This window comes from Saprospiraceae bacterium, from assembly GCA_016716185.1.
Classification (GTDB): domain Bacteria; phylum Bacteroidota; class Bacteroidia; order Chitinophagales; family Saprospiraceae; genus Vicinibacter.
Genome location: JADJWV010000002.1, coordinates 2317989 through 2433331 on the forward strand (window position 1 = coordinate 2317989; position 115343 = coordinate 2433331).

General features: G+C 39.8%; 79 protein-coding genes, 2 tRNA genes and 4 pseudogenes (2 of these 85 cut by a window edge). 25 read left to right on the top strand and 60 right to left on the bottom strand.

Annotated elements, in window-relative coordinates; translation table 11 throughout:
- Together IPM34_10875 and IPM34_10880 are read right to left on the bottom strand one after the other, a co-directional pair.
- Positions 1-176, bottom strand: partial view of a hypothetical protein gene (locus tag IPM34_10875; GenBank protein MBK8956046.1) — the 5' portion only. It extends 34 nt beyond the left edge of the window; the window shows 176 of its 210 coding nt (coding positions 1-176); its start codon is at positions 174-176; its stop codon lies beyond the left edge, outside the window.
- The gene (locus tag IPM34_10880; GenBank protein MBK8956047.1) at positions 173-586 is read right to left on the bottom strand and encodes a CBS domain-containing protein; all 414 of its coding nucleotides are present in this window, start codon (positions 584-586) and stop codon (positions 173-175) included. Before IPM34_10880 ends, IPM34_10875 begins: the two co-directional genes overlap by 4 nt.
- Positions 587-658: 72 nt before the next feature.
- Between IPM34_10880 and IPM34_10885 the strand changes: the two genes are divergently transcribed.
- Genes IPM34_10885 through IPM34_10895 form a run of 3 tightly spaced genes read left to right on the top strand, consistent with a single transcriptional unit; the run spans position 659 to position 2995 of the window.
- Entirely contained in the window at positions 659-1960 is a 1302-nt protein-coding gene (locus IPM34_10885; GenBank protein ID MBK8956048.1) for a PAS domain-containing sensor histidine kinase, read from the top strand.
- Complete coding sequence (locus IPM34_10890; protein MBK8956049.1) at positions 1950-2315, top strand: response regulator; 366 nt, start codon at positions 1950-1952, stop codon at positions 2313-2315. The genes IPM34_10885 and IPM34_10890 overlap by 11 nt, the downstream gene beginning before the upstream one ends.
- Before the next feature lie 14 nt (positions 2316-2329).
- Entirely contained in the window at positions 2330-2995 is a 666-nt protein-coding gene (locus IPM34_10895) for a Crp/Fnr family transcriptional regulator (GenBank protein MBK8956050.1), read from the top strand.
- A gap of 251 nt (positions 2996-3246) precedes the next feature.
- Here the strand turns inward: IPM34_10895 and IPM34_10900 are convergent, their stop codons facing one another.
- From IPM34_10900 to IPM34_10920, 5 genes and pseudogenes are all read right to left on the bottom strand, one after another.
- The gene (locus IPM34_10900) at positions 3247-3432 is read right to left on the bottom strand and encodes a hypothetical protein (protein MBK8956051.1); all 186 of its coding nucleotides are present in this window, start codon (positions 3430-3432) and stop codon (positions 3247-3249) included.
- Positions 3433-4170: 738 nt separating this feature from the next.
- Positions 4171-6552 (bottom strand): gliding motility-associated C-terminal domain-containing protein, encoded by a 2382-nt coding sequence (locus tag IPM34_10905; GenBank protein ID MBK8956052.1) that lies wholly within the window; start codon positions 6550-6552, stop codon positions 4171-4173.
- The gene (locus IPM34_10910; protein MBK8956053.1) at positions 6552-7331 is read right to left on the bottom strand and encodes an IgGFc-binding protein; all 780 of its coding nucleotides are present in this window, start codon (positions 7329-7331) and stop codon (positions 6552-6554) included. The genes IPM34_10905 and IPM34_10910 overlap by 1 nt, the downstream gene beginning before the upstream one ends.
- A gap of 84 nt (positions 7332-7415) precedes the next feature.
- The gene (locus IPM34_10915) at positions 7416-8135 is read right to left on the bottom strand and encodes a DUF3307 domain-containing protein (protein MBK8956054.1); all 720 of its coding nucleotides are present in this window, start codon (positions 8133-8135) and stop codon (positions 7416-7418) included.
- Positions 8129-8731 (bottom strand): annotated as a pseudogene (locus IPM34_10920) (transcriptional regulator). The gene IPM34_10915 and the pseudogene IPM34_10920 overlap by 7 nt, the downstream one beginning before the upstream one ends.
- Before the next feature lie 830 nt (positions 8732-9561).
- Between IPM34_10920 and IPM34_10925 the strand changes: the two are divergent.
- Together IPM34_10925 and IPM34_10930 are read left to right on the top strand one after the other, a co-directional pair.
- Complete coding sequence (locus tag IPM34_10925; GenBank protein ID MBK8956055.1) at positions 9562-10074, top strand: thermonuclease family protein; 513 nt, start codon at positions 9562-9564, stop codon at positions 10072-10074.
- A 27-nt stretch (positions 10075-10101) separates the two neighbouring features.
- Positions 10102-10851 carry a hypothetical protein gene (locus IPM34_10930; GenBank protein MBK8956056.1) on the top strand — a complete coding sequence of 250 codons (750 nt, stop codon included), beginning with the start codon at positions 10102-10104 and terminating at the stop codon, positions 10849-10851.
- 77 nt (positions 10852-10928) lie between these two features.
- Here the strand turns inward: IPM34_10930 and IPM34_10935 are convergent, their stop codons facing one another.
- The 20 genes and pseudogenes from IPM34_10935 to IPM34_11030 all read right to left on the bottom strand — a co-directional run bounded on the left by IPM34_10935 (position 10929) and on the right by IPM34_11030 (position 34201).
- Entirely contained in the window at positions 10929-11162 is a 234-nt protein-coding gene (locus IPM34_10935) for a hypothetical protein (GenBank protein ID MBK8956057.1), read from the bottom strand.
- A gap of 213 nt (positions 11163-11375) precedes the next feature.
- Positions 11376-11798 (bottom strand): hypothetical protein, encoded by a 423-nt coding sequence (locus IPM34_10940; GenBank protein MBK8956058.1) that lies wholly within the window; start codon positions 11796-11798, stop codon positions 11376-11378.
- A 1298-nt stretch (positions 11799-13096) separates the two neighbouring features.
- Positions 13097-13825, bottom strand: coding sequence for a restriction endonuclease (locus IPM34_10945; GenBank protein MBK8956059.1), 729 nt, complete (start codon positions 13823-13825; stop codon positions 13097-13099).
- A complete protein-coding gene (locus IPM34_10950; protein ID MBK8956060.1) occupies positions 13818-14909 on the bottom strand; it encodes a hypothetical protein in 1092 nt (363 codons plus the stop codon). Before IPM34_10950 ends, IPM34_10945 begins: the two co-directional genes overlap by 8 nt.
- A 40-nt stretch (positions 14910-14949) precedes the next feature.
- Complete coding sequence (locus IPM34_10955) at positions 14950-17013, bottom strand: hypothetical protein (GenBank protein MBK8956061.1); 2064 nt, start codon at positions 17011-17013, stop codon at positions 14950-14952.
- A 26-nt stretch (positions 17014-17039) separates the two neighbouring features.
- The gene (locus tag IPM34_10960) at positions 17040-18566 is read right to left on the bottom strand and encodes a DndE family protein (GenBank protein MBK8956062.1); all 1527 of its coding nucleotides are present in this window, start codon (positions 18564-18566) and stop codon (positions 17040-17042) included.
- Positions 18567-18576: 10 nt separating this feature from the next.
- Positions 18577-20565, bottom strand: a complete 1989-nt coding sequence (gene dndD, locus IPM34_10965) for a DNA sulfur modification protein DndD (protein ID MBK8956063.1) — start codon at positions 20563-20565, stop codon at positions 18577-18579.
- Positions 20555-20740, bottom strand: a complete 186-nt coding sequence (locus IPM34_10970) for a hypothetical protein (GenBank protein ID MBK8956064.1) — start codon at positions 20738-20740, stop codon at positions 20555-20557. Before IPM34_10970 ends, dndD begins: the two co-directional genes overlap by 11 nt.
- Complete coding sequence (locus IPM34_10975) at positions 20724-21365, bottom strand: hypothetical protein (protein MBK8956065.1); 642 nt, start codon at positions 21363-21365, stop codon at positions 20724-20726. Before IPM34_10975 ends, IPM34_10970 begins: the two co-directional genes overlap by 17 nt.
- A 2-nt stretch (positions 21366-21367) precedes the next feature.
- The gene (locus IPM34_10980; protein MBK8956066.1) at positions 21368-22726 is read right to left on the bottom strand and encodes a restriction endonuclease subunit S; all 1359 of its coding nucleotides are present in this window, start codon (positions 22724-22726) and stop codon (positions 21368-21370) included.
- Between the two features lie 6 nt (positions 22727-22732).
- Positions 22733-25510, bottom strand: a complete 2778-nt coding sequence (locus IPM34_10985; protein ID MBK8956067.1) for an N-6 DNA methylase — start codon at positions 25508-25510, stop codon at positions 22733-22735.
- Positions 25511-25819, bottom strand: coding sequence for a helix-turn-helix transcriptional regulator (locus IPM34_10990; protein MBK8956068.1), 309 nt, complete (start codon positions 25817-25819; stop codon positions 25511-25513).
- 163 nt (positions 25820-25982) lie between these two features.
- On the bottom strand, positions 25983-28226 hold the full coding sequence (locus IPM34_10995) for a DUF3987 domain-containing protein (GenBank protein ID MBK8956069.1): 2244 nt from the start codon (positions 28224-28226) through the stop codon (positions 25983-25985).
- Between the two features lie 29 nt (positions 28227-28255).
- Positions 28256-28558, bottom strand: coding sequence for a helix-turn-helix domain-containing protein (locus tag IPM34_11000; GenBank protein MBK8956070.1), 303 nt, complete (start codon positions 28556-28558; stop codon positions 28256-28258).
- Between the two features lie 105 nt (positions 28559-28663).
- Complete coding sequence (locus IPM34_11005) at positions 28664-29332, bottom strand: hypothetical protein (GenBank protein ID MBK8956071.1); 669 nt, start codon at positions 29330-29332, stop codon at positions 28664-28666.
- A gap of 48 nt (positions 29333-29380) precedes the next feature.
- On the bottom strand, positions 29381-29710 hold the full coding sequence (locus IPM34_11010; GenBank protein ID MBK8956072.1) for a hypothetical protein: 330 nt from the start codon (positions 29708-29710) through the stop codon (positions 29381-29383).
- Entirely contained in the window at positions 29710-30816 is a 1107-nt protein-coding gene (locus IPM34_11015; protein ID MBK8956073.1) for a site-specific integrase, read from the bottom strand. Before IPM34_11015 ends, IPM34_11010 begins: the two co-directional genes overlap by 1 nt.
- 7 nt (positions 30817-30823) lie before the next feature.
- Positions 30824-31222 (bottom strand): helix-turn-helix domain-containing protein, encoded by a 399-nt coding sequence (locus IPM34_11020; GenBank protein MBK8956074.1) that lies wholly within the window; start codon positions 31220-31222, stop codon positions 30824-30826.
- A gap of 218 nt (positions 31223-31440) precedes the next feature.
- A pseudogene (gene mnmE / locus IPM34_11025) lies at positions 31441-32824 on the bottom strand (tRNA uridine-5-carboxymethylaminomethyl(34) synthesis GTPase MnmE).
- Positions 32825-33154: 330 nt separating this feature from the next.
- Entirely contained in the window at positions 33155-34201 is a 1047-nt protein-coding gene (locus tag IPM34_11030; GenBank protein MBK8956075.1) for an IS5 family transposase, read from the bottom strand.
- 306 nt (positions 34202-34507) lie between these two features.
- Between IPM34_11030 and IPM34_11035 the strand changes: the two genes are divergently transcribed.
- The gene (locus IPM34_11035) at positions 34508-34999 is read left to right on the top strand and encodes a hypothetical protein (GenBank protein MBK8956076.1); all 492 of its coding nucleotides are present in this window, start codon (positions 34508-34510) and stop codon (positions 34997-34999) included.
- On the opposite strand, the gene feoB is transcribed toward IPM34_11035, so the two are convergent.
- Positions 34996-37068 (bottom strand): ferrous iron transport protein B, encoded by a 2073-nt coding sequence (feoB, locus tag IPM34_11040; protein ID MBK8956077.1) that lies wholly within the window; start codon positions 37066-37068, stop codon positions 34996-34998. The two genes, IPM34_11035 and feoB, sit on opposite strands and share 4 nt — an antisense overlap.
- Positions 37061-37339, bottom strand: coding sequence for a ferrous iron transport protein A (locus tag IPM34_11045; GenBank protein ID MBK8956078.1), 279 nt, complete (start codon positions 37337-37339; stop codon positions 37061-37063). The genes feoB and IPM34_11045 overlap by 8 nt, the downstream gene beginning before the upstream one ends.
- A 393-nt stretch (positions 37340-37732) precedes the next feature.
- On the opposite strand from IPM34_11045, the pseudogene IPM34_11050 reads away from it, so the two are divergent.
- The 3 genes and pseudogenes from IPM34_11050 (at position 37733) to IPM34_11060 (ending at position 39795) form a co-directional block, all read left to right on the top strand.
- Positions 37733-38280: pseudogene (locus IPM34_11050) on the top strand (RNA polymerase sigma factor).
- A 35-nt stretch (positions 38281-38315) separates the two neighbouring features.
- Positions 38316-39395, top strand: coding sequence for a hypothetical protein (locus tag IPM34_11055; protein ID MBK8956079.1), 1080 nt, complete (start codon positions 38316-38318; stop codon positions 39393-39395).
- Positions 39367-39795: a hypothetical protein gene (locus tag IPM34_11060; GenBank protein ID MBK8956080.1), complete on the top strand. Its 429-nt coding sequence runs from the start codon at positions 39367-39369 to the stop codon at positions 39793-39795. Before IPM34_11055 ends, IPM34_11060 begins: the two co-directional genes overlap by 29 nt.
- Positions 39796-40832: 1037 nt before the next feature.
- On the opposite strand, the gene IPM34_11065 is transcribed toward IPM34_11060, so the two are convergent.
- The 11 genes from IPM34_11065 to IPM34_11115 form a co-directional block, all read right to left on the bottom strand.
- Positions 40833-42842 (bottom strand): hypothetical protein, encoded by a 2010-nt coding sequence (locus IPM34_11065; GenBank protein ID MBK8956081.1) that lies wholly within the window; start codon positions 42840-42842, stop codon positions 40833-40835.
- A complete protein-coding gene (locus tag IPM34_11070) occupies positions 42812-43276 on the bottom strand; it encodes a hypothetical protein (protein MBK8956082.1) in 465 nt (154 codons plus the stop codon). Before IPM34_11070 ends, IPM34_11065 begins: the two co-directional genes overlap by 31 nt.
- Entirely contained in the window at positions 43273-44478 is a 1206-nt protein-coding gene (locus tag IPM34_11075; GenBank protein ID MBK8956083.1) for a TCR/Tet family MFS transporter, read from the bottom strand. The genes IPM34_11070 and IPM34_11075 overlap by 4 nt, the downstream gene beginning before the upstream one ends.
- A 117-nt stretch (positions 44479-44595) precedes the next feature.
- Positions 44596-45786, bottom strand: a complete 1191-nt coding sequence (locus IPM34_11080) for a glycosyltransferase (GenBank protein MBK8956084.1) — start codon at positions 45784-45786, stop codon at positions 44596-44598.
- 6 nt (positions 45787-45792) lie between these two features.
- Positions 45793-46845, bottom strand: coding sequence for an NAD-dependent epimerase/dehydratase family protein (locus IPM34_11085; GenBank protein ID MBK8956085.1), 1053 nt, complete (start codon positions 46843-46845; stop codon positions 45793-45795).
- 245 nt (positions 46846-47090) lie between these two features.
- On the bottom strand, positions 47091-49055 hold the full coding sequence (locus IPM34_11090; GenBank protein ID MBK8956086.1) for a T9SS type A sorting domain-containing protein: 1965 nt from the start codon (positions 49053-49055) through the stop codon (positions 47091-47093).
- 329 nt (positions 49056-49384) lie between these two features.
- Positions 49385-50020, bottom strand: a complete 636-nt coding sequence (locus IPM34_11095; GenBank protein ID MBK8956087.1) for a sterol desaturase family protein — start codon at positions 50018-50020, stop codon at positions 49385-49387.
- Between the two features lie 101 nt (positions 50021-50121).
- Entirely contained in the window at positions 50122-51246 is a 1125-nt protein-coding gene (locus IPM34_11100) for a hypothetical protein (GenBank protein ID MBK8956088.1), read from the bottom strand.
- Positions 51247-51261: 15 nt separating this feature from the next.
- On the bottom strand, positions 51262-52449 hold the full coding sequence (locus tag IPM34_11105) for an aminotransferase class I/II-fold pyridoxal phosphate-dependent enzyme (protein ID MBK8956089.1): 1188 nt from the start codon (positions 52447-52449) through the stop codon (positions 51262-51264).
- 199 nt (positions 52450-52648) lie between these two features.
- Positions 52649-53320, bottom strand: a complete 672-nt coding sequence (locus tag IPM34_11110; protein ID MBK8956090.1) for a hypothetical protein — start codon at positions 53318-53320, stop codon at positions 52649-52651.
- Between the two features lie 137 nt (positions 53321-53457).
- Positions 53458-53835, bottom strand: coding sequence for a phosphatase PAP2 family protein (locus tag IPM34_11115; protein MBK8956091.1), 378 nt, complete (start codon positions 53833-53835; stop codon positions 53458-53460).
- Between the two features lie 648 nt (positions 53836-54483).
- Between IPM34_11115 and IPM34_11120 the strand changes: the two genes are divergently transcribed.
- Together IPM34_11120 and IPM34_11125 are read left to right on the top strand one after the other, a co-directional pair.
- Positions 54484-55431 carry a transporter gene (locus IPM34_11120; GenBank protein ID MBK8956092.1) on the top strand — a complete coding sequence of 316 codons (948 nt, stop codon included), beginning with the start codon at positions 54484-54486 and terminating at the stop codon, positions 55429-55431.
- Positions 55428-56969 (top strand): phosphatase PAP2 family protein, encoded by a 1542-nt coding sequence (locus IPM34_11125; GenBank protein ID MBK8956093.1) that lies wholly within the window; start codon positions 55428-55430, stop codon positions 56967-56969. Before IPM34_11120 ends, IPM34_11125 begins: the two co-directional genes overlap by 4 nt.
- Before the next feature lie 478 nt (positions 56970-57447).
- Here IPM34_11125 and IPM34_11130 read toward each other — a convergent pair whose 3' ends face one another.
- The gene (locus IPM34_11130) at positions 57448-58593 is read right to left on the bottom strand and encodes a T9SS type A sorting domain-containing protein (GenBank protein MBK8956094.1); all 1146 of its coding nucleotides are present in this window, start codon (positions 58591-58593) and stop codon (positions 57448-57450) included.
- Positions 58594-58768: 175 nt separating this feature from the next.
- Positions 58769-61000 (bottom strand): hypothetical protein, encoded by a 2232-nt coding sequence (locus IPM34_11135; protein ID MBK8956095.1) that lies wholly within the window; start codon positions 60998-61000, stop codon positions 58769-58771.
- A gap of 303 nt (positions 61001-61303) precedes the next feature.
- On the opposite strand from IPM34_11135, the gene IPM34_11140 reads away from it, so the two are divergent.
- Positions 61304-62407 carry a hypothetical protein gene (locus tag IPM34_11140; protein ID MBK8956096.1) on the top strand — a complete coding sequence of 368 codons (1104 nt, stop codon included), beginning with the start codon at positions 61304-61306 and terminating at the stop codon, positions 62405-62407.
- A 96-nt stretch (positions 62408-62503) separates the two neighbouring features.
- On the opposite strand, the gene IPM34_11145 is transcribed toward IPM34_11140, so the two are convergent.
- Together IPM34_11145 and IPM34_11150 are read right to left on the bottom strand one after the other, a co-directional pair.
- Positions 62504-64186 carry a PKD domain-containing protein gene (locus IPM34_11145; protein ID MBK8956097.1) on the bottom strand — a complete coding sequence of 561 codons (1683 nt, stop codon included), beginning with the start codon at positions 64184-64186 and terminating at the stop codon, positions 62504-62506.
- A gap of 1625 nt (positions 64187-65811) precedes the next feature.
- Positions 65812-65886: transfer RNA gene (locus tag IPM34_11150), tRNA-Pro, on the bottom strand.
- 8 nt (positions 65887-65894) lie between these two features.
- Here IPM34_11150 and IPM34_11155 point away from each other — a divergent pair.
- The gene (locus IPM34_11155; GenBank protein MBK8956098.1) at positions 65895-66044 is read left to right on the top strand and encodes a hypothetical protein; all 150 of its coding nucleotides are present in this window, start codon (positions 65895-65897) and stop codon (positions 66042-66044) included.
- A gap of 9 nt (positions 66045-66053) precedes the next feature.
- Here IPM34_11155 and IPM34_11160 read toward each other — a convergent pair whose 3' ends face one another.
- From IPM34_11160 to mqnE, 6 genes are all read right to left on the bottom strand, one after another.
- Positions 66054-66407: a four helix bundle protein gene (locus IPM34_11160; protein MBK8956099.1), complete on the bottom strand. Its 354-nt coding sequence runs from the start codon at positions 66405-66407 to the stop codon at positions 66054-66056.
- Between the two features lie 102 nt (positions 66408-66509).
- Positions 66510-66598, bottom strand: a tRNA-Ser gene (locus IPM34_11165).
- A 370-nt stretch (positions 66599-66968) separates the two neighbouring features.
- Positions 66969-68393: a chromosomal replication initiator protein DnaA gene (dnaA, locus tag IPM34_11170; protein MBK8956100.1), complete on the bottom strand. Its 1425-nt coding sequence runs from the start codon at positions 68391-68393 to the stop codon at positions 66969-66971.
- Positions 68394-68565: 172 nt separating this feature from the next.
- Positions 68566-69315 (bottom strand): menaquinone biosynthesis protein, encoded by a 750-nt coding sequence (locus IPM34_11175; protein MBK8956101.1) that lies wholly within the window; start codon positions 69313-69315, stop codon positions 68566-68568.
- Positions 69315-69938 (bottom strand): histidine phosphatase family protein, encoded by a 624-nt coding sequence (locus IPM34_11180; GenBank protein ID MBK8956102.1) that lies wholly within the window; start codon positions 69936-69938, stop codon positions 69315-69317. The genes IPM34_11175 and IPM34_11180 overlap by 1 nt, the downstream gene beginning before the upstream one ends.
- A gap of 8 nt (positions 69939-69946) precedes the next feature.
- The gene (gene mqnE, locus IPM34_11185) at positions 69947-71095 is read right to left on the bottom strand and encodes an aminofutalosine synthase MqnE (protein ID MBK8956103.1); all 1149 of its coding nucleotides are present in this window, start codon (positions 71093-71095) and stop codon (positions 69947-69949) included.
- A 122-nt stretch (positions 71096-71217) separates the two neighbouring features.
- On the opposite strand from mqnE, the gene IPM34_11190 reads away from it, so the two are divergent.
- The 3 genes from IPM34_11190 to IPM34_11200 all read left to right on the top strand — a co-directional run bounded on the left by IPM34_11190 (position 71218) and on the right by IPM34_11200 (position 76643).
- Positions 71218-72114, top strand: coding sequence for a glycosyltransferase family 2 protein (locus tag IPM34_11190; protein ID MBK8956104.1), 897 nt, complete (start codon positions 71218-71220; stop codon positions 72112-72114).
- 95 nt (positions 72115-72209) lie between these two features.
- On the top strand, positions 72210-75032 hold the full coding sequence (locus IPM34_11195) for a TonB-dependent receptor (GenBank protein MBK8956105.1): 2823 nt from the start codon (positions 72210-72212) through the stop codon (positions 75030-75032).
- Positions 75033-75053: 21 nt separating this feature from the next.
- The gene (locus tag IPM34_11200) at positions 75054-76643 is read left to right on the top strand and encodes a T9SS type A sorting domain-containing protein (GenBank protein ID MBK8956106.1); all 1590 of its coding nucleotides are present in this window, start codon (positions 75054-75056) and stop codon (positions 76641-76643) included.
- Positions 76644-77128: 485 nt separating this feature from the next.
- On the opposite strand, the gene IPM34_11205 is transcribed toward IPM34_11200, so the two are convergent.
- From IPM34_11205 to IPM34_11230, 6 genes are all read right to left on the bottom strand, one after another.
- Entirely contained in the window at positions 77129-77863 is a 735-nt protein-coding gene (locus IPM34_11205; GenBank protein ID MBK8956107.1) for an inositol phosphorylceramide synthase, read from the bottom strand.
- Between the two features lie 274 nt (positions 77864-78137).
- On the bottom strand, positions 78138-78839 hold the full coding sequence (locus tag IPM34_11210; protein ID MBK8956108.1) for a CDP-alcohol phosphatidyltransferase family protein: 702 nt from the start codon (positions 78837-78839) through the stop codon (positions 78138-78140).
- Between the two features lie 25 nt (positions 78840-78864).
- A complete protein-coding gene (locus IPM34_11215) occupies positions 78865-81366 on the bottom strand; it encodes a carboxypeptidase-like regulatory domain-containing protein (protein ID MBK8956109.1) in 2502 nt (833 codons plus the stop codon).
- A gap of 216 nt (positions 81367-81582) precedes the next feature.
- A complete protein-coding gene (locus IPM34_11220; protein MBK8956110.1) occupies positions 81583-82038 on the bottom strand; it encodes a phosphatidylglycerophosphatase A in 456 nt (151 codons plus the stop codon).
- Positions 82039-83382, bottom strand: a complete 1344-nt coding sequence (locus IPM34_11225; protein ID MBK8956111.1) for an inositol-3-phosphate synthase — start codon at positions 83380-83382, stop codon at positions 82039-82041.
- Positions 83383-83401: 19 nt separating this feature from the next.
- On the bottom strand, positions 83402-84388 hold the full coding sequence (locus IPM34_11230; GenBank protein MBK8956112.1) for an NAD(P)-dependent oxidoreductase: 987 nt from the start codon (positions 84386-84388) through the stop codon (positions 83402-83404).
- A gap of 138 nt (positions 84389-84526) precedes the next feature.
- Between IPM34_11230 and IPM34_11235 the strand changes: the two are divergent.
- The 7 genes and pseudogenes from IPM34_11235 to scpA all read left to right on the top strand — a co-directional run bounded on the left by IPM34_11235 (position 84527) and on the right by scpA (position 93327).
- Positions 84527-85513: pseudogene (locus IPM34_11235) on the top strand (aldo/keto reductase).
- 32 nt (positions 85514-85545) lie between these two features.
- Positions 85546-86775 (top strand): T9SS type A sorting domain-containing protein, encoded by a 1230-nt coding sequence (locus IPM34_11240; GenBank protein MBK8956113.1) that lies wholly within the window; start codon positions 85546-85548, stop codon positions 86773-86775.
- A gap of 21 nt (positions 86776-86796) precedes the next feature.
- Positions 86797-87993: an L-2-hydroxyglutarate oxidase gene (lhgO, locus tag IPM34_11245; GenBank protein MBK8956114.1), complete on the top strand. Its 1197-nt coding sequence runs from the start codon at positions 86797-86799 to the stop codon at positions 87991-87993.
- A 183-nt stretch (positions 87994-88176) separates the two neighbouring features.
- Entirely contained in the window at positions 88177-88689 is a 513-nt protein-coding gene (locus IPM34_11250; GenBank protein ID MBK8956115.1) for an acetyl-CoA carboxylase biotin carboxyl carrier protein subunit, read from the top strand.
- On the top strand, positions 88679-89710 hold the full coding sequence (locus tag IPM34_11255; GenBank protein MBK8956116.1) for a hypothetical protein: 1032 nt from the start codon (positions 88679-88681) through the stop codon (positions 89708-89710). The genes IPM34_11250 and IPM34_11255 overlap by 11 nt, the downstream gene beginning before the upstream one ends.
- The gene (locus tag IPM34_11260) at positions 89703-91181 is read left to right on the top strand and encodes an acetyl-CoA carboxylase biotin carboxylase subunit (GenBank protein ID MBK8956117.1); all 1479 of its coding nucleotides are present in this window, start codon (positions 89703-89705) and stop codon (positions 91179-91181) included. Before IPM34_11255 ends, IPM34_11260 begins: the two co-directional genes overlap by 8 nt.
- A gap of 7 nt (positions 91182-91188) precedes the next feature.
- A complete protein-coding gene (scpA, locus tag IPM34_11265; GenBank protein MBK8956118.1) occupies positions 91189-93327 on the top strand; it encodes a methylmalonyl-CoA mutase in 2139 nt (712 codons plus the stop codon).
- 287 nt (positions 93328-93614) lie between these two features.
- Here the strand turns inward: scpA and IPM34_11270 are convergent, their stop codons facing one another.
- From IPM34_11270 to IPM34_11285, 4 genes are all read right to left on the bottom strand, one after another.
- Complete coding sequence (locus tag IPM34_11270) at positions 93615-109718, bottom strand: HYR domain-containing protein (protein MBK8956119.1); 16104 nt, start codon at positions 109716-109718, stop codon at positions 93615-93617.
- Between the two features lie 31 nt (positions 109719-109749).
- The gene (locus IPM34_11275) at positions 109750-110370 is read right to left on the bottom strand and encodes a hypothetical protein (GenBank protein ID MBK8956120.1); all 621 of its coding nucleotides are present in this window, start codon (positions 110368-110370) and stop codon (positions 109750-109752) included.
- A 344-nt stretch (positions 110371-110714) separates the two neighbouring features.
- Positions 110715-112442, bottom strand: a complete 1728-nt coding sequence (locus IPM34_11280) for a T9SS type A sorting domain-containing protein (GenBank protein MBK8956121.1) — start codon at positions 112440-112442, stop codon at positions 110715-110717.
- Between the two features lie 346 nt (positions 112443-112788).
- Positions 112789-113370 carry a hypothetical protein gene (locus tag IPM34_11285; protein ID MBK8956122.1) on the bottom strand — a complete coding sequence of 194 codons (582 nt, stop codon included), beginning with the start codon at positions 113368-113370 and terminating at the stop codon, positions 112789-112791.
- Between the two features lie 152 nt (positions 113371-113522).
- On the opposite strand from IPM34_11285, the gene IPM34_11290 reads away from it, so the two are divergent.
- Both IPM34_11290 and IPM34_11295 read left to right on the top strand, forming a co-directional pair.
- Positions 113523-115067 (top strand): acyl-CoA carboxylase subunit beta, encoded by a 1545-nt coding sequence (locus IPM34_11290; protein MBK8956123.1) that lies wholly within the window; start codon positions 113523-113525, stop codon positions 115065-115067.
- A 198-nt stretch (positions 115068-115265) separates the two neighbouring features.
- On the top strand, positions 115266-115343 hold the beginning of the coding sequence (locus IPM34_11295) for a VCBS repeat-containing protein (protein ID MBK8956124.1). It continues 3270 nt past the right edge of the window; the window shows 78 of its 3348 coding nt (coding positions 1-78); it begins with the start codon at positions 115266-115268; the stop codon falls past the right edge of the window.

The following is a 115343-nucleotide window of genomic DNA, read 5'->3' on the forward strand; positions in this document are numbered from 1 at the left end:
ATCTGATCTCCAATCATTAAACAAGGTACTTCTTTTATCCCTTTCTGCAAAATGTTATTGAGGGACGTACATTCCTCAATCTTAAATTCAAGCTCTAAAGCTTTCATCTCTTCCAACACTTTATTTCTCCACTTGAAATAATGTTCATCAGGGATTCCATAAAGTGTTACGATCATGATGCAATGTATCTTAAAATATCAAAAGGGGTAACCAGTCCCAGCAATTCGTTTCCTTTGACAACAGGAAGGCAATGTAAGTAATTTGTTAAAAATACATCAATGGCCACTTCAATGCGGTCATCGGGTTCAAGCTTGCCCAGACGGGTGACCATAATTTGCTTAACCTTGGTAAAAGCCAGCTTTTGATCTTCCAGAATATCCAACTTTTCATTCAAAAGCAGAGCATTGCAATATAGTAAAAAATCAGACTTTGATACAAGGCCAACCAGATCCCTGAAATGCACAACCGGCAAATGGTGGAAATCGTTTTCCTCAAATATTTTCTTAACCGTTAATAAGTTATCATCCGGTGTCACAGTCACCAGCGTGGTAACCATAATCGAACTGACGGGCTCTCTTAAATTCATATTCAATTTTACACAAAATTATAGCCGAAATCAGCCGATTTTAATGATCTTTGTCAATTAATACTGTGATCCTTGTCAGCTCTAGATTCCGCATTAAACATTCAGGACCATCATTACCACAGTGGTTTCTTTAAGTCCATCTATGAAACCGCCATTGACGGAGTCATCATCATTGATAAGACCGGAATTATTCATCTGGTTAACGCCAGCGCAGCAACTCTTTTTGGCTACCCAAAAGAAGAGATCGTGGGAAAGAATGTAAATATTCTCATGCCCGAGCCACACAATCATCAGCACGACCAATACATTCAAAATCATCTGGATACCGGAGAAAAAAAAATAATTGGAATTGGAAGGGAAGTCCTGGGATTAAAAAAAAATGGCGAATTATTCCCACTCAGACTTGCGGTCAGCAAATTTGAAATAAAAGATAAAATATATTTTACAGGCATCATTCACGATCTTTCTGCTCAGAAAGAGGCAGAAAAAAATCTTTGGTATTTAAACAAGAATCTTGAGAAACTGGTCGAATCCCGCACCAGCCAATTGCAGGAAAGTTTAAATCAACTCAACGAGATCAATAAAAACCTGGAGTTTGAAATAGCACAAAGAAAATTGGCTGAAACCAAACTCCTTGCAAGAGAAGCTGAATTGGTAAATGCTCTGGAAAAAGAAATGAACCTTCATCTGCTTAAATCGAGATTTATTTCTGTCGCCTCTCATGAATTCCGGACCCCACTTGCAACCATCCTGAGTTCATTAAGCCTGATCGATAAATACCATCAGGAATCCCAGCTTGAACAACGAAATAAACATATTCAAAAAATAAAAAGCAACATTCATTACCTCAATGGTATTCTAAATGAGTTTTTAAGCCTTACCAGATTTGAGGAAGGAAAATTTAATCTCAAAATTGAATTATTTTCCCTGCGGGGGTTCATACAGGAACTGGTGGAAGATTTTAATTATCTTAAAAAGAACGACCAGATTTTATTGTTTTCTGCAAGAATTGAAATGGATGATTATGAAATTCATTCTGACAAAACATGCATCAGGCATATCCTTAGCAATCTGATATCCAATGCTATAAAATACAGCGGTGATAATGCTGAAATTAAAGTAAGTTTATTTAAGGAAGCTACGGAATTTATAGTAGAGATACAAGATAATGGTATCGGAATCCCGAAAGAAGAACAAAAATTTATTTTTGACATTTTTTACAGAGCTTCCAATGTATTAAATATACAAGGCACCGGGCTAGGTTTAAATATTGTAAAAAAATACCTCGATTCTATTGGGGGAATGCTCAAATTTGAATCAGAAGAAAATAAAGGAACAAGAATCATTATAAGACTTGGAGATCATGAACATTAAAAGCAAAATTCTTATCATTGAAGATAACAATGAAATGCGCGAAAATATTCAGGAAATTCTTGAATTGTCGAATTACGAAGTATATGCCGCGTCAGATGGCTTATTAGGGGTACAAGCTGCCAGGGCACATAAACCGGATATTATCCTATGTGACATCATGATGCCCAATCTTGACGGATTTGGGGTGTTAAAAATTTTACAGCAAGATCCGGCATTACAAACCATACCTCTGATATTTCTTACTGCAAAAGCCGAAAAAGAGGATTTCAGGAAAGGAATGAATTTAGGGGCCGAAGATTACCTGATAAAACCATTTGATGATGCTGATTTATTGGAAGTAATCCAAAAAAATTAGCAAAATACCAGGAATTGGCCAAAAATCGATCAAACAGGACACTCTCCGGAATCATTGAGTTTGAAAAACTCGAGATTTTTCCAAACGTCAAATCTTTGATAGATCAATGCGAATCCAAAGAATTTGGTAAGCGAAGTAAAATTTGGGTGGCTAACGAAAAGGTAAATACCATTTATTTTCTCGAAAGTGGAATGGTGAAAGAAGGCATTGAAACCGTGGGAGGGAAAGAGTTTATTTTTGATTTTCATACGGGTCCGGGGTTTGCTGGTCTTACTCACCTTTTTCAAAATAATTTTCACAGTTACTGCGAGGTGATTGAAACTTCAATTATTAAAACCATTTCAAGAAAAGCGCTGGAAGAAATAATTCTCCACGAAAATTTATGGACTTCATTTCAGAATTATTTCTCAGCTCTATGTCAGCAACATCTTGCCAGATTGGCCGTAAACTCATTTGGAAATGTGAGAGAAAAGGTAGCTTTCCATTTGCATTCTCTATCCAAAAAGATGAATAAACAAACCATTCATTTAAGCAGGGAGGATTTGGCTTCATATTGTGGCATTGCAAAAGAAACCTTAATCCGAAACCTGACTGAACTCAAAGATGATAAAATAATCAGCATTGACCAGGAAGGGATTCATATCAAGAACTTACAAAAGCTGAATGCTCTTTTCATGTAAGGCAAAATCAAATGTTTAGCCACCGAGGTGTTCTAACAAAGAAGTGGGTATGTCATTTGGATTTGATATCAATGCTCTGATTTTCCTAAACAAAAACGGATCTGTAATCTATTCAAAAACCAAATAACAACCATACAATACCACCAGAATGGCAAGAGTTGTCAGTCCGTAAAGGAAAAAGCCATTTAAACCAGGAATGACATCCATCATGGTCAAGACACAACTTATGAATCCAATAAATGACCCCAGGCCTAAACAATAAAATCCCGGTCGCTGGCGTCTTTCAGAAACCATTTTTTGAAGGTTTGCAGCAACAATTGCTTCTCTTCATCATCTAAGGATTCGTTTAACAACAATTGATTAATTTGATCTTCATTGATGGGTTTAGCCTTCAAAGATTCCAATAATTTGATTCCAATTGGTGAAAGTTGTTTCATATTTAAAGCAGCATTTACTAAGCTAAGCTAAGATAATATTTTTAATACATTTCCATATTCATTTCCGGATCCGGATTCTGACCCCGAATAACCAGAATTATACTTTGTTGTGGCATTTCTCCAGTTTTCCATCCTTATTTTTGTGCCATAATTTATTCAAATGAAGATGAAATGGGTAGGGCTATTGTTACTGGTACCGGTCTGCATAAGTTTGTTTTGGCTTTCATGTAAAGGCCCTGATAAGGAATGTGCGGCTCCATCAGCGGGTTCCAAAAAATTATAAATCCCAACGGAGATAGCGAATTGGCCTTACTTATGCGGGAAATGTTCGATGAATCCATCCAGCTTAAAGAAAAATAGGATTAAAAGAATCCATAAGTTTAAACCTGGAATACGAAAAAATCCTTACTGCCCATGCCACTGAACCTGAAAAAGCTGCTTCACCCGAATTTAAAGCTTTTGCAGCCTTATATCTGGAAAGCATTCAGCAATTGAAAAAAACCGGTTCAGACTCAGCAGCCTATCATTACACTTACATGGTTAACCAGTGCAAACTCTGCCACCAAGCCCTTTGCCCGGGACCTTTGGTGCGGATTGAAAAATTGGATATGCTTTAATTGGAAGGGATGGCCTAAATTCCACTCCACAGAAAAACCAAACAAAGGAATGGATGGCCCTTATTGATTTATAAATCTGCACATACATGGACTCTGAACGACCAATACTTTCCCCAAAAAATTAAAATTTGTGTTCCTTGAATATAGCTATCCAAAATCTTAGAATCCACTTTCGAATCACATTTGATATCAAAATTTGATTTTCAGCGTATGAGGTCACATCTCCCGATAACATATGAAATCCACCTTCGTTGTCGACCCACTCCACGGTGCACACGAAAACGGAAGGATTGGATATTTGGCTATTGAACTTTCCGTCCCAGCCAAAGGCATATTCATTTGGCGGAAAACGATGCTGCTCAAAGACCATCTGCCCCCAGCGATCGTAAATGCGAAGTCGTTGGATTTCTTTGATCTCAGGAGTTGAAAAAACAATAAAACGGTCATTGACACCATCGCCATTGGGCGTGAATACATTGGGAATAAAAACATCGCCGCGTTTTCTAATTTTCAAAATGAGGACATGCAGCGAATCACATCCATTTGTTGTTTGAAAATGCGATTCAAAAATCCCCTCTTGCTCATACAACCTATTGGTGACCGGCCAAAAAAAGCGATCCAGGGCGTTTACGGTATCGACAACTAAATATTGCGGATCTATATGTAAGTGTAAGTTTATCACAGAATCACAGCCCTGATGGGTTTGTAAATTGAGTTGGTAATCGCCACCGGCTTTAAAGGTTCTGTCTGCAGCATACCAATAATATTCACCACATTGCCTTTGAGTATCCCGCAAGTTATAATCCCGAAAAATGCTGAGATCCAGAAATACAATGGAATCGCAGCCCAAATGATTGACCAGTGTATCTGTATACAGGCCACTTTTGGTATAATCCCGGCCATTGATGGGCCATTGGTACCGATTGCACAGAGCGATCCTTTGTGTGTCGCTGCTCCGTTCCCGTATATTCAAATGCAGAATCCGAAGCGAATCACATCCATCCGCATTTTTAAACCGTTCTGTATAGGTTCCGCTTTTCCAATACTTACGATTGTTCGTTGGCCATACGTACGTTTCGCAAACGTCAACAGATTCTTCCATTCTGTCTTCACCAAGGATCTCCAGTTCGAGTACAAGGATAGAATCACAACCCTTCGCCGTCAAAAGCGTATCTCTATACAGGCCACTCCGATCATACCTGGTGCCATTTACGGGCCATGTATATTCGCGACATGACCGGATCGAACTTTTTGAAAAAGAAGGTTCTACAATTTGCAATTGCAATTCCAGAATTGAATCACAGCCGCGATGATTGATCAAGGTATCTCGGTAAAAGCCACTTTTATCGTATTGCAATCCGGAAACAGACCAGAAATAGGATTTACAGGCTTCAACTACCTGTGTTTGAAAGCTGGATGGGTGGATCGTTAAATTCAGGGAAAGGATGCTATCGCAACCTTTATCATTGATCAGGGTATCGCGAAAAGTACCGCTATTCATATAGGTCTTACCATTGACCAACCAGGTAAATTCGCTGCAGGCCTCTTCGCTCCACTCCGATTGAGTACTTTTATGGATCTGTAATTCCAAAGTAGCCAGGCTATCACAACCTTTTTCATTTTGAACCAGCTTTGTAAACATTCCGCTTTCTGTATAGGTCGAATCATACCATTGGTAGTAAGCACAGCTTTCCACAACCAAACGTCCGTTAGGCACGCTATCAAAAACCACAGACACAGGTGCCGATTCCTGATATTCGCCGCAAGGTAAATGTCCGCCGATGTGGTAAACACCGGCCTTTGTCGCTATAAAAACACTATCATGGGCCCCTGATAGGGCTTTCCCGTCAAGATACCATTGATAATCGCTGGCATGGGTTCCTGCCGAAAGCAAAGCAGACCCTGCAGGACAGTCACCCTGACGGATGTACAATACATTGGGAACAGGAGGTTGATCGATGAGATTTGAAAAGTAGCCGACATCGAAAAACCACCTCCGATTTGTATGATCGCCACATATAATTTTACTGCACTCGAAATGGATATGGTTTGAGGATTGCCCACCTGGTTGCTGTTGAAATTGATCATAAACCAGTTGGTGGAGCCGATCTGCCTTCTCTGAGAAACGATCGATTCGATATCCTTTTCCATTAAAATCCACTTTCGCGCTAGCATCTTCGAGCAGGATATAACAAAAATAGGGGAAGGCCATTTCCCCGATAAGCTTTAAAGTGCGAGGTTTCAATAAAATTCGAGCCATTACATTTTGATGAAACCGGAAAGCTCGTCGATACATCGACTTCACAGGATTGAGCTGAGCCAGTAAACACGGCCAATTTTTATCGCTGAAGACCTCGGCTACTGAAAATGGAGTAGCACCATCTCCATTTGATATCGAATGAAAAAGACCTGCTTTCTGAAGCAACAGATTAGATGTTGATATAAAACTACCTGTTGAGCTGTACCTGTTGATGATCAGATGGGTGCTGTCTTCAGTGGCCACTATGGTTGATTGCTCACTGATGGAATTTCCTGGGTGCGTACAATAAAATAGCGATTGCCCAGGCTGTTTACCGGAGGGATTTGATCAAAAGTACCATCGCCACAACCACCAGGTGCATCTAAAAATGCACAGGTATTCATCACGCAGGGCTTTGAAGATTCCACCAAAGATCCCATTGCACTTCTAAATAAATAACTCTCACCTGAATTCAGTTCGATCGTCACACTGCCGTTTATAGAAATCTGCGTTCGGTCGTAGAGAGCCATGATCGAATAGATCGGCCATTCCGAAGGTAAGGGTCCATCGCGGTAATAACCCACCCTGAAAGCAAGTCCGATTCCCGGATTGCCCAGACTGGTCAGAGATGCATTTCCTTTGATATAGGCATCTGTTCCCAATTGGTCGGATGCAATATTTCGAAGGTTTACCGAAAAGATCTGATCACTTTTGAAGATTAATCCGGCACCTTTTAGTAGTATATTCAAAGCATGCCTGTTAAAATCTCTGAAATTGCCCAGGGGCCTGTAAACCGCTGGTGACCCTTTTTTGGCAGTAAGCGTGGCTAAGTAGCTTCCATCGCTTTTACGAACTTCAATAGTTATGGTAGTGTCTGAAGGTGTTGCTAGAATAATTTCATTGGCATCGTGCCCGTATAACCAGGGTGCAGGGGCTATGTGGTGTACTTTGTAATACTGTGAAGTGGAGGTGGTGATAAACACCACACAGATGCAGAACATGCATATGATCCTCCATTGCGGCCAGGCCTGGTCTTTTACCAAATTTCTCGATGGGTTTATCTGTAAATATACATTTATAATGCCAAAATTCAGGAAGCTGACAATCAGAATTGAACCAGTTAACAATCATTGAAGTGCATCCTTGAAATAGAGATAGAGAAGGGCCCATAAAACTGCCAGTCCAAAACTAATCAGCGTTCCCATAAGAAAATATTCAGTGAGTTTTCGGTCCTTGGCCCTGGAGAGGTCGTTGAAGCGAAATACCGACTTTGCGGCCATCAGCCAACCGATACCCTGCCATTGGTTCAACAAGATAAATCCAAACACGAACAGACGCTCCAACATCCCGATGTATTTTCCGGCGTTCTTCAGCGAATCATCTGCTTCGGCATCTTCAAATTTCCAGGAAGCCAGCAAATACATCATGATTACCGAAGAGACCCTGGTCACACAAATCAAACCTAAAATGAAAAGAATGCTTGAGTCTTCAACTATAAACGCTGATGAAAAGTTAAACGAAAAATAGAAATGAGCGACTGCAAACAATACAGCAAAATGCAATACCTGATCGGCAAAGAACAAAAATTTACCATTCCACCTGCCGCTCAATGAAACTTTCATCCAATCGATCAAATAATGCGACCCGGAAATAATCGCTATAACAGGCCAATGCGTCCAATCAAAACGCAAAAGAGTAAACAACAAACCAACATGAACGAGAATATGCAAATACAAATAAACGGATCGGCCTTTCTTTTCCGCTTTATCGCGTACCCACTTTTCAGGTTGCAAAACAAAATCGCCAAGCAGATGTGCCAGTATCAACAAAAGTAAAATATTCATGATTTGCGACCCATTTGTAGTTGAAAATAGAGCTCCATGTTCATTACCTCATCATAACCTCCCCTCTTCAATGCTTCGCTTACGGTACTCTGCGATTTTTTCATCTTTTTTGCAATATCCATTTGATTCAAGCCCTGGATTTTCCAAACATTTTACGATGACTTTACTCACGGCAACACTCCAGTCGTTCATGGTCAGTAAAGCCAATGAGAACATCACGTTTAAGCTACTGTCCAATTCCGTTTCTCCCGACAAAATAGCCAAATTTTGCTTTTTTAAACTGTCAAAACATTGGCCGGATTTCACAAAAGCTTCTCCGCTGGCTTCTGTGATTTTTACTATTTTCGAGGATTGCTTTCCTATTCCGATACCCATTCGCACATCCAACCCCGGCTTTTGCCTGATCGCTGCTTTGATGTGAAGAGCCAACCTCAAAGCTACCTGCGCTTTCACCGCAATCTGAAAACTATCACCCCTGTAAACCTCCCAGGTTTTGCCCTCAGCCCCATATTGGCTCAGAACCCCTTTTAAATTGGGTAACCACAATCGCTGTGCCGGGTCCTCGACGATACGATATCTCCTGTAATGACTGCAATCATAAATTGTGGATGCTCCGGCAAATATCGCTTTTTTAGACGATATTTCAAAATATCGTTTAATAAACCGATATAAATGATTTTCGGCTGATCGGGCGATTTTCCTCACAAATGTTATCAGGGGCGTGTTCGTTTCGATTAAAATTAAAACGCCAGGAGTGCGACGAAAAGCAATAATAAACTCTAAAACTAAAAACTATATATATCTATTTATCAATACTATATACATTATTATTTATTCGTTATTAATTATTATCCAGTCCAGTTACTTTCCGATACAAATTGTTAAGCTAAAATGTAAAGCCCTATTAATAAAGGGTTTCAGAGGTTGCGTATTTATTTGGGCAACAACTGGGCAACAAAACCCACTAAAACAAGTGCAAGTACAGCACAAAGAAAAGAAAATATGTTGTTCGGTGTAGAGTGTGTTTGTCCTTATCATAAGCAAAAGGCGAAGATAAGTTTTTACACTATCTTAATTGACTAACAACTGCTTCCAATTGTAAGCCCATATACTGGCAGAACTCTTCAACGGTAACAACTTGGTGTTGCTGCTTGTTGAAGTACTCTTTAATCCTCTTAATAAGGTATCTACCATATCTGTCGCTTTTGCCTGTGATTATCTGAATGTCTTTCGGATAAATACACAGTCTGTTCATTTTAAATTACTCTTTTCATACTCTATCCATACATCAGGTATAAAGTAAACATTGCAAAGATAATATGTTTTTGTGAGTGGTAAAAGTGTGTTTGTTGGAATAATGTGGCAATAACGGAAATGTCGGAAGTGGTTATTTGTAGAGCCTTATAAAGCATTATAGTTTTGTATCGTGATGAAGAAAATAATTGTATCGGTTTTGTTTTTAACGGCTTTTACAGCCGCTTTTTCGCAAGAAGAAGCAAGGGTGATGAAAGTTAAGGATGGCGATACATACGTTCTTAAAACAACTGCAAAGGAGCATACAATAAGGTTATTAAATGTTGATGCTCCCGAACTAAATCAACACTGGGGTTTCAACTCTTGGCTCAATGTAAAAGCCTTGATACTTGGTAAGGTGGTAAAGTTTGAAGTATTGAAAACTGATGTGTACGGTAGAGAATTGGCAATGGTATATGTGGATGGGCAAAGACTGGATGAAATACTTATTGCGAATGGTTGGGCTTGGCACTACATCAATTTTGATACTGATGCAAGGCTTGAAGATTTGATGCGGAAAGCATCAAGCGAAAGAAAAGGACTTTGGGAATGTGGGGCTGAAAAAGTTTGTCCGCCCTGGCTATTCAGAAAGTATAATGTAAAAAATAGATACAGGTTTTGTAAAGGCTGTATCGCAACAAAAAAGTAATTACTAACAATTTAAATAAATAACAAAATGGCAAGATTAAAAGGCTTACTAAAAATAGAAGGTACATTGGATAACCTTACCTTCTACAAAACACAGGATGGACATCTTGTGAAAACAAAAAGTGGTGTATCTGGTGACAGAATAGCCAATGATCCTAACTTTCAGCGTACCCGTGAAAACGGTAGCGAATTTGGAAGCTCTGCAAGTGCTGGAAAATTACTCCGCAATGCTGTTCGTAATTTGATGATGAACGCAAGTGACAACCGTGTTACAAGTCGTTTAACGCAAATAATGACACAGATTAAAAACTACGATGCCACTTCTCCAAGAGGTGAAAGAAATGTAGGTATCGGAATTGCGGACCCGATGGCAAAAGCCTTGTTGAAAGGATTTGACTTCAACGATAGTGCAACTTTGGGTAGTGTAATATTTGCACCGTTCACTGTAAACACTGGTACTGGTGATATTGCTTTCCCTGCATTCACCCCTATCAATGATATTTACTACCCTACTGGAGCAACTCACGTTAGTTTTAAATCTGCGTTTGCTGATGTGGATTTTGTAAATGAAGTGAGTGCAATTGAATACAGCCCTGTGCAAAATTTGGCAATTGATGGCACTAACACACCATTCAATTTAATTCCTGCTGCTGTTCCAGCAGGTGCAGGTACAAAACTTTATTTCTTAACAATAGAGTTTTTCCAAGAAGTAAACGGTATTCAATACTCGTTAAAAAATGGTGCTTACAACGTGTTAAACATTGTTGAAATAGCCTAATAGCTTTCTTTCTTATCGGTTAAATAGAAGCCCTGCCCTTGTGGTGGGGCTTCTTGTTTTAAAGCAATAGCAAAGCCCTAAAAGGGCAATGCTGAAAGCTCACGAACACCTGATGGATAACACCAAACGAAACAACCACAAGGAAGCTGATAAACCTTGATGCCAAAAACTGGCTGATGGGCTAACCGAGACCTGCGGATGTAACGCTGATAAGCAAAAGGTGAAAGCTGCAAGTGCTGATGGAGAACCTGCGGAGTAAAAGGACAAATGCCTAACTGGCTGCCTGCTGAAATACGTGGATGATTTTGCATAATGAAATAATTTATATGCTTCTCACAGCAAGGGGGATAAAAAAACCAAAAGGAAACGGAATAAATGATAGCCTTGTGCGGTGGGTCTGTGTTTATGCCGTAGTCTTTTGGTTTTTTTAGTGTTGGCTTTGTGCGTCTGCCCCCCTTGCTATTTTTGCATATAAATTTTTTATGGTGCAAAAGCATTTCCCCAGGTTATGGCAGCCAATACGGCTACCTTTTAAAGTGCCTGTACATCATTGCTTTTTTTACATCGGCTAAGAGTGCCAATGTTTCGTACATCTGTTTTTCTTTTCGTTCTATCAGCTTTACTTTATGGACATCTTGCACAAAGGCATATTTATTTTTGCTGACTGCTTCGGCTTGTGCCTTAATGGTGCTTTTAAAATCACTGATGCGGATAAATGGAATAACTGAACCAGTAAGGAACTGATGAAAATGTTTTGCCTTCCATAAGCCGAAAGAAAGGGTTTTGTAAAAATCCATATCATCTGAATTTTTGCAGGAAATTACAAAGCAATTTGGGCAAGGCTTTTCAAGTGGTTTGCCACTATTTAAACCTTTGCATAAAATGTAAACATCAAAATCGCTTGTTTGATTTTTTGGATTGAATGTGTGAATTTTTGGACTGTGCATAATACTTGCTTTAAAGTTTGTATCTGCTTTTGCCCTTGCCTGTGCTTTGCTTCGCTTACGCTCCGCAACACATATATAATTTGACAAAGAAAAAAAACAGAAAAAAAAAGAAAGCATTCTGATAGGTGGCGTGGCTAAAAACCAAAAGGAAACGGAATAAGTCCCGAAGGGTGAAAGGCAAATACCAATAAAAAATAAAAGATTATTTGCCTTTCATTATGCCGTAGTCTTTTGGTTTTTTTATCAGCGTGGGCTTGTGTGAGCCACCTAATTTTGCTGCACTTTTTATTTTTATTTTTTTATCCTCTTTTCAAAACTGTATTTAGGATTTCAATAAAAATTCCACTGATAAAAACCGATTGGCTTAAATCAAAATCAATAATCAAAAAACGAAATGTCTTTAGTGCGTTGGATTGGGGCTATATGTCGCAGAAAAAATAAAGCATACCATACTGTGGTAGCGTAGGGAAAAAGCAAGTGTATGACTGAATGGAATGTTGCAAAAAGTGCGGAGGTGCTTGGAGTGGCTTGTAGCTTTTGCTTGTGTGTGATAGCGTTTTTTGTAAATTAATTCAACACAAAAAACATTGTAGCGGTGGCAAAGCAAAAGCCAAGACACGGAAAGCAAAGGGTTGGTTTTGCAATATGGAATGAGGGAATACTCTTGCTGTGCGGTGCAAAATAAATGGTGAAATGAATGGAAGTGTAATGTAGTGGAAGATAGTGTAGCGAAGCGAAACGCTGTAACGAAATGGAACTGGAATGAATGAACCTTTTATTGCACATTGCCATCAACAACTAATGCTTTATTTTTTTCTGCACCGCTGAAAAGGGTGGTTGGGGTGTGTGGCTTTGGGGGGCTGTGCGTTGGGAGAAAAGACGGCTTCCATTTTATCAAAATGGCTATGGTATTGGCTATTTAACATAATGTTATTATGTGACAGCCTGTGCGGTTGGATGCTTGCATAAGCGATGGCAAAAGGCTGTGCGTAGCGAACACATAATGCCACATTATGTTATTTAGCTTCAGGCAGTTTTTATACTGGCATAAGCGGAACGGTGGTGGTGGTTGGAGTGTAGCGTTTTTTTTGTTGCTATGCTGTGTGTTGGCTTGGCTCTTTGGCTGTGGAGCAAAGCGGAACAGGCAATGTGCCAAATGCTTGGGGAGCATAGCCACAAAAAATATGACAGTTAAAAACTGACTGCAATACCATAGAGTGCTTTGAAGCGTTTGCCTTGTGGGTTGGCAAAGCACTAAGCCGTCTTTTCTGTGCGGTGGGTCGGGGGGCTGCTTTGATTTATAGGAATTCTTTTATTATATCGGAAACATCTGCCTCTTTGTTAGAAGTAGATTGAAATATAAAACTTGCTAATTGGTAGCCATTCCAACAAATGATGCCTTGATTATTTGCCTCACTTAGTGCCTCTGGACTAAAATTTGAAGTCGTAGCGAAAATATAAACACAAGGTGTAAAGTTTTCTTTGTGTTGGGTACGTTTTGCAAACCCGATAAATTTATCAATTTCTGGTCTTGAAATGTTACCACCATATTGCTTTGATTGACCAAATACTTTTACAGAAACTACACTATTTAGGCTGCTTTCATTTCTTGAAATTATTGATCCGAAAAAATCAAAACCACCATCACCTGACTTTTTGGTTACACCTGTGTTCAATGCACCAAGATAATTTTTCAGAATATTGGCACACAATAGTTCAAATTCACTATCCGTAATTGAATTGTAAATTTTATTTTTAATGTCCTGTACCTTGAAATAATATTTATTTATAAATGTTATTGCTTGATTTGTTCTTACATCAAATAGGCAATAGGAATTTTGCCCAGAGTTGAAAATAACTTCATCGTTTACTAATGCAAGAAATGAATTAATACTTTTCTCCGCTTCTTCAGATGCTTTACGAACATTTAAACCACAACTTTTGTAGTAGTCAATTAACAGTGAAATGGTCTCAATTTTTTCAGCACCTATATTTTTGATAGTATCATAGAGTACCTCTTTATTCACTTGCTTTTAATTTTTTAATACGAGAAAGCTGTGTATTCATTTCTTTAATTGATGTTTCAATGTTTTGCATATCATCATCAGTTATGTTTTTTTCATAGCCTTCACCCACCATCGTTTTAAAGGCATCAATAGCACCATTTATTTTTTGCATACACTCATCAAATGTCACAACGTTATTAAAATTCTTTCTTTCTAAAAAACGAATAGCCCCGTCTATATTTTTGTCATCCAAGAAATTTAAGGCAGTAGGTTCATTTATCATATCAAATAATCGTCTAATTTCCTTTGCATCTGCAAAAGTTACTTTACCTTCTTCATCAGGAGTTAACCAGTCGTAAAATCTTCTTATCCTTTCCAAATTTTCAAACTGCAAACTGTCTTCATTAAAACCAAAATATGTTCTTAGTCCTGGCTTTTTCAAGAGTTCATCAAAGTGACTAAAGTGGGAGTTTTTGAAATATGATTTATATTCTTCGTCTTGCTTAAACTGCATCATTACTCTGTAAGTTTTAAAGTAACGATTTACGTCTTTAACCTGCATACCCAACATTTTAGAAATAGTATTTGGGTCTTTGCCTTTTTCCTCCATATTATTAATGAACTGTGCCTTTTGGAAAGCATCCCATTCTTTTATACCGGAAACATTTCTAATGCCCTGTATCACCATTCCGAAATAATCAGATTTGGCAGTAACATCATCAATTACCAATAAATCAATATTTCTCAATTCAGCTACCTTTTCATCTGATAGCAAGGATTGTCCTCTATCATATTCTCTGATGATATATTTTATTGCTGATGTTCTTCTATTACCTTCCACTACAACATAGTTTTCTGTATTTTCTATCTTGCGTACAACTATGTTATCCACTGGAATAAATCCAACCGTTTCAATTGATTTGGAGAGTACTAAAACTTCAAATTTGGGATGTAGCATTTTGCTAAACGCTTCTTCTTGAACTTTTTGTTCGCTGTACCTGATTTCAGGAATATTTAAACTGTCGTCTGAAATATCAGCGAAACGTGGATTGTTAGGGTCTAATAGTAATTTTTCAATTGAGACTGTTATTTTTTGTAATGACATATTTTTGAAGATTTATTTTTAAATGATTATGATTTTAATTTTATAGAAACCAAAGGTTGCTTTTGCCAAAGTCAGGTAAATTATCCTCCTGAAAATGGGGGTAAATTTCTGCCACCATTTCGGGGTACTTGGTTGTTACTGGTAAATTCTGTTGGCTGATGCTTTTCCAATACATTCGGCTGAACTGATATACTTGGTCTATCAATTCTCTTACTACTTCTACATCTTCTACCAATTCTTCTTTTGTTGCTGTTATTGAAACCTTGATTGGGAAATGGTAATCTTTTGGGAATAGCTTGCTATCCTCTGCATATCGTGTATTGTTGAACAGTAAATAAGAATTGTAACCAACTTTTACATATCTACCACTACGAGGCATTCTGCCCGGACTGCCCAAATCAAAACCTAATAACTCTTTACTATCTGTCTTATTGATGGTTACTACTATTACTGGTAAATCCTTTTCACCCAAATTGTCTAACATTTTAAGTATGGGTTGCAACTCCTTTTTATCGGATATTTCTTTGTAAAAATGGATGATTACTCTTTTTGCTGTTTGGTTTTTCTCTATGAATTTCTCAACAGCATTGCTTATTGATCCTGCCAATAAATCGGTTTCATCTTCTCTAAAACAGTCGAAGTTTTCAAATACTCCTTCATTACTGAAACAGAAAGCACTACCTACAAACCTATGTGCAGAACCTTGTGGTTTAAATGCTCCTACACCAATTATTATTTCATCTTCCTTTACTCTTGCCAAACGCCACGGAATACCGCCTATTTTAGCCAATAAAGCCACATAAATATTAGGTATGAAGTAGTAGAAATCTTCTTTGCTTAAATGCTCTTTGTAAAGCACCTGTGAGGATATTCCTTTGTTCAATAACAGTTCTTTGATTTTGTAATAAGCAAAGTGCTGTGGGTGGTCTTTTTCTGTTTTTGATATTGGGCTAATGTATATGGCCACAAATCTTGAACTGGTATCGTTAAACTCCTTTAATTGCTCGGCTACTTCTTCAAAAATAGTTTCCTTGTTTTCAAATACTATTCTTTTAGACTTATCTATGCTAAGGGTTTGATTGATGTAGTTTTGAAGGTTTGTTATATGCTTTTCAACCTTATTCACAGGCTTATGCCAACCGTTTATAAAGTAATCATACAAAGTGTCTTTTATGTACTCGCCATCGTCTTTGTGATAGATGAAAAACAGTTTAACGTGGTCTTCGGTAAATGCTTTTAATGGTTTGTGTTTCCAAATACCATAACCTGGGTTTACTTCTGTTTTACCTCCTTTAAACTCCAGTAGGTTTGAGTTCTGGTGTGTTTCAAATACTTTGTTGTTGGGTACTTTGTAGAAACCATCTTTATTGAGCTTGAACATTGCTTTAAAAGCATCTGTATTGAGATAGGTATTATAGAAGTTCTCTAAATGCTTTAAGTAGATTGGGAAACGGTTTTCTTTCTTCAGTTCATCTTTCTCAATGATAAATTCTTTCTTTAGTGTATTGCTTAAAATTGGGTACAGTGTTTCTTGGTTTTGCCTTAAATCTTCTGGCATTTTCTCATACTTGTACACTGTGCCATTACAATTGACAAGGTTGTATTTGGTGGTATCAAAATCAGCTATTTCGGAAATGCTTTTGTGCAATATTTTAGAAGTGCCATTGTATGCTACTACAAATTCATAACCGTTTGCAGTAACTTGGTTGAACTGAACTTTGATTGTGAAATTATTGTAAAGCTGATATACTTTATTCTTGTGTAATGGGTCTTTAAACCATACTTCAATATCATCTACATAATTCGGAAACACAATTGCACCTTCAATGCCTTTGAAATAATTAAATACCAAATGGCGGAAATAATGGAGTGAAAAGTTTATAGCATCAGCAAACTTTATTTCTGTGGTAATTGCACCTTCTCGTGGTACTTGGAAATCAGTATAGTAATTCCTGTGCTTTGCTTCTCTGCCTTCGGGGAAGGTTTCCATAATTTTACCCCAATAGATAGGTGCAAAGCCTCTTTGCTTCTCACCATAGAATGAGAAAGTGCCTTTACTTACAACTGGTGTAAACGGAATGATATTTAATTGAATTTGCTGCATTAAAAGTTGTAAGAGTTTTTTTATTATCAATAGTTCTTATAAAATGCTTCTGCTTTAAATTTTGTAAATTCTTCCGTTTTAACCATACTTCTGCTTATGACTTGAAAAGGTTCTAACCTTGCTACTTCTGATTGCAGGTCTTTTGCGGTCTTGGGGCTACAACCTAAAATGTCTTGTATCTCTTTTGCTGATGCACCGTCACTTTGGAATATGTATGAGAACTCAAGCAATTCTTGAAAGTTGAAAAACTTTTGTTGATAGTCTGACGGTGATTGTGAAGCAAAGAAAACAACAATGCCTTTAGAACGACCTTCTCTTATTATTTTTTCAAGGAAAATATTTTTCTGTCCTAAGTAGTTGTGTGCTTCGTCAATTACCAAAATAGTTCTAATGGTTCTTCGTCCATCTTTTATTGGGCTGTCTGGCATTGCAGCCATTTCTTTATAAAGTCTTTCTATAACAAGGTAACCGATTAACTCTTTCAGGACTGGCATTTTGTGAACATCAATAATCATAGTACGATTACTTATTTTGTCCATTGGCGGTACTGAAGAATTGTGGGACCAGAACAAATTGAAATTGGCTAAATCTCTTAACACCTCAATTAATGTATCATCATTTTTTCCTTCTTCTTCATAGCTTGCTAAGGCAATTTGAAGTACATCATTAAAATCTGGATATGGTTTTTCAGAATTTGCTCTTGCTGCATAGCCAGCAACAATTGCCGCTGTTAATGCTCCTTTTTGTACAGGACCAAATTTTGAATTGATTGATGAAAAACTTTCCGCTTTTTCTCTTGCTGATAATTGAATGTCTTGTTCGGAATATGCAGGTAAAATAAAAGGACTTACAGGTAAGGTTTCATTGTTTTGTAGAAGCTTATAGGTTCTTGCTCTTGAAACATCAACAAAAGTATCATTGCTTACTACATCACCTTTATAATCGAAGAAAATGAAATTAGTTTGATAGCTTGATTGTACTCTAATGTCTGCCAAGAGCTTTAATAAAAACTGTGTTTTACCAACACCTGGTTTCCCCATTATAGCAAGATGAGAATTGGCGTGTTTAGCTGTATCATTCATTGACATTATCAATTCATTGTTTTGTAACACACTTCTGCCTATGAAAATATCGAGGTCTTTTGTTTTTACATCTTTGCCTCCACTTAGCTGAATGCTATTTACTATTTCGGTGTACCAACGGTTAATGTCTTCGCCATTTTTTTGAAAAACTTCCCACATTAATAAAGCTCCATTATCAACGTGGTCTTTTATAACAGACTTATTGCTATAAAAATCATTTTCATCAATAGTGTCTATTTCATACACTTGACTTAATAATGTTTTTAGTAGGATTTCATCGCTGCCAACGAATGTTGGTCGTTTCATTTCACCGCCTGAAAAATTGTTGCTTTTAGCAACTGATTTACCGATATGAACCAATGAATAAGAAAATGCCATACGAGCCAAAATAGCTTTGTCTAATTTGGTGTATGCTCTAAAGGCACTTATAATTTCATCTGTACGCTGTGATGTATATAGTCTGTCTGCCATAATATTAATTTTAGTTCCAGAAGTAACCTTCACGAACAGTTGTCAATTCATTGTTTTGGTTGAACTCTAAACGTGCTGCACCAGTTAAGTTTGGTTCAAGATTTTTGAAATAGTTATTATCCACTTCGGTATCGGTGGAAAGAATGATTACTTGATTAGCAGCATTTGGGAAATAATGTTTTACAATATTATCTCTGTGAATACTATCTAATCTTGAAAGTGGCGTATCAATAATAATTGGCAAATTGAGTTGTGATGTTTGAGCCAAGCCCCAAAGCAATGACAATGCAAATACTTCTTTTTCGCCTGCTGATAAACTTGATTTTTTTACCTCGTGACCACTTTTATCCCTCACTGTTATTTCGTAGGTTTTATCGTTTATCTCTAAGTCTTTTATTAATCCTGCTTTGCTTGAAAGCATTTTATACATTTCAAATGTTTTCTCTTGCAGTAATTGAACTTTGTTTTTACGAAGCTTCACCATATAGGCATTCATTAAGTTTGCTATTGTGTCGCATTCTTGAATAAAATCAGCTTTCTCTTTTGAGAAATTGTGCTTTTCATATAGCTTACTTATTTCTAATTCAATGTCTTTTATTTTGGTTTCCAGCATTACAATTTCTTCATTGATGTTAGAAATTTTAACCGATAACCTGCCTATTTGTGTTTGGCTGCTTTCAATGATGTTTTGCAATTCGGCAAATAATTCTCTTTCACTTTCGGTTGATCCTGCACTAGCCAAACTTGTTTCTAATGATTTGATTTCAAAATCAAGTTCTGATTTTTCTTTTATCAAATCGGTTAGTTGCAATACATCACTTTGCTCTATTTCTTCAATGCGGTTCAATACTTTGGCAGCATCTCTATCCGACAGGTTGAGTATTTTTTGAATATCGCTTTTTGAGTGATTTTGTTGTAATAACAATAAAACTCGTTCTTCTAATTTAGCTTTTTGTTCGGTTGATAACGGTTTGTCTGTAATGGGTTCAGGCAATTCAATTTTATCTACTATTTCTTTTGCTAACTCAACTGCATTTTCAGAAATCGCATTCTGCTTTTGGCTTTCTCTTTCTAATTCTATTTGACTTTTCACTTTGGAAAATAAACTACCAGCCATAGCCCAGGGCAAAAATTGTTCAGTCAAGGTTTTAATTTGATTGTCTAACTGATTGCTTTTATTAGATAACTGAATACGTTTTTTCTCCTTTTGTTTGATGATTTCTGAACTCTCAGGGTCTAAGTTGAAAATTGCTTTGAACCTTGCTTGTGCATCGTCTTTTTCATTCTTAAAATTCTCTAATTCAGTATTCAGTTCGTTGCGTTCCTGAATTTTGTTTTGCAGTTTACGCTGTTCTTTTTTGAGTTCACTTTCTTTGAAGTCAATGTCTTCATCTGATATTTCAACAAAACCTTTTCTTTCTTCTTGCTTTAAATACAATACATCAGCAGATAATCGAGAAATATATTGAATGCCCAATGCAGCTTCTAACGATGATTGTAAACGAACTTCTGAATGGTCATCGGATGCAATTTCTTGGATTTTCTCCCCATCAAAAAAGAAGAATTGAGTAATACCCTTTGGAATGGTAGCATTGATATAATCTTGCCACATTTCTTTGTTTTGTACGCTTACTCTTTTGCCATCCTGCACTACAACCAACTTTTCTTCCAAGTCTTTAAACTTAGGACTGTCAGTAGCACCGGCACTCCAAGACCTGTGGACCATTAGTGTTTTAAAATCATCGGTTTCCATTTCCAGTTCAAACGAAACAAAAGCATTGCCTTTTGATAATTCTTTGCGGTTTATGGTTTTATAAATATTTTCTGGCTTACCTCCATACAAACAAATATTGATGGCTTCCATTACCGAAGTTTTTCCAGCACCATTCATACCTCCCATTAAGAAAATACTTTTGCCTTCGCTACTTTGTGGAAAGTTTATGGCAGTAGGAAACTGGAATGACTTATAGTTTTCTATGGTGAGTTTATTAAATTTCATTGCTAGCTTTTTTAAGGTCAGTTTTAATAATTTCTTTCAAAGCATCGTACACCCCAGTTCTGCGGTCTTTGAATTGGTATTCTTTTACAGTAGCTAAAAGCTTTTCCACTTTTTCAAATGAAAGGTTGTACTGTGTACACATTGTTTTTAGCAGTTCGTTATCTTCTTGTTTCATTTGCTTGCTTTAAATATTGTTGACGATAATAATCGAGTGTTCTGTCTTTTGCATCACCATCTACTTGCCACCAAGTCCACCCGTTTTGTGCTTTTTGAGTAAGGTAAACAGCTGCCGAACTTGGGCTATTATGTAAAATGATTTCGTTTTTATAGTTGGTTTTTATTTTTCCTTCTTTTGTGATTGTTGCAGTATGCAAATAACCCTTATACTGCTTTACAATTTTTGTGTTAGATGCAATTAGACCACTATTAACAAGGTTGATGAGTTCAAACTGAGGCGTAGTTGCTTTTACTTTCCTTACTTGTTTATGAACTATTGGCTTTGATGGTTTGCTTTGTTGCTTTGCTGAAACATATTGACTAAGTATTTCTAAAAGTTCTTTTTGCAATTCTTCGGCTTCTTTGTATTTGTCTAATTCTTTTATGAGTTTAAATTTTAATTCTCTTAACTCAGTTGGAATGTTTACTTCTGTCTTGGTGAGTTTGTCCGATGATTTAACAATAGCATTTAATTGGGATTGCACTTCCTGCTTGGCAGTTTTATTCAGCCAAGGTTTCAATTGGTTTTGTATATCGGCCAATTGACCTTTAAGATTTGCAATATGTTCTTTTAGTTTATGCATTATTAATTAGTTGCTTCTTCAATTAATTGTTCAACTCTGGCTTTGGCATCGGTTAAAAGTTGTTGAGATTGTTTTCTTGCTTCTTTAGATTTCACAACTAATTCTGATATTTCTTGCATAATTTCTTTCGTTAAAACAGGAATTTTAAGCCTGCGAATTTGCTCAGGCTTCCAATGCGATATGAGAGCACCGCTGCATTCTCTTTCAGCTTGCATCTGACAGATTTTTGAATTGATAACCAACGCCAAATACTCTTTTGGAATACTATCATCAGTAAGTTCTAAATTCATTATACCACTTGAAATAATTCCTTTAACATTTTCATCAACTACATAACAAGTTCCTATTGTACCATCTTTGGTTAATAAAATATCACCAATTTTTGGTTGATATGCTTTAAGTGAAGAATGAGTTGTTTCTGAAATATATTTATCGGCATTTCCGAATTTAAAGCCATCTTTTGTAAGATTACTTACTCTAATAAAAACGGGACCTTCTAAAGTATATAATGAAGTGCCCACTTCAAAACCCTTTAAAAAATTGCATATAGAGGATAAAGCAACTGTATCTTTTGTTTTTAAGTGTGCATCTAATTGCCTGTATTTAGTTTGATAATAGTCTGCGTCATTTCTAAAATTACTTACTACTTCACTAAATTTTGCGATATAACTTTTAGGCTTTTCAAAACTAACACCTTCTAGTCCCAAACCTTGCTCTAATAAATCAATTGCTTGTTTATAGAGAGATTGGGATTGTTGGCGAAGTTTATATGCTTTTAAAACATTCGTTGAAAGTTTATTTTCAATAGAATACTCAAAACGAGGGACAGGAATTATTTTAATAAATTTTGGTGCAATTTCTGGCTGAGAACTACCATACATCCCTTGGTCGAGTAATTTCCTACCATATTTAGTGTTTAAGTATAATGCTAGAAATGCACTTTCAATTTTATTATTTGTTTTAAGTATAAATGTGTGAGATGTTACGACAGCATTTTCTAACTCATCAGTATATAAAGCTGTTTGCCCAAAATTTGCACCTGTTCTTGTTATAAGTATATCACCATAAACTAATTTATTTCTATATAAATTATTGGCTATTTCTTTTGGTATAAAAACAGAATTACTTTCTATTTCTATTTTTAAAGGTCTGATGTTTTGTGCCCTTAAAACAGATATTCCTTCAGGAGAATATATTCGTTTAAATTCACCGGGATGAATTATTTCCTTAACATAATAAGAAAGGTTTTTATAACCCTTTAAAATATCACGATATTCTAAATATTCAGGTTTGTAAAAATCACCATCTATTCTTGTATAATTTATAACATCACTAAGTTTTATTGTGCTCCAAACTGCCATAATATTTTATTTTTTCCAAAAATCAAATTGTTGTTCAATTGCAAATTTTATAAAGGCTTCTGCAATACAAGGTTCTAAATCCTTAGCCTCATATTTCACATTTGGTTCTGCTGCTATTGCAAATTCACTTGGTTTTTCAACCAATTTTAAAAGTTGTTCTCTTGTAATTCTATGGTTTACCAAATCTTGCTTTATTTCTGGGCTTCCAAATGCATCTTCTACAATATTTCCATCAGCATCAATTTGATATTCATAGTCGCCACTATTGTTTTTGCCACCTTGTTCGCTTACTGCCATAAAAATGGGGTAATCTAATTGCTTTGCCACTTCGGCATCTATAAAACGGTTGCGTAGTTTATTTATGCTGTCTTCGTTTTGTAATAGCAATTGTAGCTTGCCTTTATTGGTTAGCAATAGTTTTTCTTCTAATGCTAATGGTATGGCATATCCATAGGATTTTATTTCTGCTTTTAAGGTTTTAGCAGTTTCTTTTTGTTTTTCTTTTAATGCTTTGATGGCTTGCTTTTGTGCTTCCTTAATAGGTTTAATATGTTCGTTAAATTCTTTGGCTGTTCCTTCCCAATTTTCTTTTGCAATGGTGAGTTCAGCCTTTTGAGTTAGTTCTAAAACTTCTACTTCCTCATCTAAATCGCCTAATTTTGTTTTTGCCTTCAGTTCATTGCTTTTTAACTCATCTATTTTTTCATCAATAGCTTCCAACTTTTCTTCTAAGGTTTGTGGCTGTGCTTCTTGCTCCTCATCGTCTTCTTCTGCTTCCTTTTCTTCATCTGTTTCTTCTGCAACTTCTGGTTCAGGAAATTCTTCTAAAAGCAATTCAAAAATTTCTTCTGGAATGCTTTCTTCTGCTACTTCAATATCGGCTTCAAATTGAGCAAGCAATTCTTCTATTTGTAAAGCATAATCAGGGCAAGTGTCTTTTACATCTTCTTGCACTTTAATAATTTCAGCCAACTGTTCTTCTGTATATTTCTGAATAACTAATACTGATGTTTTAGTGCCTGTATGTGGTTTGAAAGAATTGCCGTGTAAGCCCACAACAGCCAATAAACGAGCTTTACGCAATACCCATTCTCTAATAAATGCTAATGAGGAATTATTGAATTTCCCTTGTGGCAACACAATGGCTGCTCTTCCACCAGGTCGAAGCATTTTAATAATACGTTCTATAAACAACACATCACGTTCTTCTTTAGCGGTTTTGTCTTTGGCTCTTTTAAGTGCTGGCTTCGCTAGTTCGTAATGTGTTAAAATGTTTTTTTCTTTTACTTCACCTGCAAATGGAGGGTTGGCAAGTATCAAGTCAAACTTCAATTCTCCAAAATACTCCCAAGCTTTTTCTTTGTCGGTAAAAGTTTCACCATCAGGAATTGGATTTTTGAGTAACTGGGTTTTGCTTAACTGTGTCATTAAATATTGACCAGATTTGTTTGTGTACCAGTCACGAGGATCTAAACCACTCACATCAGGTCCAAAAATATTAGTGTGACCATCGCCTGCAATAAGCATCAAGGCTCTTGATGTTTTTGCAGCTCTTGGTTCAATATCTATTCCCCATAAATACTTGCTTGCATAATCGTGTTTCCTGCTTTTTTGGTCTTGTGGTGTATGAGCAGGAGAAGCCCATTCCATAGCGTGTAACAAGAAACCAGCAGAACCACAACTCGGGTCCATTACATATTCATAATCTTTAGGGTTAAGCATTCGTACACACATTTCGATTACGTGACGAGGAGTAAAGAATTGCCCTTTCTTTTTCTTTGCTTCTGTTGGTAATAGATACTCAAAAGCATCATCCATAATTCGGAGATTAGAACCCATTAAACGAACAGGTTCAACTGGTCCGATACAAACCTGCAAATGGTCTTTCTTTAATTTTATGCTTTCGTTATCCTCAAATACCCCTTGCCATTCAGCAGATGCTTTTTTGAAAAGTGTATTGATAGTTTCATAAGTCAAATCGGCATCATCAAACTTCTTGAATAGCACTTCTTTATTCGGTCTATCTCTCTTGTTTTCGTTGGCTTCTTTTTCGTCCCAAATTTTAGCAAAGATGATTTTGAATATTTCATTAAATTCATCAACACCACTGTTTGCCAAAACAAGTTCTTCAAGGTCTTGAATAATTTTTTTGAAATTGAATGATGTTTTAAGTTGAGCTAAGGTTCTTTTTATTTCTAAAACATCTTTTGCTTCTTCATTGACTTTTGGAATTTCTGATAATGTATCAAAGTCTGTATTTTGTGGCCTGTATAAAACAAGGCGGTCTGTACCGTTGGACCAAATACCTATTGGGTTTCCTTTTGCACCTAAGTATGTTTTGAGTTGCTCAATACCTTCTTTTCGTTTTGGCTTTTTGATTTCAAAAAGCAATTTCACCGTTTCTTTGGTATCATCTCTATAAACTGCGATGTCGGCAAACTTTGTGTTTACTTCAACACCAAATTGAACTGGTATTTCGCATTCAATTTGCTCTGGTTTATAGTTGTAGTAATTGATAAGTTTATACACCCACAACTGCCTTACAATTTCTTCTGGATTTGATTTTCCATCTTCAACGTAAACTTGAATTTCTGTTTTGTCAGAATGAAGTTTTGCTAATGGTTTTATGAAATAGAGTTTTTTGCCAGTTTGTTTTCCTGTACCATCTTTAGCATAAATATTCAGCATTTCGTGAATAGGTTTGCCTAAGCTTTCAAATTCCGTCAAATCATATTTAACAGTAGGGTCTTTGAATATTTTATCAATTACTTGGTGAGTATTCATCTATTTCGATTTTTTCTTTTTGTTTAATTTGATTTTTTCTTCAGCTACTTGCATAGCTTCATTTGCCATCTTTTCATCTTTTACCACTTCATAAATTTGGTCGGCAAGCCAAAGGGTTTGCAACTCTTCTACATCGGCTTTGAGTATTTGGGCTAATAATGGTATTTGCTCTTTCTTTAATTGCCTATCGCCACGTTCTACTTTGCTAATAATAGAAGTGTCCACATCCAATTGAGAAGCAAGCTGCCGCAGCAACAAATTTTGCTTCGTTCTTAGTTCTCTTATTCGTTCACCAAACTGTGTTGCCATTATAATAATATTGTCTTGACAAATATTGGCAAATATAAGAAAACAAAAGCAAAGACTTACTAAAAAAAGTAGTACGTTAAAAAGTTTTGAGAAAGTGGGGAAATGAGGATTTGAGGAAAGGCGGTTTAACGCTTCCTCATATCCTTAAATCCTCAAATAGGAACTATTGAGGATTTTTGGCGTTGGGGTTGGTGTACTGGTCGTGACCATCGTACTGGATAATATCAGCATCTTTAAACTCCTTGATGTAGCGTTGTGCTGACTTATCGGTAATGCCCAAGCTCTGGGCTGTGGCTACATAGGTTTGGCGGTTGAAATGGTAAGGCAGGTTTTCTAAAAACTGCTCTTTCTTGTGCTTTGGTTTGGGCTTGTAGGTTTCCTGGGCTATTTGAGAATATACATAACTGCTATGCTTTAACAGTATGGTAATCATATCCAACGTATTTTGAAAGTCGGTATCGTTGCAAATTAGGTTTTGAGTAATTTCTCCATCTTCCATAATGCGGAGTGCTGAAAAAATCATCATTATACGGTAGGCAATTAAGCCCAAACGCCTTACTGAACTGATAATCTCCTCTTCTTGGATATTGACATACAGGGTTTGCATTTTCTCAAAGAATTGATTGAACTGCAATTGCTGTGATGGGGTCAAAGAAAAGTGTACATCGGGGTTGGCTTGTAAAGTTTGGTACAAACTGTAAAAGTCATTGCCCAGCTTTTCAAAATGCACATCTAAACCGTTCTCGGTTTTAGAGGCAAATACATCTTTCCAAATCAATTTCATATTCATTACATAGAACACAAAACGGCTGAACAAACCATTTTCAGCATTTGGAATGAGGGTTGTAATTTGCTTGGGTGTACCTGAAAGTAAAGCTGATAAACAAGGTCTGTCAATTTCTACATATTCCTTGTCTGTTCTGCGGTAATATGAGATAGGCTCGTGTTGAAAAGCATTGCGAAAACCATCGCTAAAGTCTCCGTAATCGCTTTTAAATGCTTTGGAAAGGGTATCACCCTCTGTTTCAAAAATAAGCCCTCTTTTGTCGCTATCGCCCAATATTTCTAAAAAGCCTGTTGCACTATTATTGGCAGGAATGAACAACATTTTTTGAGGTGGTTTCTGTGGCTTTTCGGTGTTGGCATCTTTACCCTTGTTTGCGTTGTACTCTTGCATATCCACCTCAAACTGTTGCTTCATTATCTTGGCTTGGTTTCTTAGTGCTAAGTGTATAGGTTCAACCAATTTTCTGCAATGAATTAAAATGCCTTTCCCTGCTGATGCTTTGGCAGAAATGAAAATGAACAGGTTTGTATTTACTGGATTGTCGCCATACTTGCCAATGAGTTTTGGAAATGCCACACTTAGCGTAACCAATGAGCCTAACAATAAAATATCCCTTTCCTCTTTGGTGGTGGCTACTCCTGTAATGTGTTTTAAAAACTCTGGTATTGTTTCAAACACTGCATCGGGCAAAGTAGGCATTTGTTCTTCAGGCTGTGTTTCCTCTTGATCCGTTGCCTTTTGCTTTGGTTCAAACTTTTTGTGTTCTTGGGTGTGGTGTGAATAGGCACTATTTACGGCAGTCTTAATTTCTCTTTCAGATAAATCAAAATGCTGTGTACATAGTATTTCAGTATCGGATTGCGATAAACCAACTCTGTTGCAATTAGAAGCAAGCAGATAAATATAATTATTTCTGTTTCCATCGGTGTATGATGCTTTTTGGTTTGTGAATTGAATTTGTTGATTGAATAAAAAAGTAATGTTGAGGTCTTCGGGTTCTGCCGTTACTATTGGAACAACTGGAGCAATAGCCGTAGGCGTTTGCGATTGTTGTTCTTGAATGAATTGGGGCAAAGCCACAATGAATTTCTCGTTTTGGATGGTTCGGTATGCGTTGGGGTCGTGGCTCATAAAACAAAGCCTTGTAACATCTTTGCAGCTTGGGTCTGCCTTTAGTCCTGTGGCATCTTCATAATACTTCTGCACTTGCAAATAAGCAATGTCGTGGTGTTCCAGCTCGGTGCTTACCTCAACAAATACCTTTAGGCCGTTGCCACTTGGACTGATGAAGCAAAGTGATGTGTAGGAGATTTTACTAATGATTGCAAACGCAGTTTGCAATTGCTCTGGTGTTAGTTTGTCAAAATCTAAATGCACAAAGCCACTGTACATTTCAAGAAAAGGCATTTGCCTTTTTTCGGTAAATACAGCCGAAGGCGTAAAAGCTAATAACTGTTTCTTTTTGTTGTCGGCTTCTGCCTTATTGCCCTGTGCAATGAGATTGCGGATTTCTTCTACTTCCGATTTGTACTTGTCGGAAATAATGTCTTTACCTATCAGCAGTAGAGATTTTTTTTCTACCGGGACAGTAAAGTTTTTAAATATGGTACTACTTGCCATTTCTTTTCTTTCTTATCGGTTAAAAAATTCTATTTGCGTTTGTTCTTGAGTATGTACTCGGTAGCCATAGCATCAATTTCATCGGTTGATGATTGACGGTTACGCTGCAACCATTCGTCTAACTCGGAACGCTTGAAATAGAGTTTCTTTCCCTGGGGACAGAAATGGGGAATACTCTTTGTACTTGTAAGTTTGTACAAATGTGAGGGGCTTACATCAAGGAATGTGCAAGCCTCGTTGAAGTTTAATACTGTTTTTTGCAGTAAGTTTTGCTCATCTAATTTGTTTGCAATTTCTGTGAGCTTGTCGAGAATTAAATTTTCTGTTGCCATCTTTTTATATTTTTAAAATTGATGGAACAAAACTCTACAATGCAGCAGGGGCAAAGGATTAGAGTGTTATATCTCATTGAGATAACTCCCTAATCTCACTATTTTTTATTTCATTTGGTTGATTATGTTGTCAATGGTTGACTGATTTTTGGGGCTTTCAATTTTATTGGAATACAGATTTTGAGCCTTTAAAAGTTTGTTGGTCTTCGTATAAAACAAACCTGATTTTTCAAGTGCTGTTGGGGTTAGATTATTGAAATGATTTTTGAGTTCATCAATGATGTATCTAAGTTGTACCGTTTCGCAACCAAAATAAACTTTGTGCATTTTACTGGTAAGTGCTTTTGATGTTAGAATAGTTACTAAATGGTCTGTGGTGCATTTTTCCTCATTCAAGAACTCAACTTGATTGTTTAGCTGTGTTATTACTGATTTCAGTTTTGCTTCTGTTCCTTTAAAGCCAAATGATAGTTTCTCTTTGGTGGTTGGCTTCTCTGCTTTCTCTGTTTCAATTTCCACTTTCTGCAATTCAATAATCTGTGCCTTTGGTAAGTACAAATCCAACAAATAAAAATCTTCAATACTGGTGTGGCTGTCAATACTTGCTTTGCTCAATTCCTGTATATCAAAAAATAAAATAGTGAGGTGCTGCCTTAATAACTGCAATACAAAATGAGGTAACGAGCTTTGCTCGGTAGGTGCTTCCTCAAATCCTCTTTCCTTAATCTCCTTAACTGTGTTTACGGTTAAGGCTTTAATGTCTTTAAATTGCAATGGTGGTGGGTATCCTATATCGACCTTTTTGATTACTTCTGCACTTGCTTAATGTAGCGTTGTAAACCTTAAAATTTCAAGGCTGATAACTGCATTATAAAACTTGCTTACTGCATCGCTGTAAGCTGGAAAATCTATTGCGTAGCAATGGTTTTTCAAAGTGCTTGTTCCCTTTGTATTTTGCTTTGTAAGCCATTTGGAGAGGTCGGAATAATCAGCCAACAATATTTGAAGCTGTTGCACCAACTGGGCTTCTGTGGTGGGTTCTTTGCTGCCTACCTTTTTTATTTTCTCGTTGATGGCTTTTGTGCCTTTGGCATCAAAAGTCCAGGGCATAAGTTCTTTGAACAAAATGCTATTCAATATTTTTATTTCCATTATAAACCAATATTTATTTTGTTAGCTGCTACTGTTTTCTTTTCATCAATTACATTAGCATAAATCTGTGTTGTTTTTAAATGCCTGTGTCCAAGCAACTTTGATACTGTGAAAATATCAGTACCTAAAGTAAGCTGCAACGTGGCGTATGTGTGCCTTGCACAGTGGAAAGTGATGTGCTTTTCAATTCCTGCCTTTATCATCCATCTGTACAAATCAGCATTACGACTATCGGAGTAAATCAAATCAGGAAATACCGGGTCGGCTGGCTTTCCTTTTTCTCCTAATAAATTATAGGCTTCATCAGATATGGGCAATGTTTCAGATCCTTTTGTTTTTTGCTGTACGAAACGGATGTAATGCCCTAACTCTGTTGATTGTTGCATTTCACTCCATTTCAATTTCTGAATATCACTAAAACGCAAGCCTGTAAGACAAGCAAAAATAAAAGCCCTTTTCATCAACTCGTTTTTACATTCGGTTTTGGCTAAGGTCTTTAATTCATCAAGGGTTAAAAACTCTCTTACTGGTTCGCCTTGTGGCAAACCTTCTACCATTTCGGCAGGGTTGGTTTTTAGTATGCCATCCCTCACAGCTTGTTTGAGTGCTGCTCTGAACTTATTGAAGTAACTGTATTTGGTATTGGTTGAAATTGCCTTTTTGGTTTTAGTACTGGCTTCTTTCAACAGGTAATCCCTGAAGCCATCAACAAAGGCTTTATTGATTTGGTTAAATTGTATATCTCTTGGGCAATACTTTTTCAAGTGCTTTATGGTACTATCCCAATTGCCATAATTCCCTTTGCTGTCTTTTCTCTTTTCAGCTAATGCCTCCATATACATAATGAAGTACGTTTTTAGCTTCTCCTTATCGTGGAAATCATAAGTGCTGTTTTGTATCTCCAAATGCCTTTTACTGCGGATGGTTTCAGCCAATGCCAATATCTTTTTATTTTCTTCTTTTACTGCATTGGTGAGCTTTCCTTTTTCGGGGTCGGGTGTTAGGTACAAATTCAAATACTCATATTGGCGTTTGCCATTGGAGTAGTACTCTAAATAAAGGCTTATTTTATCGCCTTTGAGCCGTTGTCTTAATGTTACTTTCATTTTCTTATCAGTTAAATAAATTATCAATTGAAGCCCTTTTGATGATGGTACGACTGCCCAGCTTTGCCACCGGCAAACGATTACTTTTTATCATCCGTTGAATGGTCCATCTGCTTGCACCCAAAAGGGTAGCAACTTCCAGTATGCTTAAAAATTCTTTGTCTCTTAAATTAGTGTGATTACCTGCTATCGGGTTGGATAGGGTTTCAGTAGCAACTACTGGAGAAGCGGAAACAATTTTGCTTTGTTGGTTCTTAAATTCTGCGTTTACTTTTTCTTCTCGTTTGGTTTTCTTGTAGGCAGCACTGTTGCACTTATGGCCACAATACTTCGTTGTGGTCTTTTGGGCTATGAAAGCCTTACCACAATGATTACAGAATTTAGGAAGTTTAATTGTACTACTCATTTGTTGCTACTTGTTGCAGTATGTTGCTGGGTGGTGCTACTTGGTGCATTATTTCGCCTGACTTCCATCAAACTGATATGTGGGCAACAAAATAGCCAATTGGGCAACAACTGGGCAACAAATATAAGTAAAAAAGTGGAGTTGGGCAACAAAAAAGAGAAAGAAAAGTGTACTGAAACTCAACAAAAACAGGCACTTAACAAACAAAAGAAAGTAAATTACTTTCCGATACAAAACTTGCTAAATATATTCCCCAGGATCTCGTCCGTGTGGATCTCTCCACTGATCTCCGACAACTCATAGCTCGTGCGCCGAATGGCTTGCGCCAACAAATCTGTAGCTTCGTGAGTAGCTAACAATCGTTCGGCTTCGCGGAGGGACTGCAAAGCTTGATCAAGGGCAAGCAGGTGCCGCGCATTGATGGCAAATGGAATGGATTGTAAGTCGCGATGGCCCGTAGCCAATTCATAGAGTTGGTCTTCGAGATCTTTTTTGTTGGAACCGTTTTTTGCTGACAAACTCACGAAGCAGGTTTCTTTTGTTAATACTGCTTCGTATGCCGTTCTATCGAAATCGGGATATACATCCATTTTATTCGCAACGATAATTTGTTTGGAACCGTAAAGTTGTAAAGCTTCCATTTCGGCCTTGAGCGAAGCTGCATCCAATTCTCCGGATCAAATACGTAAATCAGAATATCTGCTTGTTTTATTTTTTCTTTTGCTCTCACAACCCCCAGCTGTTCGATCTTGTCTTCCGACTCTCTCAGTCCGGCTGTATCGATAAAATGAAAAACCAATCCGCGAATCGTAGCACGTTCTTCAATCGTATCGCGGGTTGTGCCGGGGATGTCAGATACCAATGCTCGTTCGTCATTCAGTAAAAGATTCAGCAAGGTAGATTTGCCTGCATTCGGTTTGCCGGCGATCACGGTCAGAATTCCACTTCGTATGGCATTGCCCAGCTGAAAACTGCCGAGTAAGTCTTGTATGCGCAGATGGATCTGATGTAATAATTTTTTAAAGGTGCTCCGGTCTGCAAATTCCACATCTTCTTCACTAAAATCCAATTCCAGCTCGATGAGACTTTGAAACTGCACCAACTGACTTCTCAATTCTGCGATTTCATTCCGAATGCCACCTTTCAGTTGATTGATCGCCAATCTGTGCGATGCTTCCGTTTCAGATGCAATCAAATCAGCTACGGCTTCAGCCTGCGAAAGATCCATCTTGCCGTTGAGAAAAGCTCGTTGCGTAAATTCTCCGGGCTTAGACAATTCTGCTCCCTGACGTAAAAGAAGATGCAATAGCCGTTGAATAATAAATGCAGATCCATGGCAGCTGATCTCAACAACGTCCTCTCCGGTGTAAGAATGCGGAGCTTTAAACAGCGACACCAATACTTCATCTAATTCACTACCTGATTCATCGCGAATTTTCCCAAAAATAATTTGGGGAGTGTTATCAAATTGCAAAGCTTTGGTTGAAAATACTTTTTTAATATTGAAAAGGAATGATTCCCTGACATTCTTATGACCGCAATCGCACTCATTCCTGGAGCGGTGCTCAATGCGACAATCGTGTGTTGATTCCTGGTAATCATATTATTAAATGCTTCGCAAAGCTAAAAGGATTTCATGTATTCGCGAATTTGGGATTTTGATGACTTGGGAATAGGGGTGTATCCCGTTGCGATTGAAAATTGTTTTCAATTTGTGCTTAGATATGGTTTCCCGCACCTGCCCGACTGATCTATTGTTTTAAAATAAGGGGACTTCTATTTATTAAAAAAGTTCGTTTCATTTGTTCAAATGATATTCATTTAAACTTCAAAGGCTACAATGGAGCTTTTGCAAGCAAGGTTTTTCAACAATTTCGATCCGGTTTTCAACAATTTCGTGAATTTATTTGTGATTTTTCAGTTCCGGGCACACTATGCCCATGCTACTTTTCTTTTTAGTTGGATAATCCGGAATAAATTATATGTTATGTTTGTCAGTCCAATTTGAAAAGAAGATCTTACTTTACCTATGCATCGTAATTTCATTTTTCCAAACATCGTGGTGATACAACCAAATACATGTTCAACTCGTGCACGTGTTCTTGATAAGTTCGTATTTCTGTCTTGCTCCCTGTCGTTTAATGGACGGTTTCTTCTTCCTTTCTGATTTATACAAGGTATCATCCCTTTCTTCCGGATTCGTTCTCGGAAATCCCAGCTTGCCGAATCTCCATATAAGCGTTTTCCTTTATCCCGTTTTTCTATCAATACATCCGTCATTTCACCATCATAAACATTCGCAGGGGTTATTTCATAGTTGGTAATCAGTTTGGTGTTTTTATCGATCTTCACATGATCTTTATAGCCGTAGGCTTTGCGATTATGGTGCTTTACCCAGCGGGCATCGGAATCTTTTTGTCTTCCAATATTTGGGTTGTCCTCCCATTCTTGTGGTATTTGCCCATTCTTTATTAAGTCATTATCCTCTTTACTATTGCGGTTAATTTCGCTTTCTACAATATGAGCATCTACAATACTACCCTTATTTATTATTACCCTATTCTGGTGTAATAGTTGATCCAGTTTTTTGAATAACCTTTTATCCGCCTTCTTTAAACTCAATTCATTCTTGAACGACCAGATTGTTCTTGCGTCAGGAATCTGATCCGTTCCTCGTATTCCTAAAAATAATTTAAAACTTGTCCGGTCTGCTATTTGGAATTCCATTGATTCATCACTTAAATCATATATTCTTTGAACAATTAATAACTTGAACATCATCACTACATCATAAGATGGCCTGCCGGGACCTTCTCCCGTTCTTTTAACAATTTTTTCCAGCTCCTTTCGAAAATATTCAAATCTGATGTAATCGTTAAGCTTAGCTAATGGATCTTTATCAAAAGAACGAAGTTTTTCAACAAGCGCATCCCACTCAAATAGCTCAAGTTGTTGCTTTGGTGTAATGATTTTGGCCATATAGAATTTTTCCCAAAAGATAGGTATTTTTATGAATATTTAGAAGTCCCCATAATAGAAAACTTATTCGGTCAGGCGGGGTTTACGCAGATTGCACAGATTTGGGTGCTCGTAATTAAAAATATCTGCGACATCTGCGAGATCTGCGGGAAATAATGCGGATTTCAATTGAACCACAATGTTTATGCCCGACCCTCCAACCAAAGCGGAAACTTATTCATCAGGCTTTTGTTTAAATCTATGGACGTTGATCCATTTGAATTTTACCATGGGAAGATATATATTTGCCATTAAACAACCGAAAAAATGAGCATTAAAGAACAGGTGGTTACAAAAGGAAAAAAATGGTGGCGCATTATCAAAATTACTTTCATGATTCTGTTGGCATTGAGTTTAGCTTTATTGCTTTACCTTTTCTTTGCAGATTACAGTGAAGGTACCCGTACGGGATATGTCACCAAAATCAGCCACAAAGGATATATTATTAAAACATACGAAGGCGAATTGAATTTTGGCTTTTTCGGTGGCTCTGCAAATAATGGTATGCCGCCTGAAAACATCTGGCATTTTTCGGTGACCAATGGAAAAGTTGCCAAGGACGTAGAGGAAGCTTCCAAAATGGGTACTAAAGTGACTTTACATTACAAACAGAAATACATTAAAATTTCTTTGAGAGGAGATACAGAATATTTAGTTTACAGGGTAGAAGGTTTGCCACAAGCTCAATCCGCTCCTCAAATAACACCACCCGTTACGCCACAAATTTTACCAGGCGTCTCATCGGATACGAGTCGTTAAAAAAATTGATAGACTAACCAGGAACTGATGTAAGCCAAGGCCCCCATATATACAAATTGTATTACGGGCCATTTTCTGCTCTTTGTTTCTTTCCACATCACCGCAAATGTACTCATGCATTGCATGGCAAAAGCATAAAACAAAATCAACGATAAACTCGTCTTAGCGTCATAAAACTTACTTCCATCACTTCTCAATTCCTGTCCCATCTTTTGCCTGAGGAACACTTCGTCTTCAGAACTGCCTAGGCTATAGATGGTTGACATCGTACCCACAAATACTTCCCTGGCTGCAAACGAAGTGATCAATGAAATAGAAATTTTCCAGTCAAATCCCAACGGCGCGAATACAGGTTCAATCAATTTGCCAATTTGACCGGCAAATGAATGCTCCAATAATTTGGCTTCAATTTCAGCTTCTAAAACATCCGGATCCAACTGCTGTGACTGCATGTCCGAACGCATCTCGCTTTCAACTCTTTGCATCTCTCCACTCCATGAAAAACTTGCTAAAAACCAAAGAACCATACTGATAATTAAAATAACCGCACCAGCCTGAACAACAAAAGATTTTACCTTTTCATAGACCACGAGCAATACATTTTTTAAACTGGGCCAACGGTAGTCGGGTAATTGCAAAACCAAATAACTCAACTCCTCCGATTTGATAAAATAACGAATGATGGCTGCTGTGATCAAAGCCATGAAAATTCCAAGACAATACAAACCCATAAATACGATACCCTGATTATTGAACACGCCAAATACCTGTTCGTAGGGGATCACAAATCCAATCAATGCGGTATATACGGGTATTCTTGCAGAACATGGGATCAAAGGGATCACAAACATGGTCACAAGCCTGTCTCTTTTATTATTTATGTTTCGGGTTGAAAGAATTGCCGGAATCGCACAAGCACCACCACTGATCAATCCAACTAAAGATCGTCCGTTCAATCCAAACTTTCGTAAAATATGGTCAAACATATATACTACCCTGGCCATATAGCCCAACTCTTCCATCCAGGAAATCAGAAAAAACAACAAAGCTATTTGTGGAATAAAAACCAATACGCCACTCAACCCGGGCAACAAACCTTTGATCATTAAATCGCTCAACCAACCTTGAGGTAAAGTTTCTCCCAACAATCCCTGGAGATAAGCAAAACCAGATTCTATAAAATCCATGGGTATGGAAGCCCATGAAAAAATAGCCTGAAAAACAAAAAACATGATGCAAGTGAACAGCGCTGCCCCTAAAATCGGATGTGTGAGCCAATGGTCTATTTTAAGGCTTGTACGTTGTGATATATTTTTATTTGCTTTTTTAAAATCAGAAGTCCAATGCTCAATCAAATTGTATCTCGACATCGTTTCTTCAATTTGCAGCCGCAATGACTTCTCCTTGATGAAATAATCCCCGATCCGTCCAGGATTTATTTTGAAACCATAATGTTTCCACAAATAAAACTGGTATGAATTTCTAAATTCCTGTTGCCGTTCGAACTCCTTCTCAATGTCGTTTGGCAAAGTAATGAATGCTTTTCGATAACGCTCTCCATTTAAGAACTCTGCAGATTTCGCAATTTGGGATTTTAAAAGATCGACATTCAAATTTGTTTTTGTGCTCAGAGCTAAGCAGGGGCATGAAAATTTTTGCTCGATGAAATTAACATATTCCGGAATAAATTCCCGATTTACCTGGTCACAATTACTCAGACAAACAAGAATCGGAAATTTGAGATCGGAGAGTTGAGTAAGTAAAAGCAATTGATTATCCAATAGTGTAATGTCTGCAACATAAACAATTGCATCAGGATGATATGGGGCTTGTTCATTAAGCAGGGCTTCCGTCAGCAAGAACTCATCAGAGGTATTGGAATGAAGACTATATGATCCGGGAAAATCAAAAATTTCTACCTTATTACCATTTACGTCTGTTACAAAACCCGAATGAATTTCGACCGTAACTCCCGGGTAATTACCTACTTTTTGTCGCATTCCAGTAAGCACATTAAATACGCTGGACTTCCCACTGTTCGGGTTGCCGATCAATCCGATCTTAAGCATGCTGGGTTTTTATTTCGATTTCCAACAATTCTAACTGTGCGAATTCCTCCCTTCTTAGGGCAAATTGACAATTTTCGATGGTGATGTAAAATGCTCCTCCCATAGGCGACTGACGCTGTAAAATCAAGGTTTTTCCAGGGCAAATCCCCAAACTGATCATACGGGCTGCTAAATCCGGGTCTTTTATAGATAGAATCTTGTATTGTTGTCCCATAAATGTTACACGACCACAAAAGTAATGGGCTTTCAATGGACTTCGTAATAAACCCACGTAAGATTCAATTGATCAACCGGAACCTGAATAATTTGAGCTTTTGAAGCCATAGTCCTTATAATTTCCCAGGTTGCCGGAGGTACAAAATCGCCATACGGGCAGCTTACAGACGATTACAAAAACCGAAACAAGGAAAATCATCGATTTATATAATTTATTCAAACGGGAAGACCGGAATTTAAAAAATCGCAATCCAGTACCTTGAAAATTTATATTCAATGATTTATATAATTGATTTTCAATTAGTTAACTATTAATCTGTCCAGACAAACCACGCCACGCAAATCAATTTTGAAATCCAATTAACACAATTGATCAGCCCAATTAAACTAAGGCAGCGAAACCAGCGTTTCTACCGTTATATTCTTATAGTTGTTTAAGCTCGTGAACATCAACATTGCGATACCTCTTAATCCCTCTGAACAAGAACTGGTTCAGGCATGCTCAGAAAGGCAGGAGTGGGCTCAGCGACGTATTTATGAGGACCATTATAAAACCATGATGGCTGTGTGTTTGCGATACTCAAACAGCAATGAAGATGCCTTCGATATCCTCCACGAAGGGTTTTTAAAAGTATTCCTTAACATCCAGTCCTATGAACCTGGTTCTCTTTTCCAGGCTTGGATCAGGCGGATTATGGTAAATACAGCTATTGATTTTTACAGGAGAGAATCCAGAAGGACGACTTATGATCTCGACGAAGCACGTTCGATGACGTATTCAAAAACGGACCTATCGAATCGATGACCGTTGAAGAGGTCATGAAAGCTGTACAACAACTGCCCCCGATTTATCGGGCGGTGTTTAATATGTTTGCGATAGAGGGGTATTCTCACAGGGAAATTGCCGAGCATCTGGGAATTACAGAAAGTACTTCCCGTTCAAATCTCGTCAAAGCACGAACCAAATTAAAAGAAATGCTCCATGGAAAAATTTGAGAACAACTTCGATAAAGATATAAAGTCATTGCTGGATGCTCACCAACCGGGATGTTACTCCTCAGTGGGAGCACATGTCAGAGCAATTGCAGTCTGCATATGAAGATGAGATCTTTGATGAAAAAATAAGAAAAGTTCTCAACAATGCTCAAGTACAACACCAACAACTGAATTGGGATGTCCTTGACCAAAAAATAAAAATGCAGGCCGGTCGTAAAAGAAAAATCATTACTGCAAGAATTATTGAATCGACTTTGTTTTTGCTTATCTTATGGACTCTGGACAACATTGGAATCGGAAATATGATCCAGGAACATATTCAGATACAGCATCAACCATTGGCATTTGAAGAAAAAATAAATGCCAATTCCAAATACCCGCTTGCTAATATTACGACCAATCAAACTTCATTTGGATTGATCCCCTCCGGTCAGATTGATCCCAACAGTTCGTCTTTAAAGGATGACATTTCCTCCAGCAACCCGATAAGCGCTCGCGCGGTGCCTAACAAATCATCAGGCATTTCTTCTCCTATTGATCGCAACCAGTTTACTTCGGTTTCAATATCCGGCATCAACGAACATGAATATTCCACAAAAAATATCTCATATTCAACACCAAATGGAATTTATCATTATGATAAATTTATGAGCTTGCTCACAACTTTCCATCGCAATAATATAATCGAATTCAAAATTCCAGGAACATTAAGAACACCGGAAGAACTTGAATTGCCAATTCATGCAGATGGTGTAAATCTTCTTGTTTCCTCAGAGCCGGATTTTCCGGAATTAATCAAACAAATCAAACCTTCACAACTGAATTACTCAAAATCTGTTGGGCTATTTACCGGAGCCATGGTCAATGTCATTCAATCTCCTTCTTTTATTCAACCGGATGTCAATTATACTCAAGCTCAATTTGCTCATCAGTTGGGTTTAAAAGTTGACTTCCATCATGGACCATGGACGCTCAAAACGGGCATAGCTTATCAACATATAAATTATCAGCCCAATTTTTCTGAAACGCTTGGAAGTTTTGAAGGGGGCTATTTTAAAATTCATTTCAAAGAATTGGAAGCTCATCTTGTCAGTGTACCTAGTTGCCTTAAGTAAATCCATTTTATCCGGTGATCATTGGGATCTAAGTGCCCACATGGGTCTCGCACTGACTGCTTCATTAAAAAATTACTACCACCTCGATACAGTAACAGATTTATCTGTCAACAACGTACAGAATATCAATTTCAACCCAACGAACACCAGTGAAATTATTGCAAGAGTTCGCAATGAATCCAATAAAGGCTTGCTGGAAGGTGGAAATATAGGAACCAACTCTTATGCGAGTCTTATCGCCGGTTTGCGTTATCAGCGATCCATTAATCCTTCACTTTCTTATTTTGGAGAGCTGGAATTCAGCAAAATGCTTGGACAAATCGGGTTTGGACCGAACAATGATAAATTTATGATCGTTGGATTCAATACCGGGGTTTCTTATCGGTTTGGGGGAAATTGAGGAAATGTTTTTCGACGTTTCGACTTTTCGACTTTTCGACGTTTCGACTTTTCGACTTTTCGACGTTTCGACTTTTCGACTTTTCGACGTTTAGACTTTTCGACGTTTCGACGTTTCGACTTTTCGACTTTTCGACGTTTCGACTTTTCGACTTTTCGACGTTTCGACTTTTCGACTTTTCGACGTTTCGACTTTTCGACGTTTCGACGTTTCGACGTTTCGACGTTTCGACGTTTCGACGTTTCGACGTTTAGGAAAATCTTATTTAAGAACTAAAAGTTCCTTTAAATTAAAATTAAATATATTTTTTGAAATTCTCTATTCATATGTCACCCCTACGGGGCTCGATTTATGATATTTCCATTCCCTATTAATATGCCACCCCCTACGGGGCTGGATTTAGATTAATCTAATATGCCTAAATGCTTTATGCATTCTCTATTTATATGTCGCCCCTACGGGGCTGGAATTTGGTTAAATTAATGTTCCTCTAATCTTTATATAATCGCAATTTTCTTCCCGACATAAAGGTGATGTATTTCTATTTCAGCAATTTCATGTCGGGACCCAATCACTCCGCGCTTTCTGCTTATCGCTTTGCGCTTTAAGCTTCTTATCCATTCTCTATTAATATTTCACCCCTACGGGGCTCGATTTAGATTAATCTAATATGCCTAAATGCTTTATGCATTCTCTATTTATATGTCGCCCCTACGGGGCTGGAATTTGGTTAAATTAATGTTCCTCTAATCTTTATATAATCGCAATTTTCTTCCCGACATAAAGGTGATGTATTTCTATTTCAGCAATTTCATGTCGGGACCCAATCTCTATTAATATGTCGCCCCTACGGGGCTGGATTTATTATATTTCCATTCTCTCATCGCTTTCAGCTTTTCGCTTTCAGCTTCTTATCCATTCCCTATTAATATGCCACCCCTACGGGGCTGGATTTTCCTTTGCCCTTCGCTCTAAACTCCCGACATCAAATTGTTCAAATTTATTTCAATTTCTTCATGTCGGGATTGCTCTTTAATCTAGTTCTCGCGTTTTACAAAATTTGCCTGTCGTATTTTCAACTTTCTATCATCCCTAGAGATAAATTCATAATGGCCGGGAGCCAATTCCGAAACATCGATGGATTCCTGGATCCGTCCTGATTTGACTTTTTGGCCCTGGATATTTATTATTTCGAATGATCCCGGGGATAATAACAACTGTTCGGGACAATGGAGTGTTTCCGCTACAGGATTCGGATAAAGTGCCATCTTTTCAGTCTCAAACTGCTGGGAACCTACGTTGCCTCTGAAACCATGAGCCAATGCATAATCTCCGGGAATCAATTTGCTGATGCGGACAAATCCCTTCCGATCGGTGGGATTCACAATAAGTTTGGTGTAGTGAGGATAATCCCTCCATTCTTCTGTTTTATCTTTTCTGTACACCAGCAATAAACTATCTTCTGAAGTAAATAAAATATCCTTGTCGATGCTGTTGCTATCGAGGCCGTTATATTCTACCCGCCCATCCATTTCCAATTCTCCGTGTTGAATGGAAGATACCTGCCAGAAATGGCTTGACGAAATGAGATCGATGTTGGCCGCTTTCCGTTCGGCATCAGGACCTACCAGGTGATGGGCAATATTTACAAAACTGCTGTCCGTGATTTTTGATACATTGACCACCATGGAAGTATAGGGAATATTCGCAGATCCGGTTTTGCTCAAAATGCCCTGACTTTGGAGGCTTGCGTGATTGAGTGTTTGTTTCTCGTTCAGAATGACTACAACGGGATCAAATCCTGTGGGCAACTCTTGCTCCACCTGTGTATAATCTCCGCTCAGATTTGCTTTAAAAACAAATCTCTCCAATTTATCATTATAGGCGCTGATCTCCATCGGCACATCCCTGTATAAGTGGGCAGCATGATAAGATTTTTGTTGCACACCAATTTTTAGCAGGTTGCGTCCGCCTTCAGAAACCGTTCTAAAACTATCTACATAAAAAGTACAATAACCGGGGTTAAATATGTAATCGTCGAAATAGGCAGTCATATTTCTTGCAGAGTTCCGGTTTAAGAAATCTCTGAACTGATATGCGTTCATGGATTTGCCTTCCATGGAATCAAACACCATCGTGGAGAGTCTGCGAAACTCATCGTCGCCCAGATAACCACGCATGTTATGGATCATAGCAGCACCTTTGCGGTAGGTATGGGTGCCGTACGTATTTTCATACGGCATTGGAGACAAGGGTAAATAGGCTCCGTCATTTCGATGCGCATTGTAGAGGATATTCGATAAATTGGATTTAACCGCATCGCGGAAATCATCTTCTCCATAAGCTCTTTCGATAAATAAATGACTGCTGTATTCTGCTGTACCCTCTTTGATCCACATATCCCGGGCATCATCAAGCGTGGTGATGTCTCCCCACCAGTGATGTCCCAACTCATGTCCGTACAAGCGTTCGTTTTGCAACAAGGTACCCCCGTTGATGGTTCCTACCGGATAAGCCACGTTGGTGGGATGCTCCATGGCACCCACTGTTGTGGCCACATAGCCCACTCTGGAAAACCTGTATGGACCGTACCAATATTCAAATGCATCCAATGCATTTCCAATTTTTTCAAATTGAGCGATCATTTGACTAAGGTCACCCGGTTTAGCAATCAGATCTATTGGAATATCGCCGGATACTGCCGGATGAACAGCTCTCGATACGGCATAATTGGCAGCTGCTATTGAAGACAAATACGTAGTGATAGGGGTAACCATTTTGAAATGCCTTTTAATTCTATTCGTTGAAGGCATTTCTTCTGAAACGAGTTCACCTACACAATATGCACGCTTATCTGCTGTTGTAGTTACATAGTAATCAAAAGTTGCACGTTCAACAAAATTATCAAAACAAGGGAACCAAACTTTTCCAAAATTCGGTGGAGTTGTTGACAAGCCAATACCAAGATTGTATATGTAATCCTCCACAAAGTAAAATCCACCCCAAACAGGATCTCTCACAGGAGCACCTTGATAATAAACAGACATTGAATATACTTGTCCCGATTGCAATTTAGATCCAAAAATGCAGTGATGATATCTCCGTCGTAGTTGAATGCAATGGCTTTTCCGTCGTATAAAATGGAATCCACAGTCAAACTTTTTAAATCCAATTGAATCCACTCAATCTGATCCAGTAACGGCATAAAATAAATTTGCGTTGCAGCTTTAATCGCTTTTCCGGCATAGTTGGTTATATCGAGATCGATGGTATAATTGATGATGTCGATACTGTCGCTCCTTTTGTTAGAATTCTCCATCATCTGAATTTCCAACTCGGATGGTTGATGTCGATATTTTAAATGTTGCTGACCATGATGGCAAGGAATAAAATCATCTTGTACGGGTTGCCCGCTAATTTTTTCAATAAATCCTGCTAAAAAAACTATACATAGAATAATGGTACTGAGAAAATTTTTCATGAAGCATCCAATTTTGAAAGTGGTTTTAAAATTAAAAGAATTCCAACAAACACCAATATTCCGGCCGCTAAAAAAGGCGCTCCCGGAAAATAAGTTTTTCCATCGAATCTGGTAAAATAACTGAATAAACCAGTCATAATGAGCGGTCCAACAATGGCTGATAAGCTCATTAAACCGGTAATCCCGGCCTGCAATTCACCTTGCGCATTGACCGGTACCTGATTGCTGATGAGTCCTTGAACCGTTGGACTGGTAAGGCCTCCAAAAGCAAAGGGTACAGTAATCGCAAACATCATCCAACCTTCGGTTGCAAAAGCATAGGAAATATAACCCAAAGTCGAAATCGTTAATCCCAGATAAATCGATTTCTTACTTCCCAATCTGGGAATGATGATGCGTGTGAGTCCACCCTGGACAATGGCTACCATAACCCCGACAACCGCCAGTGAAAATCCGATCATTTTCGAATCCCAGCCAAATTTACCAATACAATAAAATGACCAGGTACTTTGAAGTGCATAATGTGCAATATAAACCAGAAACAGGGTGACTAAAAATATTTTAAAAACAGGATATTTAAAAAGTACTTTAAAAGTTCCGAAAGGATTTGCCCGTCTCCAATCAAAAGCTCTTCTGTTTTCAGGTTTGAGTGATTCGGGCAATACAAAATAGCCAAAAATCAAATTAGCAAATGCTAATATAGCGGCTCCAAAAAAGGGAATTCGCGTACCATACTGTCCAAGTAACGCTCCGAGGCTTGGGCCTATGATAAATCCCAAACCAAACGCTGCTCCTACTAATCCAAAATTCTGAGCTTTTTTTTCCGGCGGACTCACATCTGCAATATAAGAGGTTGCCGTGGTGAATGATGAACCGGTAACTCCTGCAAGAAATCTTCCCACAAACAACCAAAATAAACTGGGTGCATATGCCTGTAATAGATAATCCATTCCAAATCCAAAGAGCGAGAATAGCAATACGGGTCTTCTACCAAAGCGATCACTGATACCGCCCATGACGGGAGCACATATAAATAAAGCTGAAGAAAAAACAAAGGACATCCATCCCGAAATAGAGCTGGCCTCGCCCAGAGGTTTCCCCGATAGCTCCTGAATCAATTGGGGCAAAACAGGAATGATGATCCCCAGTCCGATAATATCGATCAGGACGGTTATAAATATAAAAGTCAGGGCACGGGGCATTTTCAGGAATGGATTTTAAAACCCCAAAATTAACAGAGATTCGCTATTGAATATTGTTATTTATTCAATCGCAGGAACAATTTTTAAAATATCAAAACAAGAGATTTAATTCAAGTCTTAGGACTTGAAAGATTCTACCAGAATAGACTTCCATTGCAGAAACACATCGGGCCCATAAAAATACTTCACAGCATTTGCCTGATTAGCAATCAATTCTTTTCTTCTGTTTTTATCGTGTATCAGAAACTGAAGTGTTTGGCATAATTTTTCAACACTGGCTTCTTCGACAATTTCAGCACAATCCCATTGCTTTAAAAAATGAGTTAAAAAAGCATAAGAAGGGGTATGCGCAAGGATGGGTTTACCGGAAAGCAACAGAGGAATGCAACGGGTCGGAAAAATTGTTCGGTATTCAATTTCGTCGTACCCACCTGTAAAACCATGAGCAAGCAGACATAAATCGTATGGCTGCAAAATTTTGTGAACTTCCTCCTGGTTTACTACCCCACAGTGATGAATTCCGGATATTTCCAGATCCAATCCATATTTGATTTTAAGCAATTGTTTTTGAGAAGGCGAATAAATGTCGAGTTGACAAAATTCAGACATTTTCGAGACCGCTTCAAAGACTCTGCGACTGGCATCCAGATTTGACTGATTGATGGTACCAATAAAAACCAATCGGATTTTTTGTTTGGTATCCTCTTCAATCACAGATTCTTTCTGACCAGGAATTTCATTAAACGTATGTTGCAATACCTCAAACTTTTTTATAAGTTTTGGATACTCTTTAGAGTAATAAGCCATCATTCCCTCACTCATGGTAAAAATCTTGAGAGAACGATTGAAAACCTTCGTCTGGAGCCATCTTGAAATCCATGCAAACAATCCCTTTCTGTTCTCGGCGTAGGTATTATGAAAATAGGTAAATAGCGGAAGATCAAAAAATAAACTCAAAAGATACCCTGCAAACAAATAGTATCCGTCGGGAAATGTTACAAACAGTAAATCGGGTTTGTTGTTCCTGACCAATTTGCTGAGACGAAAAAGTACCAGAGGAAATATCAACCACCTCAAAGCAAAAAAGAACCTGGCACCATGTCCACGCCAGTTGATCTCTGAAAATATATAATGATACTGAACACCATCGTACAACTGTGGCTTTAAAATTATATGCTTAGAACCTCCGGCAGCAATAACTTCTTCTTTACTAAAATTTTTTAATAGCTGATGCGTGATGTATGCACTGCCACCCTGTGAAGGTGGAACAGTCCAAGAAAGATAAAAAATTTTAATTCTTTTATCCATCTTGGTTTAGATCAATCTTTTTTTCCATGCATCGACAATTTCCCTGAAAATTTGGTCGAGGCTTTTTGTAATTTTCCACTCCGGATAATGATTTTTCATTTTTCTCAGATCAGAAATGTAACAAATATGATCCCCTTCCCTGTTCTGGTCGACGTATTCATAGTTCATCTTTTTCCCTGTAATATGACTCACTTTACCGAAAGCTTCCAAAATGGAACAGGAATTTTCTCTTCCCCCACCAAGATTATATACTTCTGCGATCCCTGGCCTTTCAATAAAAGCCTGAATAAAACGGACTACATCATATGCATGAATATTGTCCCTAACCTGCTTCCCCTTGTATCCATACACTTTATAACATTCGCCGGTTAAATTTACTTTGATCAGATAACTTAAAAAACCATGCAACTCAACCCCGGAGTGATTTGGACCGGTCAGACAACCACCTCTTAAGACACAACATGGAATACCAAAATATCTTCCGTATTCCTGCACCAAAATATCAGCAGCAAGCTTAGATGCTCCAAATAGAGAATGCTTGGATTGGTCGATCGTGAAATTTTCATCGATGCCGTGAAAATATTCTGCAACTGCATAGTCAAAACGCGTTTCACTTTCAATTAATCGCAATTTATTTGGTGCATCTCCATAAACTTTATTGGTCGATAGGTGTACGAAAACAGAATTTGAACAATGTTGACGAACTGCTTCCAGCAAGTTTAATGTACCTCCGGCATTGATATCGAAGTCATCATATACCCTGGTGGCTGCTAAATCATGTGAAGGTTGTGCAGCAGTATGTACGATCGCATCCGGTTTTAATGCAGCCAAACAATCCATCATTCCTGATCTGTCGCGTACATCCAGTTCAATGTGTTTGAAGTTTTTACATTGGTTTAGCAATTGTTGCTGGTTCCAGCGGGTATCTCCTTTGGGCCCAAATAAATCCGCTCGCATGTTGTTGTCAATACCATGCACCATCCAACCCTGGCTGTCGAAATGCCTGACCACTTCTGATCCTATAAGTCCTGATGAACCAGTGACCAATATCTTTTTCATTGCTTTTATCTTTTACCGCTTTCCGCAATAGAAGCAAAGATAGCTGATCCTGAATATATTATAAAAAATAATATGTATTAAAATAGCATTGAATGAATAAGTTGAGTTATTTTTTCAGCATACCTCATGTATGAATGGCGGGATGAAGCAAGGAATCTTCCAGGTCTGAAGCCAGAAGGGTACAACACTTATTACATAATTATCTGGTAATAACGAGTGTTGGGATCATTGGATTAAATTTTCGATTAAAGCATATTCACTTTAATAATCTTTTTATGAATTGAATTTTCAATGGCCAGAAAATAAATCCCTTTGTTCTTGACTTCAGGCTGAAACACAATTAGATGCTTACCGGCAGACATATTATGCAATTCCTGCCCGGCATATACGCAATTTCCATTTAGATCGTAAAGATGAATTTTAAATTGCAAGGGTGTTCTTAAATCTAAATAAAGTGAAGCATGATCCCGGAATGGATTTGGCGTCACTGTTATTTCATTGAAAACCACCAAAGCATTATCAATTGCATTTGGAGGATAACTCACGACCCAGGTACTCATAGAATATGCTGGCATGGTCATTGTTTTCATTTCAGCACTTCCACCGAGGAGTTGCTTTTGCCATAACAAATTTTGACTTGAAGTATAAGTTTCTACGGTAGAAAATCCGCTGGGCAAAATGGCTGAAATCTCCTGAGCTGCCGATGAGGTATTTAGAAAAACTATGGTCAATTTTTTTGATCCTTCATGAAAATAAGAGCTGCATAAAATGGAATTACTTCCATTGACCGTTGATGAGATTCGTTGTGATCCAGGCCTGATGAATTTATAAAAATGCTTTGCTGCCACATATTTAGGAGAATTTTCGCGCAATGTTTGATTCGTCAATCCATACAAACTGACATTGCCCTGATTGTCTGAATCGCTGAAGGTCCAATAAATCCAGGCACTTTCCTTACCGGTGGTCAAAGCCTGGTGAATTCTTATTCCTACACCCAGTGCACCATCACCTGGAAAACCCGCTTTCGGATATAACCAATCCGGATGTTCACCGGAAGTTTCGGTCATCCATGATTTTTTTTGAGGTCCATCCCATCCTTTTACATTGGCTGGTATTCCGGGAGCCGGACTGGCATTCCATCCGTTCACCCACCAATTCCATAAATTAGCTTGTGCACCTGAACTCGTAACGCCATCGCTTGCATACCCATGCACGCAATAAAATGCAAGGGCACGTTTTGCTGCAGTATCGGATTCGATGTTACGCAGGTATTGGAGATTTTTGTGAATTGGTCCTGAAGCACTACCGTATTCCCACATGCCATATGCATCGCCTCCGAGCAAATCTTCGGGTCCCATAATTTTTATGGATTGCAATTCCGCATGCTTGTCAAATTCCTTCCGCACGGCTTTCAAAGCTGAGATGTATTGAGAAGAAAGCGGATACGTTGCGCTGTTATAAAATTGCTCGAAATTCAACTCATTCTGAATACTGATGGCGTAAAATTGCATTCCGTAATACCGCTGATAAGCTAAAATATAAGCTGCGGTACTTCTGGCGAACTGGGTCAGAGCTGAAGTAGCTCCCAGGCCTCCTTGTGATTTATCATCAAACACCTGTAATGGTGCATCTGAAACATCGAGTCGCCCGCCAGCAAAATTTCCTCCCCATACAAAAGGCCAGGCTGTATTTGCAACCGGTCCGGGCCACCAATTTTCGCGATATAGATTTCCAGAAGCAACCTTTACCCACGGCAACGGAGACCAGATACTCCCTACCAATTTAAAGTCTCCCAATTGCTGATGTTTTGATTTCCCGGTTTGAATAGCATTGTTTGGGTTAAAGACAAAGTATTGCAGGTTCTTTTCGATGTCAGGCCCCATGACTGCAATGGGAGCATTTCGACCGCCAAAGCTGCGGGAATAATCCTGCGGGCCGGTATAAGTCCTCACCCTGTTTCCTTCCGGTCCATTTGGGTTTGCTGGATCTTCAAGATTAAATATATGTGTTGTTGCAGAACCCATGAACCATGGAGAATAATAACTGAGATCTGAATATGGACTCCTGAGTTTAGGGGTCAGATCAACTCTGTAAATACTACATTCCATATCATCAAAATATAGCTGATTCCACCATCCTGCATTTATGTCTGCATCGCTTTCGTGAGCCCCGAATCCATCTATATGTTGATATTTCTGATCTGGATTCAAATGAATTAGAACATTTTGTGCGGAAATAAAATTTATACAGGCAAACCCTGTTAACAATGCAAATAATTTTAAAACTCGATTGGCCATTTCTGTTGTATTAATACGTTCTCAAAACCGGATTGCTTTTATGCAAAAGAAGAAGGTGAATTGCTTAGACTTCACCCTATTTATATCAGAGCCTTTTATAGATAAAAATGCTGCATCGCAGAACACTGAAAAGCAGTCAACAGAATAAAGATTGCATAAATCTATAAATCTTAAGATCAGATTCTTGCAATCCTCAACTTACATATTTACCGAAGGAAGGATTATCAATACAGTATCCCCAATCAGGAAACAGCTTTATTCTCGTTATCCTGAAAATTGGATCCCAGGATCACATCCCAAAGCGAAGAGCTCACACCAAAGCCCTTTGTTGAATCGATAAAGTGATGCATCATGTGGTGCTTTTTTATTTTTACAAACAGCGGATTTTTCCAATTCAGGTGATGAATAGCATAGTGGGTCATATCGTAGAACAAATACCCGAGAAGGAACCCTCCAAAGAATGCATACAGATTCACGGTTTCAAAAAACAAGGAGAAAAAGAAATAAAATAAAGATGCAATCAACAGACTTGCTGCGGGTGGCATGACCAGACGAAGCCGATCCATGGGATAGTCGTGGTGCACTCCGTGAAAAATAAAATGCAATCGCAGTCCCCATTTAGACTTGGGCACAAAATGAAAAATATGTTTATGTAAAACATATTCCGTCAACGTCCATATGAAAAGACCAAGTAAAAAATAGGCAAAATAATTTAACCCGCTGTTGCCCAATCCGAATGATTTATAAGCCATGAAGCCGATCAGGGGAACATAAACCAAAAGTGGGACTGAAAAATGAACCTTCGAAACCGCTTCAAGCAGAGGGTTTTTAAACATCCTGATGGATTCGGTGGAACTGGAAACAAAATTCTTAACCATATACTTTGGATTGATGCGTTGAAAACAATTTATTTATTCAAAAAGTTTCAGAATTTATGGTCGTGAAACTCTTGTCATCATGCACTATTTTATCCTTAAAATTACAATTTTAAGCTATAAAACCGGTATCTTTTTTCAAGGCTACCACCCATTTTTACTATAGCGTTGTTCATTTCCGGATTATCCTCCAGTATCCACGATGCTTCTCCCGATGTTAAATAGGGATGTTTGCTGACGTACTCAAATGCCCTGGCATAGAAGTATGCATCTATACCCAGTCTTCGGTATTCTTCTAATATGCCAAGCGCAAGAATGCGCACGCTGTTGATTTTTTTCCGTCCAAACAGAAGTTTAAAAATTCCCGTGGGAAGGAGTTTCCCATCTTTTATTTTTATCAGAACCTGGTTAATATCCGGTAAGGTCAGAGAAAATCCGATACAGGCTCCGTTTTTTTCGGCCAAAAGAACCAGATTGGGATCCATGATCATTTTCATGTCCTTTCCGGCATGCAGAAATTCTTTTTCAGTCATGGGTGCAAATCCCAGATTTTTACTCCAGGCTTTGTTGTAAACGCTGAGTGTTTTCCTGACATCCTCCTCAAAGTTTTTCATATTTAATGACCGGATCACAATACCATTGCGGTTGAATTTTTCTTCCAACAAAGGAATGCTGCGCTTTAACCTTTCGGGAAAGTCCCCGGCATTAATTCTGTAGGCAAGGACATCCGTTTTTTTCTGAAGTCCATAGTTTTCAAGTAATTTGAGATAATAACTTTTATTATAAGCCATCATCACACTGGGTGGAACCTCATATCCTTCGATAAGCAAACCGCAACTGTGATTGGTCGAAAAATTATATGGTCCTTCCATGGAGTTGAGATTCTGTGCTCGAAGCCAGTTGGAAGCTGCATCCAGTAAGGCATTTGCTACCTGCTGGTCATCGATGCAGTCAAAAAAACCAAATACGCCGACCTTTTCCTCTGTATAGTCGATCAGGTGATCGTCTTTAACTGCTGCGATCCGGCCAACAATTTCATCGTTCTTTTTGGCGATAAAATATTCAGCGGTTGCGTGTTCGAAAAATGGATTTTTTTTAGGATCCATGAGATCCTTCTGTGCTAAAAAAAGTTCGGGTACAAAATTCGGATCATCCCGGTATAAGCGATAAATGTAATTAATGAAAGCTTTTTGGTCGGCAGCAGAACGGACTGGAATAACGGCAATCATAATTGCTCGAAATAATTAGACTACGCCCAGAGCCTTGGCATGATCGAAAATCTTGTTAAGCGCAAAATCGATCTGGGCATGTGTATGGGTTGCCATTACAGAAAATCTGATCAGGGCAGAATCTGCACTGGTTGCAGGTGAAACTACCGGATTGATAAAAACTCCATCGTCGTATAGGTTTTTAGCAATGGTATAGGTCTTCTGGTCGTCTCTAATGTAGATGGGTATGATTGGGGTTTCGGCTTTACCCACATCCAATCCCATGCTTTTTAGTTTGCTGATGGAATAATGTGTATTTTCCCATAATCTGCCAAGCAACTCTGGTTGTTCTTCCATGATATCCAATGCTGTTAAAACAGCAGCGACTGATGCTGGTTGCAGACCGGCGCTAAAGAGCAATGCACGTGAGGTGTGTTTGATGAGATTGATGAGTTCCTTGTCGCCGGAAACAAAACCACCTAAAGCTGCAAGCGATTTGCTAAAAGTACCTGTGATGATATCAACCTGATCGGTAATTCCAAAATGCGAGGAGGTTCCACTTCCATTTTTGCCCAATACACCTATAGCATGTGCATCGTCGACCATGATCATGGCTCCATGACTTCTGGCCACTCTGGTAATGTCAGGAAGGGGCGCAATATCCCCATCCATGCTAAAAATACCTTCGGTGACCACAATTTTGAAAGCCTCCGGATCAATCTTGGAAAGTATCTTGCCCAACGAATCCACATCGTTGTGCTCAAATTTTAATTTTTTGGCATGCGATAAAGTAGCGCTTTCAATAATAGATGCATGGCTAAGTTTATCCATGATCAAAAAACTGGAGCGATCTAACAAGGGTGGTAAAGCGCCAAGATTCGCCTGAAATCCGGTACTAAAAACAGCTGTATCTTCCTTGCCCAAATATTCTGATAGGCGCTCTTCGAGCTCGCGGTGAATTCCGAGATTCCCGTTGAGCAAGCGCGACCCGGAAACCCCTGTACCATATTTTTCGATAGCTTGAATAGCCGCAGCTTTGACGCGTGGGTGGGTGGTAAGGCCCAGATAAGAATTGGATCCAAACATGAGGATCTTCCGTCCGTTTTCACACATTTCAGTATCCTGAGCTGAATGTAACTCCCTGTAAAACAGATATATCTGGTGATCTTTTAGGAAATTTACCTGGCTGGAAATCGAACTAACCTTGCGCTCAAGAGAACTCATTTCATCGTCTTATTTGAATCAGCAAAGATAATCAGTTATTAACAATTGACAAATAAATGCAAATTTAAGTAGTTATTGTACTTACATATAAAATAATATTATTATGTTTAAAATCTACATTTTTAAAAGATAATATATTTATATTTTATTTAATATTACTGGATTGCTTGAATAACACGATGCAAAATGCAGTCAGCATCTATGCTATTAAAGTTTTGCTCAACGGCAAATGGAGTTTTTTCCAGAGGTAACTCGTCGCCTGATAAGCAAACCAGGCCATAGGGACTGCCCCGATCACATCGATCGTATAGTGACAATGTTGGACAAGCAGCAGGCCTGCCATAAGAACAGTAAAAAAGATCAAAATTCGTTGAATTTTCAATTGCTTTCTAAATACCAGACAGTATAAGGTCAATGTTGCCGTATGTCCGCTGAAAAATAAATCCTTCAATTTGGGATGCTCCAGATAGACATAGGTAATCAGGAGCGGATCGTGCAAAGAAATGATCTCATGGGGTGGTTCCAGAGGTGTAAAGTACAGACAAGTTGCCCGGATGAGGTTCATGCATAAAAACAAATGTGCCGTAAAAAGTACCGCCCATGGACTTTGAAGACAATAAAGAATGACCAGCACGGCCCCTGCATAAATGACAAAGAAAATATAGTCCGACATGTCTCTTGGAGAAATCATATTGAGAATCGCGTCATCAAGTCTGCAGCCCTCCCTGGATTCAATAAATTCGAGATAATTTCCAATATTGAAAATAAAGAGCATGGCTGCAATGAGGGTAGATATGGCTACAATCCAAAATTTGCCATCTAAGCTGGCTTGTTTCCACTTCTCCTGAATCGTTTTTAAATAGGATTGCAAAAGTTTTAAATTTAAATTCTGAACCGAATTTCTGCACAAAGAAAGAAAGGCTTGCCGATATATTCAGAGAATTTAATCCTTTCACCCTAACCGTGTTATCATCCCTGGAATCATAATTGGTTTTCTGAATATTTTATTCAAGGAATTACCGGTTGATCCGTAGCACGAATTTTTCGTTCGTATACATACCAGGTCAAAGTTGAAATTCCCAATCCAATAAAAGCCCCTGCCAAAACATCCCGTAAAAAATGTTCAAACAAGTAGACCCTTGAAAATGCGGTTATGATGGCAAGTACCGCAAAACAAAATTGAACGAATACATTTCGGAATTGAAATGCAAGCAAAGCAAACAACATGAATGCAGCAGCACTATGCCCGGATGGAAATGTGTTTAATCGCGAGATATGTACTCCGTCTACAAGGTTCAGATAGGGATACAATTCATTGAAATGCTCCAGGGGTCTGGGCAGTCCTTTGAACAACACATGTTTTAATAAAGAACAAATTACCGACACGAATAAATAGCTAATAAAGATCTTGTTAGAGAGCCTGTTATAAAATGGCCTAATTAAAAAACCGACTAAAATTATAAGTAAACCGTCCCCCAGAACCGTAACATACTTGAAGAACCGGTCATAATATTCATTATTAAATTTGTTTAATTCCAATGATATCTCATCGAAAGAGTACGGTATATGTATAAGTGCGCCAGAGGCAAAGAACAGTAAAACAGGGAAATAAAAGCCGGTTGATTTAGGGACCATAGATTACAAATAAATCATAGTGTAAATTAAAGTAATATTATTAGCAAAAAACAATTTATTTATGATAGATAAAAAAGCTGATCCCGGTATAAAAGTGTCAGAATAAAAGTCAACCATTCGGGAATGTCGCTAATTGCCCAATAAATGAAATCCCTGATGCCTATTTCAAGTTCATATTAAAATTCCAATACATGCAAATATAACGAATCCCTTGAACAATCAATTTTGGTTTTGTCCATAAATAATACAGTTTTATCAATTTCTTTACATGGCTTAAGTAATTTCCACTTTTGCGAAGTTGCCGAATTCTACTTTTGACGCTTCTGAAACCCAACATGGTTACTTCAACTAACAAATGTTAGATTTTAGACTTTCGAATTATTTAAAACACAAAACACAATGATCAGCAAGTTCAAACAACTCAAGCTTTTATTTCTCCTGGTAGTTTGCATGAGTGGAATGCAAGTCTCCAGCCAGACTCCAACAGATGCCATTATGATGGAGAGATCTCAATTCTGTGCTGCCCTGACGTATGGACAAGACAATTGGGATGAATACTGGGAAGGAACTTTACTAAGAGTAAATGGAAATATCGGAACGCTCGAAAAGCAAACGATCGGATTGATGGTGGCAGCAGGAATCATAAACCGTTTAAATCTCATAGTCTCATTACCCTACATTAAAACGAATGCTACAGCAGGCCAGATGAAAGGGGTTAACGGACTACAGGATTTTGGAATCTGGGCTAAATACCAGGTATTTGACCGCGAAACAGCAAATGGAATTTTCACCATCCATGGTGTTGCCGGATTCAGCACTCCTGTATCCAACTACCTGGCAGATTATGCACCCTTTAGTTTAGGTCTAGGCTGTCCCGAAGGACAAGGCAGACTGACCTTCCAGCATAAGTTCAACATGGGTTTGTATGCCCGCGTGAGCGGAGCTTATCTGGTGAGGGGTAATACAACCATAGAACGGGATTTTTATTATGCAGGGAAACCCTATTATTCTGACAAAGTCGATGTTCCCAATGCCAGCCAGATGACCGGAACTCTGGGTTGCTGGCTATTTAATAACAATTTAAAATTAGAAGGTTCCTACGACATTTTTAATACATCGAAAGGGGAAGACATTCGCAGGCAAGATGCCGGATTTGTTTCATATAAAATGGAAGCAAGCACAATGCAGTTTCAGGCACAATATTATACGCCACATGTGACTGGGCTTGGTGTATTTGTCAATTACTATCAAGTTTTAGATGGGAGAAATATAGGTAAATCAACGGGATTTACAGCAGGCCTCACTTATCAATTTTCTGTTTCAAATTCAAATCCTACAAATCAATGAAAAATTTTAAAATCATATTACTAACATTTGTTAGTTTCATTCTGATATTCAATGCGTGCGAAGAAGATTTTCCAAACTACATTGAATACAATTCCTATTCTTGGTCCGGGTTGGATATCACCGCAGGAGATTGGAGGCCCGTTTTGCTCAACAGCAATGAACAAATTGTAATTCCACAGCCAACGGATATACAATCGGATGCGTACAAAGCGGAATTGGCACAGTTAAAATCAACTGTAGCTTCATTAACTGGCGCTCAGCGCGAAGCGATAAACTACTGGACGAACAATCCCATCATCCGCTGGAATGAAATTTCAAGGGAATTGGCGGCCAAGTACAACTTAACACCGGCTCCGAATGCCGATGGAACATACCCTGGACCCAATCCAGCCACTCCAGATAAATATCCATTATTTCCTTTTTCTCATCCTCCATATTCTTGCAGAGCTTTTGCTTATTTGGCCGTTTCCCAATTTGATGCTCTGATTTCCGGTTGGCATTATAAATATAAATTCAACCGGCCAGCCATTTCATCAACCGATGCCAGCATTCCGCAAGCATTCCCAACAAATGCTTTGCCTTCCTACCCTTCAGATGCTGCTATTGTTGCTTCTGTCTCACAAGCCATCCTGACTGCTTTATTTCCCCTGGAAAAATCGTATTTGGAAGAACGGGCAAACGAAGCAAGGAATGTTGCATTGTGGTCAGGTGTAAATGTTCAAAGCGACATAGATGCCGGAAAAATTCTCGGCGAAGAAGTAGCAAAAATTTCATTAGCCCGTGCTAAAACCGACGGGATGTCTGCTGCACAAACTCCAAAACCAATTTCTGATTCCATTAAACAACTAGCTTTCAATACGTTCGGCTGGTCATGGACGAATCAGGAAACGCCCATACGCCCTGTAGGAATAACACCATTATTTGGAAAAGTTAAAACATGGGCCGTCGCTGATGTTACCGCCATAAGACCTCCTGTACCTCCAAAACCAGGCTCGGCTGAATTCGAAGTTGCGGCCAAGGAATTGCGTGACATTTCGGAAAACTTAACTTCTGAACAAAGGAAAATTGCAAATTGGTGGGCTGATGGATTGAATACATATACCCCACCTGGTCACTGGAACCGATTTGCATGCGATCAGCTCATCGAAAGTCAAGTTAATCCGGTAAGAAGTGCCAGGACTTTGGCTTATCTGAACATGGGAATCATGGATGCAGGCATAGCTTGCTGGGATTCAAAATATTACTACCATTATCCCAGGCCTATTGAAGTTATATCCGGTTATAAGACGATTTTAGGTACACCAAATTTCCCTAGTTACACCTCAGGACATGCGACTTTTTCTTCAGCAGCTTCAGAAATTTTGTCCTATTTATATCCTGTTAGCGCTGCAAAATTTAATAATTATGCGATAGAAGCTTCTGATTCGCGTATTTATGCCGGAATCCATTTTAGATTTGATGCCACTGAAGGATTAATTCAAGGAAAAAAAGTTGCTGCTGCGGTTATCGACATAGCCAAAGTCGATGGTGCAAATTGATTTTTAATAAATTGAAAGAAGCATAAATAAGTTTTTTGGATGTAACAAATTCATTTATTTCAAAGAGCATAAAAGCCGGTTAAGTAATCGGCTTTTATCTTTAATACCTGTATCAGAGTATTTGCCATCACACAAGTCCACCATTGCATTGGAATGTCATGGTAACAAATTTAAAAAAGAAATCAGAATGTAAATTCTCCGATATATAATCTGACAAAAATAAATCTGAAAAGAATTTAAAAATCAAAATACGTCATTTCTGCTATTGCCTATTGATATGAGTGGAGGAGTTGCGCTTGCATATTTGCAAAAATGTTTCCACAAGCATACTAACCAAATTCCAGGATCTTTCGAATATCACTGTACAACTGAATTCATCGGTATTTCAAAGCCACCAATCACATCAGGTTGAAGAAAGCCGGCATTTTCTGCGATGACCAGATGCTGAATTCATTTGATGATTTGGATCGCCCATGTACTAATGTAAAATCATCAATTTTACGGGTTGCCTCCCCTTGATATGCAAAAGATACATCCCCTTTATGAAATGATCCAGTTGAATGATTTCCTTTTCATCACGAACTTCTTTGCGCAAGATCAATTGATTCATCAGATCGTAAATGGAAATCTCTACCGGGAAAATGGACCGAGGTTCATTGAGTTGGATATAATCAAGAGCAGGATTGGGAAAAATGCTGGCCGTTTCCGTTTCGCTTTGATTTTGAGTTGAGGTTACATTACAGGCACATGGAATTTTCTCAGTACTGATCACAAGATTGTCAAAATAACGCTCTTGTTCAACCGGCGAACCAGCATTCCAGTAATTCTCAAAAAAGATGGCATTGATGTGCAGATTATTGGGGTTATCATTCCAGGTGCTGTGCCAATCCAGATTGGTCGAAGACGCCTGCAGCGTATCGTTGATCCAAAATTCAAAAACTCCATCCTTGAGTCCGGGCGTATTTAATTTGACATGGCCAACAATACAATACCATTTTGCAGAATTTTCTGATTGGTAAAGTGGAATATTACCCGCTTTAAATCCCAGCCACCGCAGATTGGCAAAATCATTGTATTTCGTTGCTTTCAATTTTCCATCGGTACCAATTCCCGTTGCAGGATCCATGCCAAGGTAGTGGTCATTGGGGCCTCCCGACCAAAGGTGGGCCATCATGCCTTGCGCCCAATTGCTGTTGGCCAGACACATGGCTCTGCTTAACTTTGCAGGTCCGCCACCTACCCACCCATCCTGAGATTTAACATCCATTCTCCAAAAAATTTCAGTAAAAGATTCACCGGGATGTGCTGCATTTCTGCCAATATAACTATCGGGTGTTTTGCCGAAGGATTTGGAAAGAGAACCCGCACCAACTTCGCCCTTCTGCCATTTTACGCGCATTCCGTAACTTAAATCGCGCCCAACATTCTCTAAGCGTATAAAATCTCCACCATTATGATTGTATTCAAAATACTTTTGACTCATGGGTATATCCTCTTCAAAGTCATCACACCAGATGGTACCCGGAGGAGCCTGTTTACAGCTGAAGCATTGCGCAAGGAGCGGACTTGAGCCATAAAGCACAAATCCATAAATGCAATAAATTCCTAAAGATGAAAAATTCATTACGTGTTGATTTGTTGCCAATTAAAATGAAATTTACAACAATTTATGAATAGCTAAAGAATGACCACACCCAGACTAAAAAATAAATGTGATAACACTACTTATCCTTACATTTCAAGTTAGTCCCATCCGTTTACCTGTGCGTAGTAATGCTTCGATGTATATTACATGTGAATCAATCCATAATACAAACTCTTCTAACTTCTGAAAATCCATCAATATTCACTTGCAGAAAATAGATGCCCGCTTGTAAGGGCGAATGGATTTCGAGATGGTGAACTCCAGATTCACAAGGAATGCGATCATTCCTCACCACTCTTCCGTATAGATCGTACCAGGAATAGTGCACCGTTGCGTTGATATTTCCATTTATGGAAAGAAGGCTCTTGCCTTTAGAGGAAATCAATGTCGGTGTGTTTACTTCAAAATGTATAGAACCTGTGCCATCTGAAATTCTGATTCGCCTTTCAAAGTCATTTTTCGGATAATCCGGACTGGCAATTTTCGCAAAATAAAAATCAATACAAGTCGTATCTCGTAAGGTGCAATTATTATGGGTCACAGACCATTCAAAGCAATAATAGCCATAATTAAAAACGGATACCCTCGTCCGGGGATTCATGGGCTCAAAAAGGTGCACATTATAGGGACCGCTTATCAATTTCCAAATTCCATTGGAGTCAGCTTTGGCATCCAAATAAGCCGTGAGCCCCCTTTGTTTAAAATCATCACCAGCTATCTTTCGTTCTAAAACGACGTCGATACATTTTTCGCAACTCCTTCCGCAATCCACATTGTAAGAAGCACAAATCCTTCCCGTATCACCTGCATTTAAATTCCAGGCCACCTTTACCAATTGACTATCGGGATTCGAGAGAATTTGTCCTCCATCTACCGTCCAATTATAAAAATTTACAGGAGTTTGAATGGAACCATCCATCCAATAATCACCCACAGGATCGAAACAATACACCTTGGTACCGGCGATTGGGAAACATTCAGGAATCACATTTCCTTCGTCGATCGATTCATAAAAAGTCCTGGTACAAATAGAAGATTCATTACCTATGCTCGTCGTCACCGCTACCTTTAAAATATATTCATCTGAAACTGCTTGAACTAACAGACGTTCGTCATTACTAATAATATGGGTAGAATCTTTTTTGGAATACCAACTATAATCGAACTCATAGGTTTCACCGGCATTGCATGGTTTTTTAATCGTGATATTGGGTACCAATTCAACCATAGTTCCCAAACAATTTACGGCCCAGGAAGGAGCGTAATCTACATTTATAGCCGTGAGCAGGATCGAACTATCGCATTTATAGGGAGCAGATGTTTTCTGAAGGGTAATTTCCTTAAAAGACAAGCAGGGATTGTGTTTCTTGCCAAGGATATCAATATACGGACTGTTATCGCAGGTAATGTAATAGACGATTTCTGGTTGCGGCTTATCCAGTACTTTAAATTGGACAATTGAATCATACTTGCAGCATTTCGCATCTGATAAGGTCTGCCGGTATTCTCCTGAAGTATAAATGGTCTGATTAAACCATTTGTAACCCTTAGGATAAGCAGCTTCATAGCAAATATTGCGGGTCACTCCGTATCGTTCAGCTGATTTTCTGACTCTTATTGTTGCGCATTGGGTTTCTTGTGAACAAACAATAAAATCTTTTGGACTTAATAACTCTTGTGTTACACAAATCTCAAAATCTCCCTCTTTAGGCAAATCAAGATAGGTGTGCCTTTCAGAATTAATATAGCTACCATCTAAAGTCCAAAGATAACGTACATGACAGTCATCATTTTTTTCATCGACATAAAAATGATAACTACAATAGCCCAAACATGCATCAATGACTCTGGTTGGTTCATTATTTATGAATCCCAAAGGAGACAAAGTTGCCACTCCCCCTCCGACCGTTGATATTGTAAAATCACATACATCTCCATTGCATCCGTCTACCCATAAGTAGTAGCTTACACATTTTTGCAAACTTGCACTGATCATTGCTGACCCACCTGGCGATACACAAGGTACCGACTTACAGCCAACAGAATGCCCGCAATTACAACCCTGTAATAATCCAAATTCCAGCCCCTGATTGTTGGCGCAAGAACCTGTATTTAAAGTGACCGACACATTTCCACTATTTCCCGTAAAACCCCACCAGACTGTGTTCTCCGCTGCCCCACCCTGAGAACAAACCGGCGAGCAGTGGCCCGGAATAGCCCCTGCATTCGAACAAGCTAACCCATTGAGTTCATCCAACGCACACAAAACCGTTGCTGCACTGCAGGATTGTGCACTGGGTGGGGAGCATTGGGCATTGACTGATGATACAGAGATACAGAAAAAAAGGCATAACATTGCAGCCTTGGCCGTACATGGAAGCTTCATTATCTTGAGAGCGGTCCAATTCCAATTTCGCTGCCTGAAGCTCTGTATAATTATGGATTAAAACCCATTGGTTATAAAGATTTTAGCACTAACTCATTCAGCCAACAGTAGCTTTTAATTTTCGTAAAACTACAATCTTGTATTAGACACTCCGGGCTTTTATCATATGTGATGGACCAGAACGCTTTAATTTTATTTACAAATGAATCCCGGTAAAACGAGCATTCATCACATTTAACAAAAAGCTGCTTACAAACTCATCTTTCAAACGTTTTCCGTAAATCAAACAATAAAGACCAAATTATGCTCAGTAAAATTAACAAGCGGGTGTTCACTGTGCTTCTTCATTTATTAATTCTCATTACTGGAGTTGCTCAGAAGAATTACATCTATGTTTCCGATGCCGGAAATTTTCAGTCTCCTCCCTGGCAGATTTTGAGATTTGACGAAAATGGACAAAATGGAATTGTATTTACAAAAGAACAACTCAACTGGCCGCAGGATATTTTATTCCTCGAGCACAAGAACGAAGCTTTAATATCTAATTTCCAAAGCCTTTCCATTTCGCGACATGACGCCTCCACTGGAAACTTTCTGAATGTGTTTGCTTACAATATTGGGGGCCCGACACGTATGAAAATTGGCAAAGACGGACTGCTTTATGTTTTGCAATGGTCTGGAAACGGAAAAGTCAAACGGTATGATCTGGAAGGAAATTGGATTGATGACTTCACTAAAACAGCTGTACCTACAAGTATAGGAATTGATTGGGATAGTTCAGGAAATTTATACGTTTCATCTTATTCCAGCAAATACGTCGAAAAATTTAACGCAGACGGGGAATCTCTTGGTAAATTCATAGCGAGTGGACTAAGCGGTCCGACCAACATAGAATTTGATGAAGACGGCAATCTGCTTGTCTTAGATTACGATGCAGGAGTCGTCAGAAAATTTGATAAAAACGGAAATAAAATAAACGATTTAACCACAGGAGTTGGGCAATGCGAAGGATTGCATCTGATGCAAAATGGCAATTTCCTGGTTGGTGTTGGCTCGAAATCAAGCATAAAAGAGTACAATAAAAACGGACAATTTATAAAGGACGTAGTACTTCAGGGCAACCTTGGGCTCAAAACACCTAATGCCGTGGTTGTTCGCCCTGTCTCAACCAAAACCATCAACCCTAAATACTCGAATGCTTGGCTATACTCCTGTTCTGGAAATGAATGCACACCAAACAAAGAGCTCATTCAGTCGATAGAGTCCGTCGAAATCTACAATTCAACAGGTCAATTGGTCCAGAAATTAAAACCGGACCAAAGTTTCAGCAAAGATTCTCCTGAGCAAATTCTAATAGCGGTGGGTATCAATGGTGACGGGAAAATTCTTCATCAAATAATTCTGTAGCAAATCTGTTATCACAAAACAATAAACTCCATGAAATAACTCTTCACACCATCCTTGAATCCCGGAATAATGTCATCGTAAAAGCGTTTATTATTATTAATCTTTTGTAAACTGTGCATAAATCCTGGCTTTCGCCCAATCAATATTAACAAGACTATATTTAGGTACGACATTACCATTGGGTAGCTTTGTTTTTAGAATAGCGGAAGTATTCACAAAATGCTGTTGAGCTGAAATTCCGCTGACATCGATGTTCATTTGCTCAGAATTTCTTTCAGATATAGGCAAATTTTTAAACTCCACATTACTTTCATAGATAGCTTGATCATTTTCCCAGTAATAGTATCCTTTTAATGCAATTAGCTGCTTCAGATCTGCTGATATTTGTCCCTCTAATTTCTGTTTGTAAAAAATTGTTGCATCTCCATAATCAAATTCGGCAATAAATTTTAACCCATTCCAATTCAATATGGGAAGTGCATAAAACGCTGGTACATTAGAATAGCTTAATGTGCCCTCATAATGTCCATCATCAAAATAAAATGGCTTATCACCTGCTTTATTTCCAACAAATAAAATATCAAGTCGCTCATAATTATCTTCTTTCACCTGTACTTTAATGTTTGCTTTTCCAAAGTCCCTTGAATTGACCACATCATAAACTTCAACATTCACAGTGTAATCACCTGGCATCGAATATTTATATGACATCAAAGTATCGTTATAAACTGTTTTTTTATTACCATTTCCAAAATCCCATAATAATCGGGCTCCATCTGGTATGGTTCCATTAGACCTGACATAAAATTGCACCTCTTCACCTACAGAAAATTCCGTTTGATCTGCTTCCAGCCAAATTTTCTGCACTTCAATTTTATAATAATGGAAACCAATCCACATATCAGAATTATTAAAACGTTCGCCCATAATATTTACGCCAATTAAATTATCGGTCGGCTGAAGAAGTTTTAGAGATTCTGCCGGGTCTTGTACATCCCATTCTTTTGTTTGTGGATTGAGATAGTGAAGAATTTCAGAAAATCTTATAGTATCGGCTGTTTCATCAGCTTCAACTGTGATAAAAAATTCATCAAATGGCAAATTATTTATTTCTCCATTAAATGCTTCCTGCAGTTTAATTTTTTGAAACCGAACATCTATTGGATTTGCATAAACTTCATAGCTTGGAAATAATTCTTTTGCAATGCTGTGATCTCCTGTTTTTAAAAACAATGCGTCCACTTGTTTCTTAGAAACAACTGTAGAAAGTGGGATATGAAATATTTTTCTAAATTCATAATAACGATTTTCTTCAATAGCCTGGGCGTTTTCTGCTGACACATAGGGTAAAAATTTATTTTCAATCAAATTGTATTTCATTAAACCAAGATTATCAGGATAATTTGGATCGTAAATCTGAATATGGACTTCATCTCCTACAAATTCAAATGATGTTGCAACAACCATATGTGAATAATTTGAATTCACTGCATTCCCAACAAACATTAATTGAGGATCCCGATTAAAAAATAATGAATAAGCCATACTCCAAAAATTATCTTCATCCGAACTTGTAAAATTTGCCAAAAACACTTCTGAAAATGCACCATTCCAAGTTTCATCGAATAGAGATTGCAGTGCACTTGCAAACCGAAGTCCATCCGCATCATCGTCAGAAAGCATTGGAGTCTGAAACCAATAACCATGGTTATCAAAATGTTCTTTTAGTAGCAAACTGGTCTTTCGGTCTTGATAATAATATGATGCTCCTATTGACATGCCGGCACAATTTCCAACACTGGACCATGTTCCTCTATTTGCAAATGACCATCCATTTACGGCGGGTTTAAAGTAACTTTCAAAAAATCCTCCAAATTGAATAAGCTCCTTTTCAAAGGAACCGACTACAATCAGAGAAAAATGGCGCACTGCCACTGTGATGATCCCATCTTTATAAGAAATGATCGGAATACTTTCCAAGTGGCCTGTGGACCTGTCAAAATAAAAAGGTGCAAGTTTTTCACTTGTGTTTGCTGATGTATGGATCGTCAAATACATAACTTTATTTGCATAATCCCCGCCGTTTTCAATTTCAATGAGGGGAGTCACTGGATTAAAAACTGAACCAAACTCATGGGATTGAATTTCATAATAAGAAATTACAAATTCTTTATCGTTATTATAACTGTCTTCGCGTACCCGTATCGTCATATTATCAACAGGAGTATTTGGTGCATTTACTTCCAGTAAAGCACCATTCTTGGGAACCCATTGCCTAAAAACTTCTTTCCGGGGTCCAGTCTTTATTTTGGTAAAATTTTGATTGTCATCATCATCCTTACTACAAGAAATAAAAAAACCAAATACAAATAATAATACCAGATTTATGAAACTTTTCAAAAATGCGAAACTTGAATTCATCACTAAAAATTTAATTAATAAAAAATAACATCGTTCTTTACTCTTACAAATTTCTGATAAAGACACTCTTAATTTAAACGTCTTAAATCATCGGATAAAATGATTTTCATCAGAACTCCAGGTTTTAGAATTGAATGCATGTTCATTCTTATCTGCGATGAATTTGATTCAATGTGGTGTTGATGTATGTAGCCTTAAATTTCGAATTGGCAATACTTTGGAAAATGCTAATATAGTTCCCTGGGGTGCTCTGCCAGCAGTCAGTCTTGGAACCAGGAACGTTTTGATTACACCGATTCAACACTTCAAAAAAAAAAAAAAAAAAAAAGAAGAAGAATGTCCTTTCGAACATCCCTCTTTAATTTCCGGGGCACCACCCCATCAATACTGATGGGGGAATCTGGGACCCTGGCTCCCTTGCCAGTATGAGCCTTCCACAAAATCTCTTAAAAAATAAAAAGGGAATGATCTTTTCATCATTCCCTTTTGTCGGGGCACCACCCCATCAATACTGATGGGGGAATCTGGGACCCTGGCTCCCTTGCCAGTATGAGCCTTCCACAAAATCTCTTAAAAAATAAAAAGGGAATGATCTTTTCATCATTCCCTTTTGTCGGGGCACCACCCCATCAATACTGATGGGGGAACCTGGGACCCTGGCTCCTTCGGCGCCATTCTCTCTCCAGTACTCCTTCTAAAAAGAAAAAGGGAATGATCGCATGACCATTCCCTTTTGTCGGGGCACCACCCCATCAATACTGATGGGGGAACCTGGGACCCTGGCTCCTTTGTCAGTATGAGCCTTCCACAAAATTTCTTAAAAAATAAAAAGGGAATGATCTTTTCATCATTCCCTTTTGTCGGGGCACCACCCCATCAGTACTGATGGGGGAACCTGGGACCTTGGCGCCTTCGGCGCCATACTCTCTCCAGTACTCCTTCTAAAAAGAAAAAGGGAATGATCGCATGACCATTCCCTTTTGTCGGGGCACCAGGATTCGAACCTGGGACCCCCTGCTCCCAAAGCAGGTGCGCTAACCGGACTGCGCTACGCCCCGAATTCAGCATGAGTGTGGGTGTGGGTGTGGGTGTGGATTTGAGTGTGAGTGTGGATTTGGGTGTGAGTGTGGATTTGAGTGTGAGTGTGGATTTGAGTGTGAGTGTGGATTTGAGTGTGGGTGTGAGTGTGATTATTCAATATTCCTTTTCGGATTGAGGGATTATCTCAATCCTCTTTTACATTGCGGTACATTCCCAGCAACATCTTAGAAATCTGTTCGTAAGACTGATAAAAATCGTCAAACAAATCATCATCTATCATTTTCATTCCTTTCAGCACATCCAGAATTGCCACACACTCAAAAGCTGACGATCTGGAGACAGTAAAAAAATGTTTTTTTTCCTTTGGACTAAAACGACCCGTGCCCTCTGCAAGGTTCAGCTGAATGCTTAAAGTTGCCCTTTTAAGTTCGTCAATCAGGTATTTATCATTCAACGAGCCGGCAAAGATATACTTTAATACCTTTTGGTTGGTACTCTTGATGAGCTGATAAATTTCTAACTTCTCAAAATCAAACATTCAATCACTTTATAATCAAATAAATAATTTCCAATCGCTCTCTTCCACACACCCACACTCACACCCACACTCACACCCACACTCACACCCACACTGGATTCGCGGTGAGGGAGGGATTCGAACCCTCGGTACCCCTTTCGAAGTACGACGGTTTAGCAAACCGTTGGTTTCAGCCACTCACCCACCTCACCTGCAAAGTCCTTTATCATCAACGCCTGTTTATTTCAGACGCAATATTTTTCTCATCGCCTTTGAACCTCGTTAAACTCCCCTATTTCTAACTGCACTGATTTCTAAACATTTACCGGATTCCATACACCCACACTCACTCACACCCACACTCACTCAAACTCACCCACACTCACCCCATGCTGGATTCCTCACCCCCGCCTGACTGACGCCAGTCGGGCAGGCATGCTGGATTCCACACCTTCAAAGTCCTTAATCTTTCTAAAGCCCTCAATTTCTTTTCAGATTCTGCTAAAATGGGGCAAGCCATTTTAACTAATAATCAAGGATTTACAAAAATTTAAATCAAAAACGGACGCAAAAATAGGAAATCTATTTTATCCTTTGGCTTTTATGGATCTTCTTTTGTACGACTTCGGCAATTTCTGTGAAAATCGGGTCAGAATCTAACAGGTATTTGGCCATATTGCAGGAATAAAGCACGGTTGCGTGATCTTTTCCTCCAAAAAATTCTCCTATTTGTTTTAATGATTTCTGAGTCATTTGTTTTGAAAAATACATGGCCATTTGTCTGGCAAGAACCACATGCCGCTGCCGCCCCTTACCAACCAGCCTTTCGATGGGTATTTTATATTGATCAGCAACAATTTTAGCAATGGTCTCGACCGACAATTCCTGGTTGACCTGGTTCACAAAACTGTGAACCACTTCTTTGGCAAGCTCCAGATCAATTTTCTTGAAATTCAAGGAAGATTGGGCAATCATAGACACCAATGCCCCTTCGAGTTCGCGAATATTGGATTTGATATTCTGACACAGATACTCCATAACATTTTCGGGAAGATGCTGTTGGTTTTGATCCAACTTGGCCAGCAAAATAGCCATCCTGGTTTCAAAATCAGGCGAACTAAGGTCAGCACTTAATCCCCATTTGAATCTGCTTACGAGGCGCTCTTCGATATCCTGAAGATCTTTAGGAGGCCGGTCAGAACTCAATACGATCTGTTTACCACTCTGATGCAACTGGTTGAACAAATGGAAAAAGATTTCCTGAGTTCCGGATTTTCCGGCAAAAAATTGAATATCGTCAAGCAGTAAAACATCGAGGTTCTGATAAAAATTGGAGAACTCAGATACACTATTGTTCTTTACAGCAAGAATAAACTGATTTGTAAATTTTTCAGCATTCGTATAAATGATATTCTTTTCTGGAAAATTTTGCAATACTCCGTTTCCAATAGCTTGTACCAAATGGGTCTTTCCCAATCCCACCGATCCGTAAATGACCAGCGGATTAAACATATTGCCTGGTTTCTGAGTGATGTGCAGTCCAGCCTGCCTTGCTACCCGATTACAACTTCCTTCGATGAAATTTTCGAAACTGTATTTTGGAGACAAGTTCGAATCGATCTTTAGTTTTCTGATCCCCGGAATGACAAACGGATTAGCAATGGCTCCCGGATCATTCAATCCTTCCTTCTCCGATTTTGATTGTTTTTTATGAAAGCCCGGTTTGTTATGATCTTCAACCAAAATCTGATACTCCAATTTCCCCTGATCTCCCAATTCCTTGCGAACTGAATTGCGGAGTAAAGTCAAAAAATTGCTTTCAATCCATTCGTAAAAAAATTTATTGGGAACCTGAATGGTCAACGCATGACCCACTAACCGGATGGGAACAATCGGTTCAAACCACTTTCTAAAATTATCTTTGGTCACAGCATTCCGGATGAGGTCGAGAATATTATTCCAGACCACAATGGGATCGGTGGTGCTATGTTGTAAAGTTGTTTTCAATATCACTGTTTCGGAGACAGGGAAAAGGATTGCAAATTTGCAAAAATTCCAATGACTCTTCCGATTCTTACATAAAAATTTTTTATTTTATTAACCATTGAAAATTTGCCATTTAAATATAATGTTAATGCATTATTTATAAAGATTTGATTTATAGAGTTTAGAATAAAACTCAATTCTGCATTGGATTCCGGAATCCCGCCAATTTCAAAAACGCTTCGATCGCTTTTCGCTTTTGTTCAGTCAAATCGTAGGAAATGCAATCTTTAAAGTAAGAGCTCAATATTTCGGCAGGTATGTTGTATTGGTTAAAATCTTCGTTAACTAAAAAATAGTTCAAGTCTTCAGCGAAAGCCTGAGTTAATGCAGTTTCAAATACTTCATCAATTTTGAATTTGGAAACCCAAATCGCAAACACAAAAGGCAGTCCTGTAAATTTATTCCATTCTAATCCAAGATCCATAGAATACTTATACTGATGCTCAGATACAAAAACTTCATCGCCAATAATGACCCTTGCAGTCTTCAATCGAATTTCCTGATCCTTATTATTTTTTATAAGAATCCCGTTCCATTTCCAATAATTCTCTACGAGAATTTTAAGCAAAATATTGGAAGTGCGCGATGCATCGCTCAGTACAATTTGTTCAATTTCATCAAATTTATAATTACTAAAAAGTCTGACAGTCTTCACAGCAGAATTCGAACCAATACAATAGGGTGTAATGCCGTATAATTTTTCAAAATCGCAAAGTGCACCCACAGGTAGCAATGCAATATCTACAAAATCATTTTTCAATAAACCTGCGCATTCGGATGGAAGTGCGCGCTCCCAATTCAATAAACCTCTTTGCTCCAATCGATCCAATGCATAACTGAAAGGGAGGGAATTCAGATATTTTACAGAAGCCAGTTTGTACATCAAATCAGAATCTTGGGCTGAAGATGATCGCAATTATTCTCAGAAAGTATTTTCCAACCTCTCCGGTTCCAACCTACGATATATAAACAAGTATTTTGATGGCCTATCATTTCCATAGAACTCAAGGGCTGACTCCCTATCAAACACATCATAGCTCTGAGTGTTCTGCCATGCGTTGCAATCAATGCAGTTGTAAAATTTTCTGCCTGAACATGATCCAGAAATGATTGGATGCGAACTCCCAAATCCCATGCGGATTCACCTCCTTCGGGTTTATCGCTGTAAATTCCGTTGGACCATGATCGAATGATGCGGTGGTATTTTTCCATCAGTTCGGGCTCACCGCATTTTCCTTCGTGTTCACCCCAGCAAATTTCATCAATGCGTTCATCCCTTACAACAGACAGATCTTCTCTTTCAAATGCCGCAATTGTTTGATAGGTTCTCACTTGAGTAGAAGCCCATAACCTGTCAAATGTAATATGTTTGTATTCATTAAAAAAAGACAAGGCTTGAGAATTTCCTGTTTCATTCAAATGCGAGTTTATGCTTCGGCCTTGTACTATGCCAGACAAATTATAATCTGTTTCGCCATGTCTCAATATATAAAGTAATTTATCCATGGTTATGTTTATGATTGTACAGGCAAGGCATAATATTTCATTGCCGATGGTCCTGCAATGTCCGCCGAAGTAAACTCTTTAAGTTCATTGTAAATTGAATCGCGTTCAATAGCCCGTCTGTTAACCTGCAAGATCAAATTGACAATTTCGTCCGTGGTCATGTTTGGATTTTGTTCTTCTGAACCTGCCATTGAATAAATTTTCGTGGAATCATCTATCGTACCGTCTATATCGTCCACTCCAAATGCTAAAGATAACTGTGCATAATCTCTTCCAAGCATGGGCCAATAGGATTTGATATGATCAAAATTATCGAGAAATATCCGTGAAACTGCATAATTTTTTAAATCATCCATCAAACTAACTTCTTCCAGATGAGACATCTCGTTGTTTTTATTTCTGAATTTTAATGGAATGAATGTTTGAAAGCCCATGGTTTGATCTTGAAGTTCGCGTAAGCGTTGCATATGATCGACGCGATGTGCATAAGTCTCTATATGACCATATAAAATAGTGGCATTTGATTTCATTCCTAATGCATGCCAGATCCGGTGAATGGAAAGCCATTCATCTGAAGAACACTTCCCACCTGCAATTTTCTTCCGGATCTCTTCGTCAAAAATCTCTGCACCTCCTCCCGGCATGGAGTCCACACCGGCTTCTTTGATCATCTTGAGTCCTTCGGCATAATCCACTTTAGCCTTCTTAAAAATATAATGGTATTCAACAGGAGTTAAAGCTTTTATATGAATTTCAGGGCGATGTTTTTTAATAGCCTGAAAAAAATTGATGTAAAATTCAAGGTCGTATTTTGGCATGACCCCGCCGACAATATGGACCTCGGTCACGGGCTTGGAATCAAAAGATTTAAATTGATCCATCATTTCTTCCAAGCTGTACTCCCACCCTTCTTCTCTTTTCTTTATCAATCTGGAATAGGAACAGAAACTACAGGTGTAAAGGCAAACATTTGTGGGCTCAATATGGAAATTCCGGTTAAAATAGGTTTTGTCGCCATGTTTCGCCTCACGGACCGAATTCGCGAGCATCGCCAGATAACTCAGATCATCGCATTCGAATAATGCCAAACATTCTTCGGGGCTGATCCTCGATCCGGCCAATACCTTATCACCAATGCTTTCAAGTTTGATCTGCATATATTTTAGTTACTCAAAGGAGCTGAATTCAGTCAGCTTCAAAATTACAACAACAAAATCCATGCTTGGTTGCTTAACCTGGTCAGAATAGAAATCCCCTGATTTTCGTTAGTTTTGCAAACGTGCTTTCAATACTGATCCCCACTTTTCGTAGCGATGTTCGGGCGCTGGTAGCAGCTTTGCACCGTCAAGCCATGAATTTGAATGTTCCGTTCGAGATCATTGTATTAGACGATGCATCGGGAGAACCCTGGAATCAATTAAACGGGTCGATCCAGACCTGGGATCATTGTATCCTGAAAACCAATACTTCAAATGTCGGCCGGGCAGCTGCAAGAAATATACTTGCACATGCCGCAAATTATCCCTGGTTGATTTATCTCGATGCGGATGTGCAGATTAAAAATCCGAGTTTTCTACTCAGGTATCTGGAAGTCATACAAACCAGCACGGCAAAAGTTATCTATGGCTCATGCACGTATCCTTTAGAAAAACCCAAAGACCCCGCCTACAGATTGCACTGGATGTATGGAACTAAAATTGAAAACCCGGATGTTCGTTTTAGAAAACTGGATCCTTACAAAACTTTTCACACGGTAAATTTTGCAGTAGAGAAAAAAATTCTTCTCGAATTTCCTTTTTACAATGTTATTACAACTTATGGCTATGAAGATCAGTTGTGGGCATCTGTTTTAAAACTACAAAAAATTGACATTCTTCACATCGACAACCCGGTCGTCCATCTGGGTATTCATCCTACGCGTCAGTTTTTAAGAAACACGGTTTCAGCAGTAAGAAATCTGATTCGCATCAACAAATACAATCCTGTTCAAATGCAGACCAGCTTATCCAAAGTGGGTGGTTTCCTATTGAAATTTCGTTTGGATCGATTGGTTTTCTTCCTCTACAAAAAGTTTGAGAAAAAAATAATAAAGAATCTGCGCAGTGAAAATCCAAATCTTTTACACCTCCAGACATTTAAACTCGGAATCTATCTTCGGTTTTGGAACAAAAGTTAAGAAAGATATTTTGTTAATAAATCTTATATAATTTCCATGGCACTCGTTAACTTGCATTGAATTCGGGTATCCCAATCAAAAACGAACAAAGCAGGATGAAACCAAAAAAGAACATATTGCATAATATTTTAATGTATTTATGTTTTGTTATCAGTATTTCACAACAATTAAATGCCCAAAATACCCTGATCGGCGTACTAAAAGATGCGAAATCAGGTGAGCCTCTAATAGGAGCGACTGTTCTGATCAAAGGAACGGCCCAGGGCACTACAACGGATTTCAATGGACAGTTTCTATTAAAATTTGATCAAGCCTTGCCAGTTACTCTCGAATGCCGGTATAGCGGATATGCGTCAAAAATGATTGAGATGTCTGCCACATCCAAAAACCTGATTATTGAGATGGAAGAGGAGAGTGTCATGATCGATGTTGTTGAAATCAGCGGACAGCGCATCAGCGACAAACAAAAATCATCTCCCCTGACGGTTGAATCCATGGATCTCATAGCCATCCGTGAAACTCCAAGTGCAAGTTTTTACGATGGCCTGGGTTCTCTGAAGGACGTAGATCTGACAACGGCAAGCCTTGGATTCACGATTATAAATACACGAGGCTTTAACAGTACCAGTCCGGTGCGCTCCCTTCAAATCATCGATGGTGTCGACAATCAATCTCCCGGACTCAATTTTTCTTTGGGAAATTTTCTGGGCTCTTGCGAACTGGATGTAAATAAAGTTGATCTCATCGTGGGCGCCAGTTCGGCTTTTTACGGTCCCAACGCGTTCAATGGGGTAATAAGTATGGAAACCAAAAACCCCTTTATCCAAAAAGGATTGAGTTTTCAACTCAAAGCCGGTGAACGAAATTTATTAGATGCCTGTTTGAGGTGGGCCGATGCTTTTAAAAATAAAAACGGACAGGAATTCTTTGCTTATAAATTGAATTTATTTTATTTGACCGCCAATGATTGGGAAGCTGATAACAAGGATGCGGTTTACAATTCAATTTCATCCATCGACAATCCCGGTGGATACGATGCCGTCAATACCTATGGCGATGAATATCAGGCCGAGTTTGATTACCGGAATGCAATCATTACATATCCCGGACTAAATATTTTTCACAGAAGAGGATACCGGGAAAAAGATCTCGTCGACTATAAATCAACCAACTTTAAGACCAATGCTGCGTTTCACTTTAGATTAAAGCCCAGCCTCAGCTATGCCTCCCCCGAACTCATCCTTTCATCAAGCGCTGGAGGAGGATCGACCGTTTACCAGGGTGACAACAGGTACAGTCTGAAAAACATAAGTTTTTTTCAGCACCGAATTGAATTACAAAAAAGAGAAAAATACTTTCTTCGGTTTTATGCTACCCATGAAAATTCAGGCGATTCTTACGATCCCTATTTCACCGCTCTCAAACTCCAACAAGCAGCCAGCGATAATTTTAATTGGGTAACAGCATACAGCAATTACTGGACTTTAAACGTGGTTCCTAAAATAAATTCTAAAGACGGATATCCTAAAATTCTGGATTATCTGGGTCGTCCCAATGAATACAAGGCTGCTGTCAATACATTTTTGTTTGGTTTGCAGGACTCCCTTAGCTATTGGCAAAGTCTTGCACAGATATTTGCTAATACAGGAAATTCACAATTGCGAACCAACTCTTATTTTGAACCGGGCACAGCAGATTTTCAACGGGAATTCGACGACATTACTTCCCGGATTTCCTTTTCTGAAGGAGGCACAAAATTTTACGACAGATCCGCACTGGTGCACGGGCACGGTGAATATATTTTTACAGACCTGGTCCAATCTTCTGGGATCAATGATCTCGATGTAGTGATTGGTGCCAGCGGACGCATGTATTATCCCGATTCAAAGGGTTCCATTTTATTAGACACCGGTACAGCCAACATCAATACTTACGAATATGGTTTTTATGCCGGCTCCAACCTGAGTTTCCTGAACAACAACATGCGTTTTAACTTTACCGGAAGAATTGACAAACACGAGAATTTTGAATATTTATTTTCTCCGGCGGCCTCAATTGTTTACCAACCATCCAAAAACAATTATTTCAGAATTTCTTTTTCATCGGCCATTCGCAATCCCACCCTCTCCGACCAATATCTTCACTACAATGTAGGACGTGCCGTATTACTAGGAAATATCAATGGGATCAACGATTTAATTACTGTAAACTCATTTGTCGATTTTCTGAATAGTGGAATACGCGACACACTCGAATATTTCAATGTTCCGGCAATCAGACCAGAGAAAGTTAAAACCATTGAGATCGGATACCGTTCGACTTTATTCAATTGCCTTTATGCTGATTTGGGTTATTACTATAGCAAGTACGAAGATTTTATTGGATATCAAATCGGCATTGATGCATTTATTCCACAGGGCAGCGCACTTCCCACCAGCGTTCAGGCATACCGCGTGAGTGCGAATGCGCGTGACAAAGTAACTACCCAAGGCTTTTCAGTTGGATTGAATTATTTTTTTAATCAACTTTATCAACTCAAAGGAAATTACAGCTGGAATGTATTGAACACACAAACAGATGATCCCATTATTCCGGCTTTTAATACACCCGAGCACAAATACAATGTTGGACTCAGCGGAAGGGATCTTGAAATTTTAGGCATTAAAAATTTGGGATTCAGCATCAATTACAAATGGATCAAAGGATTCATTTTTGAAGGTTCTCCTCAGTTTACAGGTTTCATTCCAACTTACAGTCTGACCGACGCACAATTGAACTGGAACTGGAAATCGCAAAATACTACGTTTAAAATCGGAGCGTCCAATGTATTCAATCAAAAAAGTTATCAAACTTATGGCGGACCGCTTATTGGAAGATTAGCATACATCAGCATTCTTTATGAACTCAGAAAAAATTAATTAAACCATAAAATTTCAACTATGAAAAAATTTTACTTCTTATTATTTCTCTTTGTCATAGCATTTCAGTTCTCTTGGGCACAGAGAAGATATCTGGATCCCATGTTTCCTGTATTAAGGACCGCAGACGTGGTTTATGGTAAAAATATTTCTATCATTACCGGAATGCCTGCTACTGAAGACCTGAAAGCAGATATTTACACTCCTGCCGGTGACAGTAAAACAGACAGACCTCTCGTCCTGATTGCCCATACCGGTAGTTTTCTGCCACCTTTGTACAATGGACAGATCACAGGTGCCAGAACAGATTCAACGGTTGTAAATACTGCGGCATATCTTGCCTCCAGAGGTTTCGTGGTAGCCGCATATACCTATCGATTGGGATGGCTGCCAACATCACCTGACCAAAATGCAAGAACAGGCTCCCTGTTACAAGCTGCATATAGAGGCATACAGGACACCCGAAGCTGCATTCGCTACTTTAAAGAATCTGTGGCTGAATACAACAATCCTTATGGCATTGATCCTTCAAAAATCTGTGTATGGGGTATAGGTACAGGAGGATATCTTGCTCTGGGTTCCGGCAGTTTAAATGACTTTGGGGAAGTTACATTGCCTAAATTCATCAACACACAAACTTTACTTCCATTTATTGACAGTACGCTGATGGGCAATATGTATGGGACGACACAAACTCCCCTATGTCTGCCAAATCATCCCAACTACAGCTCTAACTTTCAGTTAAGTGTAAATCTGGGTGGAGCTTTGGGCGATTCTTCCTGGCTCGATGGAGAAGATATTGAACCGGCATATACCGGGGTTCATTGTACAAATGACTTTTTTGCTCCTTACTACGAAGGTCCGGTCATTGTTCCTACTACAAATCAATTTGTGATTTATGCAACGGGGACGAGAAAATGCATTGAAGTTGCTAACAATCTTGGAAGCAACGATATTTTAAAAAATGTAGATCCTCTGCTCGATGTGATGAAAAGTGGAATCGATGCACAAAAAGCAACACAAACGATTCTGCCTTTGACTATGCAAAATATTCTGCTTGGCACCGATAATTTTTATGGTTTCGAGACCCCATTAATCTATAATGGCAGAGTTACTCCGCAAGGTTCTCCCTGGGAATGGTGGGATCTAAACACCTTGCGGGTTATCGTTCAAATCGTGAATGCACAACGAGGTACCAATTTCAATGCAGATACCTTACATCTTAATGGATTAGCAACAAATCCGGATATGAGCGCTGACAAAGGAAGAGCATACCTCGATACTACGTTCAGACTTGTATTACCCAGAATGTGCGTTGCCCTTGATCTGGGCTGTCAGGCAGTTGGTCTAAAAGAAGTGGAAGCACATGAAATAGGACTCTCCATTTCACCGGTGCCCGCTGTTCATCAGTTAAGATTTGAGACATCTAACGATCAACCCATGCAATCTATTCACGTATATGACATCCATGGCAAGCTGGTCAAAGCACATACGGATATTAACTCCAATACCTTTGTGATGCCACGTAATCAACTCCAGGCAGGATTTTACATCAGTCAAATCAGGACCAGGGATCATATTGTAACAAAACAGATACTTATACAAGACTAACAAAAACTGAATTTAAATATGAGGAGGTCACCGTTGTGTGGCCTCTTTTTTTTTACACACAGTCAGCGGAATTGTAAATCGATGCGGAACGAGGCTTTTAGGCGTGGAGGCGTTTAGGCGTGGAGGCGTGGAGGCGTGGAGGCGTGGAGGCATTTAGGCGTGGAGGCTTTTAGGCGTGGAGGCATTTAGGCGTGGAGGCGTTTAGGCGTGGAGGCTTTTAGGCGTGGAGGCGTTTAGGCGTGGAGGCTTTTAGGCGTGGAGGCGTTTAGGCGTGGAGGCTTTTAGGCGTGGAGGCTTTTAGGCTTTTAGGCTTTTAGGCTTTTAGGCTTTTAGGCTTTTAGGCTTTTAGAAAGAAAATACACATGAACAGCAATGGTTCATTCACTAAATAATTTAATCAAAATGTTTAATTCAAGAAACTAATTTCAATGAACAAACGTTCGTTTACTAATTACTACTAACTAATAATTATTATCTATTAGTTATTAGTTATAATCATTTGTTTTTTCGATGCGGATGATTTCCGTATAATCCCGGAGAAGTGTTCTGATGTTATTTGATTTCTGGATGACGAATTCCGTAATCAACCAGCCAAGCAAACCGCACATAATTCCTGCAAGAATATCGATCACATAATGATGTTGTGTATAGATTGCAGCCCACCATATACCAATAGTCAACGATCCCAATACCAGACTCCATTTATAATATTTATTCTTTACACTGTATATAAAACCAACCAGTGGATATGCTGCATGAAGAGAAGGAAATGCTGCAAAAACGTTTGAACTCTTTTCATACATACCCTTATACAAATCAAAATTCAAAAGTGCATCCACTCTTAATAAACCAGCTGCATTTCCTGGAGTACTGGCAATAAAATCAAAACCATATTGCTGAACATACCAGGGTGGTGCTGCAGGGTAAGTATAATAAAGTATAAAACCCAGAATATTGCTTACTAAAAAACAAATAGAAAATTTTAATAATTGATAGGGATCTTTTACAAACAAATAAAATCCAAAAGCCAGCGGAACCGGTACCCAATTGATATAACACAGACCCGCCATGGCATCGCAGAAAAAGCATAAATTTTTTGCAAAGTATTCATTGGGGGTAAGTACTTCACCTTGATATGGAATTCCAAAGAATCTCTTTTCCCAATCGTATAAATCGCGAATGCTGACGTCCTGAAATAAATAATTAGGAAAGGCCTTCATTCCATCCCATATAATCCAATAGATTAAAAAAACAATAAAGGCAATTACGAATTTTTTACCGATAGGGTGTATCGTATAAGCGGTTAGACAAAATATGGACAAAAAAATGTGCTCGCCTTTAATCCCGATCAACGTGTTAAAGACAAATAAATACAACAATACTACCCCAAGGACTATATATTTGTCTGTACTGATTTTAAACACTGCAATTGTATTTTTATCACTCAAAATACCAATGGCAAATTTAGCTTACACCACGAGATATTCAAGAGAATTATGAATCCAATGTTCTTTTGCAGTGCATCAATCTGGTATATGCAGTATAATTTGCCATTATGGCCAAAGCTGCAATGGGCAAGGTAAAAAATGAAATGGTTTCGAAAATATGAAAGGGAATACCTTGAATGTGCCAATAAAAATCCCCAAAAAAGTAAGACATCAAACCACATAAAATTCCGGATAGTCCCAGCGTTATGATCCGTTCAGGCCTTTGCATGAGTCCGTCACTGCAACTGATTCCTAGACCTTCCGCTCTGGCGCGGATATAACTCACCATCATAGATCCGATCATTGCGATAAAAGCAAAGAGGGAGCTTAAAAAATAGTGATAGGATACCAGATAGTAACAGATGCCTAAAAACATGACCAATTCGCTGTAGCGATCCAGGACAGAATCATAAAGAGCGCCAAATTTTGAAGATGATCCGGTCTTTCTTGCCAATTGTCCATCCAGCATATCAAAAATACCAGCAGTTAAAATAAAGAAACCGCCCCAGCCAACATAGGAAAGATCCATGCGTTCACCTCGCTCGGCACCTAAAATAAACCACACAGCCACAAACACATTTAAAACAAATCCCAACGAAGTAATATGATTCGGCTTGAGACCCATGAAAATACAAAGCTCCACCAAAGGATTCAAAAATCGCTGCAATACCAGCTTAATTTGATCGCGTGCGTTATAGTTTGATTTCATTTCAACTTAACTCAAATTATTATCATCAGAATTCAAATTTTATCCTGGCCCGAATCCCCGATTTGGAAACATTTGGATTATCTAAATAATTTAACCTGCGCACATAATCCACCCGAACAATTTTAAAAATATTGTAAATTCCAACACTAGCTTCTACGTATGGCTTCTCTTCAAGTGTATAAGTAGTAGGAACTCCATCCAACGAAGCCGGAAATTTATAGACTTCGTCAGATTTATTTGGATCATTTTCATCGCGGACCCCGCCATAAAGCAATTTCACCGAAAAGACTTCTCTCCATTTAAGTTTTTTAAACAGCGGAATTTTATTAAAAAGAAACCCTCCCAGGTAGTGGTTGTAATTTAAGGCATAATATTGATCACTCACAAACTCAAGAAAATTCATCAGATTGTAAGAATTCAATTGATAGGAATAAGTTTGATTCGCCCTGTGTACATAGAGCAATGGAAATGGAACTTGCCCAAAAACTTTTCCACCTTCCAAAGTAAAATCTGCAAATCCTAACTGAGGAAAATAAATTCGTTTGTAAATACTCGCTGTCAGATTGTGGTATTCATATTCTCCGCCTAAAAAGTCTTTAAGACCCAAACCATATCGCAAGGTGAAAATAGGATATTTGTTAGGCAATGGAGTCCGGTATAACTTCCCTTGAAAATACTGCTCCCCGGGTGCCCACCGCAAGGTTAGACCAAGTTCCATTGTACGCAAACTGTTGATGCTATTCAATGTATCGCTGTAGTTGATTTTATTATAATGCAAAGTCCCGGCTGGCTGCTGCGTCCAATGTTTAAATTCAAATTTAATGGAACCGTGATTTTTAAATTCATTCAAATATTGAAATTTATAAATTTCATTGTACAGCCATTTCTCATTGTCACCTCTTTTAAAAGACAATAGAAAATTATCCTCCTGCACAAATTGCAGCTCCTGTCCGGGAATTTTTGTGTCTTTCTGATAACTGAATTTAAATTCCTTAACCGGAAATAAACTTATCCTTTCTTTGCTCATGGAGTATGTTCCTTCCAGAAAATATTTGAATTTATGGTCCTTAAATCCATAAGCGATATAGGTTTCAAACAATAGTTTGGTACTGAATTCCGGGGTGGTCCTTCCTCCCGCTCGCAACCTAAAGCCTTCGACAGGATTGAAGCTGTAAAATGTATTCACCGGCCCGATTTCAACAGGACCTGCAACTTTATACCCGGCCAGCAAAATCGTAGCTATATCCATGATCCTTCTGAATGAGGGTAACTTCTGCAAGCTATCCATAGCTGTATAAACACCAGCTTCTGATTTAGTCAAGGTATCATGCCGAACTGCCAGCCAAAAGGAATCACTTTGCGGGGCAATATTTTCTTGTTCTTCAACCACATCCCCACTATAATCAGATTCCGGTCGAATCTTATTAAAATTAAAATTCCTGTATGAAATATTCTTTTGTCCAAATATTCCCATTTTGGCATTGGCAATTCCGAAATCTGCCATGATTTCATCTTTTTCAAGAATGTATCCCAATGTATCGGCCTTGACAAATCGCTGACGAATCAATAATTCCTTTACCCAGTTTAAGTTGATCTCTTTGTTCACTCCCATCTTCACTTCCTTAACAGCGTAGCTTCCATTCTTCGTGATGAACAATTCCCCTTGAAATAAATAATCGGTGCGGTTTCTGGGATAAAAGGCGAGTTGAAAACAAGAGTCTTCATCAATCAAAACTGTATCTTTAATATAAAACCTGTAAAAACTTGGCGATAAATTTGCAATTGGACTCAGGAACAAATTGCCAAAGAGTGGAATATTACTTTCGTAAATATCGATATCCTGATACAGGTACTGGAAGTATTCGGCCAGAGAATTATCATCGATAAACTGACTAAAATTCACAAACCGTTCTCCTTTACTGATCTCCTTAATCGCTTTGGGATCTTTTCTGTAATAAACATCCCAGATGTTTTCTTTGAGGTAAACAGGGAGTAAAGGCTTTCCGTTCATTTTCGAAGAATCCAGATTATCAAAAACAAACTGAAAATTCTTGAATATTTTTTTATTTCTGAATTTTTCCGACACATTACTCAAAGCGAATTCAAGCTTTTGATACTTCTCGTATTCATAAAAATTGAAATTCGATTTTTTGTTATACTTTTTATGTTCGATTACTTTTTCAATCAATTCGACAGCCGGATTATTTTTCTTTGAGTACTTCTGTTTTCCAGACTTTACAACAACTTCCTTCAATGAGCTGGTGACTGGTTTTAGCTGAAAATGAATAACTTGTGATTCTCCATATTTTACCGGGATTATTCTGGTTTCATATCCCACGTATCGTGCCTCGAGATTTAAATATTTCTTGGAGGTTTCTAATGAGTACAGTCCGTCAAAATCTGTATTCGTACCTGTCGTTGTATTGGAAAAAAGCACATTTGCAAATGGAAGCGGTTCTTTCGTAACGGCATCTATAACATGCCCCTTAATGATGGTACGTTGAGCAAAACCCACATTTGCTACCATCCACAGGAATAATAACAACAGAGGCAATTTAAATGCTGAAGTAAAACTTATATTTAATACCAAGGCTGATCAGTATTTTATTTCTGGCTATTCGAGATCAAAGCTCAAGTCGATTATTTCTCAAAGGTACAAATCCAACTTTTGCACCACATTAAACAAACCTAAACTTTGAAAGTTGAAAATCAAGTTAAATAAAACATACACCTAAGCCCGGTTTCAAAATACCCCTAAAAATATCGATAATCGGAGTATGATATTGGTATAAAAACCCGCGATGAGATCATCTGCCATGATCCCCCAACCATCTTTGAGTTTTTCGCCATGCCTGATCCCCAAAGGCTTGAAAATATCCAACAACCTGAATAGAATAAATCCCGCAAGAACTTCGGGCCAGTTCAGAGGAATTCCGGCCATACTGAGAAACATCCCCGCCACTTCATCAATGACCACTTTCTGCGGATCCTTACCCCATAACACGACCAATTTCGAAGATGCCCATATTCCTGCTATACAAATTAAAGCCACCAATACCGCAAATTCCAGCTTCCCCATCATACGATCGGGAAATATCCACATCAGAAGAAGTATACTCACTCCGGCTGCAATGCTTCCTGCCCCTTTTCCGATATAACCTATCCCAAAGAAGCTGGCTATACATTTTTCAATAAACATTTAAAGAGATTCCATCAGGTCTTCGTAGTAATCCAGACCCAGGTGAGTAATCAGGTCCTCCCCCATCAGGTATCTGAGGGTATTTTGGAGTTTGATCAATTGCTTAAAAATATCGTGCTCGTGTTTCAAGCCTTCTTTTACCTGCGGTGATTTATAATAAAACGACAACCACTCCTGAATTCCCTTCATTTGAGCCCGCTGGGCCAGGTCCATAAAAAGGGCGAGATCCAACACGATGGGTGCTGCCAAAATGGAATCCCTGCATAAAAAATTGATTTTGATTTGCATAGGATATCCCATCCATCCAAAAATATCAATATTGTCCCAGCTTTCCTTGTTGTCACCTCTGGGTGGATAATAATTGATTCTGACCTTATGATACATTTCGCCATACAAATCGGGATTGGACTGCGGATCAAAAATCTCTTCCAAAACGCTTAATTTAGAAACCTCCTTGGTTTTAAAATTCTCAGGGTCATCCAATACTTTACCGTCCCGGTTCCCAAGTATGTTGGTCGAAAACCAACCCGAAACCCCAATGGCCCGAGAGTACAGACCCGGCGCCACAATGGTCTTCATCAGCGTCTGACCGGTTTTAAAATCTTTACCTGAAATTGGGGTATTAGTTTGATGAGCGAGTTCTAATAATGCCGGAATATCACAGGTCAGATTAGGTGCTCCATTTGCAAAAGGTATGGATAATTTCAATGCGGCATAAGCATAGATCATGCTCGGAGAAATCCTAGGATCATTGTTCAAAAGCCCTTGCTCAAAAGATTTCAGGCTCATATGAACCTCGGAGGGTTCCACGTACTTTTCCGTAGAAGCACACCAGACGATGACTGCTCTGGAACAGCCATTCACCTGCATAAAATTTTTAATATCTTCCATGAGCATCGAAGCCAGGGCCATTTTTGTATCGGCTGTCTTGACGTTAGGACCATCGATGTTTTTCACATAGGTCTTATCAAAAACAGCGGGCATGGGTTTAATTTTCTCCAGTTCTTTCTTTAATGGCTCCAAATGTTTGGATTCCAGCACTTGCGCTGTTAAACAAGCCTCGTACATATTGTCTTCGAAGATATCCCATCCACCAAACACGAGGTCCTCAAGTCTTGCCAAAGGGACAAAATCCCGTATCATGGGATTTCTGTTTTCGGTTCTCTTACCGAGTCTGATCGTACTCATTTGGGTCAGAGAGCCTATGGGAAGCGCAATTTTTTTCTTAACTGCTTCAATACCAGCTATAAATGTTGTGGCAACAGCTCCCATGCCGGGAGTCAATATTGCAAGTTTTCCGGTAGCTGGGGCCGGTTTTTGAATGGAACTTTGATTCGATTGCATCGGATTTTTAATTTATTGACTACAACCAGCCTACGCGCTGGTACCAACGGATTGTTTCTTCCAGGCCTTTACGAAGATCGTATTGTGGTGCAAATTTAAAATCTCTGGCCAATTCCGATGTATCACATGCCCAACTTGGGGCCAATATTTCGTGTAGCTTGTCTCTGTTTAGCAAAGGAGGCTTTTTTAAGAACCGATGAATAAATTCACTTGCAACAGCCATAGTATATCCTATACCAACAGGTAAGCAGATGCGTCTTGGTCGGGAACTTAAGATTTGTGCAGCTTCATTTCCAAAATCCATTTTGTCGTAAATGCGACCATCTGAAACCAGGTACTTCTTTCTATTCACATCCGATTCCAGGGCATAAATGACAAGCTCTGCTAAATCTTCGATGTAAATAAAGCTAAGGTTTTGAGGAGACTTTCCAATGTAAATCTCCCAGCCTTTCTTCAGTAATTTAATCATTTCAAAAAAATCCCTTTCCCTTGGACCATAAACTCCGGTAGGTCTGAAGAAAATATAATTTAAAGCCTTCATCTCACTCAATTGTTTTTCAGCGAGTAATTTACTTTTGCCATAATGCGATTCGGGATTCTCTGCCATTTGGTTATTTAAAACTACCGTGTGGTCTTTACCAGGCCCCAGGGCAGCAAGGCTGCTTATAAATACGAATTTGCGTATAGGGTGACCGCACTCTACTGCAGCTTCGCCCATTAACTTACTCGCATGCGCATTCACTGCAAAATAGTCCTGAGGATTTTTTGTTTTGGTAATTCCCGCATTGTGTATGATGTATTCAATTTGGTTATTACGCAAGATATCCAGCATGGCCATTTTATCAAACAAACTGCATTCATGGCATTGCACAGATTTCCCTTGCAGGGTACTCAAATCGCTATTTTTTCTGATCGTGATATGAACATCAAACCCTTTTTCCAGCGCTTTATCTACCAAATGAGAACCCACAAATCCGGTAGCCCCTGTGATCAACAATGACTTCATAAAAGTAAATGTACAAACACTATCGATCATTCGTTCAATGTGTTTGAATGGCCTAAAAAATAACTGCTTTAAGATTGAAATTGCTCCGACTGGTTTGGATCGCGTAAATTGCGACACATAGACAGACAGGAAAATTTTATGGAGTACAGAAAATTAGGAAAATCAGGTTTACAGATCAGTGCATTGTCGTTAGGCAGCTGGGTGACTTTTGACAGGCAGGTCGATGAAGCGCATGCCACCAAATTGATGGATTAAGCCTACAACCAGGGCATCAACTTTTTTGACAATGCAGAAGTTTACGCGCACGGACAATCCGAAATCATTATGGGAAGAGTGCTTCGAAATCTGGGATGGGACCGAAGCAGCTATCTCGTTTCCAGCAAAGCATTTTTTGGCCGGGGCGACAAGCGGCCAAACATGACCGGATTAAGCCGCAAACATTTGACAGAAGCTTGTCACGAAGCTCTTCTCAGGCTTCAACTCTCTTATCTGGATCTATTTTTTGCACACAGGCCCGATAAAAACACGCCGATGGAAGAAACAGTGTGGACCATGCACCAACTCATTCAGCAGGGCAAAATATTGTACTGGGGCACATCTGAGTGGTCAGCACAGGAAATTATGGAAGCACACATGGTTGCCCGCGAAAACCATTTGATCGGACCTGTGATGGAACAGCCGCAATACAACATGCTGACCCGTTATAAAATGGAAGTGGAATTATCCCAGATCTTCAAAACCGTCGGGCTGGGAACTACCATTTGGTCGCCTCTGGCATCGGGAATTCTTTCAGGCAAATATCTGAACAACCAAATTCCCTCTGGTTCGAGATTCGACCTTCCCGAATATACCTGGCTTAAGGAAAAGAATTTAACTGAAGAAAATTTAGAGATTGTCCGGCAACTTCAGAAATTGGTCTCTGATGCTTCAATGACGATGGCACAATTGGCTATAGGTTGGTGTTTGATGAATTCAAACGTATCCACGGTGATTCTGGGCGCAACCCAGATCTCACAGTTAGAAGAAAATCTCAAATCCTTAGACCACATGAGTTTTTTCGACAGTCCTCAGATGGAAAAAATTGAATCCATACTGCACAACAAACCAAAGGCGCCAACTTATTGATTAATCTGTTAATTTTGTAAAAATTACTTCCTATGTCAAAGTTTCTCGTCGGGTTCTTTATAATTTTTTCAAGCCAACTGTTTTTAAATGCACAGTGCGATTATTCGAGAAACCAATATTCATTTAAAGTTGAGAAAGGTATTTTTTACGGAGTTGTGCCCGATTACAGGGGAATCATGGATTCCTTATTTTTAGATGTCTATTCTCCGGTTGGATCTCCTGAGCTCACGAAACCGCTTATTATTTGGGCTTTCGGAGGTGGATTCTTTCAAGGGAAACGGGAAGATTTTGCATCCATTTGCGAAGAAATGGCAAAACGAGGAATTATTTCAGCAACCATAGACTACAGGTTGGGTTTTGATGGGCCTGGATTGGGTCTTAATCCTCCATTTGCGTTTGATGCCGCAGAAGTTCTTCGTGCAGGATACAGAGGCGTTACAGATATGAAAGGAGCAATTCGCTTTCTCAAGGGAAAATCTTCTGATTACGAAATTGATCTGGACAGGATCTGGCTGGGTGGAGCCAGCGCCGGAGCCATGGTTGCGCTCAATGCCGCATTTTTAAATAAAGATTCAGAAAAACCCAAAGAAACTGGCGCCATCAGCCCAGCCAATGCAAAACAAAGACCCGACCTCGGACCCGTTGAAGGAACATTAAATTTAAACGGGCATAACACAGAAGTCCAGGGCGTATTCAATATATTCGGGGCACTACTCGACACGCTTGCAGTGGATGCTACAGATCGCATAGCAGTCATTTCCTATCACCAAACAAACGATCCTATTGTACCCTGCGTTGCCAACACCCCTTATTATCCGATTCCATTGATTTCCCAAAATTATCCTGTTGTTTATGGCAGTTGTGTAATTACTGAGCGTTTTAAATATCTTGGCATTCCGGAAACGCATTGGGAAACCTGGATTTACCCCGGTACGGAGCATGCTGTACACAATCAAAATGCCGTACTTGATTTTATGATCGAAAATGCCAAACCCTTTTTATGTAAAAACATTACAGCTCAAAACAACGAAACCCAAAGTTCACTCTACCTGTTGCCAAATCCGGCAGGCGAGACCATCCAAATTCCTGATCTGAAAAATTCGGCTGAATACAAAATCATGAACATGTCCGGGCATATTATGGCAAAAGGTTTGATCAAACGAAATGCTGCTATCGATGTAACAGAATTACCTTCCGGATTGTATATTTTGGAATTGCGGCAAAAGAATACAACCACCCTATTGAAGTGGATAAAATCCTAACATTCGTTAGTTCCATATACCATGTATGACATTTGCATCATAGGTGCCGGGATTATTGGCACTTCCACAGCTTATCAACTCTTGCAAAAAAATCCAGACCTGAAAATCCTGGTTCTCGAAAAAGAAAATTCCCCCGCTTACCACCAGACAGGTCACAATTCAGGCGTCATCCACTCTGGTATTTATTATAAACCAGGATCGTATAAGGCCAAAAACTGCCTGCTGGGCTACCAAATGTTGCTTGAATTCTGCGACCAGCATGAAATTGAATATAAAAAAATTGGAAAACTCATCGTCGCCAGTCAGAAAAGTGAAATTCCTAAACTGGAAGCTATTTATCAAAATGGCATTGCAAACGGTTTATCCAATTTGCAACTTCTCAATAGCGACCAGGTAAAAGAATCTGAACCCAATGTTACTGCAATCCAGGCAATTCATGTGCCTCAGGCAGCCATCGTAAATTACAAGTCGGTAGTTGAGAAAATAATTCAACTTTCAGCCCGGTTAGGCATGCATATCTTGTACTCAAAAGAAGTCTGTACTATTGATAATTCTTCGTCGGGTATAAAAATATTTTGCCAGGATGAGAGTGTATATAGTGCTCGTTTTCTCATCAATTGCGCAGGCCTGCAAAGTGACCGGATTACGAGACTCAGCGGAATAAAATTGCCTTATCGCATCATCCCTTTTAAAGGAATGTACTACAAATTAACAGAGCATAAAAAAGACATCGTTCAAAAATTAATTTACCCGGTACCTGATCCCAGATTCCCTTTCCTCGGAATTCACTACACCAGGCTAATGAATGGAGATCAGACTTTGGGGCCCAACGCGATACTCTCTCTCGATCGCGAAGGATACGAACCAGCGTCTTACAATGCTAAAGACATTTCAGAAATTTTAAAATTTCCGGGTTTTTGGAAACTCATTTTTAAATACTGGAAAACAGGACTCGGTGAATACCGCAGAAATTACTCCAAATCTTATTTTGCAAAAAAAGCTTCCGAAATGACCCCCGGAATTGAAGCATCAGACTTGGTCTATGCTGGTTCAGGCATTCGGGCACAACTCGTCGATTCTTCCGGTGGGCTGGTAGATGATTTTGTAAATATCCGGAATCACAACATGATTCACATTTGCAATGCACCGTCTCCGGCTGCTACTGCAGGACTTGCTATTGGTAAACAGATCAGCGAATCGTACTTCAAGGATAGATAAAACTATTGCTTAAAATTCATGATTCCAAAATAGCCCATTCCTGGTTAAAAAGATGGCATCAGGCATTGAAATCCGCAACTTAAGAATTCCTGTGAAAAGCAATAAAACGGCAGTAAAGCCATATATAAAAATTCATTACTCTACCCTTCATCCTTAGGCATTGTTATCTTTGCAGCCCTGACAATGAATGCTAAAAAGAATTCCGGTTTCAGAGTCCATTGTGATGGACAATCCTTCGATTTTGACATGGATCACACCAATTTATGTGATCTGCATAGTCTGGTAAATAATAAATACCAGTTACGAATCGAAAATTCACATTTCAATGCCCAATTATTAGAGTCTGACCCCCAAAATGGGATTATCAAGCTCAAAATTGGACGTAAGAAAAAGGTCATCAGAATTGAAAATCCACTTGCTCAGCTCATTGGAGAATTGGGATTCAACAAAACGCATTCCATGTATGACGATGCGTTGGTGGCCCCAATGCCTGGTCTGGTGCTCGATATATTGGTAAAACCCGGCCAAAAAATTGAAAAGGGCGATCATTTAATCACACTGGAAGCCATGAAAATGGAGAACATTTTGCGATCTCAACACTCCGGAATTGTCAGAGAAATTTCAGTTGAAAAATCTGATAAAGTTGAAAAAAATCAAACTTTGATCCTATTTGAATCGTCCGAGGATGCCCATTGATGAGATAAACTGGCCGCAACAAACGAAAAAGAGCTGGTTAAACCAGGTCCTTCAAGATAATCCATCTGTTGAGAATTTACTGAACGGTTTCAACGATCTCAATGCTATTCATCGCGATCCATTCTCATTTTATACAGATCTGCCCGTTGATTCAAAATTAAACATCGCATCACTTATGCCTGAAAAATGGCATCCGGGAACCTTGATAAATCTGGTCAATCTTGAACGTGCACAGAATCATTTGTCTTTGGCGTTGGATAACGGCGTCGAATATCTGGTGTTCAATGTGATTGAAAATCTGGATGCTGTTCAATTGGCATGGTTGTTTCAAAATGTGAGATTTGATTACTTTCAGTCCAGTTGGATTTTTCCCGACAAATTTGAGACCTATAAGCATCTACATACATTCCTCAAAAGCGAATTGAAATCATCCCAACGATTTATTAGCAATACGCAGAATATTTTTTCTTCCGGGATATTTGACAATGCACAATTTTCAATCTCCGATTTAAAATTAAGCCCGGCAAGCACCATTTTGTTAAATGCAATCAAATTGATATCGGTAGATTTAGGCCACGTAAAAAGTTTGACATTCAAATTTTATCTTCAGGATGATTTCATATTAAACATTGCTTTTCTGCGCGCCTTCCGGATTGTTGTCAAAAATATTGTTGATTTATTTGAAATTGATATTGATTATAAATTTGAAGGGAGAATAAATTCTTCATGCTTTAGCGATAACCAACATTATAATCTCATCGTTGCAAGCTCTATTTCAACATCTGCCATTCTGGGTGGAGTGGATTATTTGATTCCGGAACTGCCCTTTGAAAATGAAATGGATGTGGAATTGAAATGGAAAAAAACCAGCATCCATTTGCAACATATTCTGATACAGGAATCTAAACTAAATGGTTTAAGAGATCCTCTCGCAGGTTCCTACCATATAGATGATTTAACGGTGAAATATGCAAATGCCATATGGTCAACGCTGCAAAAAAAAATCAAGAATGATTCGTAAAATACTGATAGCAAACCGGGGAGAAATTGCAGTAAGGATTATTAAAACTGCAAAAAAAATGGGCATCAAAACCGTTGCGGTGTTCAGCGATGCCGATACACATGCATTACACACCCAACTCGCAGATGAAGCTTACCTGATTGGCGAAGCAGCTTCAAGAGATTCCTATCTGAGGATGGATAGAATCGCCGATGTAACAAGAAAAAGCGGAGCAGACGCCATACATCCGGGTTATGGATTTCTTAGCGAGAATCCCGAATTTGCAAAAAAACTTGAAGTAGAAGGGATCCGTTTCATAGGCCCATCCGCGCATTCGATGTTGCAAATGGGATCCAAGATCAAGGCCAAGCAACTTGCCAGAAAACTTAATGTGCCTCTGGTACCAGGTACTGACGAACCCATAAAAGATATAACATCAGCAAAAAAAATAGCAGAACAAACCGGATATCCTTTATTAATTAAAGCTTCTGCAGGAGGCGGAGGAAAAGGCATGAGGCTGGTCACCAAACCAGAAGATCTGGAAACACAATTAAAATCAGCTTCCAGTGAAGCCCTCGCTTCTTTTGGAGATGGCGCGGTCTTTATTGAAAAACAAATTCTAAGTCCCAGACATATTGAAATTCAAATTCTCACAGATCAATATGGAAATGGTGTTTATCTCTTCGAACGGGAATGCAGTATACAAAGACGACATCAAAAAATCATAGAAGAAGCACCATCGACTTGTCTTGATCCAATTCTCAGAGATAAGATGGGCACAGATGCCTTAAAGCTGGCATTGGCTTGTGGGTATGTTGGGGCCGGAACCGTTGAATTTCTGGTCGATGAAAACTTGCACTATTATTTCCTGGAAATGAATACCCGCTTACAGGTAGAGCATCCGGTAACCGAGATGATCACCGGATTGGATCTTGTGCAATTGCAGATTGAAATTGCAGAAGGAAAGACCCTTCCCTTTAAGCAATCTGATCTTCAGATCCATGGGCACAGCATTGAACTCAGAATTTGCGCAGAAGATCCACTCAATAATTTCCTTCCTTCCATCGGACAACTCCGAACTTACCAAATTCCAATGGGAGAAGGGATCCGGGTAGATCACGGATACCTGGAAGGCATGGAAATACCGCTGCATTATGATCCGCTGATCGCGAAACTCATTGTACACGCTAAAAATCGCAAAGAAGCCATACACAAACTAAAAACAGCAATTGAAAGTTACGAAATTGATGGCATCGAAACCACCCTCGATTATGGCACATTTGTATTGAACCATCCTGAATTTATTTCGGGGAATTTCGACACCTCGTTTGTTGCCAAAAACACGGATCAGTTTTTATCATTCATTAAAGATGATTGCGACAACGAAGCATACGCCATGATGGGCTTAAAAATCTATCTGGAAGAAATTAATAAAATTACGATTTCACCAACCAAGACTAAAAATTGGTATTCTCAAAGGAAAGAACTCTGAAGTCAAAATGCTTGAGCTAAAAAAAATATTAAGCAGGACTCTCCAAACGGATTTTGAAAATAAAATTCCGCAAGAACAGTTGTTCGTATCCGCAGAATCCATCCCGATATATGCTTTTGCCAGGGAGGTCGAATCAGACCCTCAGCATAAATTTTTTGTGTCGGGTATCCCCCCTTATCTCCGCGGACCCTATGCAAGCATGTATGTCAATCAACCCTGGACAATCAGGCAGTATGCAGGCTTTTCTAATGCAAAAGAAAGCAATCTATTTTACAGACGAAATCTCGCTGCCGGACAGAAGGGCTTATCTGTAGCTTTTGATCTGGCAACACACCGTGGGTATGATTCAGACCACCCCAGGGTAAGTGGAGATGTAGGCAAAGCGGGAGTTGCCATCGATTCCATTGAGGACATGAAAGTTTTATTCGATGGAATTCCATTAGGCGAAATTTCTGTTTCCATGACCATGAATGGTGCTGTAATTCCCATCATGGCCTTCTATATAGCCACAGCTTTGGAACAGGGAGTTGAACTCGGGAAATTAAGCGGCACCATCCAGAATGATATTCTCAAAGAATTCATGGTCCGCAATACCTATATCTATCCTCCTGAAGCATCCTTGCGCATCATAGGTGATATTTTTTCATATTGCTCCAGGCATATGCCAAAATTCAACTGCATTAGTGTTAGTGGTTACCATATGCAGGAAGCGGGTGCGGGAGCAGACATCGAATTAGCCTTTACCCTGGCAGACGGTCTTGAATATGTTCGGACCGGTATGGCAGCCGGTTTGGATGTCGACGACTTTGCACCCCGGATTTCTTTTTTTTGGGGAATTGGAATGAATTTCTTTATGGAAATTGCCAAAATGCGTGCAGCACGTAGGCTTTGGTCTGAGCTTATCGCTGAATTGCAACCAAAAAATCCAAAATCGCTGGCTTTAAGAACTCATTGCCAGACTTCCGGATGGAGCCTGACCGCTCAAGATCCATTGAATAATATTTCCAGAACAACCATTGAAGCTTTATCTGCAATTCTGGGAGGAACGCAATCATTGCACACCAATTCACTGGACGAAGCCATTGCGCTGCCTACGGTTTTTTCAGCAAAAATCGCCAGAGATACACAAATATACCTTCAGTCAAAAACGCTCCTGACTAAAGCTGTGGATGCTTTTGGCGGATCGTATTATGTCGAATATCTCACAACACAATTGTACCATCGGGCGAAAATCCTGATACGCGAAATCGAAGAGGAAGGAGGCATCACCAAGGCCATTATGAAGGGCCTTCCAAAAATGAGGATTGAAGCTGCGGCTGCAAAAAAACAGGCGGCAATCGATTCTGGAAAAGAACAAATCATTGGTGTCAATGTATTTCGCTCTGAAAGCAAAATGGACTTTGATATACTCGAAATAGATACCGATTTGGTAAAGAAGGAACAATTGGCACGACTGGAACAAATCAAAAAAACAAGGGATGCGTCTCGCGTTGAATTAACTTTGCAACAACTCGAAGATGTTGCCCGCAATCAGCAAGGCAATATTCTCGAAAAAGCAATTGAAGCGGCCAAAGCCCGTGCAACTCTGGGTGAAATCAGTTATGCTCTGGAAAAGGTTTTTGGCAGGTATGTTGCACAAACGAAAATAGCTACCGGCGTGTACCTCAGAAATTTTGCCAATACAGAAATCATCGATAAGGTGAGATCCCTCTCAGATAAATTTACAGACCTGGATGGAAGACGGCCCCGAATTCTGGTAACCAAACTTGGGCAGGATGGGCATGACCGGGGTGCAAGAATCATCGCCACAGGTTTTGCCGATCTGGGTTTTGATGTCGATATGGGCCCTTTATTTCAAACACCCCCGGAAGCCGCAAAACAGGCTATTGAAAACGATGTTCACATCATTGGAATTTCAACACTTGCTGCTGGTCATAAAACGCTGCTCCCGGAATTGATCCAGTCATTGCGTGCTCAAAACGCATCAGACATCCTTGTTATAGTGGGTGGTGTCATCCCAGATGCAGACATTCCATTTTTACTGGAATCAGGTGTTTCTGCCGTATTTGGTCCCGGCACTTCAGTAACCGAAGCTGCCATGAAAACACTGGAAATTTTAATCTCAAAAAATTACCCTGGAGTCTAATTCTTCAGCTCAAAAAAGATTGCGCCAGTTCATTTGGTATATGCAGGTCCAGTATTTGCTCTTTGGAAATGAATAGTGTTCCGGTCTGAAAAAGAAAAACAGTTAATCTGTTCACCCCTGAGTTCCAAAAAGAATTTCGTTAATTTATAAACTTCCACTTCCTCTCAATTTCAAGGCAAACATTCACATTTAAAATCTCCATCGAAACAAGACGATGCTTCTCTTGAACATAAAAAAAAGCCTTCCCGAATGGGAAGGCTTTTTTTATTCATTTCTAAGCCTGAAGCTTATTTCAGTTTTGTCATTCTCTTTGTTGCTGTATGATCAGCAGCATCTAATTGATAGTACAATACTCCGCTGGCATTGATTTCATCTTTGTCTATGCGGATTGAATTCAATCCCTTCACTCCTTTGATATCGTAAACTCTGATCACCTTACCGGTTACATCGTAAATGGTAAGCAGCGCAGGAGCAGCATTTGGCAATCTGAAATTGATAACAGTTTCCACATCAAATGGGTTTGGTGAATTCTGATACAACTCAAATACTCCGCTTTCAACAACGCCGTTATCAGTGCGTACGCCTAATTCAACTCCTCTTTCTTCAAGTTTAGAATTGTAAGCCTCAGCATAGGTTACATCGCTGGTGATCGCCAGAAGTTCAGTGATGCTTGAATTCTTCAGAGCCTTAAATGTGATGGAGAACAATACTTCATCTGCTTCAAAGCTTTGAGCTTCTCTGTTGTTCCAGCTGGTAGTGATCTTTCCAGCATCGATATGAGCCATACCGAAGTTGGTTTCATCCAACTGAAGTACTCCGGATTCAAATTTCTCAAAGAACATGGCAGTATTGTCAAAATTCAGTGTGAACTGGTATCCGATGATTTCAGTGAAGTTGCTAGACTTGAATTCAACAGTATAGGACTCACCGGCTACTAATTTTCCGGTTTCAATTTCCAGATTCAAGCGTTCTTTAGTTCTGGTCGTTGATGCCGTCACATTATTAGCAATCGCATTACCCGTTACATCACCCATTTTAACTGCAACAAAGTCCTCGTTATGTGTAGATGCATCTGGCATCTGAATCATTTTTTCGCGAGGAGCATTATACGGTACAGATGGATTCGGGAATACATACTCTTTTGGTACAAATGTCCAGGATTGAACTTTTGTAAATTCTGAATTAACACCAAGGATCAGTTTTCTGATTTCAGTAACATCAGATGCTGTAATAGAAGCACTGCTGTTGACATCAGCTGCAATGATCTTATAGGGCGAATTCAGATATTCAATACTCAGAATATGTCTCTGGATCTTCACGATATCCGCGGTAGATACTCCATTTACATGATTATCGTTGCGCAGTGGTCTAACCAGATATTCAGAAGTCGGTCCATAGTTCAAATCACCAAACATGAAGTGTCCATCTTTCTTTGTGGTAACCTCACGCATCATTTGAGCACCAACATACATCTGAACATTTGCAGATTCTGTTTCATCTCCTTTTTCAGTAACCAGATCACCGGTAATACGTCCTTTCTTCAATCCGTCAGGACAGATATCCTGATTGTCCTGAACGATTACAACCGTTTTACAGTAATCTGTATTTCCTTCTTCGTCTTCAACCCACATTTGAACATCAACTACCAATTCGTCATTCGCACCAGCGGCAACAAAGTCAGAACAGCAGATAGTAATGCTGGTCTTCGTTGGATCACCGTCAAAGTAGAATGCTAAATCATCAGCATCTGTACAATTATCAAAGCTTCCTCTGTCGAGGTCTTTTGCCCAAATGGTCACACAACCGCTGGTTGGCATTGGAACAGTGATGACACCAGTCAAACAGTATGGAGTTGGAGCTTTGCAGTCCTTCACTTCAAACAATTGACAAGTAATACCCACGTTTCCGCAACCATCTTCAACATGCCAGCAGATGTTGTGAATACCTATTGGATAAGTACCGCTAGCGCTGAATGGATCATTTTCATTATCTGCATATGGATTGTCGTGGAACAATGGTGTACGACCGGCAGCGAATTCTTTACGGGTCAACGGACCAACTACGGCATCTTTACCGGAGTATGCTCCTTTTCCATCGTTGAAGAAATCGATTTTGTATTCGTAGAATAACCAGTCAAGCGGGCTACAGTTATCAGTTGCATCAGCAGTGATGTTGATATGTCCGTAGCAAACTCCATTCGTTTTCACAGCAGGCTCACAATCGCCAACAGTGATAGAAACTACAGGTTTATCAGTATCGGTTACTTTAATAATCTGTAAGTATTCCCATCTTCCATTTTCAGGATCAAGACTAGGATCATATTGACACCAGTCAATAACAACCCACTTACGAAGAACCTTGAAGCAAGCATCTGGCTCGATGGTGAACACTTCATCGAAATGTTCAATACTGATCAATGAACACAGATCGTCTGCTCCGTTTTCAACAGTAGGTCTACCCAACAGCGGATTATCCGGGCTTAAATCTGCACCACAACCAGCGATGGTTGTTGCCTGACCTGTACAGTTTCCTGGCCAGGTAATATCATCATCAGAGTCACAATTGTCCGCACGGTTGATGTAGAAAGGATCGCAGTCAACCACCCAGATAGTCTGAGTTGCAGTGACGCTGATACCGTTAGGTCCGCGAGCCACAACAGTTCTGGTCAATTGACCCTGACCGCATTCGCGATTGTCGTTTACACTGATGGTTGGATTGTTTCCACAATTGCTTAGAACATATCCGTCAAATCCCCATGTCAGTTCGTGTTTGCGATCAGCGTGTGCTGTGTCAAACAATTGCTGATAATATTCACAAGCACGGTTCCATGCCGGTGGATTTGAAGGTGGTGCACCAGGAACAAATCCAGGATAGCCAGTAATATCATTTCTTACGCAATAGTTATAACATACCAAATCGTTGGTTACCACTTTCTTTCTGTCGCTCAAATCTGTAACTACTCTACCGAATGTAGGATCTGTAGGATCGTCCAGTTTATCAACATCAAACCAGAACCAACAGCTTACTACGATATTTGGTGGTGCTACTACAGTAGGAACTCCTTTGTCCTGAACTTCGATTTCGATCATGCAATCGCTAAATCTACCAAACAGGTTACCCGTTTGGTTCATTCTTGCAGGTGAAATCGGTCCAGCACCTGGGTCTACATCAAATACTCTCAAGACCACCATTATTTTCTGGTTCACATCAGAACAGCAGAATTTAATATGATCATCGAAATAGATCTGATTTCCATCCAACACTGCATTGTCATCACCATTGATGCCGGCACAGTTGGTTCCGTTATCAGCCTGGTTCGCATTGCTACCGTTATTAGTGCTTCTCAGGTGCTCCATGCGGATCGCTTTGAAGAAAATATGCGGTTTGCAATTGTCGAACGATCCATCGTTGATGTCTTCGGCAAAAATCTTTCCGAAGTTTTCTCCAGGAGATTGATTTCCACTGATACCCACTACGATGTTGCGATCACAAACTGCAGTTGGAGGAGTATTATCAATAACATTTACTTTTATCACTTTCTCTGTCTTGTTACCACAAGCATCTTCAGCAGTAATTACTACCGGCCAGATACCTAATTTCATATTGATAACAATCCAGCTTCCGTCTGCCTGCTGAATAGCCGTACCTGTCCAGGTTCTGACAGAATATCTTACTGAATCAGCACAGTTGTCGGTAATCCATGGTGAAGGTACTTCCCAGGTTCCATCGCAGGTCCAAGGTCCTGTACCTACAACCACTGTATCCGGATAAAGAATTTTTGGTCCTTCCTGATCGAGTACTTTGATTACCTGGATCCATTCAACAGGATTGATACCTGCTGCAGGAGGTAAACACATATTGCGCACTTTCCAGTAACGAAGAATTTCATAACCGTTTTCACAGATATCGTAAACTTCATCGTCGTAGCGGATTGAAAGGTTACAATTCTTATTGTTTTCTGTCAATGGTGTACCGTTCAAATGAGGAGCTCCGGTTCCATGCCATTTAACAACCTGGTTTGGTCCCCAGCAAGCTCTGGCATTTCTCCAGTTTGGATGCTCGTCGTAATAGATGGCCGTTGGAGATGGATGACCATTATTCACTCCACCATCGATACAATTCCAGCCAAGTGTTTTTGGCAACCTGTCGCCGCTCAGATCTCGTGCAAATGGATCTACGATTGAAGGATCACCACCAGTTGCATACCAATAAGCACTATCGAGCAGATATCCATCAACACAATATGGCTGTGGAATGATATGAGGTGTCACATCTTTATTGTAAATCTTCGCATCGCAACTCAAAGCAGGAAGATCGAGATTGTCGTAATTTCTTGGCCAGCTGATTGAATTGAGATCAAATCCTCTGACCCAGATTGTTTGCTTACACTGTGAACTGTTGCCCAATTCATTAGTCACTGTAAATGTCCTGTGAATAATGAATACAAATGGGAAGTCACAATCTTTTGCTTTCTGGATGGTATCGTCGTAATGAACATCGTAATCAATGATACAGCTGGTAATTGTTGGATAACCTAATGCATCCGGATCCAATAATGAATTACAATCCACTGAAAGATCTGGAGGACAAGTAATTCTCGGTGTGGCTTTGTATTCAACGAATACTTTACTCCAGCATTTATTTCCAGTTACAGGATCAATAACAGTCACTTTGAAGTATCTGCCAATATCTGCAATAGTAAATATGGTGCTATGAGTTTGGCCAGTGATCCAATCCTGTACGATCAATTGGAAGTTGTCTTTACAACCGTATTTGATACCAGCCAACAATTCGTCTGCTGTGATCTCTCCGCGGCAATCCGGACCTAAAGAGAAGTTGATTTCATCAACGCAAGCAAGGTCATTACCACTTGGAGTTGCTTCAATTACTGTAATCGTCCACATACACATCGTGCTGTTTCCAGCTTTGTCAGTAGCAGTCGCCACTATTTTGTGGCTTCCGATACCCAATTGAGTATTCAATGGTGGATTTACATCTATTCTAACGGAATCGCAATTGTCGTCCGCCCAAAGTGCCGGATTGATTTCGAGGAAGGCAAAGCAGTCACCACCAGGAAGATTAATTGAATAATCTTTGGGGCAATTGGTAAATACAGGTGCCTGATTGTCTCTGATGGTTACACTGAATTCACATGAACCGGTATTTCCAGACATGTCAGTCAGGGTATAAACCACTCTTGTTGTACCCACTCCAAAGAACTGAGTAGTCTTTGTACCTCCTGCAACTCTTCCACCAGTTGGTACCACATGTAACGGACATCCCGGAACAGGTATTGGAATGTATTCGACATCCACAGTACCCATACAGCAGTTATCCATCACTGTTGGGTGGATCCACATAAAGTTGGCACCGCATTGGTCGAGATCGTTGTTGAATGTAGTATCTCCTTGAGCGTAGGCTCTTTGAGAGATCACGGTCAATCCCCAGCTGTTTAATGTAATGGTTGAAGGAGTCGGAGAATTGTTTTCGATTTCCAGTCTCCATGTACCAGCAGCTGATTTTGGACATAAACCTGCCAAAGCCTGATCTGGTCTGTAGTTATTACCTGCTGCCAGATTCGCACAAACTGCATTGGCAACCAATGTGGCATCCAGATCAGAAATTCTGCTTGCGATGAAATTGGTCGAACCATTACAAGTTCCGTCATTCCACAACCTGATCCGTGTTCCATCGGGATGGATCAAAGTAGCCTCTATGGTAGCAAAATTTGTAACACTCAGGTTTACATTTCTTACCCATACATCGATAATCTTCGTTGGAGGATTTACCGGTACGTTAAGCGTAAACAGGTAACAACCCGGGCCGCTGAATGTGCCTGTATTTCCATTTGGCAATAAAGTATCGTTTGTTGCACACATGGGTATTTCGAGATCGCTTACTCTTACATTGAAGCAACAAGTATCCTTTTGTGCAGCAATTGTCTGAACAGAAGTAGTCAAACCATTTGCTGGGAATACATATTGTTGTAAGATCGGATTCATACGGCCGATAGAAGCTGGTTCGCATGCTTCTGCAAGTCTCCAGTCGTCAGCAATATTGCGATCGAAAATGCACCATCTGTAGTAAGAACCTCTGTTGGTGTTGGTAACACTTGTTCCACTCCAGCCAGCAGCCGTCATTGGAGGTGTACCCAAGCCAACGATATTAAATCCATTTGTAGTCACTGCATCCACATTTCTCAAACCTAAATGGTTGAGCACGTATCCGCGAGGAGTACCAATGGTAGTTTCAGATAAATTCATGTTGAAGAAGAACTGAGCAGGATTGTCGGGGAAACCAGCGATGGCAGCACCAACGTGTAAGGTCAGTACACCACCAGAAGGAAGCACCGGTCCAGGCATATTAGGCAGGGTGTAAGTACCTACCAAAGTTCTGCCTTCAAAGATTTGTAATGACAAACAACTTACATCAATAGCTGATGGACCGAAGTTTGTAATTTCTATATAATCGCCATTGACATCAGCAGGTGAAATGAATGCCGGTACAGGGCTTGTAGCGCCTACCAGCGTTCCACCTAATTGTTGAGTCACTTCGGTGATCAGTAAGATGGGTTGATCCTGTACTGTATAACAAACTTTATTCAAGCCTTTCGGGAAGTTGCTACCGCTTGCATCGCGAATACCTTTCTTAATGGTATCACCTGCTTCGTTGGTTATATCATAGAGAACTGCAGTGTGAGGACAAACATCCGTAACTGAAGTCGGAGCCAATCCCTGAACGTTATTGGTACCACAAACTCCCGGTGTATTAACCAGATCGAAATCTCCAGGACAAGTAATGACTGGAACATCCCAGTAATCGTTGACCACAACTTTGATTGTACAAGTATCTCTGTTGTTGCAAAGATCTCTTGCTTCGTATTTCAATATGGTTGTTCCAACAGGGAATCTGTATTGCGTTGGATTTGGTCCATAGATCTGCGTAATCACAATGCTATCGGATTGAGTACAGTTATCTGTAGCAACCAATTTAGGCACCGTTACATAAGCATCGCAATGGTCTTTTTCTGCATTTTGAACGATCGGTGGAGGACAGTTCAGGAATCTAGGACGCTCGTTATCGACAATAGCGAAACGACCCACATCGCTGGTCACATTACCACAATCATCTATTGCAAAGAAAGTCACATCGATATACCTGGTATTGCTGCAACCCAACACCCAATTATTCACATCGTAATTATTGGAGTAATTGATCACATCACTACACTCATCTGTCGTAGAGAAATAAGCTCTTCTGTTCAACCAGCTGATCAGTTCATCATCATTATTACCTGAAAGATTAGCACAACTTAAAGTTGTATCTCTTGCAGGAGTAACCAATGTTGGCGGTCTGGTATCGCGAATGATAAAGGAAGCTTCTCTCGTTGAAGAATTACCAGAACAGTCAATTGCTGTAAATCTGTAAACAACACTATCGGTATTGCTGCAACGATCGTATTCGCGAACCTGGTCGTGTTCAAAACGAACAGTTCCATTACATGGATCACCCAAAATAATGCCTCTTCCGTTTATTGCCAACCATGCATTCAATTGAGCTACGTTACCTCTTCCATCGCACTCTACAATTTCATTGGTTGGATTAGCTACCCAAACCGGAGGTGTAGTATCGCGAACGATGAATTTAGCAATGGAAGCATTTGAGATGTTACCGCAAGAATCAAGGGCATTAAACATGTAAGTAAGTATGCGGTTTTGACCACATGTAACTTCCGTACGCATTAATGTCGTATCCCAAACAAATATTCCATCGGTCAGACGGTTGATATCATTTTGTAATGTTATAGTATTCAGGCGGTCGAGAATATTCCATCTCAGATTTCTTGCATTAGGTTGAGGTTGATGCCATCCGGAAGCAGTCATACCTCCAAACATTACCACGCCTGAACCCCATAAGGTCTGAGCAAATACAGGCCTGTTGGCACCGCCGTTTTCGCGGATCATCACCACCATGGTTGGAGGTCCAACGATTGCATGTGCATAGAAGTTGCCAGTATAATTGGTACCGGTTGGTTGGTAAGGGCCATTGAGAATTGCACCTGAAGCAACCACACTGTTAATCAGCGTACTCGCTTGATTATACAAGATCTGAACACCTCCAAAACCAAGATCAATATTTCCACCTTCATTAGGCGCAGCATTCAGGAATAAGCGACCTCCGCATGCTACCCATCCTTCAACTAAGGTTCTGTTAGCATTCACAAACGCGTTAAATTCATCTGCACTTCCATCGCTACCATCCAGATAAATAAACCTGTAATTCTGAGAGAATATAGTTCCGGCAGGAGCATTGAAATTGAATTGATCCCAATTGCCAGCACCGAATATTTGATTCATCGAAGTCGTATAATCATCATATCCGGGTCCTCCACCCCAGGGCAGAGAAGTTCCGGTTACAAATGCAGCTCTTGCACCCGCAATCGGACCACAGCTGACACCACTGCAAAGGTCTGTAGCTCTGGCACCACCGTGATTGGCGATCCATACTGCGAATTCACGAGTATTGCCCAATCCATCGCATTCAACAACTGTATCTTTTGCAGCAGATGTAATTTCAGGAGGAGTTCTATCTACCACCGCAACAGTTGCCTGTGCAGATGAACTGTTACCGCAGGCATCAATAGCCCAGAAAGTAACCAGCGCAGAACCCGTATTGCGGTTGCAACCTCCGGTCAAACCGTTGAAATTATTGATATAGCTTACAGAAGTGAAACAAGAGTCTAATGCAATTCCATCTCCGTTCGATCTTAACCAGGCAGAAACCTGAGAATAAGGATCGGTAGTATTGTCGCATTCAAATGTTGCGTTCACAGGTCTGACATTCCAGATTGGTGGTGTTTGATCGCGCACCTGCAGTGTAAATGTGAAACTTGTAGAATTTCCGCAACGGTCTCTTACCGTAAATGTAACAGGTACAGGAGCACCACAATAGTTATTGATGATACCATTGAAGTTGTTGCTCCACAGCAAGTATGGTGATCCGTCACAAGCATCGGTTGCTATTGCACCCGCATGGCTGTCAATCCATTGGTACACTCTTGCATAAACATCGTTACCGCATTCGATGACGAGATTGCCACCACCAGTAACCACAGGAGGTGTAACATCTCTGACAGTATAATTAGCATAACCAACAGTCGTATTTCCACAGAAATCTGTAGCTGTAAACTGGAACACATAAGTTCCGGTTCCCGGACTGCAGGAAGACTGTCTGTCGAATATTCTGCTGGTGACTGTAACCGCACCGCAATTATCAGTTGCACTTGCTCCGGCTGCCCATGCAGCCATGGAAGGAGTAAGGTTTGCCTGACAATCAACAACGATGTTTGCTGGTAAATTCAGAACCGGACGAACCGTATCTGTATAAATATTTAATGTATAAGAATTATTACATCCGTTTGGATCATCTACGATATAAGTCACAGCATAGACTCCGCAAGAAGTAGGAACAAATGTTCCGTTTCCGCCATTTCCGGGATTCGTAACACCTGCGCCGGTAAATGTACCGCCAGGAGTTACAGGAATTAAAGTCACTGCCTGGCCAACGCAAGGATTCGTCGGAGTAATTGTGAACGAAGCATTTAATAAGGTTCCATCGCGGATCACAATCAGCTCACAAGTCGTTTCAGAACAAATGATCTGTGGATTTCCAGGAGTTGCAGGATTAGGTCCGGTAGATGGCCCGCAAGCTGCAGTTGTTATGTTTTCAGTCATACACAACTGGAAGTTCAAACCACCAGGAGGCACAGGGCCGTTGATGGTAAATGCTCCGGTTGCTCCATTCAAGCTAATAGCAGGTAATACAGCCGGATTTGTAGCCCATGTTCTGCTTACTGTACCTGCAGGATCATAATTAGGACTGTTTACTAACGGAGTAAAGACTGTAACCGGGTCATTTGCAGACCAACAAATCTCATTCTGTACACTGAAGTTAGGTGTAGGCTGCTCTGAGATCTGCAGACAAGCTGATCCTTGAGCAAAACATCCACCTGAAGTAGCACCGGGGACGGTGGCCACGGTATATGTAAAGCAGTAACATCCTGCCTGTGTATAAACCAAATTGTTACCCATGATCTGTGCACCCGCTGGTGGAGTGTTGGCAAATGACCAGGTTCCACCTGCAGAAGTTGCAGTACTTGCAAACAATACAGACAATGGAATCACACCACCCGGTTCAACAACACAAGGAATTTGTTTATTGGCAAGTGTAGCATTCGCCAGAGGTGCAACAATGATATTTCTGGACATCACGTTGGTACATCCATCAGGTGAATTAACTGTATAAGTAACTACATGAGTTCCGACTCCGGCAGTAGCAGGACAGAACACATAATTTGGATGTGCACCGGAAACAGAAACACCTTGTCCGGTGAAAACACCGCCAGGAGTACCTGTAACTAATGCGTCCAGATCTACACAAGCTGCATCAACGCAAATCGGACCAAATCCAGTCCAGTTTGGAGAAGAAGCTGTAGTTGTATTTGTAACTGTAATTGTCTGACAATATTCCTTGCGACATTCAACAAATGAACAGTTTAAATTATCGTAATGCTCCTGCATGCAAATGGTTGCCGTACCTGCACCAACTATAGTTACCAATCCTCCTGCAGAAACTGTAGCCACAGCTGCATTGCTGGTGCTGAATCCGCGAAGGAATAAAGTAGTTTGTGGATGTGGTAATTGACTTTCGAGATACGTTGGAATAATGTTGTATGAAATGGTCGGAACTCCGGGAGCCCAGCAAATTTCATTAGGTAAAGTAAACTTAGGCGTAGGTTCTTCGCCAACGGTCAGGCGATATTGCATAGTCGAAACACAACCTGGAGTAGCTCCTGGCCAAGCCCTAACTGTATATTGAACAACATAGCAACCAGGATCCGTATAGATCAGGGTATTTACACCATTTATTGCTCCTGTAATACCACCACCCAATGCGTTGGCAGGAGTTGAGATCAATGACCATGTTCCGCCTCTTGTTGCCGCTGGGCACAAGAAAGTTTCCATGTCAAACGTACCCATGGTATAGTAAGACTCAATATTGACCGGAATGAAGAATTCGCTAGCATTTGCAAATCCGCCATAAGTCTGAGCAGATCCCAGTCTTCTGGTCGCACAAGCCAGGGTAAAGTCATCTTCAGGACAGATTGCATTCACTGGCGCGTAAACCTCAACATTATGGGTCATTACCGCTGTACAACCAGCACCATTGTTTACGGTGTAGGTGATAGCATGTGTGCCAGGACCTGCAGCTGCAGGACAGAATTGATAGTTAGGGTGTGCACCCTGAACAGAAACCCCTGTACCTGTGAAAACTCCTCCGGTATTTCCGGTGATCAATACATCCAAATCAATACAAGGATCTGTAGTACAGAACTGATATGGGTTCGGGCGTGTCCAGGATGGATTCACCTCCACATTGGTTTGAGTGATATTCAACAATTCGCAATGCGTTCTGGAACAGAAATTACTTGGTCCGGCAGCCCCGCAAGCTGCATATTCCAGCGTTTCAGTTAAACAGATGTTGAATACGCCTGCTCCCTGGATCGTAATTGTAGGCTCCTGAATATTATTCAAATTAAATGTTGGAATGGGTCCTGCACCAGAAACTAAGGTCGCAGACCACAAATACGTTCTGTCAGATGAACCATTACCATAGGTTTGGCCTGTATAATTAGTAGCCAAAGTCAAAGAGCCGGGAATTCCATCCCAACAAGCTTCTTCAGCTAAGTCAAATTCGGTTTGTGGTTCTTCATTGAGGATGAGAAATACGTCATCAGACATTTCAGCACAACCTCCGGTTGCCCCGGCGTAGGCTGCAGGTACAGTATATCTCAACTGATGACAACCCGGGCCAGCAACTAAAATTTCATTTCGAACACTTGAAACACCTGAAATTACAGACCAGGTTCCACCTCTGGTCGTATTGTTATCTAAATAGAGTTGGTTCAGATCAAAATAGATGAATGGACCTGCACCAAAATCAAAATCGAAACATCCTAAAGAACGGTCATTAACTAAAGATGCATTTCTCACTTCGTGAACTTCGATCAACTGGCATGAGAATTTCATACAAGTTCCTTCGCCGGTCATGACACAGATTAAATGATAACCCGGACCTGCAACAGATGGATTGAAAGTTCCTGATGGATCATTTCCTGGATTGTCTGTAACACCAGGGCCTGACCAGTATACCTCGGCATTAAAATCGGGAGAATCTTCATCTACGGAAGGATCCGGATTGTCCAATTGCAGAGTAATACTTGTAACATCTTCACAAGTATTTTGAGGAATGGTGAACGATGGGTCACTGGCCGCATAAACCACCATTTCGAGTGTATCCGTTTCGATGCACTCAACGGGCTCATCGACTCCGATTGTATAAATTACATAATGGGTTCCTTCTCCGGCAACTGATGCATCAAATGAGGCTGTAAGTCCATTTCCGTGATCAGTTACGCCAGGTCCTGTCCAAACACCTAATTCACCACAAACCTGAGCATCTCCATTATTTCTCAAGGTATAATCTACCGTGTCATTTGCACAATAGGTTTGCGGACCGGTTATGTCTGCATGTGGTTTCTGACTAATATTGATGATTCCTGTACATACGATATCTGCAGGACAACTTTCTACCCGGTATTCATATTCTAAAGTACCGCAACCGCCGTTATAAACGATTCCGGTAACCATATCTCCAACAACTACGTTAAATGCTGGATTGTTGGCAGTAATTCTTACCAATCCATTTCCAGCTTGAACGCCTGGGTTGGTTATTCCACTGGTAACACCTCCAATATATGAAGATCCACCACCGCCACTTGCACCCCAGCCTTGGCCATGATCTGTGGTTGATGTTCCACCACCACCACCGTAGTAGCCACCGCCACCACCGCCGCAGCCGTGAGCTTGCACTGCTGTTCCGCCGTTTCCTCCCTGGCCTAAACTACCATGAGTCGCTCCTCTGACCAGCAATCCGGCTAAACCGCCTGCTGCCTGTGTACCACCACCACCGCCAATAGAATTTATGAATGATCCTCCAGGATCTCCTGTAAGTCCACCACCATTTCCACCGTCGGAATTACAAGCTGCACCACCACCGCCGCCGGCAACCAGCACGCGATTTCCTAAAGCAACGCCTCCAACTCTAACGTCGGAAGCACCACCTCCACCACCACCATTGGCAACTTGGCCGGCATCATCAAATCCACCATTTCCACCGCCGTTAAATCCACCAGGCGCATTCATATCCACAGCATCATCTTCAGCTCCCTGACCTCCTACGTAAATATTTATAACCTGACCAGGAGTCACAGCCAAGGTTCCGGAAGCATAACCTCCAAGTCCACCGGTTCCACAGAATCCGCCCCAGCTTCCTTGTCCTCCCTGAGCACCATAGGCGTCAATTTGAATTTGGGTTACACCAGCTGGAACAACCCATTGTTGAACACCTCCTGTGTAGTTAAATTCCTCCATTACATTACCAGAAATGGCATTGACAGTAAACTTACCGCCGAGAATGGCATCTGATTCTAGGAGATCACTAAAGGATATAGTAGCACCAGGTTCCAAACAAGCAGAATAGGTCTGCAAAGTACAGGTACCCGGTACGTGATTATCTATCTCAATTAAAGTACAATAAATCTGCTCACAACGCTGATCTCCAACGCTGGCACAAACTGTATAAGTGCCGGGGCCAGGGAAGCCATCGCCGTCAGAATCATTGGGTGTAAACTCTCCAGTCACACCGGTATCATCAACTCCACCTCCAAACCATCTGACATTGTCCGGAGTTAATGGATTTCCTGAAAGATCATTGGGATCTATCAAATTAAGCACCAAAGGCCAGGTATCCGTTTCACAAAGGATTCCGGGATTTCTAATGCCTTGAACTGAGGATTGTGGAGCAGCTGCCTGGAAGATGCGTATTACCCTTCCTTCTGATACGGGTAGGCAAATTCCAGTTGGATCTGATAAAGTCAATTGAATTCCATAAGTACCAGCAGGAATATTCGTATTTAAAATTGGGAAGATGAAAGTACTTAGTGGCGAAATAATAGGTGCTCCGCCAATTAAAATATTATTGTTAGGACCCGGACCTACTGGAACAGTGAGTGACACGATGTAATCTTGACATCCATTCAGAATCAACCATCTTAGATTGAAAGGTTCGTCTTGACAATAATCAGAAGCAAGATCCCAGGATATTTTTGGACATTCCCTGATTGTAATCTGGATCACATCACTTGGATTCGTTCCGCTGCAATCATTATAAGTATAAGTTATAGTTGCAACTCCGCAACCACCGTCGTAACGAGCTGCATGAGAATTACCCGGACCTGGAGGAGGTAAAAGATTCAATGCCAGACCTGGGGTGTTAGAAATGGTCCAGCTGCCACCTTCCGGTGCAGATCCCAATAATAAGGTCTCCAGATCCAACAACTGGTCTGGACACCAGCAAATTCCGAAATCATCTATTAAGAATGGTGCTGCAAAAGTTTGCTCAACCTGAATCACGCGGGTTAACTCCACATGGCAATCTGCGTCACCTACCGTATAGGTTACTGCATAAGCACCAGGTGCCGGTGGATTGAAAATACCTCCGCCTGCATCACAACGACCGGCTGTGAGCTGGTCGCCACTCCATTCGCCGCAATCAACACCGGTGATATATGCACAAAGATCCAATGGCAATTGGCTCATACATACCGGACCCGGGTTGGTCCAATGCGCATCCATAGGATTGGCACGAATATATACATTACAAGCAGCTAATACACCGCTGACGTTACCGCTGCAATCTTCTGCCCATACATCTATAGGTTGGATGCCCAATTCGGTACAATCAAAGGTATCCATTGCATTGTGCTCGATCGGGTCGGGATCGCAATTGTCTTCAGCTACTGCTCTGCCGTCAAACCAATCGGTAGGAACGGTTGCAAATGTATACTGGCAAGTTGCCAGATTGATAGCCATATCAAAGGTATCCATAGGAACGGGACAAGTAATATCATCCGGAGCCATGAGATCCTGGATAGAAATCACGTCGGGACAAGTCAGTACAACAGGTCCGTTGCCGTTACAATCTGTATATGTAAATACCACATCGAACATGGCTATTGGCGGACAGGTCAAACCTGAAGCGTCAAATGGGCCCGGAGGTGGATCTTGAATAATGTCTGTTGGGTCGATGATCGGATCGCAGTTGTCAGCGAACAGTGAGCTGTTTCTGAAATCCGGAATCGTAACCATACAAGCTGCATCTGCGGTAAGAAGAACAGGTGCAGGACAATTGGCCGGTTGCGCAACCGGTGGAGTATTGTCTGTGATATTGATAAGGAAGGTACAACAATTAGGTGGCATGGTTGGGCTTGCACCTCCTGGATTAAGTGGTCCGTTACCAAAACAATCCTGTGCACAGATACGGATGGTTAAAGTTCTGTTGGAAGGGCAGCCGGCACCGGTAACTGTAGGAAAAGTGTTGTTTGGTGCTATTATAGGTGCAATCACCCTTTGGCTGTAAGTATAGCCGGGACCGCCACAAATATCCATGGAAGAAATGAAAGGCCTGAAATCCTCAACCGTATATTGACAAACTGCATTCCAGTTTCTCGCCTGATCGGGAACGCAAGTTGGAACCGGTGCCGTCAAATCTCTTAAGGTAACATTGATGGTACCAAGGTTGGATACATTTCCACAGGCATCGGTTGTCTGATAGGTTACAGGAAGAGTTTGCGGGCTGGTTGGACAAGTCAATGTCAAAGGAGCCCCGGATATCGTAATATTAGCCAACAGCGTTGCATCGTCTGTACAGTTGTCATCCACAACCCCATTACCAAGCGTTGCCCTGATCATGGCTTCGGTTACCTGGCAACCGGCAATGACGTCAATAGTTCTGTTGATTGGGTTATCGACAGTTGGATCCTCAGTATCTTGGATTCTAAAGATGTCATTTCCTATAATAGAACATAATATATTATCTGCCGGATCGAGTGGATCGCCCAGATAGAAATATACAGCAACAATCTGTACTGTAATATCTGCATCTGCACAAGTAGAAGTTCGCGGCAAATTCAATAAGGTTCCAGCCAAAGGAGCCTGATCGTAGGAAATCAAGACCCACCCAGGGTTGGTTGTAACTGACCACCTGCCTGGTGCCCCAATTAAATCTGGCACGGTTGCATTACAAGCTCCATTGAGCGTACCCAGGAATGGAAATGCACCCACAGGACCTGTCAAAGTACCTGCTGGCCCGGGAGCGCCTGCCGGACATGCTGGAATCTGAGAGTATCCCAAGGTTGACATGCAAATGGAGAGCACCAGGGCTAACAACCAACTGCAAGACCGGAATTGGAATGTAGAATCGTTTTTCATGAGATTAGATTTACTGTTCATTTTTAATTTTCTATTTGATGAGGTTTTCGACAAAAACGAGCTGGATGGCCGGAGGAATTTGTTCGACGTGCACCACACGCGTTTTGAAATTCCCGGAATTCAGTTCTTTATTGTTGAGATCAAGGTTTAACATTCTGTTGTGGAAAGTCCTGAAGGAAGGATTTGGTCCTTCAGCGACCGCAGCAAAGGCGGTATGCTTCTGGAAAAAACTCAAATGCTCCTGTGTGACCAGTTCCGGATAAATGAGGTTGTTGAAAATCACCTCATCCAAAGTTTTCAAGGCAGCATCAGAGGGAATCACCACCAGATACTTGAGGATGTCCATCCTCATAAATGAATTCAGGTATTTGCCGTCGTTGAGGAATTCCCCGTAGAGTTCATAACCTGCCTGTGCTTTTACCGCACTCACCATTTGCTTGTAAGTGGATTCGAGCTCCTCTTTGGCTACGTAAGTGCTTGTCGAAGTTTGCTGACCGGATACGGGTTTGGTGGCAGTCTGGGAATTTTGAGAATTATTGGCCTTATTGCCACACGCACAAGACACAAAACATATGGTTGCCGTGAGCACCATAAGTGTCCATGAAGTAGGTAAATGCAGACAGCAGTCTGCTAATGTTGTGCGTCTTTTCATCCTAGGTTCGGTTTTGTATGTCAGAAATTGCCACCAGGAATTAGTCCATTCCTAAGACAATCAATAACTTACAATCTTATGCTTCGTCAGGGATGGCTTCTACATCCCTAATAATACCTTGCAAATATAAGTGCTGGTTTCAATTCGTTACTACAGCCCTGCAAAAAAATTATATTTTTTTTTTACTAAAATATATATTAGCTGTATTTCAATTGATTATAAATTATATAATTCCAAATGTGTTAAATTAATGTTTTGGATACAGAGGCTTAACGGCCATCATATATAAAAAAAAAGGCGGATGTAACCGCCTTTTTTTATTTGCTTTATATATTATAAGAATATTAATTTGATCGCTGTAAAATCAGGGTTTGACTTCCGCTTGGTGTCTCGACATGACAAAAATATACCCCGGCAAATTCCAGATCCCTGCTTTCAATTCCAAGCACATTTCTTCCCTGCTGACCAAAACCGTTGAGAATTTTTACCACTTTTCCGGTTTGGGTAACCAGGCTGACCCTGTACATCCCTCCCTGTGCCATATTAAAATGGATCTGAGACTGATCTCTGAACGGGTTAGGATAAGCCCCCAGATACAGGTCGAAATCCTCATCCGTCGAATTGTGATTTAATTCCTGACTTACTCTTTCAAGCTTATTATAGCTGTCGGTCAAATCGCGTTGGTCTTTTAAAGGTGGTGCGCAGCCCTCGTCGTACTCCAGTAATATATTGAATATACAGCAATTGCCTGGCAAGGGTGCATTCAATGGCGGGTTGAGCGCACCGTTGCCACAAAGGTCTTGTGCACAAACCCGAACTTTTGCTAAACGCGGACCAGAGGCAAGATTGATCACCGGATATACATTATTACCATAGGCCCCCTTTGGAGGATTGGTAAGAGAAAGTATGCGCTGGCTGTAGATGATACAGGTAATGTCGCAATCTGCATCACAGGCTTCTATCACTGTAGGCTCCAGTGTAAAATTTTGGAATGGGTAATTGGGATCCGGCCAACAAACTGAAAAATCTGCAGGAGCTATTAAAACAGGAGCCGTTACATCTTTCACGTAGATACTCACCACTTCGGGATTGGATACATTTCCACAGGCATCTGTCGTTGTAAACGTATAACAATACACGCCTTCCGGATTGTAGGGGCAGGTCACCATAGGTTCTCCGGGCAGATAGCTGATACATTCAAATCCGCCGTATTCAACCTGAAGATTGGCCAACAAGGTAGCATCGCTGGTACAATTGTCGCTTACATGCGAAGCATTCACCAAAGCCAGCAACTGCAATTCTGTAATCTCGCAATCCACGTTTGCATTTAAGGTAAAGTTATTGGGTAAATTGATGACCGGAGGAACATTTTCATTAACGGTGACATCGATATCCTGCTCCTTTTCATTCCCACAGGCATCTACGATGTGAAATGTCCAGCATTGAATCCCTTCCGGGCATTCCGGATCCGGTGGTGGATTCTGTCCGCAAGGGGTCACCCAACTATTGGCTACCAGATAATCCTTGCTGGTGCAATTATCTTTTACATGTGCTTTCTTCAGCAATAACTTCACATCCACAGCATCGATGACACAATCGTTTGTGACATTGATGGTCATGTCGCCAAATCCAACGAAACTTGGCATGGTTTCATCGACCGCATCAAAGAAATCAGACAATACGATGCTGCACAAAATATCATCCTCGCTGTTGGTAGGATCTCCAAAGTAAAAAAAGATCGCTTCGATATACACTTCGATGTCGTCATTTGAACACACACTTCCACCAGGCATCGTAATCTGCTCACTTGATGAAGGTGCCTGGCTTACACTGATCAGATCAAAACCAGGTCCGGGTGATGCCACCCATCGGCTCAATAAATCAGGGACCAAAACTTTACAATTGTTTGAATTGATAGACACAGTAACAGGAGTGTTGTTGATCTGATCCAGGGTATTGCCAAGTCCGGGATCGCATGGCGGCAATTGAGCATGTGCCCAATTGAGCATGAACATGAATATGAAAACCAATAGGATTTTGAGGTTCAGGTGTAGTTTTAAACGTTTTTCCATAAGAAACAAAATTTGAGTGATTTTAACTTTAGACCCTGTAAATTTAATGCGCCAGGCATTAAATTCAAAGCTGTAAGACTGCAAATTAAAGATTAATTTTTTTGATTATATAAATTCAACACTTCCAATTGCAAACCAAGATCAAAGGCAGCACGAATGAACTCGATAAATATTTATCTCTTTGCGATTCTGAAAATAAATTTTATTGAATATCTGTTATCCTGGCCTGAATGGACCATTCCTCCGGAAAACGAATTTCAGAACAGGTAAATGAGTATTACCTGTCTACTCCGGAATATCATTTCCAATCTTTATTTTTCGTTAAGGACTCAGCGTCCTCTGATACTTAATAAAATAAGGCTTCATCCAAACGGAAGACATGCAATTTGGATCCCGCCATACCAGCTATTTTAAAAGCAGAGGTCCTTTTTAAATCAGGCATCGAAACACTATCCCGGCTAAACCTGAGACTTTGTCCGGACATGGCAGTAAAAGCATAACCAGCGAATGGTTTTATGGGTTGAGGCGAAGCATGATGAATGAAAAATTTCATTTGATAGCCCAAATGCATTCCGGAATCATCAGTCAGCATCAACCTTACTCTTTCCGGCATTTTCATAAATCCGGCATCTGTAATTGCCAGTATTCTGTAACCCTGTTTACCTGAATTCGCAAACAAATGTTTGCCTTTCATGCGACCTACCAAAGCCGCAAATTTGCTCAGGTCCTTTTGCGAAGAAAGATAAGCCTCCAGCTCTTCGATCAGGTTGTAGGAAGCCTGCTGTTTCTCCAGATCTTCCTGCGATGGAGGCGGCAGGGTATCGGGCATTACGCGCTTCTCGGCAGGTTTTGAAGCGGTCTTTGCATCCTGAACCTGTTCCTTTTTCATTTTACATGAAATGGGCAGGAGAAATAGAACAGAAACCATGCACAAAATTTTATAACGCGTTTTAATCATCATGTTTTGATTCATTTGAACCGCAAAGTTAGCGCTGTAAATTGAATCTCCATTTTTTCATCGGCAGCCAACAAGGTTTTAATTCACACGATATCCTCCAATTTGCTTTCTACCTTTGCAGTATGCACAAAGACAAATTCAACAAACTTCAAAACATTAAAGATAAAGCATTGGAAGGCGGAGGATGCGCACGAATCGAATCACAGCACAACAAGAAAAAGCTGACGGCCAGAGAGCGCATCGAACTGCTTTGCGATCCGGGTAGTTTTGAAGAAATGGGCATGCTGGTTACGCATCGGACTTCTGATTTTGGAATGCAGGAACAACTATTTTACGGCGACGGTGTGGTGACCGGTTACGGCAGCATCGACGGCCGATTGGTCTATCTGTATGCACAGGACTTCACCGTATTTGGAGGCTCTTTATCGGAAACCCACGCCGAAAAAATTTGTAAAATCATGGACATGGCCTTGAGAAATGGTGCCCCAGTGATTGGCTTGAACGATTCCGGTGGCGCCCGGATCCAGGAAGGCGTCAGGTCTCTGGCTGGTTATGCCGATATATTCTACCGGAATGTCCGGGCCTCGGGTGTCATTCCGCAGATTTCAGCGATCATGGGACCCTGTGCCGGCGGCGCGGTTTATTCCCCCGCGATTACCGACTTTGTACTCATGGTTGAGCACAGCAGTTATATGTTTGTGACCGGACCCAATGTGGTCAAAACGGTGACTAATCAGACGGTGAGCGCCGAAGAACTTGGAGGTGCCCATACGCATGCCACCAAATCCGGGGTCACGCAGCTAACCGCAGAAAACGATAAAGACTGTCTGATGAAAATCAGAAAACTGCTTTCCTATCTGCCTCAAAATTGCGAAGAAACCTGTCCGGATCGACCCTACACTTTTGGAGATGAAAGGAGACCTGTTTTAGACGAGATCATACCGGAACAGGCGTCCCAGCCTTACGACATGAAATCCCTGATCGAGGAATGCATTGACGAAGACAGCTTTTTTGAAATCCAGGAAGATTTTGCAGAAAATATTGTCGTCGGCTTTGGCAGGCTAGCCGGTCGAAGTATTGGAATTGTTGGAAATCAACCCATGAACCTGGCGGGTTGTCTCGACGTCAATGCATCTAAAAAAGCCGCACGCTTTGTTCGATTTTGCGATTGTTTCAACATTCCTATTTTGGTTTTTGAAGATGTACCCGGATTTTTGCCAGGAACCGACCAGGAATGGAATGGTGTGATCACCAACGGTGCCAAATTGTTGTATGCATTTAGCGAAGCAACGGTGCCCAGAGTGACTGTCATCACCCGAAAAGCTTATGGCGGCGCCTACGATGTGATGAACAGTAAACACATTGGTGCCGATTTCAATTTTGCCTGGCCCACGGCTGAGATTGCCGTAATGGGTGCTAAAGGTGCCAGTGAGATCATTTTTAAAAAAGAAATTGAATCCGCCGAGGATCCTTCATCCGCTCAATTGACGAAAGAGCAGGAATATGCAGAGAAATTTGCAAATCCTTACCATGCAGCTGCACGCGGTTTTGTCGACGATGTCATCCTTCCATCTGAAACCCGAATCAAACTGATCAAAGCTTTTGCCAGCCTTGAAACAAAAGTGGATAATCTTCCCAGAAAAAAACATGGCAACATTCCTCTCTGATAAACCATTGCCATATTGATCATCAATCAGGGTCCTCTTGAATTTTTAGCGTTCTGCCTAATGAGACGCAAACATCAGGAAGCGACCTGCATTGCCAAAACCACATATAGTTTTACCTGAAAATTCATTTCTAACTATCTTTGCCGCTTGCTGCATAATGCAGGCATACATCTATTTATATTTCATATTATGGTGCACTTGAATACGTTATTTTCTTTCGCCGGAACAGCTTTTAAAGTTCATTTCAAAACGGGTATTTCAATTTTACTGGTTTTT

Excerpts from the sequence above, each read along its gene's own strand:
- IPM34_10880 (MBK8956047.1), bottom strand. The coding sequence starts at position 586 with ATGAATTTAAGAGAGCCCGTCAGTTCGATTATGGTTACCACGCTGGTG.
- IPM34_10890 (MBK8956049.1), top strand. The coding sequence starts at position 1,950 with ATGAACATTAAAAGCAAAATTCTTATCATTGAAGATAACAATGAAATG.
- IPM34_10900 (MBK8956051.1), bottom strand. The coding sequence starts at position 3,432 with ATGAAACAACTTTCACCAATTGGAATCAAATTATTGGAATCTTTGAAG.
- IPM34_10925 (MBK8956055.1), top strand. The coding sequence starts at position 9,562 with ATGAAGAAAATAATTGTATCGGTTTTGTTTTTAACGGCTTTTACAGCC.
- IPM34_10930 (MBK8956056.1), top strand. The coding sequence starts at position 10,102 with ATGGCAAGATTAAAAGGCTTACTAAAAATAGAAGGTACATTGGATAAC.
- IPM34_10935 (MBK8956057.1), bottom strand. The coding sequence starts at position 11,162 with ATGCAAAATCATCCACGTATTTCAGCAGGCAGCCAGTTAGGCATTTGT.
- IPM34_10940 (MBK8956058.1), bottom strand. The coding sequence starts at position 11,798 with ATGCACAGTCCAAAAATTCACACATTCAATCCAAAAAATCAAACAAGC.
- IPM34_10950 (MBK8956060.1), bottom strand. The coding sequence starts at position 14,909 with ATGTCATTACAAAAAATAACAGTCTCAATTGAAAAATTACTATTAGAC.
- IPM34_10955 (MBK8956061.1), bottom strand. The coding sequence starts at position 17,013 with ATGCAGCAAATTCAATTAAATATCATTCCGTTTACACCAGTTGTAAGT.
- IPM34_10960 (MBK8956062.1), bottom strand. The coding sequence starts at position 18,566 with ATGGCAGACAGACTATATACATCACAGCGTACAGATGAAATTATAAGT.
- dndD (MBK8956063.1), bottom strand. The coding sequence starts at position 20,565 with ATGAAATTTAATAAACTCACCATAGAAAACTATAAGTCATTCCAGTTT.
- IPM34_10970 (MBK8956064.1), bottom strand. The coding sequence starts at position 20,740 with ATGAAACAAGAAGATAACGAACTGCTAAAAACAATGTGTACACAGTAC.
- IPM34_10975 (MBK8956065.1), bottom strand. The coding sequence starts at position 21,365 with ATGCATAAACTAAAAGAACATATTGCAAATCTTAAAGGTCAATTGGCC.
- IPM34_10980 (MBK8956066.1), bottom strand. The coding sequence starts at position 22,726 with ATGGCAGTTTGGAGCACAATAAAACTTAGTGATGTTATAAATTATACA.
- IPM34_10985 (MBK8956067.1), bottom strand. The coding sequence starts at position 25,510 with ATGAATACTCACCAAGTAATTGATAAAATATTCAAAGACCCTACTGTT.
- IPM34_10990 (MBK8956068.1), bottom strand. The coding sequence starts at position 25,819 with ATGGCAACACAGTTTGGTGAACGAATAAGAGAACTAAGAACGAAGCAA.
- IPM34_10995 (MBK8956069.1), bottom strand. The coding sequence starts at position 28,226 with ATGGCAAGTAGTACCATATTTAAAAACTTTACTGTCCCGGTAGAAAAA.
- IPM34_11000 (MBK8956070.1), bottom strand. The coding sequence starts at position 28,558 with ATGGCAACAGAAAATTTAATTCTCGACAAGCTCACAGAAATTGCAAAC.
- IPM34_11010 (MBK8956072.1), bottom strand. The coding sequence starts at position 29,710 with ATGGAAATAAAAATATTGAATAGCATTTTGTTCAAAGAACTTATGCCC.
- IPM34_11015 (MBK8956073.1), bottom strand. The coding sequence starts at position 30,816 with ATGAAAGTAACATTAAGACAACGGCTCAAAGGCGATAAAATAAGCCTT.
- IPM34_11020 (MBK8956074.1), bottom strand. The coding sequence starts at position 31,222 with ATGAGTAGTACAATTAAACTTCCTAAATTCTGTAATCATTGTGGTAAG.
- IPM34_11030 (MBK8956075.1), bottom strand. The coding sequence starts at position 34,201 with ATGGCCAAAATCATTACACCAAAGCAACAACTTGAGCTATTTGAGTGG.
- IPM34_11035 (MBK8956076.1), top strand. The coding sequence starts at position 34,508 with ATGAGCATTAAAGAACAGGTGGTTACAAAAGGAAAAAAATGGTGGCGC.
- feoB (MBK8956077.1), bottom strand. The coding sequence starts at position 37,068 with ATGCTTAAGATCGGATTGATCGGCAACCCGAACAGTGGGAAGTCCAGC.
- IPM34_11055 (MBK8956079.1), top strand. The coding sequence starts at position 38,316 with ATGCTCACCAACCGGGATGTTACTCCTCAGTGGGAGCACATGTCAGAG.
- IPM34_11065 (MBK8956081.1), bottom strand. The coding sequence starts at position 42,842 with ATGTCTGTTTATTATCAAGGTGCTCCTGTGAGAGATCCTGTTTGGGGT.
- IPM34_11070 (MBK8956082.1), bottom strand. The coding sequence starts at position 43,276 with ATGAAAAATTTTCTCAGTACCATTATTCTATGTATAGTTTTTTTAGCA.
- IPM34_11075 (MBK8956083.1), bottom strand. The coding sequence starts at position 44,478 with ATGCCCCGTGCCCTGACTTTTATATTTATAACCGTCCTGATCGATATT.
- IPM34_11080 (MBK8956084.1), bottom strand. The coding sequence starts at position 45,786 with ATGGATAAAAGAATTAAAATTTTTTATCTTTCTTGGACTGTTCCACCT.
- IPM34_11085 (MBK8956085.1), bottom strand. The coding sequence starts at position 46,845 with ATGAAAAAGATATTGGTCACTGGTTCATCAGGACTTATAGGATCAGAA.
- IPM34_11095 (MBK8956087.1), bottom strand. The coding sequence starts at position 50,020 with ATGGTTAAGAATTTTGTTTCCAGTTCCACCGAATCCATCAGGATGTTT.
- IPM34_11100 (MBK8956088.1), bottom strand. The coding sequence starts at position 51,246 with ATGATTGCCGTTATTCCAGTCCGTTCTGCTGCCGACCAAAAAGCTTTC.
- IPM34_11105 (MBK8956089.1), bottom strand. The coding sequence starts at position 52,449 with ATGAGTTCTCTTGAGCGCAAGGTTAGTTCGATTTCCAGCCAGGTAAAT.
- IPM34_11120 (MBK8956092.1), top strand. The coding sequence starts at position 54,484 with ATGATCAGCAAGTTCAAACAACTCAAGCTTTTATTTCTCCTGGTAGTT.
- IPM34_11125 (MBK8956093.1), top strand. The coding sequence starts at position 55,428 with ATGAAAAATTTTAAAATCATATTACTAACATTTGTTAGTTTCATTCTG.
- IPM34_11130 (MBK8956094.1), bottom strand. The coding sequence starts at position 58,593 with ATGAATTTTTCATCTTTAGGAATTTATTGCATTTATGGATTTGTGCTT.
- IPM34_11135 (MBK8956095.1), bottom strand. The coding sequence starts at position 61,000 with ATGAAGCTTCCATGTACGGCCAAGGCTGCAATGTTATGCCTTTTTTTC.
- IPM34_11140 (MBK8956096.1), top strand. The coding sequence starts at position 61,304 with ATGCTCAGTAAAATTAACAAGCGGGTGTTCACTGTGCTTCTTCATTTA.
- IPM34_11145 (MBK8956097.1), bottom strand. The coding sequence starts at position 64,186 with ATGTCAATAGGAGCATCATATTATTATCAAGACCGAAAGACCAGTTTG.
- IPM34_11155 (MBK8956098.1), top strand. The coding sequence starts at position 65,895 with ATGAGTGTGGGTGTGGGTGTGGGTGTGGATTTGAGTGTGAGTGTGGAT.
- IPM34_11160 (MBK8956099.1), bottom strand. The coding sequence starts at position 66,407 with ATGTTTGATTTTGAGAAGTTAGAAATTTATCAGCTCATCAAGAGTACC.
- IPM34_11175 (MBK8956101.1), bottom strand. The coding sequence starts at position 69,315 with ATGTACAAACTGGCTTCTGTAAAATATCTGAATTCCCTCCCTTTCAGT.
- IPM34_11180 (MBK8956102.1), bottom strand. The coding sequence starts at position 69,938 with ATGGATAAATTACTTTATATATTGAGACATGGCGAAACAGATTATAAT.
- mqnE (MBK8956103.1), bottom strand. The coding sequence starts at position 71,095 with ATGCAGATCAAACTTGAAAGCATTGGTGATAAGGTATTGGCCGGATCG.
- IPM34_11195 (MBK8956105.1), top strand. The coding sequence starts at position 72,210 with ATGAAACCAAAAAAGAACATATTGCATAATATTTTAATGTATTTATGT.
- IPM34_11200 (MBK8956106.1), top strand. The coding sequence starts at position 75,054 with ATGAAAAAATTTTACTTCTTATTATTTCTCTTTGTCATAGCATTTCAG.
- IPM34_11205 (MBK8956107.1), bottom strand. The coding sequence starts at position 77,863 with ATGAAGGCCTTTCCTAATTATTTATTTCAGGACGTCAGCATTCGCGAT.
- IPM34_11210 (MBK8956108.1), bottom strand. The coding sequence starts at position 78,839 with ATGAAATCAAACTATAACGCACGCGATCAAATTAAGCTGGTATTGCAG.
- IPM34_11215 (MBK8956109.1), bottom strand. The coding sequence starts at position 81,366 with ATGGTAGCAAATGTGGGTTTTGCTCAACGTACCATCATTAAGGGGCAT.
- IPM34_11220 (MBK8956110.1), bottom strand. The coding sequence starts at position 82,038 with ATGTTTATTGAAAAATGTATAGCCAGCTTCTTTGGGATAGGTTATATC.
- IPM34_11225 (MBK8956111.1), bottom strand. The coding sequence starts at position 83,382 with ATGCAATCGAATCAAAGTTCCATTCAAAAACCGGCCCCAGCTACCGGA.
- IPM34_11230 (MBK8956112.1), bottom strand. The coding sequence starts at position 84,388 with ATGAAGTCATTGTTGATCACAGGGGCTACCGGATTTGTGGGTTCTCAT.
- IPM34_11240 (MBK8956113.1), top strand. The coding sequence starts at position 85,546 with ATGTCAAAGTTTCTCGTCGGGTTCTTTATAATTTTTTCAAGCCAACTG.
- lhgO (MBK8956114.1), top strand. The coding sequence starts at position 86,797 with ATGTATGACATTTGCATCATAGGTGCCGGGATTATTGGCACTTCCACA.
- IPM34_11250 (MBK8956115.1), top strand. The coding sequence starts at position 88,177 with ATGAATGCTAAAAAGAATTCCGGTTTCAGAGTCCATTGTGATGGACAA.
- IPM34_11255 (MBK8956116.1), top strand. The coding sequence starts at position 88,679 with ATGCCCATTGATGAGATAAACTGGCCGCAACAAACGAAAAAGAGCTGG.
- scpA (MBK8956118.1), top strand. The coding sequence starts at position 91,189 with ATGCTTGAGCTAAAAAAAATATTAAGCAGGACTCTCCAAACGGATTTT.
- IPM34_11270 (MBK8956119.1), bottom strand. The coding sequence starts at position 109,718 with ATGAAAAACGATTCTACATTCCAATTCCGGTCTTGCAGTTGGTTGTTA.
- IPM34_11275 (MBK8956120.1), bottom strand. The coding sequence starts at position 110,370 with ATGAAAAGACGCACAACATTAGCAGACTGCTGTCTGCATTTACCTACT.
- IPM34_11280 (MBK8956121.1), bottom strand. The coding sequence starts at position 112,442 with ATGGAAAAACGTTTAAAACTACACCTGAACCTCAAAATCCTATTGGTT.
- IPM34_11285 (MBK8956122.1), bottom strand. The coding sequence starts at position 113,370 with ATGGTTTCTGTTCTATTTCTCCTGCCCATTTCATGTAAAATGAAAAAG.
- IPM34_11290 (MBK8956123.1), top strand. The coding sequence starts at position 113,523 with ATGCACAAAGACAAATTCAACAAACTTCAAAACATTAAAGATAAAGCA.